The organism is Blastococcus sp. URHD0036 (assembly GCF_000701365.1).
In the GTDB taxonomy this organism is placed as follows: Bacteria; Actinomycetota; Actinomycetes; order Mycobacteriales; family Geodermatophilaceae; genus Trujillonella.
Map to the genome: position 1 here is coordinate 113,930 of NZ_JNIK01000016.1, position 113,636 is coordinate 227,565.

The following is a 113,636-nucleotide window of genomic DNA, read 5'->3' on the forward strand; positions in this document are numbered from 1 at the left end:
CGAGCTGCTGCGCGGTGACCTGGCCGAGGAGGGAGCGGTCCGCTGGCCGGAGTCGCTCACGCCCGCCCTCGCGACGGCGGGCTTCCGCACCGAGCTGCGCGAGCTGCTCCTGCGTGCCACCGAGCGCGGCGTCGGCGCCGAGGCGCTGGCCGCGTGGGGCCGGGAGCTCGGCCACGACGCGTGGGTGCACGCCGCCGCCTTCCAGGAGCAGTACGAGGCCGTCACCGCCTTCTCCACCGCCGGCCGGGGGGATGCCTCGGGCTACGACCCCGCCGAGCTGGTCCGGGCCGCGATCGCCGAGCTCGCGACCGATCCGGAGCTGCTGCGCCAGGAGCGCGAGCGGGCCCGCTGGCTGTTCGTCGACGAGTACCAGGACACCGACCCCGCCCAGGTGGAGCTGCTCGAGCTGCTCGCCGGGGGCGGTGGCGACCTCGTCGCCGTCGGCGACCCCGACCAGGCGATCTACGCCTTCCGCGGTGCCGAGCCGCGGGGCATCGTCGAGTTCCCCGAGCGCTTCCGGCACGCCGACGGCCGCCCCGCCCAGCGGCTGTCGCTCGGCGTGTGCCGGCGCTCGGGCGCCGAGCTGCTGGCCATCAGCCGGCGGGTCGCCGAGGGGCTGCCCGGGCCGTGGGAGCACCGGCGGCTGCAGCCGGCCGACGGCACCGCACCCGGCTCGGGCGAGGTGCACGTCTTCGGCTCCACCGCGGTCGAGGCCGCCTACGTCGCCGACGCGCTGCGCCGCTCCCACCTGCTCGACGGCGTCCCGTGGTCGGAGATGGCCGTCGTCGTCCGGACCTCGGTCGCGCTGGGCCCGCTGCGCCGGGCGCTGAGCTCCGCGGGGGTGCCCGTCGCGGTCTCCGCCGACGACCTGCCGCTGCACGCCCAGCCCGCCGTCGCGCCGTTCCTCGGCCTGCTGACCGTGCTGCTGCCGCGGCCGGGGGTGCCCGAGGGGGAGCTGCCGCTCGACGAGCCCGCCGCCGAGGCGCTGCTGGCCTCGCCGCTGGGCAGCGCCACCGTGCTGGACCTGCGCCGGCTCCGGCGGGCGGTGCGCATCGCCCTCGCCCAGCGCGGCATCGACGCCGCCGAGCGGGGCGCGCCCCTGGCCACCGTGCTGACCGACGAGTTCCTCCTCGCCGAGGTCCCCGAGCACCTCGCCCGTCCCGCCGCCCGGGTGGCCGGGGTGCTCGCCGCCGGCCGCGCCGCGCTCGCCGTCGGCGGCACCGCGGAGGACGTGCTGTGGGCGATGTGGCAGCGCAGCGGCCTGGCCGCGAAGTGGGCCCGGGCCAGCGCCGCCGGCGGCGCCGTAGGGGCCGCAGCCGACCGCGACCTGGACGCCGTCGTGGCGCTGTTCGACGCCGCCGCCGGGTTCGTCGACCGGCTGCCGTCGGCCGACGTCCGGGCGTTCGTCGAGCACCTGGCCGCCCAGGAGCTGCCGGGTGACACCGGCGCCGCGCGCGCCGCCACCCCCGATGCGGTGCGGGTGCTCACCGCACACGCCAGCAAGGGCCTGGAGTGGGACGTCGTCTGCGTGGCCGGCGTGCAGGAGGGCCTGTGGCCGGACCTGCGCGACCGCGGCTCGCTGCTGGGCGCCGAGCTCCTCGTCGAGCGGGCCGCCGGGATCGACGGCGCCTCGGTCGACCGGCGGACCCTCGCCCTGGCCGAGGAGCGGCGGCTGTTCTACGTCGCCTGCACCCGCGCCCGGCGCCGGCTGGTCGTCACCGCCGTCGAGGGCGCGCTGGACGGCGCCGACGCGGGCGCGACCGCCTCCCGCTTCCTCGACCTGGTGTCCCCGCCCCCCGAGGACGGCCGGCGCCTGACCCCGCTGCCCCGCTCGCTGACGCTGCCCGCGCTGGTGGCCGAGCTGCGCCGGGCGGTCACCGACCCGCAGACCCCGCCGGCCCGCCGCTCGGCCGCCGCCGCGGTGCTGCGCCGGCTGGCCGAGGAGCACGTACCGGGTGCCGCGCCCGGCGACTGGTGGGGCCTCGCGCCGCTGTCGGACGACGCGCCGCTGGTACCCGAGGAGCTGACGGTGCGGGTCCGGCCGTCGGCGATCGAGACGTTCCAGCGGTGCCCGCTGCGCTGGGTGCTCGGCGCCGTGGGGGCCGAGGCCTCGCCCGACGCCACCCGCACGGTCGGGACGGCGGTGCACGCGGTGGCCCAGCGCGTGGCCGACGGCCTGCCGCCCGCCGAGGCGAAGGAGGCGCTGGCCGCGGAGCTCGACCTCCTCGACCTCGGGCCCGGGTGGTCCGACCAGCGCCAGCGGGTCGGCGCGCACGACATGCTCGACCGGTTCCTGCGCTGGCACGCCGCCAACGGCCGGGAGCTGCTGGAGGCCGAGGCGGACTTCGACGTCGTCCTCGGCCGGGCACGCATCCGCGGTCAGGTCGACCGGCTGGAGCGCGACGCGGAGGGCCGGCTCGTCGTCGTCGACCTGAAGACCGGCAAGAGCGCGCCGCGGGAGATCGAGACCCACGGCCAGCTCGCCGCCTACCAGGTCGCGATCGCGCAGGGCGCCTTCGGCGACCACGGCGCCCAGCCGGGTGGGGCGGCGCTGCTGCAGGTCGGCACCGGCGCCAAGGCCAAGGAGCAGCACCAGGAGCCGCTGCCGGCCGACGTGCCGGTGGAGCAGACCTGGGCCGGTGAGCTGCTGGCCGAGGTCGGCGAGGGGATGGGTGCGGCCACCTTCGAGGTGCGCACCGGGTCGCACTGCTCCCGCTGCCCGGCCCGCCGGACCTGCCCGCTGCACGAGCGCGGTCGCCAGGTGACCGCGTGAGCGCCCGCCGGGCACCGGCGGAGGAGCAGCTCTCCTTCGACGACCTCTTCGGCGGTGTGCCGGAGCCGGTCCCCACGCCGAAGCGGGTGCTCTCACCGGCCGAGGTGGCGCAGCGGTGCGGGCTCTCCTACGCGCCGTCGGCCGAACAGGCGCGGGTGGTCGCGGCGCCCGCCGACCGGCCGCTGGTCGTCGTCGCCGGAGCGGGGTCGGGCAAGACCGAGACCATGGCCGCGCGGGTGTCGTGGCTGGTCGCCAACCGGGTCGTCGAGCCCGAGGCGATCCTGGGGCTCACCTTCACCCGCAAGGCCGCCAGCGAGCTGAACGAGCGCATCCGCCTGCGGCTGAGCGCCCTGGCCCGGCACCCGGAGACCGAACCGGAGCTGCGCGAACGGCTCGCGATCGCCATGCCCACCGTGTCGACCTACCACGGGTACGCCGCCGCGCTGGTCGCCGAGCACGGGCTGCGGATCGGCGTCGAGCCCGGCGCCGGCGTGCTCGGCCCGGCCATGTGCTGGGGGCAGGCCGCCACCGTCGTCACCAGCTACACCGGCGACATGGACGACGTCCCGCTCGGGCTGGTCTCCACCGTCGAGGACGTGCTGGCCCTGGCCGCCGAGCTGGGCGAGCACGACGTCAGCCCGGCCGCCCTGCGCGCCTGGACGACGACGCTGCAGCACCAGATCGCGAGCTACGCCGACGCCCCGCGCAAGAAGGGGCCCTACGCCCCGGTGCTCGACATGCTCACCCGGCAGCGCGCCCGGGTCGCGCTGCTCCCGCTGGTGGAGGCGTTCCAGGCCCGCAAGCGCGCGGCCGGAGCCATCGACTACGCCGACCAGGTGAGCCACGCCGCCCGCATCGCCGTCGCCGCGCCCGAGGTCGGCCGCCGCGAGCGGGCCCGCTGGCAGGTGGTGCTGCTCGACGAGTACCAGGACACCAGCGTCGGCCAGCTGCGGATGCTGGAAGCGCTGTTCGGCCGGACCACCGGCCACCCGGTGCTGGCCGTCGGCGACCCCCGCCAGTCCATCTACGGCTGGCGCGGTGCCTCGGCCGGCACCATCGAGCGCTTCGACCGCACCTTCCCCGGCTCCCGGGGCAAGCCCGCCCAGCGGCTCACCCTGGCCACCAGCTGGCGCAACGACGAGTCGGTGCTCGCGATCGCCAACGCCGTCTCCGGGCTGCTGCCGCCGCCGCCGCAGGAGCTGCCCGACCTCGCCCCGGCGCCCACCGCGGCGCGCGGTGCGGTGACCGTCGGGCTGTACGAGACCGTCGCCGAGGAGAACGCCGCCCTGGCCGACCGGCTCGCCGCCTGCTGGCACGGCACCGATCCGGAGTTCCGGCCCCGGCAGGGCGGCGGGCGGCCCACCGTCGCCGTCCTGGTCCGCACCCGCAAGCAGCTGGCCGCCATCGCCGCCGCCCTGCGCGAGCGCGACCTGCCCGTCGAGATCGTCGGGCTCGGCGGGCTGCTCGAGGTGCCCGAGGTCTCCGACGTCGTCGCGACGCTCACGGTGCTGGTCGACCCGACCGCCGGTGACGCACTCGGCCGGCTGCTGACCGGCGCGCGGTGGCGGATCGGCCCCCGCGACCTCGCCGCCCTGGAGGCCCGCGCCCGCGCGCTCGTGCACGCCCGGAAGCCCGAGCGTCCGGCCGACGGCACGGCACCGGAGCCGCCGACGGAGCGCGGCAGCATCATCGAGGCGCTCGACGACCTCGGCGACGCGTCGGCCTACTCGACCGCGGCCTGGCGGCGGCTGCGCCGGCTGGGCGCCGAGCTCGACCGGCTGCGCGGCCGGCTCGGTGACGCGCTGCCCGACCTGGTCGACGAGGTCGCCCGCACCCTGGGCCTGGAGACCGAGCTGGCCAGCGCACCCGGCGTCAGTCCGGCCGGCGCCCGGGCGCACCTGGACGCGCTGCACGCCGTCGCCGCGGAGTTCACCGAACTCGCCGAGCTGCCGTCGCTGCCGGCCTTCCTCGGCTACCTGCGCGACGCCGACGAGCGGGAGCGCGGGCTGGAGCCGGGCGAGGTGGCGGTCAACCCGGAGGCGGTGCAGCTGCTCACCGGTCACTCCGCGAAGGGGCTGGAGTGGGACGTCGTCGCCGTCCCGGGCATGACCGCCGACCAGTTCCCGGCGCGGACCGACAGCAGCGACTCCTGGGTCAAGGACCCGGGCTCCATGCCCGTCGACCTGCGCCTCACCGACCGGGAGGAGCTGCCGCGGCTGAAGCTGCCGGTGCCCGGCTCCGGCGACCAGGCGGTGGTCCGCGCCGCGCTCGAGGACTACGTGGCGGAGTGGAAGGAGTTCGGCCTCGCCGAGGAGATCCGCATCGGCTACGTGGCGGTCACCCGAGCCCGGCACCTGCTGCTGTGCTCCGGGAGCTGGTGGCGCGACGGCGTGAAGCCGTGTGGCCCCTCGGTCCTCCTCGACACCGCGCGCCGGGCCTGCGCCGCCGGAGCCGGAGTCGTCGTGCACTGGGCCGAGCCACCCGCCGAGGGAGCCACCAACCCGGCACTGGAGGAGTGGCCGGTCGGCGTCTGGCCGGCCGACCCGCTGTCCGAGCCACGCCGGCGCGCGCTGACCGCCGCCGCCGAGCTGGTCGCCAACTCCGCGCCGCACCCCCTGGACGCCGACCGGCTCGGTGCCGACGACGAGCTGGTCGACTCCTGGGTGCGCGATGCCGACCTGCTGCTGCGCGAGCGCCACCGCACCGACCGGCCCCAGGTCGAGGTGCCGCTGCCCTCGCACCTGTCGGTCTCCGCCCTGGTCACGCTCCGCCGCGACCCGGCCGAGCTCGCCCGCCGGCTGCGCCGCCCGATGCCCGCCGCCCCCGCGCCGCAGGCCCGACGCGGCACCGCGTTCCACGCCTGGCTGGAGGAGCGCTTCGGCGCCTCCCGCCTGCTCGACCTCGACGAGCTCCCCGGCTCCGGCGACGAGCTGGCGGTGCCGGACAGCTCGCTGGCCGATCTGCAGGAGGCGTTCCTCGCCGGTGAGTGGGCCGACCGCCAGCCGGTGGAGGTGGAGGTGCCCTTCGAGACGCCGCTCGGTCCGCTGACGCTGCGCGGGCGGATCGACGCCGTCTTCGCCGACGACAGCGGCCGCTTCGAGGTCATCGACTGGAAGACCGGCCCGCCGCCGAAGGGCGCCGAGCTGACCGCCGCCGGGGTGCAGCTGGCCGCCTACCGGCTGGGCTGGTCGCGGCTGGCCGGGGTGCCGGTCGAGCAGGTCAGCGCCGGGTTCCACCACGTCGCGGCGAACCTGACCCTCCGCCCGGTCGACCTCCTCGACGAGGCCGGACTCCTGGCCCTCGTGGAGGGGACTGCCTGAGTCAGCCGGTGAGCGTCCCGCCGTACTGGCGGACCGATGCACCGTCCGGCGCCTGCAGCACCGCCTCCTCCGTGAGACCGAGCTTGCGCGCTACGGCCAGCGAGGCGCCGTTTCCCGCGTGGATCAGCGCGACGACGCGAGTCAGCCCGCGCTGTCGTGCCCGGTCCAGGACCTCCCAGGCCGCCGCCGTCGCGTAGCCGGACCCCCAGAACCGCCGCCCCAGCCGCCAGCCGACCTCCAGCTCGCCGACCGGACCCCACGGCTGGGGCCACGGCTGGATCCCGGTGAAGCCCGCCACCTCGTCGCCGACCAGGAGCGCGAACAGGCAGAGCCCGGTCGTGTCGGCCAGTTCCTGCTGCCGCCGGACGAACGCCCGGTACCAGTCGAGGTCGCGCACCTCGCCGCTCCCGACGTACCGCATCACCTCGGCGTCGTCGAAGAGCTCCGCCCAGACCTCGGCATCGGCGTCGGTCGGCACGCGCAGGGCCACCGGACCGGTCACGCCTCCCGGAGTCCCTCCACGGCTGCCCGGTAGGCGTCCGCGTCGAAGACGAACGGCCCGAGACCTTCGAGGACCAGCGGCGGCTCGGTCGGCGGCGAGAAGTCGGCCCAGGTGACGGTCGTGTCCGTGATCCGGATGTCCGCCTCCAAGTCCCCGCAGCCGAGGTTCCCGCACCCACAGCCGAGGACCACGACAGCCGGGCCGCCCGCGAGCAGTGGCTCCACCAGCGGCGCTCCGGACGGGCCGATCTCGACGAAGCCGAAGGAGTGGACGCTGCGGCGGGCCCGACGCCGCTCTTGCAGGCCCCTCGACGCGGCAGCGGACCGGACGAGCTCGGGGAGCGGTGCACCGTCGATCCGCGGGACCACCCAACGGATGTCATGAGCCTCGTCCGGGATCTCCTCGGTGAACGACAGCCGGTTCACGTCGAGGCGATGCGGTCCAGGATCGCCCGTGCCAGCGCCTCGGGAGCCTCCTCGGGGATCCAGTGGCTCACGCCGGGCAGCTCCACGAAGCGGTAGTCCCCGGACACGTACTCGCCACACCCCTCCGCGGCGATGCGGCCGATCGCCACGTCGGCGTCGCTCCACACGAACGTCGTCGGCACCGTGACGTCGTCCACCGGCGTCGACGAGCTCATCGCCCGGTACCAGTTCAGCGCCGCGGTGAGGGCGCCCGGCGCCGACAGCACCGCCACGTACTCGTCCACCGACTCCTCGGGCACCACGCCGCCGAACATCCGGCGGAGACGGCGGGCGTCGTCGGCCAGCAGGACCTCCTCGGCCTTGCCCTCCTGCCAGAACAGCCGGATGTACCCCGACCGCTCCTTCTGCTCGGGATCGCTGCGGAAGGCCGCGGTGAACGCGGTCGGGTGCGGCACCGACACCGCGGTCAGCGAGCGCACCCGGTCGCCGTGCCACGCGGCGAGCGCCCACGCGGTGTTCGCACCCCAGTCGTGACCGACGACGTCGGCCACCGGCGCGTCCAGCGCGGTCATCAGGTCGGCGGTCACCTGGGCCAGGTTGGTCATCGCATAGGCGTCCACCTCGGCCGGTCGCGCGCCGGGGGAGTAGCCCAGCTGGTCGACGGCGTAGGTGCGCAGTCCGGCCGAGGTCAGCAGCGGCGTGACGGCGGCCCAGGAGAGCGAGGTCTCCGGGAAGCCGTGCAGCAGCAGAACCGGCCGGCCGTCCTCGGGGCCGTCGGCCCGGACGTCGAAGGTGAGGTCGCCGACGTCCACGCGCTCCAGGCTGGCGGTCATGCCCCGAACGCTAGCGGGACCGCCCCGTTACCGTCGGGGCGTGACGAGCCCCGAACGTGCGTTCGTGCACGCCCACCTCGACGAGCTGCACGCCGACCTCGACGCCTGGCTGCGCATCCCCTCGATCTCGGCCGACCCGGCCCGTGCCGCCGACGTCGCGCGCAGCGCAGAGTGGCTGGCCGGCGCCCTGCGGCGCACCGGCTTCCCGACCGTGGAGATCTGGCCGACCCCCGGCGCCCCGGCCGTCTACGCCGAGTGGCCCTCGGCCGACGCCGGCGCCCCGGTTGCGCTGGTCTACGGCCACCACGACGTGCAGCCGGTCGATCCGGTCGAGCTGTGGGAACACCCGCCGTTCGAGCCGACCGTCGTCGAGGCGGCCGACGGGCCCGAACTGCACGCCCGCGGCGCCATCGACGACAAGGGCAACGTGGCCTTCCACCTGCTCGGGCTGCGCGCGCACCTCGCCGCCACCGGCCGCGACACCCCCGCCGTCACCGTCAAGCTGCTGATCGAGGGCGAGGAGGAGTCCGGGTCCCCGCACTTCGCCACGCTGCTCCGGGAGCGGGCCGACCGGCTGGCCTGCGACGTCGTGGTGGTCAGCGACACCGGCATGGTCGCGCCGGACGTCCCCAGCGCCGTCGTCGGCATGCGTGGCCTGGCCGACGCCGAGATCACCCTGCGCGGTCCGGCCATCGACCTGCACTCGGGGTCCTTCGGTGGCGGCGTGCCCAACCCGCTGCACGCCATGGCGCAGCTGATCGCGGCACTGCACGACGAGCAGGGCCGCGTCACGCTGCCCGGCTTCTACGACGCCGTCCGCCCGCTGACCGACCGCGAGCGCGAGCTCATGTCGCGCGTGCCGTTCGACGAGCAGGCCTGGCTGGCCGGGCCGGCTGCCTCCCGCGCGGCCACCGGCGAGGCGGGGTTCAGCACGCTCGAACGGATCGGCGCCCGCCCGACCGCCGAGGTCAACGGCATGTGGGGCGGCTACACCGGCCCCGGCCACAAGACGATCATCCCGGCGGAGGCGCACGCCAAGCTGACCTTCCGCCTCGTCGCCGACCAGCGCCCCGAGGACGTCGCCGCGCAGGTCCGCGCCTGGGTCGACGAGCACCTCCCCGAGGGCATCGTGGCCGAGGTGCACAGCCCGCCCGGCGGCGTCTCGCCGTGCGCCAGCGACCTGGACTCCCCGGCGATGGCGGCGCTCCTCGCCGCGATCGGCCAGGCCTTCGACCGCGATCCCGCCGAGGTGCTCTTCACCCGCGAGGGCGGCAGCGGACCCGAGGCCGACCTGGTCGACGTCCTCGGCGCCCCGCTGCTCTTCCTCGGCGCCGGCCTGCCCACCGACCGCATCCACTCGCCGAACGAGCGGGTCCTGCTGCCGATGCTGCACCGCGGCGCCGAGGCCGCCGCCCACCTCTGGCGCGAGCTCGCCGCGGCACCGCGCCGGTGAGCTCCGCGCAGGAGGGCTGGTCGTTCGGCCCCTACCGGATCCTCGGCGTGCTCGGCCGGGGCGGCATGGGCCAGGTGCTCCGCGCGCACGACGTCGAGCACCAGCGCGAGGTCGCGCTCAAGCTGCTGCCCGGTGAACTGGCCGCCGACGAGCACTACCGCGAGCGGTTCCGCCGCGAGGCGCAGATCGCCGCCCGCCTCAACGAGCCGCACGTCGTGCCCATCCACCGCTACGGCGAGATCGACGGGCAGCTCTTCCTCGACATGCGGCTGGTCGACGGGGAGGACCTCGGCTCGCTGATCGCCCGGTCCGGCCCGCTGGCGCCGGCCCGTGCGGCGGACGTCGTCGGCCAGGTGGCCCGCGCGCTGGACGCCGCCCACGCCGGTGGCCTGGTGCACCGCGACGTGAAGCCCTCCAACGTGCTGCTGGTCCGCCGCGCCGACGGCGGCGATCTGGCCGCGTCCGCACCCGGCGACGACTTCGCCTACCTCGCCGACTTCGGCATCGCCCGGACCGCCGACGACCAGGGCACCGGCGGCGGCCTCACCGGGACCGGACTGGCCATCGGCAGCACCGAGTACATGGCGCCGGAGCGCTTCAGCGGCCAGCAGCTCGACGCTAGGGCCGACGTGTACTCGCTGGCCTGCGTGCTGTTCGAGGTGCTCACCGGCCGCCGTCCCTTCGCCCCCGGCGACCCCGTCGCGCTGATGTACGCGCACATGAACGAGCAGCCGACCGCGCCGTCCGCGCTCCGTCCCGGGCTGCCGCCCGCGCTCGACGCCGTCGTCCTGCGCGGCCTGGCCAAGGACCGCGACCAGCGCTGGCAGTCGGCCGGCGCGCTGGCCGCCGCGGCGCGCGAGGCGCTGGCCGGCAGCGGGGTGCCGGTCCCCGCACCGGACGGCGACCGCACCGCCGTCGGCCCGCTCGCCGGGAACGGGAACCGCCCGGCGACCCACGTGCAGTCCGCAGCCGGGGCGCCGCCCACGGTCGTGGGCGCGGTCGCACCCGGCGGCCCGGTCCCGGGGCGGAGCCGGCTCCCGTGGGTGCTCGTCGGGCTGCTGACGGTGGCGGTCCTGGCGCTCGCCGTGCTGGCGTTCGTCCTGGACCGCCAGTCCGACTCCGCCGAGGACGACGCCCGGGCCACCGCCGACCGGCTCGTCGCCCAGGCCCTGCCCGGCGAGGTCTCGCTCGGCGACTGCACGGTCGGGGAGCCGCAGGACGACGAGCTGCGGCGACTCACCTGTCCGGACGGCGACGACGACAGCGACGTGCCCGCGGGCACCTACCGGGTCTACGCCGACGACAGCGGCGAGCAGGCACTCCAGGCCGACGTCGCCGGGCTCGACCGGCTCGAGGAGGTCTACGACTGCGGGTCCGGCGATGTCGGGCAGGGCTGGCTGCGGCTGACCCGCAACTCCGACGACGCCGAGGTCGGCTCCCTCGCCTGCTACGTCGACGACGAGGGGGACGCCGTCCTCACCTGGTCGTGGGACGACCTCGGCACCGTCGCGGTCGTCGAACAACGCGGCGGCGGCGTGGACGGGTTGACCACCCTCCGCGGCTGGTGGGACAGCAACGCCGACCGCGGCATCTGACGCCATACGCTGAGGCCGTGACCGGACCTGGCGAGCCCTCCGCGCCCGCGGGCTGGTACCCCGACCCGGACGGCGCCCCCGGCATGGTGCGCTGGTGGAACGGCCTGGGCTGGTCCGACGTCACGACGCCCGCGGGCCCCGGGGTCGCGGTGCAGGCGGCGCCGACGCTCGCTCCCGCCCGGCCGGTCACCTACCAGCCGGTCGGTGCTCCGCCTCCGCCGCGACCGGGTCGCCTGGCCTGGGGGATCGGGCTGGGCGTGCTGGCGCTGGTGCTCGTCGTCGTCCTCGCGCTGCTCGTCGGCAGGGGTGGTGGCGAGGAGGTCGCGGGCGGGCCGTCGTCCACCGTGGGCCCCTCGGCGTCGTCCGGCCAGGCCTTCCCGCCCGGCACGGTGCGGATCGTCGACCAGGACGCCGGCATCGCCTACCCCTACCTCGGGGACGGCTGGTCGGAGTGGGACCTCGGGCCGATGCTCGAGACGACCGAGACGGCCGGCCAGTACTTCGTCACCCAGGACCAGACCCCCGACGGCATCTTCATCGCGCAGTGCACCTCCGGGCCGCTGTCGCCGGAGTTCGGCTACGCCGGCCCGGGCAGCCTCGAGACGACCCTCGACCAGGTCGTGGACCGGGCACGGGTGAACTACTACCCGGCCCCCAACGAGCAGGAGGTCATCCGCGACGAGGAGCTCACCGTCGACGGCGCCCCCGCACACCTCGTCGAGTTCCGGCTGACCTGGGAGGTCCCCGGCTACGACGCCTCCGGGGAGCGGGCGGCGCTGCTGCTCGTCGACGTCGGGCGCGCCCAGCCCGCGCTGCTCTACCTGTCGATCCCCAACACCCACGCCGAGCTGTACGGCGTCATCGACCAGGTCATCGCCTCCGTCGACGTGCTGTGACATCGCGGTGCGCTCAAGGCGTTGTCCCTGAGGCGGCCACCTCGGCGTCCCGGATGGCCGGTCCGGGGACAACGCTGCGCCCCGCAGCGGGCCACTCCCGCTGGGTCTCCGGGTGCGGCAGTGGTCACCGGCGGGCAGTCCGCCGGCCGGTCTAGGGTCGGGGCGTGACTGCAGCTGGGGCCGACCTGACCATCCGGCACCCGGTGGAGCGCTTCCGCCTGGACAACGGCCTGCGGGTCGTCCTGGCGCCCGACCGCAGCGTGCCGGTCGTGGCCGTGACCGTCTTCTACGACGTCGGGATGCGCAACGAGCCCGAGGGCCGCACCGGATTCGCCCACCTCTTCGAGCACCTGATGTTCCAGGGCTCGGCGCACGTCCCGAAGATGGAGCACGCCCGGCTGGTGCAGGCCGCCGGCGGCACCTTCAACGGGTCGACGCACCAGGACTACACGAACTACTACGAGGCGCTGCCGGCCGAGGCGCTGGAGCGCGCGCTGTTCCTCGAGGCCGACCGCATGGCCGCCCCGGCGATCACCGCCGAGAACCTCCGCAACCAGATCGACGTGGTGAAGGAGGAGATCCGGGTCAACGTGCTCAACCGGCCCTACGGCGCCTTTCCCTGGCTGCAGTTGCCGACGGTGGCGTTCGAGAGCTTCGCCAACACCCACGACGGCTACGGCTCGTTCGTCGACCTCGAGTCCTCGACCGTCGACGACGCCGCGGACTTCTTCCACAAGTACTACGCGCCCGGCAACGCGGTGCTGTGCGTCGGCGGGGACCTCGACGTCGCCGAGACCGAGCGGCTGGTGCGCCGCTGGTTCGGCGCGGTCGACGCCCGCGACGTCCCCCCGACGCCGGCCACGGGGGAGGCCTCGCCGACGACCGTCCGCTCCGCCGTCGTCGAGGACCGGCTGGCCCCGGCCCCCGCGGTCGCCCTGGGCTGGCGGGTGCCCGACCCGGTCGGCGACCTCGACACCTACCTCGGCACCGTCCTGCTCGCCGAACTGCTCAGCGAGGGCGACGCGTCCCGCCTGGAGCGCCGGCTGGTGCACGACGACTCGCTCGCCGTCGCCCAGAGCAGCTACGTCGGGCTGTTCGGCGACCCCTTCGACGTCCGCGACGCCACGCTCCTCACCACCCAGGTCCACCACCCGGCCGCGGTGCCCGTCGACGCCGTCGTCGGCGCGGTGCACGAGGAGATCGCGAAGGTGGCAACCCAGGGCGTGGAGGCCGACGAGCTCGCGCGGGTGCAGGCCCGGGCCGAGGCGCAGCTGCTGCGCCAGGCCGACAGCGTGCTCGGCCGCACGCTCGAGTTCGCCGCCGCCGAGCTGGTCCACGGCCGGGCCGAGCTGGCCGGCGAGTTCGCCGCCCGCCTGGCCGCCGTCACACCCGAGCAGGTGCAGGCCGCCGCCCGGGGCCTGGATCCCGGCACGGTCGCCGTCCTCGAGCTGAAGGCCACGGGAGGAAAGCGATGAGTGCGCCGGTGCTCGACCTGGACCTGGTCCCGCCGCTGGGGGAGCCCCGGCCGCAGCCGGACCTCGCGGTGACCGAGCAGACCCTGCCCAACGGGCTGCGCGTCGTCGTCGTCCCACGGCCGGGCGTGCCGCTGGTGGAGCTGCGGCTGCGGGTGCCCTTCGCCGCCGGCACGGCGCGGGCCGCCGCGCAGCACGGCGCCCGGGCCTCGGTGCTCGCCGGTGCCGTCCTGCTCGGCACCGAGCAGCACGACCAGACCGAGATCGCCCAGCTCGTGCAGGCCCACGGCGGCGAGCTGGGGGTCTCCACCGACCCCGACCGGGTGCTGTTCTCCACCACCATCCTCACCGACGGGCTGGCTCCGGTCCTCGGCGTCCTGGCCGAGCTGCTCACCTCGGCCACCTACCCGAACGCCCAGGTGGAGGCCGAGCGGGCCCGCGTGGCCGAACGGATCGCCATCGCCCGCTCGCAGCCCGGCGTCATCGCCCGGATCGCCCTGTCCGAGCGGCGCTACGGCGCGCACCCCTACGCCCTGCAGCTGCCTGCCGCCGAGCAGGTGGCGCTGGTCCGCTCGACCGCGCTGCGCAAGCTGCACCGCGACCGGATCGTCCCGGCCGGCAGCACCCTGGTCCTCGTCGGCGACGTCGACCCGACCGCGGCCGTCGACGCCGCGGGCGCCGCCTTCGCCGGCTGGACCGGCGAGAAGAGCGCCGTCGTCGCGCCGCCGGTCACCGAGCAGCGCCACGGCGACCTGCAGGTGGTCGACCGGCCCGGCGCCGTGCAGTCCAACGTCCGCCTCGGTGGGCCGGCACCGCGCCGCACCGACCCCGACCTGGCCGCCGTCCGGCTGGCCAACATGGTCTACGGCGGGTACTTCTCGTCCCGGCTGGTGGAGAACATCCGCGAGCGGCGCGGCTACACCTACAGCCCGCGCAGCTCCGTGGACCACCTCGCTGCGTCGTCGTCGTTCGTCGTCGAGGCCGACGTCGCCACCGAGGTCACCGGCCCGGCGCTGCTGGAGACGCTCTACGAGCTGGGCAGGATGGCGCTGCTCCCGGTCACGGAGGCCGAGCTCGACGGTGCCCGCCGCTACGTCCTGGGCAGCATGGCGCTGTCCACCGCGACCCACGCCGGCCTGGCCAGCACCCTCTCGGCCCTCATCGGCGCGGGGCTGGAGCCGGGCTGGCTCGCCGAGCACCAGCGCTCGCTGGCCGAGGTCAGCGTCGACAGCGTGCAGGAGGCCGCCCGGCGCTACCTGGCCCCCGACGCGCTGACCGCGGTCGTCGTCGGCGATGCGGCGCAGATCGCCGAGCCGCTGCGGGCCCTCGGCCCCGTGGTGGTCAGCGAGGCGGCGGACGCGCCGGCGGACGACGCGTGACGGTCCCGGACGGCGGCAGCACGCCGGCGGACAACCCGCCGGTCAGTGACTCCTGGGGCGACGACATCCGCGCCACCACCGGCTTCGTGCCGGTCCTCTCCCGCTCCGCGCACGACCGGGCGCACCTGTCCCGGGCGCTGCCCGACCCCACCGGCGGGCGGCCGGTCCGCGTGCTGACCGTCGACCCCCGCGGCGCCGTCCCGGTCCACCGCACGCCGGAGCGCCCGCGCCTGGTGTGGGACGAGCAGCCGGCCCTGCCGATCGGCGCCGTGTACCTGGGCGAGGCCGACGACGTCCCGTACGCGGCCATGCGTGGCGAGCGGGCCCTGACCGTCAACGGCCGCGACGTCGACGGCTGGCACGACCTGCGCGAGCTCGGCGCCGACCTGGACGACCTCGACGCGGGGCTGCTGGCGCAGGCGATCGGCATCCTCGAGTGGCACTCCCGCGCGCGCTTCAGCCCGCTGTCCGGCGCGGCGACCACCATCGAGAAGGCCGGCTGGGTGCAGCGCGACCCGGTCACCGGCGCCGAGCTGTTCCCGCGCACGGACCCCGCCGTGATCATGCTCGTGCACGACGGCGGCGACCGTTGCGTGCTCGGCCGCCAGGCGGTGTGGCCGCCCGGCCGGTTCTCGGTCCTCGCCGGCTTCGTCGAGCCGGGGGAGTCCGCCGAGGGCGCGGTGGCGCGCGAGGTGTTCGAGGAGGTCGGCGTGCACGTGACCGACGTCCGCTACGTCGCCAGCCAGCCGTGGCCGTTCCCGCAGTCGCTGATGCTCGGCTTCATCGCCCGGCTCGACGGCGACGCCACGCTGCGGCTGGACCCGACCGAGATCGAGGAGGCCCGCTGGTTCACCCGCGACGAGCTGCGCAGCGGGGACGGCCCCCGCGTGCTGCCGCCGCCGGTGTCCATCGCGCGCAACATCATCGACCGCTGGGTGGCCGGCGAGATCTAGGCGAAGCGGCCCTGCAGCACCAGCGCGGGATGGTCGGGGGAGTCGGCCAGCACCACGGCGTCGGCCAGGCCCGCCGGGTCGACCTCGTCGTCGTAGCGGTCGTAGGCCGGCAGCTGCCACGCCTCCTCCGCAGGGGTCCGGCGGCGGCGCGCGGCCGGCGCGACCCGCAGGTGGACGACGGCGTCGAAGGCCAGGCCGAGCCCCTGGAGGAAGGCGCCGGCCACCAGCAGCGTCCCGCCGGCGTGCAGCGGCCGGCGCGGCACCCGGGCGGCTCGGTCCCGCTCGAGGTCCCAGAGCACCGGCAGGTACTCCCCGGTGCCACCCGGCCCGAGCGGGGTCAGGACCTCGCGGGCCAGCGCGCCGGCGTCCAGCCAGTCGGTGTAGCGGGCGTCGGGATCGGTGCGGCCGTGCTCGAGGCGCAGGGAGGCCGGCCGGTAGAAGCCCTCGGCGGGCACGACCGCGGCGGGCCGGCCCAGCACGGGGAGGCGATCGGCGACGGCGGTCGCCAGCCGCAGCGGGTCGGCGACGTCGGGACCGTCGACGGCCACCCGCAGGGCGGTCGCGCCCGGTTCCGGCGGGAGCGCGGAGATCAGCGCGGCCAGCCGGTCGGCCAACTCGTCGGGACCGAGGGGAACGGGTGCGGTCAGGAGCGGTCGTCCCCTGCGACGACGGCGCCCGCACGGCTGCGAGCCCGGCGGCTCCCGGCGGCGCGCGGAGCCGGGGGCAGCGGCGCGTCGACCGGAGCGACGGGGCCGGGGGAGGGCGCGACGGTGGTGAGCGGGACCGCCGGGCGCCGGTCCAGCGGCTCGAGGACGGCGCGGGCGAGCTCGTGCACCGGGCGGCCGGTGCTGCGGGCCTGGCCGCGCAGCAGCTCGAACGCCGAACGGGGGGTGGTGCCGTGCCGCTCGGCCAGCACCCCGATGGCCCGCTCGGTGGCCACGCGGGCGGCGAGGGCGTGCTCCAGCTGCGCGACGGTGCGCTCGAGCTCGGCCACCCGGGCGTCCCGGGGGTCGGCCTCGGGCCCGGCGTCGGCCGGCGCGGGCCCGCGCGCGGCCCGGCGGGCGGTCGCGTCCGGCTGGGGGGCGGTGCCGGCCGCCTCCGCCAGCAGATCGGCGAGGGAGAGCCCCTCGAGCAGGTCGTGCACGTCGGCCGCCGCACCGGGGGAGACCACGGACCAGCCGCGGGCGGTGCGCACCACCGTCACCTGGGGGAGGGCGGGAGCCTCCGCGGCGGCGGGGTCCGGGCAGCAGGCGGGAGCCCCAGCAGGGTGCTCGGGCTTGCTCACGTCTCCGACCTCCGAGAGGGACCGGCCGTCACCGGGCGCAGGCCGCCCGGTGCGACCGTCGGACCGATCATGCCCTGTGCTGCGCCGTTGCCGGGAGACCCGGGTGGCGCGGCCGGTCAGGCGCCGGGCAGCTGAGCCAGCTGGGCCTTGACCTGGTCGAGGGTCGGGTTGGTGAGCGCGACGCCGTCGGCGAACACGAGGGTCGGGACCGTCCGGTTCCCGCCGTTGGCGGCCATGACCAGGTCCGCGGCGCCCTCGGTCACCTCGATGTCGACCTCGGCGAACTCGATCCCCTCGCGCTGCATCAGCTTCTTCAACCGGTTGCAGTAGCCACACCAGGTGGTGCTGTACATCGTCACGGCGGCGGTCGCGGCGGTCATCGAGGGGTCCTCCAGGCTGTCGTACGGATCCGGGACGGTTCCGCTGTCCCGACCGGGCAACACCGCCGGTGTGGGGATGCTTCCCCGGACCGTCGGTGCCGACTGGGAGTATCGGGGGGTGAGTGCGGGAGAACGGGGCGGCGAGGCCGTGCTGGCCGGTCTGGACGACGAGCAGCGGGCCGCGGCCTCGGCGGTGAGCGGCCCGGTCTGCATCCTCGCCGGCGCCGGCACGGGCAAGACCCGCACGATCACCCACCGCATCGCCTACGGCGTGCACGTCGGCGCCTTCGCCCCCGAGACGGTGCTGGCCGTCACCTTCACCGCCCGGGCCGCGGGGGAGCTGCGCACCCGGCTGGCGGCCCTCGGCGTGGGCGGCGTGCAGGCGCGCACCTTCCACGCCGCGGCGATGCGCCAGCTGCGCTACTTCGCCCCCCAGGTGCTCGGCGGGCCGATGCCGCCGCTCATCGAGAACAAGCTGCGGGTCGTGGGCAACGCCGCGGCCCGTGCCCGGCTGACCACCGACCGCACCAGCCTGCGCGACCTCGCCAGCGAGATCGAGTGGGCCAAGACCACCCTCGCCACGCCGGAGGACTACCCGGCGCGGGCGAAGGCGGCCGGGCGCGAGCCGCCGTTCGAGGCGGCCGCCGTCGCGCAGGTCTACGCCTCCTACGAGGCGGCCAAGCAGCGTGACGGGGCGCTGGACTTCGAGGACCTCCTGCTGGTCACCGCCTATGCCCTCGAGGAGCACCAGCAGGTCTCCCGGCAGATCCGCACCCAGTACCGGCACTTCGTCGTCGACGAGTACCAGGACGTCAACCCGCTCCAGCAGCGGCTGCTCGACGCCTGGCTCGGCGGCCGGGCCGACGTCTGCGTCGTCGGCGACCCCAACCAGACGATCTACTCCTTCACCGGCGCCGACCCCGACTACCTGCTCGGCTTCGCCGACCGGTATCCCGACGCCGAGGTCGTGAAGCTCGAGCGCGACTACCGCTCCACCCCGCAGGTGGTCGGCCTGGCCAACAAGCTCATCGGCCAGGCCCCCAAGCGCAAGGGCCTTCCCGGGCTGCGGCTGCTGGGCCAGCGCGCCGAGGGCCCGGCGCCGCGGTTCGCCGAGCACCCCGACGAGCCGGCCGAGGCCAAGGCGGTAGCGGCGGCCTGCCGGGAGCTGGTCGACGCCGGCACCCCCGCCGCCGAGATCGCCATCCTGTTCCGGATCAACGCGCAGTCCGAGGTGTACGAGAACGCGCTGACCGACGTCGGCGTCCCGTACGTCCTCAAGGGCGGGGAGCGCTTCTTCGAGCGGCCCGAGGTCCGCGAGGCGCTGCTGCTGCTCCGGGGCGCCGCGGCCGGCGGGAGCGAGCCGGGCGCCCTGGTGCCCACGGTGCGCGACGTCCTGGCCTCCACCGGCTGGGTCGAGCACCGGCCCCCGGCCGGTGGCGCCGCGCGAGACCGCTGGCAGTCGCTGTCCGCCCTCGTCGACCTCGCCGTCGACCTGGTCGCCGAGAACCCCGCCCTCGACCTGCCCGGTTTCGTCGGGCACCTCGCGCAGCGGGCCGACGCCCAGCACGCGCCGACGGTGCAGGGCGTCACGCTCGCCTCGATGCACGCGGCCAAGGGGCTGGAATGGGACGCGGTCTTCGTCGTCGGCCTGGTCGACGGCGTGCTCCCCATCTCGCAGTCGCTGTCCCGTCCCGACGCCGTCGAGGAGGAGCGCCGGCTGCTGTACGTCGCCGTCACCCGCGCGCGCGAGCAGCTCACCCTCTCCTGGTCGCTGGCCCGCAACCCCGGCGCGCGGCGCAACCGGCCGCGCAGCCGGTTCCTCGACGGGCTGGCACCGGACTCCGCCGCGGCGGTGCCGGCGCGGAAGCCGAAGAAGGCCAAGGTCGTGCTCGACGGCGAGGCCGGGGAGCTGTTCGAGCGGCTGCGCGCCTGGCGCAGCTCCGCGGCCCAGGCGGCCTCCGTGCCCGCCTACGTCGTCTTCAACGACTCCACCCTGCAGGCGATCGCCGAGACCCGGCCCTCGACGCTGCGCGAGCTGGGCGGCCTCCCCGGCATCGGCGCCAAGAAGCTGGAGCTCTACGGCGAGGACGTGCTGGCGACCGTCAGCGAGTGACCGTCGACACACCGTCTCGACATGGCGGCGGTCGGCACGCTCGTCCCGCGTCCGGAGGACGCGCCCGTTAATTGCGTTGACCCCCTTCCGCGGCGCCCCCTACTGTCCTGATCGCGCCCGGGGAGAAACCTCGGGCCGCACCAGCTCCGGTGCCGCCGACCACGGCTGCACCGCGTCCCCGGGAGGAGGGGTGCCACAGATGATCGACATGACCTGGACGGCCACCCCGGCTCCGAACGCCTGGGCTCCCGCTGCGTGCCCGGCCGGCCTCAGCGCCTTCGCGGCTGTCGCGACGGCTGCGGCTGTCGCCCCGGCTCCGATCGACGGGACCCGTGTGCCCGCCGTCCGCCTGCGCGCCCTCATGGGCGGCATGCCGTTCGGCACCGGCACCGATGAGCTCCACGTCGTGCAGCAGTCCACCAAGAACGACCCCATCCTCGGGCTCCAGTCCCCGGGCAGGCCGCTGAGCTAGCGCTCACCGGACCTCCTCGAGGCCGCGGAACCCGAACCCCGGGATCCGCGGCCTTCGTCATTCCTGCGGCACCCGGCCCGAACTCCCGGTCGGCGACAACGCCGGCCGCAGACGACGAGTACGAGGAGAGCGGCAGTGCAGTCGACCCTGACCCGCCCGGTGTCCCACCGCCGTCCCGGACCACCCCGGACCGGCAGCGCCACCCCCCGCCGACCGCAGGCGCCTGCCGCGCCCGCGCCGGTGCGGCGTCCGCTGCCGTGCCGCGAGGAGGACAGCGACCTGTGGTTCGCCGAGCGGCCCGAGCAGCTCGAGATGGCGAAGGCCCTCTGCGCCGAGTGCCCGGTGCGCGACGCGTGCCTGGCCGGTGCGCTCTCGCGCGCCGAACCGTGGGGCGTGTGGGGCGGCGAGATCTTCGAGCGCGGCACCGTCATCGCCCGCAAGCGGCCGCGGGGACGTCCCCGCAAGGTCGTCGCGGCGTGACCGACACCAGCAGACCACCACTGCGACCGACCCTCTCCCGGGCGGTCGCCCTCCGGAACGAGGCCATCCAGATGTACGGATACGAGTACGAACTGGCCTGCCACCGGCTCGCCGAGCTGCGCGTGCAGGCCGACGAGGCCACGCGGATGCGCCGGCTGCTCGCCGCGCGCCGCTGGGCCCGCCGGGCCGAGTACGCGCGACAGCGCGCCGCTCGGGCCAGCGCCGCCGTCCGATGACGGCAACGGTGACCGGATGCCGCCCGACGACCCGTCGAGCGGCATCCGGCCGCCGGATAACCTGACGCCCGTGCCTGCCTTCGGCCCCGTCCTCACGGCGATCGTCACCCCGTTCGACGACGACGGGAACGTCGACGAGGAGGCCTTCGTCGCCCTCCACCGGCACGTCTGCGCCACCGGCTCGGACGGCGTCGTGGTGGCCGGCAGCACCGGGGAGGCGGCGACGCTCAGCGACACCGAGCACCTGCGGGTCATCGAGCTCGCCGTCCGCGAGAAGCCGGCGGGCACCCAGGTCATCGCGGGCACGGGGTCCAACGACACCCGGCACGCCTGCGAGCTGACCGCCCGGGCCACGGAGCTCGGCGTGGACGGTGTCCTGTCCGTGACGCCGTACTACAACAAGCCCAACCGCCGGGGCCTGCTCGCGCACTACGCCGAGGTGGCCCGGAGCACCGACAAGCCGGTGCTCCTCTACAACATCCCGTCGCGGTCGGTCATCGACGTCCCCAACGACCTGCTCGCGGAGATCGCCCAGAGCGCCGGGAACATCGTCGGCGTCAAGCAGGCCAACGACGACAACCTGGCGCCGATCGAGGGACTGGACCTCTACGCGGGCAACGACGACTCCTTCGCCCGGGCCCTCGACGCCGGCGCGGTCGGCGGCATCCTCGTGGCCAGTCACCTCTTCGGCCCCCAGATGCGCCGGATGGTCACCGAGCCCGAGCACCGGGCCGAGATCGACGCCTCCCTGCGCGACGTCCACGCGGCCCTCGGCGTGACCACCAACCCGATCGGCGTCAAGCGCGCGCTGAGCCTGCTGGGCCACTGCTCCGCGCGCCTGCGGCTGCCGCTGGTCGAGGCCGACGAGCAGGAGACGGCCGTCGTCCGGGAGATGCTCGAGCGCCACGGCCTGCTGGCGACCGCCCCCGTCTGACGGGGCGGGTCAGCCGGTGAAGCCGGGGAGCCACTCCTCGAGGACGCCACGGAAGTCCCCGGCCGAGTCCAGCTGGCAGAGCACGCCGATGGACCCGATCGTCACCCGGTGGATGAGCAGATAGGCCGGGGGCAGGTTGAGCAGCCGGCCGAGCCGGCTCGCCTCGTTGCGCGGGTCGGCGATGCGCGCCGCCTGCTCCTGCATCCAGGCGCGGGTGAAGTGGAAGGAGTGGGACTCGATCGGCGCCAGCAGCGGCGTCAGGTACCGGAGCACCGCGTCGGCGTCCACCTCGACCCCGGCCCGCACGAACCCCTCGGCCCGCAGGTCGACCAGCACGTCCTCCGCCCGGCCGTCCAGCGCCCAGCGCAGCAGCCGCCCGATCGGCTCGGGGTGGCCGTCGGGCAGCCGCGCGGTGGCCCCGAAGTCGATGACGCCGAGCCGGCCGTCGCTGGTGAGCCGGAAGTTCCCGGGATGCGGATCGGCGTGCAGCAGGCCCGCCCGCTGGGGACCGGAGAAGTGCAGCTGGGCCATCAGCAGGCCGGCGCGATCCCGCTGTTCCCGCGAGCCGTCGGCGATGATCCGCGACAGCGGGATCCCGTCGAGCCACTCCGAGACGATCACCTTCGGCGCGCTCGCGACCACCCGGGGGACGACGATCTCGGGGTCATCGACGTAGGCGGCCGAGAACTGCCGCTGGGCGTCTGCCTCCAGCCCGTAGTCCAGCTCCTCGATCACCCGCGCCTTGAGCTCGGCGATCAGCGGCTTCACGTCCATGCCGGGGAAGAGCGCGGCGAACACGCGGGCGAAGCGGGCCAGCTGGTTGAGGTCGGCCATGAGAGCGGTCGCGGCGCCCGGGTACTGGATCTTGACCGCGACGTCGCGGCCGTCGCGCCAGGTCGCGCGGTGCACCTGGCCGATGCTGGCCGCGGCCGCGGGCTGGTCGTCGAAGTGCCGGAACCGCTCGCGCCACTTCCCGCCGAGCTGCTGGGCGAGCACCGCGTGGACGGTGCGCACCGGCATCGGCGGCGCCTCCTCCTGCAGCTTGACCAGCGCCTCGCGGTAGGGGGCGGCGACCTCCTCGGGCACCGCGGCCTCGAACACCGACAGCGTCTGGCCGAGCTTCATGGCCCCGCCCTTGAGCTGACCGAGCACCGCGAACAGCTGCTCGGCGGTGCGCTGCTGCAGCTCGGCCGAGACGGCGTCGGCGGACTGGCCGGACAGCCGCTTGCCCAGGCCGAGGGTGGCTCGCCCGGCGGCGCCGAGGGGCAGGGAGGCCAGGCGCGCCGTGCGGGACACCGAGCCCTTGGGGATCGGCCGCTCGCTGTCGGGCACGTGTCCTCCTCGCTGGAGCTGGCGCTGGTCGGTCACGGCGACGGCAGGTCGCCCGGGAGCCCGTTCCGGGCGTGCTGCGACCATTGTCCCCGTCCGCGCTCCGCGTCGCCGGGCGTGGGGGGCCGCGGGTCCTCCACCGTGGGTCTGCCGGGCGGGCCCGGCGCATCGAGGCAGCCGCACTCGGGGTGGACGGGCCACGGGCGGCGGGCCGGCAGGAGTGCCGGCCAGGTCAGCTCCACCGTCGCCTCCAGCGTCGTGGGGGCGCCGCTGCCGTCGAGGTAGGCGAGCACCTGCTGGGCGGCGGTCACGGCGGTGAGCAGGCAGACGACCGTGGAGCCGCTGGGGACGGCCTCGCCGGCGGTCAGCTGCGCGGCGAGCGCCGGCCAGGTCGGATCGGCGTCGCGCCGGTGCAGGTCGGCGCAGCCGAGGCAGCTCGTCCGCCCCGGGACGACCAGGGGACCGACGATCCCGGTCTCCCCGCGGACGGCGGCGACCAGGTGCGCCGTCCCGGCCCGCTGCCAGCCGGCCGCCAACGGGTCGGCGGCCGACCACGGCCGGGCCAGGACGACGAGGTCGGGCGCCACCCCCTCCGGGAGCGGTCGCACGTCGGCAAGCGGGCTGGCCCGGCGGACGGCGTCGGCGGCGGCCAGGGCGCGGGGGCGACCCTCGTCGTCGGCGGAGAGGCCACCGACCACGGCGTCGGCCGCCAGCACCTGGCCGCGGTCGCGGACGCTGACCCGGCCCACCCCGCTGCCGGCGAGCACCGCGGCCAGCGGGACGCCGACCCGAGTGGCGCCCTCGACGACCACCGTGGCCTGGCGCCGGGCGGCCCAGCGCGCTCTCCCCGGGGAGGTGCCGCGCATCGCGGGGAGCTCGGTCGCCGTCCGGGCCGCGGCGGCCGGACCGGCGTCCGACGCGAGCAGGTCCGCGGGCTCGAGGTCGACCAGGAGGCCGGTGGCGCGCAGGCCCTCGAGCAGGCCGGCGACCGCGGCCGGGTCGAGGCCGGCCGAGACCGCGTCGGCGAGGACCGACCGCTGCGGGCGCCGGCCGTCCAGGCCGCGCAGCAGGGTGGTCACCTCCGCGGCTCCGGGACGCACGACCACCCCGTCGCCGGTGTCCACGCCCCCGACCTGCACGGCGCCGGCGGTGCGGCGCAGCAGGGGAGTGGCCGGGGGCAGCAGCGGGTGGGCGGAGTCGGACACGCCGGGCAGCCTGACACCGCGGAGCGGCCGGCGCGGGCGTCGTCCACAGGCCCGGGCGGAGACGCCGACGGCGGCGCCCCCCCCCCCCCCGAGGGGTACGCCGCCGCCGAATGGCCCGTCCGGTGCGGACGGGGTGCGGGCTCAGGCCTTGCCGAGGATCCGGTTCATCTTGGTGCCGCAGACCGGGCAGGTGCCCTGGGCCATCCGGCGGCCGGACTCGCTGACCTTGACCTCGCCGTCGAAGTCGCGCTTCTCCTTGCACTTCACGCAGTAGCCGTTGTAGCTCTCCGCCACGGTGCTCCTCCTCCTGCTGTGCTCTTCCGGCACCCGGTCCGGGGCGCCGCTGGGCAGGAACGCTACCTGCCCGCCCCGTCCCGCCCGGGCGACGGCGCTGCGATCGGGCCGCGGGCCGGGGGCCGACTCCCCACAGGCTGTGGACGACGCTGTGGAGGAACTGGGGAGTCCGTGGCGTGTCGCTGTGGGTGGCCTCGGGACAGCCGGTCCCGGCTCCGGCCCGCACGGCCCGACATGGCCGCCACGACCTGCGGCAACACCGCTGACGGGGCTGTGGAGACCGGAGATCACAGCACGTCCCCAGGTCGGGTGCACTGTCGTGTCCACCGTCCGTGCGCACCTGCACCCGAGTGGGTGTCGCCGTGCGGCGTCGTCCCATCTGCGTGACTACGGTGCACCTCGTGCCCGGAAGGACTCCAGACACCCCGAACAGCCCCCGACCGGTGGAACGACCGCCGAGCGACCGGGCGCGCTCCGCCCTGCCCGGGAGCGGGTCGGAACTGGCCGGGTCGGCGATGGGGCCGATCGAGGTGCGCCGCAGCACCCGGCGCCGCCGCACGGTCACGGCCTACCGCGAGTCCGGTCGCACCGTGGTGCTCATCCCGGCGGCGTTCACGCCGGCCGAGGAGCGCCGCTGGGTGGCCCAGATGGTGGCCAAGCTGCAGACGCGCGAGGAGCGCCGCCGACGCTCCCTCGGCGCCGACGACGAGCTCGTGGCACGTGCCCGTGCGCTGTCGGCGGCGCACCTGGACGGCGTCCCGCAGCCGAGCAGCGTGCGGTGGGTGGACAACCAGCAGCGCCGGTGGGGGTCCTGCACGCCGTCCGACGGCAGCATCCGCCTCTCCAGCCGGCTGCGCGGGATGCCGGAGTACGTCGTCGACTACGTGCTGGTGCACGAGCTCGCGCACCTGATCGAGCCCAGCCACGACCAGCGGTTCTGGACGCTGGTCGCCCGCTACCCGCGGGCGGAGCGGGCCCGCGGCTTCCTCGAGGGCGTCGAGCTGGCCCGCCAGGACGCGGGAGCCGCCCCGGCGGAGGACGACGACCTCGTCCTCTAGGCCTCGTCGGCGCCGCCGTCCCCGGTGAGACCGCGCAGCTCGTCGTCCATGGTGGTGCCCTGGCGGGCGACGAAGTCCAGCGGCTCGTCGAGGTCTTCCGACGTCGGCAGCAGGTCGGGGTGGGACCAGAGGCGGTCGCGCTCGGCGGTGCCGTGCTGCTGGGCCATCGCCCCCCACACGGTGGCCGCGTCGCGCAGGCGACGGGGCCGCAGCTGCAGGCCGACGAGGGTGGCGAAGGTCTGCTCGGCCGGACCGCCGGAGGCGCGGCGGCGGCGCATGGTCTCGGCCAGCGCCCCGTGCCCGGGGAGCCGGTCGCCGGCGGCGGCGGCCACGACGGCGTCCACCCAGCCCTCCACGAGCGCGAGCAGCGTCTCCAGCCGGCGCAGCGCCATCTGCTGCTCCGGGGTCTCCTCCGGCTCGAGCATGGGCAGCAGCCGCTGCAGGCTCTCGGGGTCGTTCGGGTCGATGCCGCCGGAGCCCATGGCCTCGGTGATGCCCCGCTCGATGGCCTCGGGGTCGACGGTGATGCCGCGGGCGTAGGCGTGGACGGCGTCGTGCAGCTGCTGGCGCAGCCACGGCACGTGCGCGAACAGGCGCAGGGAGGCGGCCTCGCGGAGGGCGAGGAAGAGCCGGACCTCGTCGGCCGGCCGGTCGAGACCGGCGGCGAACTCCGCGACGTTCTGCGGCACCAGCACGGCGGCGCCGGCCGGGGCGACCGGGAGCCCGACCTCGGTGCCGGTGAGGATCTCGCCGGCGAGCCGGCCGAAGGCCTGGCCGACCTGGGCGCCGAACATCAGGCCGCCCATCTGGCCCATCATCCCGCCGAGGGGCCCCGCCATGGCCATGGCGTCGGCGGGCAAGGCGCCGGTCATGGCCGCGACCACGCGCTCGGCGAGCGGGTCGATGAGCGTGGCCCACTGCGGCAGCGTCTGCTCCACCCACTCGACGCGCGACCAGGCGAGGGTGCGCTCGACGCCGGAGGGCAGGTCGGTGACCTGGTCCAGCCACAGGTCGGCCAGGCGCAGCGACTCGGCGATCGCGGTGCGTTCACCGTCGGAGACGGGCTGGGTGCCCACGGCCAGCGCGCTGATCGCGCCCTGGCGGGCGAGGTCCCAGTTGACCGGCCCGCCGGACCAGTTCATGAGCTTCTGCAGCTCGGCGAACAGCGGCATCTTGGCGAGGAACTCCTGCGGGGTGCCCGCGCCGGCGCCGGCGCCGCCGAACAGCGCGCCGAGCCCGAACGGGTCGTTGCCGGCTCCGCCCTGGTCACGACGCTCGGGGTCGGGGTCCGGGAGGCCGAAGCCGAACGGCACGTCACTCATGGCTCCACGGTAGTCGCGGTGATCTCCCCGCGACCTCGTCGAACGGTGCCGGGCCTACGCCGACAGCGGAGCGGCCTAAGCTCGCCGCTCGTGACCCGTCGGATCGCCGTGCTCGGAACCGGCGTGGTGCTGCTCATGGTCCTCGGCGTCCTGGGTGCGGTGATCCCGGTGCCCTACGTCGCGCAGGTCCCCGGGCCCACGCTCAACACCCTCGGCGAGGTCGACGGCGAGCCGGTCATCGCCATCGAGGGCCGCGAGCGCAACGACGTGAGCGGCAACCTCAACCTCACGACCGTCGGCGTGAGCCGTCCCGGTCTGAGCCTGGTCGAGGCGGTGCAGGGCTGGTTCGACGACGAGGTCAGCGTCGTCCCGCAGGAGGTCGTCTACCCGTCCGACCGGAGCCGGGAGGAGACGCAGCGGGCCAACCGCGAGGCCTTCCTCAGCTCCGAGGAACGAGCCGAAGCAGCGGCGCTGAGCCGGCTGGGCTACCCGGTGAAGCTCGTCGTCCGCGGGCTCTCCGGCGAGGACTCGCCGTCGGACGGGCTGCTCGAGGAGAACGACGCGATCGAGTCCGTCGACGGGCAGCCCACGCCGGACCAGGACGCGCTGACCGAGGCGCTGGCCGCCGTCGAGCCCGGCGATACCGTCACCGTGGGCTACACCCGGCTCGGGCAGCCGGGCACCGCGGAGATCACCACCGGCGAGACCGAGGACGGCGACGCGCTGCTGGGCGTGCTGGTCGCCGACCGGCCCTCGGCCCCGTTCGACGTCGACATCCAGGTGGCCGACGTCGGCGGCCCCTCGGCCGGCCTCATGCTCACGCTCGGCATCCTCGACCTGGTCGGCGACACCGACCTGACCGAGGGCGCGGTGATCGCCGGCACCGGGACCATCACCGCCGACGGCACGGTCGGTCCCATCGGCGGGATCCAGCTGAAGATGGTGCGCGCCCACGAGATCGGCGCCGAGATGTTCCTCGTCCCCGCGGACAACTGCGACGAGGCCCTCGACGCCCCGCAGCCGGGCCTCGTGCTGGCGCGGGTGGCGGATCTGGACGACGCGCTCGACGCCCTCGCCGACCACCGCGCCGGCCGGGAGCCCGAGCTGTGCTGACCGTGCGACCCCTGTCCGCCGTCCTCCTGTGCCCCGGCTCGGGGGAAGCTGGGACCTGGCGGGGAACCCCGGGCGGGCCCGTGCGTTGTCCTGGGTTGACCGGGCCGTCGCCGGTTCCGTCCCGGAGCCGCTGCGACCGCCCGCGGTCGAACGCCTGAGTGTCGGGTGCCGGTGGCTGACGTCACCGGACGCACCGAGCACCACCGCAACTGAAGGAGACCGCTCGTGGCCATGCGGCCCCCCGTGTCCGTGCCGACGCTGTCGCGGCGCGCCAAGTTCGTCATCGGGGCCATCGCCGTCCTGCTGGTGCTGTTCACCGCCATCGGGACGCTGACCAACTTCTACGTCGACTACCTCTGGTTCGACGAGACCGGGTACACCGAGGTCTTCTGGACCGAGCTCCAGACCCGGGCGCTGCTGTTCGCGGTGGCGGGCGTGGCCACGGGTGGGGCGACCGCCCTGGCGATCTACCTCGCCTACCGGTTCCGGCCCACGTTCCGGCCGATGTCGCTGGAGCAGCAGAACCTCGAGCGCTACCGCCAGTCGCTGGAGCCGCGGCGGGCGCTGGTGGTGTCGGCGGTCGCCGTCGTCGTCGGCCTGTTCGCCGGGTTCACCGCGCAGAGCAGCTGGCAGACCTGGCTGACGTTCCGCAACTCGACCGACTTCGGCCGCAGCGACCCCCAGTTCGGCATCGACCTGTCGTTCTTCGTCTTCGACTACCCCTTCTACCGGCTGCTGCTGGGCTTCGGGTTCGCCATCGTGCTGCTGGCCCTGGTGGGCTCGGCGCTGACGCACTACCTCTTCGGCGGGCTGCGGCTGCAGACGCCGGGCCAGAAGCTCACCTCGGCGGCGATGGTGCAGCTGTCGGTGCTGCTGGGCCTGTTCGTGCTGCTCAAGGCGGTGGCGTACTGGCTGGACCGCTATGGCGTCGTCTACTCCGACCGCGGGCAGCTGTTCACCGGGGCCAGCTACACCGACGTGAACGCGCTGCTGCCGGCCAAGACGATCCTCGTCTTCGCCGCCGCCTTCTGCGCCGTGGCCTTCTTCGCCAACGTGGTCGTGCGCAACCTGCGGCTGCCGGCCGCCGCGCTGGTCCTGCTCCTGCTCTCCAGCCTGGTCATCGGGGTCGCCTACCCGGCGATCGTCCAGCAGTTCGTGGTCAAGCCCAGCGCCGACCAGCGCGAGTCGGACTACATCTCCCGGGCGATCGGGGCCACCCGTGACGCCTACGGGCTCACCGACGAGGACGTCGAGTACGTCGACTACGCGCAGAGCGACACGGGCGAGACGGCCGACACCGACGCGGTGCAGGAGACCATCCAGGCGGCGCTGCAGGACGACTCCGGGACGATCCGCAACGCCCGGCTCCTGGACCCGAACGTGCTGTCGGCGACCTTCACGGCCCGCCAGCAGATCCGGAACATCTACGGCTTCCCCGAGAAGCTCGACATCGACCGGTACACGCTGCCCGACCCGGCCACCGGCCAGCCGGTCACCCGCGACTACGTCGTCGCCGTCCGCGAGCTGGACAGCGAGAGCCTGTCGGAGAACCAGTCGAGCTGGATCAACCGGCACACCGTCTACACCCACGGCAACGGGTTCGTCGCCGCGCCGGCCAACCAGGTCGTCGACCTCGCCGCGGGGCAGGAGGGTGGCGTCCCCAACTTCACCACCCTCGACCTGCCGACCCGCGGCAACATCGAGATCGACGAGGACCGGTCGCGGATCTACTACGGCGAGCTCCTGCAGGACCGCGGGGAGGACGTCTACTCCGTCGTCGGCGCGCCCCAGGGCGAGGAGCCGCGCGAGTTCGACCGGCCGGAGGACGGCGACTCGGACGAGGGCCAGATCAACAACACCTACGACGGCGAGGGTGGGGTGTCGATCGGCAGCTTCTTCCGCCAGCTGACCTTCGCCATCCACTACCGGGAGCGGAACTTCCTGCTCTCCGGCGCGGTCAACGACTCCTCGCGGGTGCTCTACGTCCGGGACCCGCGGGACCGGGTGGAGAAGGCGGCGCCGTTCCTCGAGGTCGACGGCGACCCGTACCCGGCGGTCATCGACGGCAAGATCACTTGGATCCTCGACGGGTACACCACGTCGGACTCCTACCCCTACGCGGAGTTCATGGAGCTGCGCGAGGCGGCCACGGACGCGCTCACCGGCCAGGGGACGACGGCGTTGCCGGAGGAGCAGTTCAACTACATCCGCAACTCCGTCAAGGCCACCGTCGACGCCTACGACGGCACGGTCACGCTGTACGCCTGGGACGAGGAGGACCCGGTCCTCCAGACGTACATGAAGGCGTTCCCGGGGGTCATCCATCCCCGGGACGACATGTCCGACGAGCTGATCAGCCACGTCCGGTACCCGGAGGACCTGTTCAAGCTGCAGCGGGACATCCTGACCCGCTACCACGTGTCCGACCCGCAGGACTTCTACCAGAACAACGACCGCTGGCAGGTCCCGGACGACCCGACGCAGAACACCGACGAGGCGCAGCCGCCGTACTACATCCTGGCCCAGCGTCCGGGTGACGAGGACGCGACGTTCCAGCTGACCAGCGCGCTCAACGCCTTCCGGCGGGAGAACCTGTCGTCGTTCATCTCCGCGTCGTCGGACCCGGACCCGGACGTCTACGGGACCATCCAGGTCCTCCGATTGCCGGGGAACACCCCGTTCCTCGGGCCCTCCCAGGTGCAGCAGTCGTTCAACACCTACGACGACGTAGCGCGGGACCTGACGCTGTTCCGCAGCGCCGACTCCCAACCGGTGTTCGGCAACCTGCTCACCCTGCCGATCGGGGAGGACGGGCTGCTGTACGTGCAGCCGCTGTACGTGCAGGGCACCGGGACGAACTCCTTCCCGCTGCTGCGGCGGGTGCTGGTCAACTACGGCGACGCAGTGGGCTACGCGCCGACCCTGGAGGAGGCGCTGGAGCAGATCTTCGGCAGCGCGGCGGTCGACGTCGGCACCGACGGGGGTGGGACCGAACCGGAACCCGAGCCGCCGGCCACGGAGTCGCCGTCCCCCGGGACGCCGACGACGGCACCGCCGACGGGCGGGGGCGGCACCGGGTCGACGCCGGAGATCGACGCGGCGGTCGGGGCCATCAACTCGGCCCTGCAGGCGCTCGCCGACGCGCAGCGCAACGGCGACTTCGCCGGCCAGGGGCAGGCGCTGGAGGACCTCCAGGCGGCCGTCGACGCCTACCAGGCGGCGCAGGACGCGGCCGACGGCGGCAACTGAGTCGGCAGGGGTGGGACCGCGCGCCGGTCCCACCCCTGCGGCCGTCGGGCCCCCCGGCGCCGGCCCGCCGGGGTGTGTAGAGTGGTGCCTACCGACGCGGGGTGGAGCAGCTCGGTAGCTCGCTGGGCTCATAACCCAGAGGTCGCAGGTTCGAATCCTGCCCCCGCTACACAGACAGGGCCCCGGCACTCATCGAGTGCCGGGGCCCTGTGCCGTCCGGGGCGATGTCCAGGAGGTCCAGCGGTGGCGAGCGTGCAGATGCGGGCGGTCGCGGTCGCCCTCCGGCTGACCCGCAAACGGGCGATGGCCACCCCGGAGCGCGCCCGGCGCCGGCTCGCCGCACCGAAGGGCCCGTCGACGCCGCCGGCCGCACTCGGCCGGCGGCACGAGGTCACCGTGCGGGAGGTCGGCGGCTTCCGCTGCACGACGGTTGCTCCTCGAGACCGGCCGGCGACGCGGGGTGCCGTGTACCTGCACGGCGGCGCGTACGTCAGTGCCATCGCGGCGCAGCACTGGGCGCTGGTCTCGCTCCTGGCCGACGCCGGCGTGCGCGTCGAGGTACCGCACTACGGGCTGACCCCGGAGCACACGTACCGCGAGGCGTATCCGTTCGTCGAGACCGTCTACCGGGAGCTCCTCGAGGCCGTGGCCGCCGGCGACGTCACCCTGGCCGGGGACTCCGCCGGCGGCGGGCTGGCCCTCGGCCTCGCGCAGACCCTGGCCGGGGCGGGGCTGCCCCAGCCCCGGCGGATCGTGCTGCTCTCGCCCTGGCTGGACCTGACCCTGAGCCACCCCGACCTGCCCGCGGTCGAGCGCCACGACCCCTGGCTGGACAGCACCGGCCTGCGGGTGGCGGCGGCCGCGTGGGCCGGCGGGGACGACCCGACCGATCCCCGGTTGAGTCCCGGCGGCGGCCCGCTCGCCGGGCTGGCCCCGGTGCACCTGTACGTCGGCACCCGGGAGATCTGCCTGCCCGACTCGCTGGCGCTGGGGGAGCGGGCGCGCACCGAGGGTGCCCCGGTCGAGGTGACCGTCTGCGAAGGAGCGGTGCACGTCTACCCGCTGGTGCCCGCACCCGAGGGCCGGGCGGCGAGACGGCAGATCGTCCGCGAGATCGCCGGCTGACCGCCCGCCGCGGGCCCGGGCCACCCCGTCGGGTAGCCCGGTCGGGGTGACGCCGCTGCTCCCGGTCGGGACGACGCTGGTCGGGTGGGAGCAGCCGAGCCGGGGAGGGCCGCGGCGAGACCGGAGAGCTTCACGTGGCCGCTGCTCGCGGTGCTGGTCGTGATCCTGCTCCAGGTCCTCGTCCCGGCCCGGGACCGGCTGGGGCCGCCGCTGGTGGTCCCGGCCGTGGAGGGCCTCATGCTCCTGGTCCTCGTCGTGATCGCGGCCCAGCGCGGTCCGGTCCCGCGCAGCGCCCGCTCGACGGTCCTGGTCCTGTTCGGTGTGCTGGTCGCGGCCAACGCCGCCGCCGCCGGCCGGCTCGTCTCGCTGGTCCTCGACAACGGCGACGTCGACGGCGCCCCTCCGACGGTGGGCCGCCTCCTGGTCGCCGCCGGGTTGGTCCTGCTGGCCAACGTGGTCATGTTCGGGCTGTTCTACTGGCAGCTGGACGGCGGGGGACCGGCCGGTCGCATCGCCGTGCCCACCCCGTTCCCCGACTTCCAGTTCCCGCAGACGGCGGCGCCGGAGCTCGCCGCGGCGGGCTGGCGGCCGCACTTCGGCGACTACCTGTACGTCGCGTTCACCAACGTCGTCGCCTTCAGCCCGACCGACACGCTGCCGTTGACCCTCCGGAGCAAGGGTCTGATGGCGCTGCAGTCGGTGATCTCCCTCGGGGTCCTCGTCGTGGTCCTGTCCCGGGTGATCAACATCCTGCCGCCCTGACGGGCCGTCAGCGGCCGGCCGGCTCCAGCTGGGTGCCGAGCCCGGGGCGGTCCGAGCCGGGCCGCGGGCGAGGGGGTGGCGGCATCGGCCGCGGAGGGCGGTCGCCGTGCCGCAGCAGCCGGGTGTCGTCCGAGACCCGCGGCGGCGGGACGGGGAGCCGGACCGTGTCGATCCCCACCCACGCCGTCCGCCGGTAGCCGTCGACCAGTGCGCTCACCCGGAGCCAGCAGGTGCCGTCGGCGTCGTGCCGCCAGCCCAGCAGGGCGCCGATCCGCCAGCGGTCGCGGTGGAACACCTCCACCGGCTTCGGGCGGCGGAGGAAGGCCACCGTCGACTCCGCACCCACGGCGGCGACTCTAAGTCGCCAGATGGTCACCCTCCGGGAGGCGCGCTCGGGGCCCGTCGAGCCGCGCTCCGGACGCTGTGTACAGTGGTGTCACCCGACGCGGGGTGGAGCAGCTCGGTAGCTCGCTGGGCTCATAACCCAGAGGTCACAGGTTCGAATCCTGTCCCCGCTACTGGCACGAGGGCCCGGTCACGACGGTGACCGGGCCTTCGTCGTGTCCGGGGGAACACCCGGCCCCCCGCCCGGGTTGGGGCCCGGCATGGAACCCACCGTGCAGGACGTCCCCGAGTCCTCCCGCTACGAGATCCGCGACGGCGACCGCCGGCTCGGCCTGGCCGCCTACCGGCGCGAGGGCGACCGCGTCGTGTTCACCCACACCGAGGTCGAGCCCGAGGCCGAGGGCACCGGAGTGGGCGGGAAGCTCGTCCGCGGCGCCCTGGACGACGTCCGGGCCCACGGCCGGCGCGTGGTGGCCCAGTGCTCCTTCGTCCGCGGCTGGATCGGCAAGCACCCGGAGTACGCCGACCTCGTCGACGCCTCCTGAGCCGTCGCCGACCCGCCGGCCCGGTCGCGGCTCAGAGCACGTGCTGGCCGTACATCTCGCCGAGCGGGTCGGCGATCAGCTCGATGCGCGCACCGTCGGGGTCGCGGAAGTAGACCGACACCCCGCTGTGCACCTCGTGCGGCACGCCGGCGTCGGCCAGCCGCTGCACGAGCTCCTGCCAGCGGCCCGGCTCCACGCTGATCGCCATGTGGTGCAGGCCGCCGAGCACCTCCGCGTAGGGGCCGACGTCCAGCCCGGGGAAGTCGAAGAAGGCGATCAGGTTGCCGTTGCCGATGTCGAAGAAGAAGTGCGAGGAGCCGGGGTAGTCCCGGTTCTCGATCAGCTCGGTGAGCGGGAAGCCGAGCACGTCCTGGTAGAAGCGGACCGTCCGTTCGACGTCGGAGCTGATCAGCGCGGTGTGGTGCAGGCCCCGCGCGGTCGAGGGCGGGCGCTCGGCAGCCGGGTGCAGGTGGGCCGCACGCAGCCGCGCCCGCTCGGCCTCGACAGCGGCGGGATCCGGCCGGTGCTCGGGAGTGCTCATGCCGTCGATCCTCCCGCGTCGCGACCCGTGCGGCAGGGAGCTTGACGACGGATGTGACCCGGGCCACCGTGAGGGGGTTCGCGCACCGATCCCTGGAGGTCCGTTGTCCGCACCCGTCGTCCCGTCCGGATCCGGGCTGGAGGCCGTCGACCTCTCCGATCGGACGTTCTGGGCGCAGCCGCCCGAGGTGAAGCACGCCGTCCTCGACCAGTTGCGGGCCGAGGCGCCGTTCGCCTTCTTCGCCGAGCCGGAGATCCCGTACCTCCCGGTGGGGCCCGGCTACCACGCGGTCACCCGCTACGCCGACCTCGAGGCGATCAGCTGCCGCCCGGACCTGTTCTCCTCGGGCGCGGGCGCGGTGTCGATCCAGGACATGCCGCCGGACCTCAACGAGTTCTACGGCTCGTTGATCAGCATGGACGACCCCCGGCACGCCAAGATCCGCCGCATCGTGGCCAAGGCCTTCACCCCGCGGATCCTGGAGGGGCTGGTCGGCTCCGTGCAGGCGGTCGCCGAGGACGTCGTCGCCCGGGCCCGGCGCACCGCCGAGGAGGGCGACGGCACGATCGACGTCGTCGCGGACCTCGCCGCACCCATCCCGCTGCGGGTCATCTGCGACCTCATGGGCGTGCCCGACGAGGACCGCGCGATGGTGCTGCACGAGTCCAACGTGATCCTGTCCGGCGGCGACCCTGAGCTCATCGAGAGCGAGGAGCACGCCGTCGAGGCCTTCCTCACCGCCGGGGCGCTGCTCTCCGGGTTGATGACGCGGATGGCCGTCGAGCGCCGCAGCCACCCGGCCGACGACCTGACGACGGCGCTGGTGAACGCGGAGGTCGACGGCGAGCGGCTCACCGACCAGGAGATCGCCAGCTTCTTCATCCTGCTCCTGGTCGCCGGCAACGAGACCACCCGCAACGCGATCTCCCAGGGCGTGCTGGCGCTGTCGGAGCACCCCGACCAGCGCGACCGCTGGGCCGCCGACCCCGGGCTCGACAAGACGGCGGTCGAGGAGATCGTGCGCTGGACCAGCCCGATCACCTGGATGCGCCGGACGGCGACCCAGGACGTCGAGCTCTCCGGCCGGTCGTTCCCGGCGGGCACCAAGTTCCTGCTGTTCTACGCCGCGGCCAACCGCGACCCCGCCGTCTTCGCCGACCCGCACCGGTTCGACCTGGCCCGCGACCCCAACCCGCACGTCGGCTTCGGGTCGAAGGGCCCGCACTTCTGCCTGGGCGCGCACCTCGCCCGGCGGGAGATCTCCGTCGCCTTCCGCACGATCTTCCAGCAGTTGCCCGACCTCGAGGTGGTCGGACCCCCGGCGCGGCTGCAGTCCTCCTTCGTCAACGGCCTCAAGCGGCTCCCGGCGCGGCTCCCGCGGTGACCCGGGTGCAGGTGGACCGCGAGCGGTGCATCAGCAGCGGCGTGTGCGAGCACGTCGCGCCGGCGGTGTTCGAGCTGGACGACGACGGCGTGCTCCAGGTGCTGCAGGCCGAGCCGGACGACCCGGCGGCGGCCGCCGAGGCGGTCCGGGGGTGCCCCAGCGGCGCGCTGAGTTTCAGCTGAGGGCCCGCTCCAGGTCGGCGAGCAGGTCCTCGGCGTCCTCGATGCCCACCGACAGCCGCACCAGGTCGGACGGCACCTCCAGCGGTGACCCGGCGGCGCTGGCGTGGGTCATCCGGTGCGGGTGCTCGACCAGCGACTCGACCCCGCCCAGGGACTCGGCGAGGGTGAACAGCTCGGTGCGCTCGCAGAGCCGGAGCGCCGCCTCCTCGCCGCCGGCCAGCCGGACCGACACCATCCCGCCGAAGGCCGACATCTGCCGGGCCGCGATCGCGTGGCCGGGGTGCTCGGGCAGTCCGGGGTAGAGGACGGCGGACACCTCGGGCCGCGCGGAGAGGAACTCCACGACCCGTTCGGCGTTGGCGCAGTGCCGGTCCATGCGGACGCCCAGGGTCTTGATCCCGCGCAGCACCAGCCAGGCGTCGAAGGGGCCGTTGACCGCGCCCATGGCGTTCTGGTGGAAGGCCAGCTGCTCGGCGAGGTCGGGGTCGGCCACCACGAGCGCGCCGCCGACGACGTCGGAGTGCCCGCCCAGGTACTTCGTCGTCGAGTGGACGACGACGTCCGCGCCGAGGGTCAGCGGCCGTTGCAGGTAGGGCGAGGCGAAGGTGTTGTCGACGACGAGCAGCGCCCCGGCCGTGTGCGCGATCTCGGCCAGCCCGGCGATGTCGGCGATGTTGAGCAGCGGGTTGGTCGGCGTCTCGCACCACAGGACGGCGGTCGTGTCGCGCATCGCCGCACGGACGGCGGACAGGTCGCCCAGGTCGACCGGCGTGTGCTCCACCCCCCAGCGCGCGGCGACCTTCGACAGCAGCCGGAACGTGCCGCCGTACGCGTCACCGGCCAGGACGACGTGGGAGCCGGGGGAGCAGACGGTGCGCAGCAGGGTGTCCTCGGCGGCCAGGCCGGAGGCGAAGGCCAGGCCGCGGCTGCCCTCCTCGAGGGCGGCCAGCGCCTCCTGCAGCGCGGTCCGGGTGGGGTTGGCGCTGCGGCTGTACTCGTAGCCGCCGCGCAGCCCGCCGACGCCGTCCTGCTTGTACGTCGTCGTCAGGTGCAGCGGCGGCACCACCGCCCCGGTCGCCGGGTCGGGGTCCTGCCCGGCGTGGATGGCCCTGGTGCTGAAACCCGTCATGCGCCGACCGTAGGCGCGAGGCCCGCCAGGTGGCCGAGCACGTCCTGCCGGGTGACGACGCCGGCGGGCTTGCCGTCGACGTGCACGAGCAGGGCGTCGGCCGAGCCGAGGGCGGCCACCGCGGCGCTGACCGCCTCACCGGAGCCGATGATCGGCAACGGGGCCGACATGTGCGTCTCCACCCGGTCCGCGAGCGAGGCGCGGCCGGCGAACAGGGCGTCGAGCAGCACCTTCTCGTCGACGGAGCCCACGACCTCGCCCGCGGTCACCGGCGGCTCGGCGCGCACGACCGGCAGCTGGCTGACGCCGTACTCGCGGAGGATGTCGATGGCGTCGCGGACGGTCTCCTTCGGGTGGGTGTGCACCAGAGTCGGGGTCGCGCCGGACTTCGCGTGCAGCAGCTCGCCGACGGTCTCGCCCGAGGTCGTCGAGTCGAGGAACCCGTAGTCGGCCATCCAGTCGTCGTTGAAGATCTTGTTCAGGTAGCCGCGACCGCCGTCGGGCAGGAGCACCACCATCACGTCGTCCTTCGTCAGCTGCTCGGCGGCGCGCAGCGCGGCCGCGACCGCCATGCCGCAGGAGCCGCCGACCAGCAGGCCCTCCTCGCGGGCCAGCCGCCGGGTCATCGCGAACGAGTCGCCGTCGGAGACCGGGATGATCTGGTCGGCGATCTCCCGGTCGTAGGTCGAGGGCCAGAAGTCCTCGCCGACGCCCTCGACCAGGTACGGCCGGCCGGTGCCGCCGGAGTAGACCGAGCCCTCGGGGTCGGCGCCGACGATGCGCACCCGGCCGCCGGAGACCTCCTTCAGGTACCGCCCGATGCCGCTGATCGTGCCGCCGGTGCCCATGCCGGTGACGAAGGTGGTGATCCGGCCCTCGGTCTGCGCCCAGATCTCCGGGCCGGTCGTCTCGTAGTGCGACTGCGGGTTGGCCGGGTTGGAGTACTGGTCGGGCTTCCAGCCGCCGGGCGTCTCGCGGGCCAGCCGGTCGGACACCGAGTAGTACGAGCGCGGATCGGACGGGTCGACGGCGGTGGGGCAGACGACGACCTCGGCGCCGTAGGCCTTCAGGACGTTGATCTTCTCCTGGCCGACCTTGTCGGGGCAGATGAAGATGCACCGGTAGCCGCGCTGCTGGGCGACCAGCGCCAGGCCGATTCCGGTGTTGCCGCTGGTCGGCTCCACGATCGTGCCGCCCGGCTGCAGGGCCCCGCTGGCCTCCGCGGCGTCGACCATCCGGACGGCGATGCGGTCCTTCACCGACCCGCCGGGGTTGAGGTACTCGACCTTGGCCAGCACCAGGGGCGCGTCGGGGCCCAGATCGCGGGTGACCGACCGCAGCCGGACCAGCGGGGTGTCGCCGACCAGGTCGACGACGGACTCGGCGTACTGCACGGCGGTTCCTCCTCTGCGGCGCCCGCGGCAGGCGCCCGCCCCCATCCCACCACCCGCCCCCCGTCCCGGCCGCCCGCGCTGCGCAGGGCCAGGATGGGGCCATGACCTCGTCTCCTCCCTCCCGGACGCTCGGCGACGGGCTGCAGGTGCCGGCCCTCGGACTCGGCTGCATGGGCATGAGCCAGATGTACGGAGCCGCCGACCGCGCGGAGTCGATCGCGACGATCGCCCGGGCGCTGGACCTCGGCGTGACCTTCCTCGACACCTCTGACGTCTACGGCGACGGGCACAACGAGGAACTCGTCGGCGAGGCGATCGACGGCCGCCGCGACGAGGTGCAGCTGGCCACGAAGTTCTCGCTCTCCCGGGGGGAGGGCCGGATGCGGATCGACGGCCGGCCGGAGAACGTGCGGGCCTGCGCCGAGGCGAGCCTGCGCCGGCTGGGCGTCGACACCATCGACCTCTACTACCAGCACCGCGTCGACCCGACGGTCCCGATCGAGGACACCGTGGGCGCCATGGCCGAGCTCGTGCAGCAGGGCAAGGTGCGCCACCTCGGGCTGTCGGAGGCCAGCGCCGCGTCGATCCGCCGCGCGGTGGCCGTGCACCCGATCGCGGCGCTGCAGAGCGAGTGGTCGCTGTGGACCCGGGACCTCGAGGTGGAGGTGCTGGGGGTCGCCCGGGAGCACGGGATCGGCATCGTGCCGTACAGCCCGCTCGGTCGCGGGTTCCTCACCGGTGCGATCACCAGCCCGGCCGACTTCGAGGACGACGACGCCCGCCGGAGCATGCCGCGGTTCCAGGGCGAGGCCTTCACGGCCAACCTGCGGCTGGTCGAGGCCGTCCGCGCGATGGCGGAGGAGCGGGGTGCCACGGCGGGGCAGCTGGCGCTGGCGTGGGTGCTGGCGCAGGGGCCGGACGTCGTCCCGATCCCCGGCACGAAGCGCCGCAGCTACCTCGAGGAGAACGTGGGCGCCCTCGCGGTGACCTTGACCGACGACGACCTGCGCCGGCTGGCCGAGATCGCCCCGCCCGACGTCGCGGCGGGCGCGCGGTACAGCGCCGTGGCGCCCGGCTACGGCGACAGCCCGGAGCGGAGGGCCGCGTGAGCGCCGAGCGGGTCCTCGTCGCCGTCTTCGCCTCACCCGTCGCCGACGTGCTCCTGCGCTGGGCGCCGGAGCTGGGCTACCGGACGGCGCTGCTCGACCCGGATCCCGACCGCGGGGCCGGGGCGCTCCGGATCGAGGATCTCGACGTCCCCGTCGAGGCCGCCGACGTCGTCGTCACCGACCACCACCGGCCGGAGCTCGGCGAGGTGCTGCGCGACGTGCTGGCCGGCCCGGCGCGCTGGGTCGGGCTGATGGGCAACCCACGGCACGAGGGCCCGCACATCGCGGCGCTGACCGCGCTGGGTGTGCCGGCGGCCGACATCGCGCGGGTGCACCGCCCGATCGGGCTCGACATCGGGTCGAAGGCGCCCGCGGAGATCGCGCTCAGCACCCTCGCCGGGCTGCTGGCCGACCGGAACGGCCGCGCCGGCGGCCAGGCGCACGGCCGCCCAGCCTGAGCTCAGGCGGAGGTCGGCGGCTTCAGGCGGGCCAGGGCCGCCTCGTGCAGCAGCCCGTTCGTGGCCAGGGCGCTGCCGCCGGTCGGGCCCGGCGTCCCGCTGACGTCGGTGAAGGTGCCACCGGCCTCGCGCACGATCACGTCGAGCGCGGCGAGGTCCCACACGGAGACCTCGGGCTCGCAGGCCACGTCGACCGCGCCCTCGGCGAGCAGCACGTAGCTCCAGAAGTCGCCGTAGGCGCGGGTGCGCCACACGTCGCGGGTCAGGTCGAGGAAGCCGTCGAGCATGCCGCGCTCCTCCCAGCCCGACAGGGAGGAGTAGCTGAGGCTCGCGTCGGCCAGCTCGGCCACCCCCGACACCCGGCAGCGGGTCGCGGACTCCAGGCGCCGGCCGGTCCAGGCGCCCACGCCCTTGGCCGCCCACCAGCGCCGGTTGAGCGCCGGCGCGGAGACGAGCCCGACGACCGGCTCGTCGCCGTCGAACAGGGCGATGAGCGTGGCCCAGACGGGTACGCCGCGGACGAAGTTCTTGGTGCCGTCGATGGGGTCCAGCACCCAGCGGCGCGGCCCGTGCCCGGTCGTGCCCATCTCCTCGCCGAGGACGGCGTCGCGGGTCCGGGCGCGGGCCAGGGTGATCCGCAGCTGCTCCTCGACGGCCCGGTCGGCGTCGGTGACCGGGGTGAGGTCCGGCTTGGTGTCGACCTGGAGGTCCTGTGCCTTGAACCGGTCCATGCTGATGGAGTCGGCCTGATCGGCCAGTACGTGCGCCAGGTGCATGTCCCCGGTGTGGTCGCGCCCCGACGTCATGGACACCGAACCTAGCGGGCCCGGGCTGGTTACCGTCGCAGGTGTGGACGCCAGACCCGACGCGATGACCGTCGCGGGGCTGCTCGCCGACCCGACCCGCCTCAAGGTGGTGGCGGCGCTGGCGCTCGGCGCGGGGACGATCGAGGAGGTCGCCGAGGCCTCCGGGCTCTCGCTCAAGGACGTCGCGCTGGCCGCCCGGCGGCTGGCCCGCGCCGGGCTCGTGCGCCGCGACCGGCACGCGCTGGAGCTGCTGACCGAGCGGTTCGGTGCCGCTGCCCGCGCCGCGGCGGAGTCCGCGCCCCGGCCCGAGCCGCTGTCGGACGACCCCGCCGAGGACGCCGTCCTGTCGGCGTTCGTCCGGGACGGCCGGCTGGTCTCGATCCCGGCGCAGGCGACCAAGCGGCGGGTGGTGCTCGAGCACCTGGTCCGGGTGTTCGACGCCGGCGTCCGCTACCCCGAGCGGGAGGTCAACGCCCTGCTGGCCGTCTGGCACCCCGACACCGCGGCGCTGCGGCGGTACCTGGTCGACGCGGGGCTGCTCACCCGCGAAGCCGGGGTCTACTGGCGCAGCGGCGGCTGGGTCGACGTCTGAGCCTGGCGGCGCGACAGGCGTTGTCCCTCTGCCGGCCACTCTGCCCGGCCGTCTGGCCGATCGCGGGACAACGCCCGAACTCGGTCGACCGCGCCGGTTCCTGGCTCCACACTCGTCCGGTGCCCGACGCCGACGACTTCCGCGCCCTGGCCCGGTCCTCGCCGTGGCTGTGGTCGACGCTGCGGTTCACGTTCCGGCAGACGCGCTCAGCGGGGGCGGTCCGCGCCACGCTGCGCCGCCCGGACGCCCTCCGGGTCGAGACCATCGACGGGACGCTGGTCCAGGTCGTCCACGGGCGTGCGGGTGCCGGACGGCCGGCCCCCGTGCTGCGCGCCGACGGGCTGGTCGCCGGGGCCCGGGAGTACCTGGACCGGGACGGCGACCCGATGTGGCAGAACTACTTCTTCGTCGCCCTGCTCGACCCGGTCGAGCTCGCGGACGGGCAGGACCGGGAGACCGGTGGGCCCGCCGGCCCGCCGCTGCGGATCGAGGACGTGCACGAGGTCGACCACGGCGGGCGCCCGGCGTGGGAGGCCGTCGTCGCGGCGACGGCCACCTACGAGCCCCGCTGTGCCTGCTGCTCCCTGCTGCACGACCCGTGCATCGACCGGCTGGAGTACGACGACGCCGCCCAGCGGTTCGCCGACGTGGTCTACCCGACCGCGACCCGGGTCCGGCTCGACGTCGGCACCGGGGTGTGCGTGCTGACCGAGGCGCTCGACGGTACCTATGCCGGGGACGGGCACGAGGTGCTGATCGAGGCCGTCGACGAGCCGACGGACGACGCCCTGTTCGTCGAACCGCCCCGACCGCCGGAGCACGGCTGGAGTGCCGTCCCCCGGCCCGGCAGGCAGTAGCCGGCGCCGGGACCCCTGCCGCACGGCAGGGATCCCGGCGCCGGTCGGTCAGGCGGGCTCGGCGGCCCCCGCCGTCGCCCGGGGTGCGGGCAGCTCCGGCGTCCCGACCGGCTCGGCGTCGGCGGCCGGCGGGGTGGCCGCGTGCTCCGCGTGCAGGGCCGGCTCCTCGTCCAGCGGCCCGGCGGGTGCGTCCGGCGCGTTCCGGCTGATCAGGCCGTAGCCGAGGCAGACCACACCGAACAGCAGGTAGCCGAGCGCCACCTGGGGGTCGGCCGCCCACTCGACCTTCGGCGCGTGGATCAGGCCGATGAAGCTCAGCACCGTGCCGACGCCGGCGGCCACGGCGGCGTGGACGAAGCGCTTGTCGATGATGAACGTGGTGATCGCGCCGAGGACGAGGCCGGCGAGCACCGCTCCCTGGCCCAGCGTGTTCAGCCCGTCGTAGACGACGCCGGCGCCGTTGAGGGCGTCGTTCCCGACCTCGGCCGCGCTGGTCCCGGCTGCGGCCAGCGAGTTGTCGATCAGCCCGGCGGCCCACGAGGCCATGTTCGGCAGGATCGCGATCACCACCGCGGCGGCGTGGATCCGCGGCACGGCCTGGAACGCCTGCGCCCCGATCAGCAGGCCGATGTACAGCAGGATCGGCACGATCGCCGGCAGCGGGAGCAGCGCCGACAGCAGGCCGAACAGGCCGAGGAAGCACAGGACGGCGATGAAGACGCCGCTGGCCATCGAGTAGCCCGCGCGGCCGCCGGCGTCCTTCCACCCGGGGTGGCCGATGTAGACCGCCGGCGGGAACGGGGACCCCAGGGCGGAACCGATGACCGCGCCGGCGCCGTCGGCCAGGAGCACGCTGCGCAGGTTGTAGGAGTCCCCGGCGGCCGCGGCGCTCTCCACGTTGCTCATCGCCTCGGTGAAGTTGTAGACGCCGAGCGGGATCGCGGTCGCCAGCAGCGGCGCCAGGTCGGACAGGCCGTCGAGGAGCATGTCGATCCGCATGTCCGGCAGGGCGAACGCGATGTCCTTCGCCGCCGCCGTCACGTCGGGCACCGACATCGCGCCGCCGATCCAGCCGATCGCCGTCCCGACCAGCAGGGCCGCCAGGCCCACCGGGATGTTGCCCGGCAGCCGGACGTCGGTGAAGAAGCCGATCAGGATGATCGCCAGGACCGGCAGGCCGATCCACGCGTACTCCCACATCTGCGCGGCCGGCCGCATCGCGATGAAGGTGAGCGAGATGCCGGCCAGCGTGCCCAGCATCGCGGCGCGGGGGGTGACCCGGCGGATGTAGGGGCCGACGAACGCCCCGATCAGCACGATGATCCCGATCACGAACGCCCAGGCCAGGCCCGCCTCCCAGGCCCTCAGGAAGCTGTCGGTCTCCAGGTAGATCGGCAGCATGATCACGAAGACCACGATGAACATGTGCGGCACCGAGGGGCCGTAGGGCAGCGCCGTGACGTCGGTGCGGTTCTCCCGCCGGGCCAGCCGCCGGGCGAGGTGCGTGTAGTAGACGTTGCCGAGGACGAGCGCGACGCCCAGGGCGGGAAGGACCGTCCCGAGGACGTCCTCCGCCGGGACCCCGACGACGGCGATCATCAGGCCGGTCAGGGTGAGGACGTTGACCAGGATGTTGAACGCCAGCCCGAAGAAGGCGTTGGTGTCCCCGCGGGTCCACCAGGCGACGGCCCCCGCACGCGGGGGAGCGGACGTGTTCGTGCTCATGACGGCTCCTACTGGTGGGGGGCGGGCTCAGACGGCGGACGGGGCGGGAGCGGGGGAGCGGGCCGGGTCGAGGGCGCTCAGGACGGCGGCCGAGTCGGCGACCCAGCCGAAGATGCCGCCCTGCGCGCTGACCATCTGCAGGCCGACGCGCTGGAACTCGGGGAAGTAGGAGCCGACGCAGTCGGCGACGACCAGGCAGTCGAACCCGCGGTCGTTGGCCTCGCGCACGGTGGTGTGCACGCAGACCTCGGTGGTGACGCCGGTGACCAGCAGGTGGGTGATACCGGCCTCCTCCAGCAGCGCACCGAGGCCGGTCGCGTAGAAGGCGCCCTTGCCGGGCTTGTCGATCACCGCCTCGCCGGGCAGCGGGGAGAGCTCGTCGACGATGTCGTGCCCGAACTCGCCGCGGACCAGGATCCGGCCGTACGGCCCCGGGTCGCCGATCCGCTTGCTGGGGGCGCCGCGCCGGAGCTTGGCCGGTGGGCAGTCCGAGAGGTCTGCCAGGTGGCCCTCGCGGGTGTGCACGACCAGGAGCCCCGCGGCGCGGGCGGCGGCGAGCAGCTCCTGCAGCGGCGGGACGACGCGCTGCAGCTGGGAGACGTCGTTGCCCAGGCTCTCGCCGAACCCGCCGGGGAGGAGGAAGTCGCGCTGCATGTCGATGAGCAGCAGCGCCACCCTCCCCTCGGGCAGCGGGAACGGACCGGGCTCGGCGGGGACGGTCGGCGGTGCAGTCATGGGCGTCGCTCCAGGGATCGTCGGCGGGCGGGCAGGACGAGGGCGGGCCGGGAGTCGCGCGGCGCCTCGGGAGCTGGCGGCAGCGCCTCGCCCAGCAGGCGGGCGGCGACGCCGAGGACGACGTCGTCGGCTCCGGCGGGCCCGAGCACCATGAGGCTGCAGGGCCGGCCGTCGTCGGTGAGCCCGGCCGGCACGGCGACGGCGCAGAGGTCGAGCAGGTTGCCGCAGTGGGTGTAGGTGCCCAGGGCGGTGTTGGTGGCCACGGGGTCGGCGAGCACCTCGGTCACGGTGAACGTGGTCGGGATCGTCGGGAGGACGACGACGTCGACCTCGGCCCACAGGCGGGCGACCTCGGCGCGCAGCTCCTGCAGCCGGTACTCCGCCCGGAAGACGTCGACGGCCGTGTACGCCGCGCCGCCGGCGATGATGTCCGCGACGACCGGGTGCACCGCCTCGGGCTCCGCGGCCAGGAAGTCGGCGAACTGCAGCAGCCGCTCGGCGACCCACGGCCCCTGGTACAGCAGCTCGCCGGCCCGCAGGAACGGGGCGACCGGCACCTCGGACACCGGGCCGACCCCGGGCAGCGCCGCGCGGGCCGCCTCGTGCGCCCGGCGCATCGGCTCGTCGCCGAGGAACTCCAGGTCGCCCGACGGGGGCAGCCCGATCCGCGGAGCGGACACCGACCGGTGCTGCCGGGGCCGCGACCAGGGGTCGGCGGGGTCGACCGCGGCCATGACGTCGAGGACCCGGCGCAGGTCGTCGACCGTGGTGGCCATGAGGCTGACGCAGTCCAGCGAACGGCAGGCCGGGACCAGTCCGACGGTGCTGATCAGGCCGCGGGTCGGCTTGAACCCCAGGATGCCGTTGAGCGCGGCGGGGACCCGGCCGGAGCCGGCGGTGTCGGTGGCCACCGCGAACGGCACCTGCCCGGTCGCCACCGCGACGGCCGAGCCGGAGCTGGACCCGCCGGGGACCAGACCGCCGCCGAAGACGTTCTCCGGGATCCCGTACGGCGAGCGGGTGCCGTTGAGACCGGTCGCGAACTGGTCGAGGTTCGTCTTGCCGGCCAGGACCGCTCCGGCCTCGAGCAGCCGGGCGACCGCCGGCGCGGTGGTGTCGGGGACGTAGGCGTACTCCGGGCAGGCGCACGTGGTCGGCATCCCGGCGACGTCCAGGGTGTCCTTGACGGCGAACGGGACGCCGAACAGCGGGAGGCGGTCCGCGTCCGGCGTCGACGCCAGGTGCCCGGCCCGCGCCCGCAGCGCATCCCGGCCGACCGCCGTGATCCAGACGCCGTCGTCCCCGCGGCGCTCGACCGTGTCGGCGAGCCCGTCGGCGATGCCCAGCGGGGTGGTGGAACCGGACCGCAGCGCGGTCAGCAGGTGGGGGATCGGCGGCGTGGGCCGCGGCCCGGACGCTCGTTCTGGCACGCCGTCGATTGTCGACAGTCCTGCGTTACGGCCGCTCCACCAGCACCATTACGAGTGCGTGGCCGGGTCCTCACAGGGGGAGGTAGGCCAGCTCCCCGTGCCGGTCGAGGGCGTCGAGCACCGTCTCGGGCACATCGGACTCCAGCGCCGCGAGGATCGCCGCGTGCCGCTCCAGCCCGAGACCGGGGGTGTGGAGCTCGGCCTCCCGCCGGAGGTTGACGGCCATCGGCAGCTGCAGCTTCAGCAGGATCGGGGCCAGCGTCAGCTCCAGCTGCCGGTTCCCGGCCAGCCCCACGACGGCGGCGTGGAACGCGCGGTGGGCGTCGTCCTTCGCCAGGCGGTCACCGCGCTCCTCGGCCTCGTGCATGGCGGCCAGGCGCTGCCGGACCGGGGCCAGCGGGTCGCCGTCGGCCGGGACGAGCGGGAGCGCGCTGAGCACGGCGTGCCGCTCGAGCACGTGGCGGATCTCGAACAGCTGGCGGATGTCGGCCGGCGACCAGTCGCAGACGCGGACACCGCGGCGGGGGAGGTGCTCGACGAGCCCCTGCTCGGCCAGCAGCCGCAGCGCCTCCCGCAGCGGCGCCCGGCTGATGCCGTACCGGCGGCACAGCTGCTCCTCCACGACGCGGGCGCCCGGCGCCAGGTCCCCGGCGAGGATCTCCGCCCGCAGCCGATGCGTCGTCAGCTCGACCAGGCTGGGCTGCTCGAGGGCACCTGCGGCAAGCACAGGGGGGAGTCTAGGAACCCGGTGCTCCGATGGCCTCCCTGCAGGGGCCCGCCGCGAGCCTGCGAGTGGTGGGGGGCAGGGAGGCCCTTCTTCAGTAGCCGGGGCCGACCTGGCCGACCGCGCCGAGCAGCACCCGCAGCGCCGCGAGCTGCTCGAGCCGGGCCGGAGGGCCGGCGGCCGCCCACGCGTCGAGTGCGCACTCGGGGTCCTCGGCGGTGTGCCCGCACAGCGGCGGGCAGTCGACGGCGGCCTCCGCGATCTCGTCGAACGCGGCCACCACGTCGGCCGAGGTCACGTGCGCCAGCCCGAAGGAGCGGATGCCCGGGGTGTCGATGACCATCCCCCCGCCGGGGAGGTCGAAGAGGACCACCGACGACGACGTGTGCCGGCCCTTGCCGATCTTGCTGACGTCCCCGGTGGCGCGGAAGGCGTCCGGGACCAGCCGGTTGACCAGGGTGGACTTGCCCACCCCCGACTGCCCGACGAACACGCTGATCCGCGAGGTCAGCCGGTCGAGCAGGGCGTCCAGCGGCAGCTCGCGGGAGATCGCGACCGCGTCCAGCCCGAGGCCGGCGTACCGGTCCAGCAGCGGCTGCGGACTCGCCAGGTCGGTCTTCGTCAGGCACAGCAGCGGCTCCAGGCCGCCGGCGTAGGCGGCCACGAGGCAGCGGTCGAGGAACCCGTACGCCGGATCCGGATCGGTCACCGCGGTGACGACGACGAGCAGGTCGGCGTTGGCGACGACGATCCGCTCCGTGGGGTCGGTGTCGTCGGCGGTGCGCCGCAGCGACGTCGTCCGCTCCTCGATCGTGACGATCCGGGCCAGGCTGTCGGTCCGGCCGCTGGTGTCGCCGACGATCCGGACCCGGTCGCCCACGACGACGCCGTGCTTGCCGAGCTCCCGCGCCCGCATCGAGGTGACGTCGACCGGGCCGCCGTCGGGGCCCTCGACGCGCACGGTCATCCGGCCCCGGTCGACGGCGACCACGAGACCCGGGACGGCGTCCTCGTGCGCCGGCCGGGTGCGCGTGCGTGGTCGCGAGCCGTGCTTGCCGGGCCGCTGCCGGACGTCGTCCTCGTCGGAGCGGCTGTCCAGGCGGCGACTCACCGCGGGCCGTCCAGCATCGCCGCCCACCGCTCCCGGAAGTCCGGCAGCGTCTTGGTCACCGCGTCGGCGCCGGTCACCCGCACCCCGTCGACCACCAGCCCGAGGACGGCGGCGGCGTGCACCATCCGGTGGTCGGCGTAGCTGTCCAGCACCGCCGGCCGGCGCGGACCGGGTTCGACGACCAGACCGTCGGGCAGCTGCTGCACCCGGGCGCCGACGGCGGTGAGCACCTCGTCGAGGGCCTGGATCCGGTCGGTCTCGTGCCCGCGCAGGTGACCGATGCCGGTGAGCCGGGAGGTCCCGTCGGCGAGCGCGCACAGCGCGGCCAGGACCGGCGTCAGCTCGCCCACCTCACCGAGGTCGGCGACCAGCGGCCGGATCGGCCCGGAGCCGGTGACGGTCAGCCCGGCGTCGGTGCGCTCGACGGACGCGCCCATCGCCGTGAGCAGCCCGTCCAGCTGCGCGCCGGGCTGCGTGGTGACCGCCGGCCAGTCCGGCACGGTCACCCGTCCGCCGGTCACCACGGCCGCGGCCAGGAAGGGGGCGGCGTTGGACAGGTCGGGCTCGACGGTGCGGTCCAGCGCGCGGATCGGCCCGGGCGCCACCCGCCAGCCGCGGTCGGTGGCGGTGACCTCGACCCCGTGCTCGCGCAGCGTGGTCACCGTCATCTCGACGTGCGGCATCGACGGCAGCCCGCCGGCCAGCGCCAGGTCCAGACCCTCGTCGAACCGGGCCGCGGCCAGGAGCAGGCCGGAGACGATCTGCGAGGACTCCGACGCGTCGACGGTCACCGCCCCGCCGCGGACGCCGCCGGTGCCGTGCACGGTGAACGGCGCCCGGCCGCGGCCGGCGTCGTCCACCTCGACGCCGAGGGCGCGCAGCGCCGCGATCAGGCCGGCGTTGGGCCGCTCGTGCAGCCGCGGGTCGCCGTCGACCCGGACCGGACCGTCGGCCAGTGCGGCGACCGGCGGGAGGAAGCGCAGCACGGTGCCGGCCAGACCGGCGTCGACCCCGGCGGGCCCGCGCAGCGGGGCCGGCGTGACGACCTGGTCGGTGCCGTCGTCGTCGATCCGTGTGCCCATCGCCCGCAGCGCGGCGGCCATCAGGTCGGTGTCGCGGGCGCGGAGCGGCCGCAGCAGCCGGCTCGGCCCGTCGGCGAGCGCGGCCAGGACCAGCGCGCGCGCGGTGATCGACTTCGACCCGGGCAGCACGACGACGGCGTCGACGGGGGAGGGCGCGTGCGGCGCCGGCCAGACCTCGGGCACCCCCTCAGTCTGCCCGAGCGCGCACACGCGCCCGCACCGTCAGCCGCTGATCGGCTTCTCGGCCTTCCGCACGGGGACCGTCCGGACCAAGCGGCGGTTGGCGAACTCGAACATGGCCAGCTCCGAGAGTTCCCGGCCGTAGCCGGACCGCTTCACGCCACCGAAGGGCAGCTCGGGGGAGGAGCCGGTCGGCTGGTTGATCCAGACCATGCCGGCCTCCAGCCGCTCGGCCACCGCCCGCGCGCGGTCCACGTCGCCGCTCATGACGGTCGCACCGAGGCCGAAGTCGCTGTCGTTGGCCAGCGCGACGGCCTCCTCGTCGTCCTTCACCTTGTAGACGACGGCGGCCGGGCCGAACAGCTCCTCGCGGAAGGCCCGCATCTCCGGGGTGACGTCGGTGAGGATCGTCGCCTCGACGAAGGCGCCCGGGCGGTCGGGGCGCTTGCCGCCGGCGACGACGGTGGCGCCCTTGTCGATGGCGTCCTGGATCTGCGCGTGCAGGTCCTGCGCCGCGCGCTCGCTCGACAGCGGGGCCAGCGACGTCGACGGGTCGGCCGGGTCGCCGGGGGAGAAGGTCGAGAACGCCTGCTTCAGCCCCTCGACGAACGGCTCGTAGTGCTCCTCGGTGACGATCAGCCGCTTGGACGCCGTGCAGGCCTGGCCGGTGTTCTGCATCCGGCCGGACGTCGCGGCCTTGACCGTGGCGGCCATGTCATCGGCGTCGAGCACGATGAACGGGTCGCTGCCGCCCAGCTCGAGGACCGACTTCTTCAGGTACTTGCCGGCCAGGGAGCCGACGGAGCTGCCGGCCCGCTCGCTGCCGGTCAGCGTCACGCCCTGGATGCGCGGGTCGGCGATGACCTGCTCGACGTCGTCGATACGCAGGAACGTGTTGGTGAAGACGCCCTCGGGCGCGCCGGCGTCGGTGAACAGCTGCTCGATGGCGACGGCGCACTGCGGGGTGATCTCGGCGTGCTTGAGGATCACCGTGTTGCCCAGCACCAGGTTCGGGCCGGCCACGCGGACCACCTGGTAGAAGGGGTAGTTCCACGGCTCGATGGCCAGGAGGACCCCGATCGGCCGGGTCTCCACGACCGCCTCGCCCTTGCCCATCAGCGGCGTGATCGACGTCGGCTCGAGGAAGCCGGGGCCGTTGTCGGCGTAGTACTTGAGGATCATCGAGCACAGGTACAGCTCGCCGGTCGCCTCCTCCTTGCGCTTGCCCATCTCGGTGGTGATGAGCGCGGCGAGGTCGTCGCGGCGCTCGTCCATGAGCTCGGCGGCCCGCCGGACGACGGCGGCGCGGTCGGCGACCGGCCGCTGCGCCCACTCCCGGTAGGCGCCGTGCGCCCGGCCGATGATGCCGTCGATGGCCTCGGTCGGGGTGAAGTCGAACTCCTTCTCCGTCTCGCCGGTGAAGGGGTTGACCGTCGCGTACCTCCGGGAAGCGGAGTCGCTCGCTGTCTTGGCCTGCTGGGTCTCTGTCGCGGTCACGCGTTCATCCTCGTCTCGTCCTCGTGCGGTGCTCCCCGGTCCCTACCCGGGGAGCACCGCTCCGCACGCGGCGCGGCCTGTCGGTGTGCGCACCTAGGCTCGGAGGAGCCGACGCCCCTTCAGGGAGGAGCCGCCCATGTGCGGTCGCTACGCCGCGAGCCGCCGTCCCGAGGACCTGGTGGTCGAGTTCGAGGCGGTCCCCGTGGAGGGCCAGAAGCCCCTGCCGGCCGACTACAACGTCGCGCCGACCAAGGACGTCTACGTCGTCCGGCACAAGCGCGAGCGCGACGCCGAGGGTGCCCTGACCGGTGGCGGGCACCGGGAGCTGCGCGAGGTCCGCTGGGGCCTGGTGCCGTCCTGGGCCAAGGACGCGTCGATCGGCAACCGCCTGCTCAACGCCCGGGTCGAGTCGCTGACGGAGAAGCCGGCCTTCCGCCGGGCCGCGGCCTCGCGGCGCTGCCTGGTGCCGGCCGACGGCTGGTACGAGTGGGCGAAGCGGCTGGACCGGCCGGGCACTCAGCCGTACTTCATCACCCCGGCCGACGGGTCGGTGCTCGCGATGGCGGGGCTGTGGGAGGTGTGGGGCGAGGGCGACGACCGGCTGTACACCTGCACCGTGATCACCGCGCCGGCGCAGGGTGCGCTGACCGAGATCCACGACCGGATGCCGCTGGTGCTGCCGCCCGACCGCTGGGCCGACTGGCTCGACCCGGCGCGGGACGACGTCGCGGCGCTGGCGCAGCCGACCCCGCCCGAGGTGGTCGAGGCGCTGGAGCTGCGGCCGGTGAGCCCGATGGTCAACAGCGTGAAGAACAACGGCGCCCAGCTCACCGAGCGCTCGGAGTCGGTCAGCGAACCGGCCGACCAGCCGGCCCTGTTCTGAGGTGACGGCCCCCGCCCCCGCCGGCGCCCGCGCCCTCCCGGCCTGGATCGCGGCCGGCCTGACGTTCCTGTGCTCCGGCGCCGTGCTGGTGCTGGAGATCGCCGGACTCCGGCTGATCGCCCCCTACGTCGGCATCACCCTGCAGACCAACACCGCGGTCATCGGGTTCGCCCTCGCCGCCATCGCCGTCGGGGCCTGGGCGGGCGGCACCCTCGCCGACCGGGTGGACCCCCGCCGGCTCATCCCGCCCCTGGTGGTGGCCGGGGGAGCGCTGGTGGTCGCGGTGCTCCCGCTGGTGCGGTTCACCGGGGAGGCGTTCAGCGGAGCCGACGCCGGGAGCGTGCTGCTGCTGGCCTTCGTCGCGATCGTCGTCCCGGCGGCGCTGCTGTCCGCGGTCCCGCCGATGGTCGTGAAGCTGCAGCTGGCCAGCCTCGACGAGACCGGCGTCGTCGTCGGCCGGCTCTCCGGGATCGGCACGCTCGGCGGCATCGCGGCGACCTTCCTCACCGGCTTCGTGCTGGTCGCGGTGTTCCCGACGAGCGGCATCCTCGTCGGCACCGGCCTGGTCACCGTCGTCGCCGGGGTGGCGGCCGCGGTGTACCTGCGGCGGACGGGCGAGGGGGCCGGCCGGCTGCCGGTGGCCCTGCTGGTGCTCGCCGTCGCCGGGACCCTCCTGGCCGCGCTCGCACCCTCGCCCTGCGAGGAGGAGACCTCCTACCACTGCGCGCGGGTGGAGGCCGACCCCGAGCGGCCGTCCGGCCGGCTGCTGCTGCTCGACACGCTGCGGCACTCCTACGTCGACCTCGACGACCCGACGCACCTGGAGTTCGAGTACGTGCGGGCCATCGCATCGGTGACCGACGTCGTCGCGCCGGCGGCGGAGCCGATCTCCGCGCTGCACCTCGGCGGCGGCGGCCTCACGGTCCCGCGCTACCTCGCGCACGCGCGGCCGGGCACCGAGAGCCTGGTGCTGGAGGTGGACCCGGGGGTGGTCGACATCGACCGGGAGCAGCTAGGCCTGGAGACGTCCGACGAGCTGCGGGTGCGGGTCGTCGACGCGCGGATCGGGCTGGCCGACGAGCCGGCCGGCGGGCGCGACCTGGTGGTCGGCGACGCCTTCGGCGGTCTGTCGGTGCCCTGGCAGCTGACCACGCGGGAGGCGCTGGAGGAGATCGACGCGGCGCTCACCGACGACGGCGTGTACGTGGTCAACCTCATCGACCACCCGCCGCTGGACTTCGTCCGCGCGGAGCTGGCCACCCTGCGCGCCGTCTTCCCGCACGTCCTGCTGCTGGCGCGCGCCCCCGTGCTCGCCGGGGAGGACGGCGGCAACGTCGTCGCGGTCGCCTCGCGGCGGACGCTCCCGGTCGAGGCGATCACCGACGCGCTGCCGGAGCGCGACCTGGCCTGGCAGGTGGCCGAGGGCGCGGAACTCGACGCGTTCGTCGGCGACGCCCGGGTGCTCACCGACGACGAGGCGCCGGTGGACCAGCTGCTGACGCCCTACGGCGCCGCGGACTAGCGCCCGACGGGAGCGGTGCGGGCGCGGGTGAGCCGGACCAGGTCGGCCGGCGGCAGCTCCACCTGGAGCCCCCGGCGGCCGGCGCTCACCAGCACCGTGGGGAAGGCCAGCGCGGAGTCGTCGACCACCGTCGGCAGCGCCTTGCGCTGACCCAGCGGGCTGATCCCGCCGAGCACGTAGCCGGTGGTGCGCTCGGCGTCGGCGGGGTCGGCCATCGCGGCCTTCCGCCCGCCCACGGCGGCGGCCAGCGCCTTGAGGTCGAGGGTCGTCGCCACCGGGACGACGGCGACGGTCAGCACCCCGTCGACCCGGGTGACCAGCGTCTTGAACACCTGGCGCGGATCGGACCCCAGCGCGGCGACCGCGGCCTCGCCGTGCCCCTGGTCGGACGGGTGCTCGGGGTCGTACGGGTGCAGGGTGTGCGCCACCCGCGCCTTCTCCAGGACCCGGACCGCGGGGGTGGCCGCCACGTCGCGGGAGCCTAGCGAGGGGTCTCTCGAGGGCCGGCAGCCGTCCGGCGCGGGTTTCCCGGCGGCCGGGAATCGGGATCCCGCCCGCTCGGTTGCACCGGCCGTGAGCAGCACCCTCCCGACCGCCCGTGCCCGGGCCGGCGCCGGTCCCGCCCTGCACCGCCGTCCGCCGGGCCGCCCCGATGCCGCGCGACTAGGATCGTCCGAGGTGACACCCCGCGTCCGGGGTGCGCAGAGAGGACGGTCGGTGGCCCAGGAGCCAACGAGCACGGAGCCCACGAGCACGCCGCTGGACGGAGCCGGTGCTCCCGTCGTCGGCGCTCCCGTCGAGGTACCCGACGCCCGCGAGGGTGGCAGCCGCACCGAGGTCGCCGAGACCCGCGCCGAGCGTGACGCCCGCTTCGAGCGCGACGCCCTGCCGTACCTCGACCAGCTGTACCCGGCCGCGCTGCGGATGACCCGGAACCCGGCCGACGCCGAGGACCTGGTCCAGGAGACGTTCGTGAAGGCCTACTCGGCCTTCCACCAGTTCGCCGAGGGCACCAACCTCAAGGCCTGGCTGTACCGGATCCTGACCAACACCTACATCAACAGCTACCGCAAGAAGCAGCGGCAGCCGCAGCAGTACCCGACCGACGAGATCCAGGACTGGCAGCTCTACGCCGCCGAGGAGCACAGCTCCAGCGGTCTGCGGTCGGCCGAGATCGAGGCGCTGGACCACCTGCCGGACTCCGACATCAAGGAGGCCCTGCAGCAGCTGCCCGAGGACTTCCGGCTCGCGGTCTACCTGGCCGACGTCGAGGGCTTCGCCTACAAGGAGATCGCCGAGATCATGGGCACGCCCATCGGCACGGTGATGTCCCGCCTGCACCGCGGCCGCCGGGGGCTGCAGAAGCTGCTGGCCGACTACGCCCGCGAGCGGGGCTTCGTCCGGGCCGGTGCCGGGGAGGAGCAGTCGTGAGCGATCACGCCGGGCACGGGCACGAGGACCCCATCGGGATCAACTCCTGCGACGACGTCCTGACCCACGTCTTCGAGTTCCTCGACCACGAGACGAACGACGCCCGCCGGGCGGTCATCGCCGAGCACCTCGAGGACTGCTCGCCGTGTCTGCGGCAGTTCGGCATCGAGCAGGAGTTCAAGGCGCTGGTCCGCCGCCGCTGCGGGGGCGACCAGCCGCCGGTCGGGCTGCGCGACCGGATCAAGACCCAGCTGACCACCGTCTCCTTCGAGGAGGACGGCACCACGGTCAGCGTCGAGCGGGTGACGACCGAGATCATCACCGAGCGGAGCGGCGAGCGCCCCACCGCCTGAGCGGCGGGGCGCTCCCGCGCTCAGGCGTTGGGCCGCTTGCCGTGGTTGGCCTTGCTGCCCTTGCGGGAGCGGCGCTTGCGTCCACGCTTGGACATCGCTGCCCTCCTTTCCCTGGTCGGTGGAGGAGACGCCCGGCCGGACGCCTCGGTCGGACGGGTGCATCCGGGAGCCGGGTGTGCAGGCTCCCGGCGGACCCGCCAAGCTGACCTCACAAGCCTCTCACGCCCGGAGCGACCGACTCCGACGGGCGGAGAGGGTGGCGACACCGGAACCCGGGGGAGGAGCCAGGAGTGGCCCAGCTGGGGATCGAGAGCGTGCTCGTGGCCGGACGCGGTCCCGCGGCGTGCGCGGTCATCGCGGCGTGCTCGCGGCTGGAGGTCAAGGCCGTCGCCGTCCACTCGGAGACCGAGCGCCACGCGCTGCACGTCCGCCTCGCCGACGACGCCGTCCTGCTCGGCCCCGCGCCCGCGTCGGAGTCCTACCTCGCCGTCGACCGGATCGTGGAGGCCGCCCGGCGCAGCGGTGTCTCCGCCGTCCTCCCCGTCCCCCCGGCGCTGGCGGGCAACGCCCGGCTGGCCGGAGCGGTCGTGGCCTCCGGTCTCACCTGGGTCGGCCCCGAGGCCGCGGTCCTGGAGCGGCTGGGCGGGGACGGCGTGGAGCCGGCCAGCGAGCAGGGGCTCCTGGCCTGGGTGACCGACGAGGGCCTGCGCTGCGTGACGCCGGTGACCCGCGACCGCGCCGCCGGCATCGCCCGGGTCTCCTGGACGGCGGCGCAGACGCCGCAGCAGCCGTGGCCGCTGCCCGCGACCGCGCGCCGGCTGGTCGAGGTGGGGTGGCGGGGACTGGTCACCGTCGGCGTGGCCCCGGACGGCGAGCTGGCCGAGGTGGCCGCCGGCTTCTCCCTCGACATGGCGGTGCTGGAACGGGCCCACGGAGTCGACGCCGTCGAGCTGGCGCTGCGCAGCGCCGCGGGCACGGCCGGGAAGCTGCCGACCCCCGCGGGGCCGGCGCGGGCCGCCGTCGCCGTCCAGCTCCGCTCCACCCTCGCGCCGGGACGGGCCGGGCGGATCACCGGACGCCTGCCCGGTCCCGGCCGGCTGCGCGGCGGGGACCCGGCGGTGGAACTGGTGGCGTCCCGCGGCTACGAGCCGGGGGACCGCCTCGACGGCTGGTACGACGCGCTGCTGGCCACGGTCAGCGCGGGCGCGGCCGACGTCCCGGCGGCCGCCCGCGCGGTGAGCGACGCGCTCACCGGCCTGGGCGAGACCGGCGTGCCGCACGACGGCGGCGAGGTGTGCGCGGTCCTCGAGCGGCTCGCCTCCGGACACCCCGAGCCCGGCGCCTGACGGTCCGCCCCGACCGCGGCAGGTGATTGGATGACCACCGCCGGGGGTCGAGGTGGGGGAGGTGTCGGTGGCGGTCGAGGAGATCCACGCCGAGATGGTGTCCAGCGTGTGGAAGGTGCTGGTGGCGCCCGGTTCGCCGGTCGCCGCGGGCGACACGCTGGTGATCCTGGAGTCGATGAAGATGGAGATCCCGGTCCTCACCGAGCAGGCGGGCACCGTCACCGAGCTGCACGTGGTCGAGGGCGAGGTGCTCCAGGAGGGCGACCTCATCGCCACCGTCGAGGGCGGCTGACGGTCACAGCTCCAGCGTGTAGACCCGCAGGTCGACCCCGGGCACCGGGGACCAGTCGCGCTCGGGCAGCCGGCGGAAGCCCAGCCGCTCGTAGAGCCGGTGCGCGGCGGTCATCCGCGGGTCGGTGGAGAGCACCATCGTGGCCTTCCCGGCGGCCCGGGCGCGGTCCAGGCAGGTCCTGACCAGCGCCTCGCCGACGCCGGCCCCGCGCGCCGCCGGGTCGACCACGAGCATGCGGAAGGCGGCCTCGGCCGGCCCGGCGGTGATCTCGCCGAAGTCGCCGTCCAGCACGAGCGCCACGCTGCCCACCACGCGACCGCCCAGCCGGGCGACCAGCAGTTGCGAGCGGCCGGCCCGGCCCTCGACGTCGGCCAGCTGGGTCAGGTACTCGGCCGAGGAGAGCTCCTCGTCGCGGTAGACGCCGACGGTCAGCTCGCGGATGCGCTCGAAGTCGGCAGGGGTGGCGGCCTCGACGACGGGCTCGGCGGTGCGGGTCACGGCTCCCGAGGCTAGGCGGGCGTCGGCATAGGCTCGCGGCCACCATGAGCAGCCTCTCCGACCGCCTCACCCGTGCCGCGGCCAGCTCTCCGTCGCTGGTCGACCACGTCCGCCGGCTGCTCGCCGACTGGCAGCTGCTGGCCGACCTCTCCTTCGCCGACCTCACGCTGTGGGTGCCGCTGGAGAGCGGCGTCTGGTGGTGCGTGGCGCAGGTGCGCCCGCTCACCGCGCCGACCAGCCAGCCCGACGACCTGGTCGGCAGCGAGCTCGGCGGTGCCGACGCCGAGCCGTTCGCCGTCGCGCACCGGGAGGCGCGGCCGGTCACCGAGGGGGAGCCGGACTGGTCCGGGGCCGCGCCGCGTCGCCGCGAGGTCATCCCGGTGCGCCACGACGGGACGGTCGTCGCCGTGCTCGCCCGGGACACGAACCTGGCGGTCACCCGCTCGCCGTCGACGCTGGAGCTCACCTACCTCGACATCGCCGCGGACCTGTGCCTGATGGTGTCGGCCGGCACCTTCCCGCCGCCGAAGGTGCTCGACGCGGAGATCAGCCCGCGGGTCGGTGACGGGCTGGTGCGCCTGGACGACGCGGGTCGCGCCGTCTACGCCAGCCCCAACGCCCTCTCGGCCTACCGCCGGATCGGGGTGACCGGCGACGTCGTCGGTGCCGACCTCGCCCGGCTCAGCCGGGAGGTGGCCGTCGAGCGCGTGGCCGGCGAGGCGGTCGCGGCCGGCATCCGGGCCGCCGTCGCCGGGCGGTTCCCCGAGCCGATGGACCTCGAGGGGATCAGCGCGACGCTCCTGGTCCGCGCCCTGCCGCTGCAGGCCCCCGGCGGGGAGGCGGGCGCGCTGGTGCTGGTCCGCGACGTCACCGACGTCCGCCGTCGCGACCGGGCGCTGCTCACCAAGGACGCCACGATCCGCGAGATCCACCACCGGGTGAAGAACAACCTGCAGACGGTGGCGGCGCTGCTGCGGCTGCAGGCGCGGCGCATGACCGAGCCCGCCGCACGCGCCGCGCTGGAGGAGTCGGTACGCCGGGTCGCCTCGATCGCGATCGTGCACGAGACGCTGGCCGGCAGCCGGGAGGACGTCGTCGACGTCGACGACGTCCTGGACCAGGTGCTGCCGATGCTCGGGGACCTCGCCTCGATCGGCCCCGCCGCCCGGACGCGGCGCACCGGCGGCTTCGGTGAGCTGCCGGCCGCGGCGGCGACCCCGCTGGTGCTCGCGGTCACCGAGCTGCTGCACAACGCCGCCGAGCACGCCTTCCCCGACGGCGAGACCGGGACCATCGAGCTGCATGCCGACCGGTCCGGCGACGACCTCGTCGTGCGGGTCCGCGACGACGGCCGGGGGCTGCCGGCCGGCTTCGACCCGGCGGCCAGCGACGGGCTCGGTCTGCAGATCGTGCGCACGCTGGTCACCAGCGAGCTCGGCGGCGGGCTGTCGATGGGACCCCCGGCCGACGGTGGTCCCGGCACCGAGGTGGTGCTGGAGCTCCCCGGAGCGGGCCGCCACCGCCGCTGACGCCCTCCCCGGTGTCCCGCTCGTGTCCCGGGCGGTCGGGACGCACCGACCCATGTGGTCGGGTCGCCCCCGGCGCGAGGGTCGCCTCCTCATCCCGATCCGAGGAGGACCCCATGACCACCGCACACCCCGCCTCGCTCCCGGCGGTCTCGCCGCCGCGGGCGCACACCGCGCACCCGGCCGGTCGCGCCTGGGCCTGGACCGGCCTCGCCGGCGCCGTCGTCGGCGTCCCGGGCCTGATGGTCACCGGCAACACCTACGACGCCTCGACGGGTGTCGTGGCCGACAACGACGAGCTGCTCGCGGCGGTCGCCGACAGCGCCGGCCTGGTCTGGGCCCAGCAGGCGGTCTGCGGCGTCGTCGCCGCCTGCTTCCTCGTCTTCGCGGTCGGTCTGCGCCGGTCCCTCGCCCGGCAGGAGCCCGCGAACAGCCTCGTCCCGGGGCTCGCCGCGGCCGGGGTCGTGGTCACCGCCGCCGCGGTGCTCGTCGGCGGGGGCATCTGCACCGAGCTGTACTGGGCGCTCACCGGCGACCAGCCGTTCGACGCCGACACCGTCGGAGCCCACCTGGCGCTGTACAACACGATCCCGTGGCTGTGGGCCGCCCTCGGGGTCTCCGCGGCCGCGGTGGCGCTCGGCGGCCTGCGGCACGGCTCGGTGGGCCGCCCGACCGCCGTGTTCAGCCTGGTCATGGCGCTGCTGCTCGCGGCGACCCAGGTGTTCCCCGTCCAGTACGTCGCGGTGGTCCCCGGCGGCCTGTGGGTCGCCGTCACGGCCCTGACCGCGGCCCTCGGCGCGCGGCAGGACGGAACACGGGCGCGCTGAGCACTACGGTGCCCGCCGTGTCGACGTCCACGGCCGGCCACCGCGCAGCCCCTCCTGGGCCGGCGGCGGCCGGCGCCTCCGCGCCGCCGACGCGGCATCCGGGGCCGGGGGAGTGGCTCCGGTCGCTGGCGGTCCCGGCGACGGTCGTCGTGCTCGCGCTGGCCGCCGGAGGCCTCGCCCTCGCGCTCGCCGCCGGGCTGTCGGCCGCGGACTGCCTGCACCTCCTGCCGGTCACGGCGTGCGCCGTCACGGGGGGTCTGGTGGCCCGTCGCCGCCCCGACAACCCGATCGGCTTCCTCCTGCTCGGCAGCGCCGCGTGCTTCGCGCTGCTCGACGCCTGCGGCTTCGCCGCCCTGCGGGCGCCGGCCGGGTCGTCCGCCGCGGCGGTCCTCGGCTGGCCGCAGACGTGGCTGTGGGTGCCGGCCAACGCGCTGCTGAGCGTCACCCCGGTCTTCTTCCCCGACGGCCGGCCCGCCACGGGGTGGCGCCATCCCCTGCGGGGCCTGGCCGCGCTGACCCTCGGAGCGACGGTCCTGTCCGCGCTGCGCCCCGGCACCGACGTGCAACTGGGCGTCGAGGGCCGGCCGAACGCGCTCGGCGTCCCCGGCCTCGCGCCGGTCGCGGACGCCGTTGGTGCGGCATCGGTGCTGGTCGGCGGGCTCGTCCTGGTCGTCGGTGGCGTCGACCTGCTGCGCCGGGTCGGGCGGGAGCCCTCCGGGTCCCGGCTCCGTCAGCAGGCCGAGTGGCTGGCCTACGCCGTGGGGCTGGCCGTCCTGCTCGTGCTCACCCGCCTCCTCGGCGGTCTGACCGACGGCGATCCGGACGCGGTGTTCCCCTCGGGGATCGGGTGGGAGCTGACCGGCGCCGCCGCGGCGAGCCTGCTCCCGGTGGGGCTGGGCGTGGCCGTGGTCCGGCACCGGCTGCTCGACATCGACCGCCTGATCAGCCGCACCGTCGTCCTGGTCGCGCTGTCCGCGGCCGTCGCGACCCTGTACCTGGGCGGGGTCGCCGCGGCCGGGGCGCTGGTCGGGGACGGGGTCCGGCTGCCTGCGTCGCTGGGTGCCGCGGTGGTGGCCGCGGTGCTGCTGGCGCCACTGGGCACCGGGCTGCAGCGCCGCGTCGACCGCCTGCTGTACGGCGAGCGGGGGAACCCCCACGCCGTCCTCGCGCGGCTGGGCCGAGGGCTGGAGTCCGCGCCGCACGCGGTCTCCCTGGCATCCGCCGCGGAGACGGTCCGCGTCGCCCTGCAGCTGCCGGGTGTCGCCATCGACGTCACCGGTGGGGAGAGGGTGGTAGACGGCCGGGTGCCGGGGCACCCGGTGGCGCTGCCCCTGCTCTCCGGGGGCGAGGACGTCGGGCGGCTCCTGCTCGCGCCGCGCGCGGGAGAGGCCACCCTCGGACGCCGGGACCTCCGGGTGCTGCGCGACCTCGCACCCGGGATCGCCGGCGCGGTCCGCGCGGCTCGGGAGAGCGATCGCGCCGCCCGGCTGGCCGCAGACCTCCAGCGCTCCCGGGAACGGCTGGTCCTCGCCCGCGAGGAGGAGCGGCGGCGCCTGCGCCGGGACTTCCACGACGGCCTGGGGCCGGTCCTGGCCGGGCTCGCGATGCGCGCCGAGACCGCGCGGGAGGTGACCGACCCCGACGTGGCCCGGCAACTGCTCGACGAGGTCGCCGAGGACGCGCGGACGGCGCTGGCCGACGTCCGCCGGCTGGTCGACGGGCTGCGGCCCCCGGCGCTGGACCACCTGGGACTGGCCGCCGCGCTGGACGCCGCGCTCACCGGACGGCCGAGGTCGGGGACGCCGGTCGTGCTGGAGGTGCCCGAGCCGCTGGGGACGCTGCCGGCCGCGGTGGAGGTGGCCGCCTACCGCATCGCGGTGGAGGCGGTGACCAACGTCGACCGCCACGCGGCGGCGGCGACCGCCCGGGTACGGCTGGTCGCGGGAGGGGGTCGCCTGACGGTGGAGGTGGCCGACGACGGTCGCGGCTGCGACAGCGGCCCCACCTCCGGGGTCGGGCTGGCGTCGATGCGGGAACGGGCCGCGGAGCTGGGCGGCCGCTGTACCGTCACCCGCCGCACGGGCGGCGGCACCGTCGTCCGCGCTGAGCTGCCGCTGGTGCCGGGCGAGGACGGAGGGGACCGTGGAACGCATCCGCGTCCTGCTGGTTGACGACCACGCGCACTTCCGCGCCGGGCTGCGCGCGCTGCTCGCCACCGCCCCGGACCTCGAGGTCTGTGGTGAGGCCGCCAGCGGGGAGGAGGCCCTCGCCGTCGTGGGCCGGATGACGCCCGACGTGGTGCTGCTGGACCTCGGCATGCCCGGGATGGGAGGCGTCGCGGCGACCGAGCGGCTGGTGGCGGCCAGTCCGCACGCCCGCGTGCTGGTCCTGAGCATGTCCGATGACGACGACTCGGTGTTCGCCGCGCTGCGCGCCGGGGCGCGCGGCTACCTGCTGAAGGGCGCGGGCCGGGCAGAGATCCTGCGGTCGGTGCGCGCCGTGGCCGAGGGGGAGGCGATCTTCGGGCCGAGCATCGCGCTGCGGCTGACGGCGTTCTTCGCCACCCCGCCGGCGACGCCGTCGCAGCCCCCCTTCCCGGAACTGACCGCGCGCGAGCGGGAGGTGCTGGACCTGGTGGCCCGGCACCGGACGAACCCGCAGATCGCCGACGCGCTCGGGGTCAGCAGCAAGACGGTGCGCAACCACGTGTCGAACGTGTTCGCCAAGCTCCGCGTCGCCGACCGGGCAACCGCCGCCGAGCTGGCCCAGCGGTCGGGACTCGGCGGCACTCCCCGCTGAGGACGGGCCGGACGCGCGAGAGGCCGGCCCGGAGATCCGGGCCGGCCTCTCGCGCGGTGTGGTGCGGGTCGGTCAGGCGCGGACGCGGGTCCGGGCCTGACGGCGCTTCAGGGCGCGGCGCTCGTCCTCGGAGAGCCCGCCCCAGACGCCGGAGTCCTGGCCCGCGCGCAGGGCCCAGTCCAGGCACGACTGCACGACCGGGCAACGCCGGCAGACCGCCTTCGCCTGCTCGACCTGCACGGTGGCGGGACCGGTGGTGCCGATCGGGAAGAACAGCTCCGGGTCCTCGTCGCGACAGAGGGCGCGGTGGCGCCAGTCCATGGTGGTGTGCTCCTCGAAGTCGTCTACGGTGTCAACGGCGGGTCGCTGTCTCCGGGCATCTGCGCGCGGCACGAGGAGTTGTCCGTGCCGTTTCCCAGCGACCACCTGCTTGTTACCGGCAGGTTGCGTTCCTGTCCGCGATGTTTTCACGGCTCAGGCGCCTGTCAAGCGCATCGAGGGTCTGGTGGGACCCCTCGTGAGCAAGCTCACCACGCCCATGATAGGGCCGCCACTCGGCCGACCGGAACCGTTGACAGGACGCCGCGGCCGTGCCCTCGCGCCGGGGTGGTCCGGCCTCAGGCGACGACGCGGAGCGCGGCCGGCACGGAGCGCAGCCGCAACCCGGTGGCGGTGCCCAGGTGGTCGCCGTCCAGCTGCCAGCCCTGCGGCCGGGCGGCCGTCAGGGTCACCTCGGGGACGTCGTGCCAGCGGTGCACCCGGCGACCGTGGGCGTCGGGCCGCGGGCCCATCACCTGCCGCAGCGTGCGGAGCATGCCCAGCGACCCGGTGCGCCGCAGGGCGAAGACGTCGAGCCCGCTGTCGAAGGAGGCCTCGGGGCTCGGGTTGATCGGACGCGCGCCCAGATAGGTCCACGGGCTCACGTTGGACACCAGGCAGAGGAAGACGCCGTCGCGCGGTTCCTCGCCCGGCACCTCGACCGTGACGGCCGGCCGGCGCCGCTCGCGGCCGAGCAGGAAGGCCGTCGTCGCCTCCCGGACGTACAGGGCGCCGGTGGACCGCCGGCCGGCGGCGCGCTGGGCCTCCACCCGGGCGATGACCTCGGCGTCGAAGCTTAGTCCGGCGGCGAACACGAACCACCGCGGAGCGGTCCACTCCGGGTGCTCGGCGGCGTCCCTGGCGGTGCGTGCCGGTGCGGCGCCGGGGTCGAGCGGCTCGACCGGCGCGGTGCTGGTGCCCTGTGCGCTCGCGGTGCCCAGGGAGACCCGGCGGGTGCGACCGGCCCGGATGCTGTCCAGGATCTCCGCGGTCGCCTCCACGGGGTCGCGGGACCGGCCCAGGGCCCGGGAGAAGACGTTCGTCGAGCCACCCGGGACGACGGCCAGGGTCGGCACGTCCGCGCCCGGGCCGGCGTGCAGCAGGCCGTCGACCACCTCGTTGACCGTGCCGTCGCCGCCGAGGGCCACCACGATGTCCACGCCGTCGAGCTGGGCCTCGCGGCCGAGCTCGCGGGCGTGCCCGCGGTGGGTCGTCTCGGCCAGGTCGACCTTCAGCTGACTGCCGAGGGCGCTGACGAGGACGTCGCGGACCTTGGTGTTGGTCGAGGTCGCCGCGGGGTTGGTCACCACGAGCGCACGCATGGCCCCCAGGCTAGCCACGCCGGTTCCGCTGCCCCCCGATCGGTGCTCCGGCCGTGTGACCGCTGACGCGTAGCCTCGCTGGTGTGACGCAGGAGAGCGGTGCGGCCGGTCGGAACGGCCGCAGCGAGGGCGGTCAGCGGCCCGGGGAGCGGCGCACGCGGGCCGACCGGCTGCTCGGGAGCGCCGCGGATCCGGCCACCCCACGACCCGCCGCGGCGCCCGGGGACACCCCGCCGGCGGTCCGCCGGGCGGCGCTGGTGGTGGGCCTGGAGGCGGTGCTGCTGCTGGCCGGCGCGCTCGTCCTGCTCTACCTGACCCTGACCAGCACGGCGACGAGCACGAGCAACGCCGTCGCCGAGGTCGTGCTCGTGGCCCTGTTCGGGATCGCGATGGCCGTGGCGGCCGTGGGCCTGTGGCGGGTGGCGCCCTGGGCGCGCGGTCCCGTGGTGGCCCTGCAGTTGCTCCTGGGCGCGGTGGGTCTCTACACCGCCACCACCGCCGATCGGCCGGAGTTCGGCATCCCGGTGCTCGCGATCGTCGCCGTGGAGCTCTACCTGCTGGCCACGCCCGAGGCGCGGCTCGCCTACCACCGGGCGCCCGGGGACTAGACCAGGTCGACGACGTCGGCGATCGAGTCCAGCACCCGGCCCGGCCGGAATGGGAACCGCGAGACCTCGGCGGCCCTGGTCGACCCGGTCAACACGAGGATGGTGTCCAGGCCGGCCTCGATGCCGGCGACGACGTCGGTGTCCATCCGGTCGCCGATCATGACCGTGCTCTCCGAGTGCGCCTCGATCCGGTTCATCGCGCTGCGGAACATCATCGGGTTGGGCTTGCCGACGAAGTAGGGCTCCGCGCCGGTGGCCTTGGTGATCATGGCTGCGACCGCGCCGGTGGCCGGCAGCGGCCCCTCCGCCGACGGGCCGGTGACGTCGGGGTTGGTGGCGATGAACCGGGCCCCGCCGCCGACGAGTCGGACGGCGCGGGTGATGGCCTCGAACGAGTACGTGCGGGTCTCACCGAGGACGACGTAGTCCGGGTCGACGTCGGTCAGCGTGTACCCGGCCTCGTGCATCGCCGTGGTCAGCCCCGCCTCGCCGATGACGTAGGCCGAGCCGCCGGGCAGCTGGGTGGAGAGGAAGTCCGCCGTCGCCAGGGCCGACGTCCAGATGGACTCCTCGGGCACCTCGAGCCCGGCGCGGGCCAGCCGGGCGGCGAGGTCGCGCGGGGTGAAGATCGAGTTGTTGGTCAGCACCAGGAAGCGCCGGCGCCGCTCGACCAGGCGGGCGAGGAACTCCGCCGCGCCGGGCAGCGCCGCGCCCTCGTGCACGAGGACGCCGTCCATGTCGGTCAGCCAGCACTCCGCCGGCTGGCGGCCGGTGCTCACGGGCGCCGGTCCGCGGCGAAGCCGGCGAGGGCGTCGTCGGTCATCCGGAAGACCGTCCACTCGTCCATGGGCACGGCTCCGGCCGCCTTGTAGAAGTCGATGGACGGGGTGTTCCAGTCCAGCACCGACCACTCCAGCCGGTCGTAGCCGCGCGCGACGCAGACCTCGGCGAGGGTGCGCAACAGCTCGCGGCCCAGCCCCGTGCCGCGGGACGCCGGCTGGACGTAGAGGTCCTCGAGGTAGATGCCGTGGGTGCCGCGCCAGGTGGAGAAGTTCAGGAACCACAACGCCGTCCCGACGACGGTGCCCTCGCGTTCGGCGACGTGACCGAACAGCGCGGGGGAGTCGCCGAACAGCGCCGAGGTCAGCTGCTCCTCGGTGAGGCGGACCTCGTGTGCGGCCTTCTCGTACTCGGCCAGTTCCCGGACGAGGCCCACCACGGCGGGGACGTCGTCGGGCCGGATCTCCCGGACGCTCACGTGAGCAGCTCCTTCACACGGGCCGGCACCAACCGTGCCAGCGGCGACAGCGCCGGCACGAGGACCGGGGCGAGCAGGTAGCCGTAGGCCAGGACGCAGCCGGTGACCACCGGGACGGTGGCGAGGCCGACGACGACGACGACCGCGGCGGCGACCAGGCCGTAGGGCCGCCCGCTCTTGGGGCTCACCAGCGAGCGGAACGACCGGAAGCGGACGGTGCTGACCATCAGCACCGCCGGCACGGCGACGATGAGCAGCACCCACAGCCGGTCGCGACCCTGCATCTGGTCACCGAACGCGAACACCGAGGCCAGGACGACGCCGGCGGCGCCGGGACTGGGCATGCCGGTGAAGTACCGCTTGTCGGCCGTGGGGTCGATGGTCGTGTTGAACCGCGCCAGCCGGATGGCCGCGCACGCGACCCACAGCCCGCAGACCACCCAGCCCAGCGGGTCCCAGCCGTCGCGGCCCTCGGAGAACAGCGTGAAGGCGATGAGCGCCGGCGCCATGCCGAAGGACACCAGGTCGGCGAGCGAGTCGAACTGCAGCCCGAAGGGGGTCACCGCGCCGACCAGCCGGGCGACCGCGCCGTCGGTGATGTCGAAGACGATCGACAGGCCGATCAGGACGGCGGCCAGCGTGTGGTCGCCGCGGATCGACACCAGGATGGCGACGAAGCCGCACATCATGTTGGCCAGCGTGAAGAGGCTCGGCAGCGTGGCCAGGGCCCGCCGCCGGGTGCCGCGCACCGAACCGCGGACGAACTCCACGGTCGCCGTCCGCCGGGTCTGCGGGACCCCGGCGCCGGAGGCGGAACTGGGCATGGTCGCCGCTCCTCAGCCGGCCGCGGGCCAGCGGGCGATGACCGTCTCGCCGCCGCGGACGCGCTGGCCCGCACTGACCGTGACCTCGCACCCCGGGGGCACGAAGACGTCCATCCGGGAGCCGAACTTCATCAGGCCCATCCGCTCCCCGGTGGCCAGCCGCCGGCCGACCCCGGTGCGGGTCACGATCCGGCGGGCGAGCACCCCGACGATCTGGCGGAAGACCACGGTCCGGTCGCCCTCGCGCAGCCACAGCTCGCTGCGCTCGTTCCGGTGGGCGGACTCCTTGCGGTAGGCGGCCAGGAAGCTGCCCCGGCGGTAGGAGCTCTCCACCACCTCGCCGGAGTACGGCGAGCGGTTGACGTGCACGTCGACGACGGACAGGAAGACGCTCACCTGCTGCCACTCCCCGGGCGGGGCGACGCCCTCCTGCGGCTCACCGGCGACCATCACCACGCCGTCGGCGGGGGAGAGCACGTCGTCGGGTGCGGGGGCCTCGCGGTCGCACCGCCGGTCGGGGTCCCGGAAGAACAGCGCCATGTAGGCCGACAGGCCGACCAGTGGCCAGGCGGCCCGTCGGAGCCAGGCACGGCCGGTGAGCGCTGCCGTCGTGGTCAGGGCCGCGGCAGGGGCCAGCGGGCCGGCGATGAAGGGCCAGCCGGCGGGGTCGATGCGCATCGAGGCCACACGCTACCGGGGGCGGGCGCCGGCGTTCAGGGACGCGGCGCCGACGTGCGCCCCGGGTCGGCCCCGTGCTCGGTCTCGCGCGGCCGCTGCGGCCCGCCGTACCAGTCGAGGCAGACCATCGTGGCGTCGTCGCGCAGGTCGCCGCCGGTGGCCGACAGCACGGCGGCACCCAGGGCGTGGACGACCTCGCGCGGGTGCAGGTCGGCGGTCTCGGCCAGCGCACGCGCGACGTCCAGGGTCGCGGCGTTGCGCTCCTGCATCCCGTCGGTCAGGAAGACGAGCCGGTCGCCCGGCTCGAGCGGGAAGGACTGGACCCGGTACGGGGCCTCGGGCGTGACGCCGAACGGCGGGTCGATCGCCAGCTCCACCTCCTCCACCCGGCCATCGCGCAGCCGGAGGGGGAAGGGGTGCCCGGCGTTGACGATCGCGGCGGACCCCGTTCCGAGGTCGATCCGCAGCAGCTGCCCGGTCACGAACTGCCCGGGCGGGGCCTCCTGGGCCAGCGCCGTGCCCGCATTCGTGGCCTGCCCGGCCAGGTCGAGTCCGCGCCGGCGGCCGTTGCGGAGGGCGCCGACGAGCAGGGTGGCCAGGAGCGACGCCGGGACCTGGTGGCCGACGGCGTCGGTGATCGACAGGTGCAGGCACCCGCGGTCGAGGGTGTAGTCGAAGGTGTCGCCGCCGACCGAGGCCGCCGGCTCCAGCCAGCCGGCGAGGGTGAACTGCCCGGCCTCGCAGGTGTAGGCGGCCGGGAGGAGGCGGCGCTGGATCTCCGCGGCGAGCGCGAACGGCGCGGAGCGCTGCCCCCACTCGAACAGGTCGGTGTGCCGACGCGCGGCGATGACGATGTAGCCGAGCGCGTGGGCGGCGGTGCGCACCTCCGCGACGGTCCCGGCCGACGGCTCGGCCGGGAGGAGGAGCTCGATCAGGCCGATGGCGTCGCCGCGGTCGGTGACCGGGACGGTGACCCGCCACGAGTCGCCGACGGCCTCCACCTCGGGCAGCTGCGAGCGCAGGACGCGCTCGAACCGGCTGCCGGGGAGAGGCACCGTCTCGGCGCGCTCCACCCCCGAGGAGCGGGTGCCGTCCCGGCCGGCAGCGGCCGTGCTGAGCCGCACCACCGCCCGGCCGCTGAAGTCGGCGATCAGGAAGCTGACCTCGCGGGCCCCGACCATGTCGGCGAGGGCGGCCGCGACCGCGTCCACCGCGTCGACGGGAGGTGCCGACTCGACGAGCTCGAGCAGCGCACCGACGTCGATGCCGTCACCTCGCTCCACTGGACCACACCCCTGTCGGTTCGGCCGCACGTTACGGCCCGCCGGGGGGAGCCGCGTGTCAGGGCGTCGTGGCGCTCGCGTTCACCAGCCAGCGGACGCCGAAGCGGTCGGTGACCTGACCGAACGTGTCGCCCCACATCTGCTTCTCGAAGGGGACGTCGACGGTGCCGCCCTCGGCCAGGCCCCGGAAGTACCGCCCGAGCGTCTCGGGGTCGTCGCCGGAGATGGAGCAGGAGACCTTGCCGCCTCTCGTGTCCGGGTCCGCCCCGTCGGAGGCCATCAGCTCGAGGCCGGCGTCGCTGCGCAGGAAGGCGTGCATCACGCCGTCGTCCGGGTACTCGGGCCCGCCGCCGCCCATGTCGCCGAACGTCATGACCTCCAACGTCCCGCCGAGCACGGAGCGGTAGAACTCCAGCGCCGCGCGGGCGTCGCCGGAGAAGTGCAGGTAGGGGTTCAGCCGGATCGTCATGCTCGCTCCTCGGGGTGCCGGGACGGTCACGGTGCAGACGTCCGCGCGGCCGCGAACTCATCGGCCGCCCCCGGAGACGCCACCGGCCGGCGACCCCGAGGGGTCACCGGCCGATGGGCGGAGGACGTCAGGCCGCGGCCTTGGTCTCCCAGAAGATCTTGTCGATCTCGGCGATGTAGTCGAGCAGCTTCTGGCCCTCGGCGGGGTCCATGCTGCCCTTGCCACCGGCCGCGCCGGCCTGCTTGGTGGCCTTGTTGAACAGCTCGTGCAGCTGCGGGTACTTCTCGAAGTGCGGGGGCTTGAAGTAGTCGGTCCACAGCACCCACAGGTGGTGCTTGACGAGGTCCGACCGCTGCTCCTTGATCAGGATGGCGCGGGTGCGGAAGGCCGGGTCCTCGTTGGCCTGGTACTTCTCCTGGATGGCCTTGACGGACTCCGCCTCGATGCGGGCCTGGGCCGGGTCGTACACGCCGCAGGGGAGGTCGCAGTGCGCGGTGGCCTCCACGGCGGAGAACATGCGGGTGAGACGCATGGAGATGCCTCCGGAGATCGTGGGGTGGGTCGTCTGCGACCCTACTCGCGGTGACCGGTCTCGACAGTGGGGAGGAGCGGGTCCCCGCCCTGCTCACGCCCTGGGTGCTGGTCCGGGTGAGCGGCCCCTCGATGGGCCCGACGGTGCGCGACGGTGACCGCCTGCTCGCCCGCCGCGTCCGCCCCGGCGGCCCGGTCCGCACCGGCGACGTCGTCCTCGCGCGCTTCCCGGCCCGGCCGGAGCTGCTCGTCGTCAAGCGGGTCGTGCACCCGCTGCCCGGTGGGCACTGGGTGCAGGGGGACAACCCGTTCGTGACCGACGACAGCCGGGCGTTCGGGCCGGCGGTCGTCGTCGGCCGGGTCGTGGGCCGGCTGTGGCCGCGCCCGGGGCGGCTGGGGCCGCTCCCGGCGGGGAGCTAGCTGCCCGTGCCCCGCCGCTCGGCGTAGCGGGCGGCGCAGGACGCCATCGTGGGCAGCAGTCCCTGCTCCCGGGCCTCGGCGAGGGTGGGCGCCCCCTGGTCCTTGGCGGACAGCTCGAACTCGACGTCCGCCGGCCACGGGAGGTCCAGTGCCGGGTCGAGCGGGTGCACGCCGAACTCGCGGCCCGGGTCGTAGCCGCTGGAGACCAGGTAGGTGACCGAGCTGCCGTCGGCGAGCGCGACGAACGCGTGCCCCAGTCCCTCGGCCAGGTAGACCGCCCGGGGCTGCTCGCTGTCCAGCAGCACCGCGTCGGAGACGCCGAAGGTGGGGGAGTCGACCCGGACGTCCACGACGACGTCGAGGACGCGGCCGGCCGGGCAGTAGACGTACTTGGCCTGCCCGGGCGGGACGAGGGCGAAGTGGACGCCGCGCAGCACCCCGCGCGCCGAGACGCTGTGGTTGGCCTGGGCCAGCGGCAGGGCCGATCCCGCGACCTCGGCGAGCAGGTCGGCCCGGTACCACTCGGTGAACCGACCGCGGGCGTCGCCGTGCGACACCAGGTCGATCGCGTAGGCGTCGGGCACGGCGAGCTCTCGGATCTCCACGAGCGCACCGTAGCGAGCCGCCCATGTGCGGGCGATTACGCTGCCGTGTCCATGGACAGCATCGACCGCCCGCACGCCTCCGACCGCTTCGCCGACGACCCGGCGTTCGCGGTGCACGAGGGCGGCAAGCTGGTCGTACGGTCGACCCGCTCCATCGACTCCCTCGCCGACCTCGCCCTCACGTACACCCCCGGCGTGGCCCGGGTGAGCAGCGCGATCGCCCTGGAGCCGGAGCTGGCCCGCCGCTTCACCTGGGCGCCGCGGGTGGTCGCGGTCGTGTCCGACGGCACCGCGGTGCTCGGGCTGGGCGACATCGGCCCCGCCGCGGCCCTGCCGGTCATGGAGGGCAAGGCCTGCCTGTTCAGCGAGTTCGCCGGCCTCTCGGCGGTGCCGGTGGTGCTCGGCACCACCGACGTCGACGAGATCGTGGAGACCGTCGTGCGGATCGCGCCGTCCTTCGGCGGCATCAACCTCGAGGACATCAGCGCACCGCGCTGCTTCGAGGTCGAGGAGCGCCTGCGCGAGCGCCTGGACATCCCGGTCATGCACGACGACCAGCACGGGACGGCGATCGTCGTCCTCGCCGCCCTGCGCAACGCCGCGAAGGTCGTCGGGCGGGAGCTGGGCAGCCTCCGCGTCGTCGTGTCCGGTGCGGGCGCGGCGGGTGTGGCATGCACCAAGATCCTGCTGGAGTCCGGGGTCGGCGACATCGCCGTGGCCGACTCGCGCGGCGTCCTGCACACCGGCCGCGAGGACCTGACGCCCATCAAGCGCTGGGTCGCGGAGCACACCAACCGCAGCGGCTACGCCGGGACCATGGTGGGGGCGCTCGAGGGCGCCGACGTCTACCTGGGGCTGTCCGGCGGCTCGGTGCCGGAGTCGGCGATCGCGTCGATGGCGCCGAACTGCATCGTGTTCTCCCTCGCCAACCCCATCCCCGAGGTGGACCCGGAGATGGCCGCGCGGTACGCGGCGGTCGTGGCCACCGGCCGCAGCGGCGAGCCGAACCAGATCAACAACGTGCTGGCCTTCCCCGGGGTGTTCCGCGGCGCCATCGACGCCGGCGCCACGCGCATCACCGAGGAGATGAAGCTGGCCGCGGCCGCGGCGATCGCCGACGTCGTGGGCGAGGACCTGCGGCCCGACCACATCGTGCCCAGCCCGCTGGACCGCCGGGTCGCCGAGGCCGTCGCCGCCGCGGTCGCCGCCTGCGCCCGCGGGGAGTCGCCGCACCCCGTTCCCGCGCCGCTGGGCTGACCGCCCCGCGCGGGGAGTCGCCGCCGGGTGGGACCGCCGCGCGGTTACGTTGGCAGCCCGAGCCTCCGACGTCTGGACCCCCGCAGTGACCACCACGCGCCCCGACCTGCCGCTCGCGCAGCAGGACGAGGAGCAGGAGCCGCGACCGGCCGATCCGGCCCCCGGGGACCGGCGCTCCCGGGGCGGCCGGGTCCTCCGGCGGGTCGCCGGCCTGGTGGTGCTGCTGCTGGCCGCCGTCCCGGCGGTGCTCGGGACCATCGGGGTGCTGCACGACCGCGGCGAGCCCTACCTCCCGTTCGGGGACCAGGCGATCCTGGAGCTGAACGTCCGCGAGGTGGGGACCTCGGACGTCCTGCTCGGTGCCTACTCGCGGTTCGGCTGGTACCACCCGGGGCCGATGCTGGCCTATCTGCTGGCCGTTCCCTTCCACGCCATGGACGGGGCGCACGAGGCGCTCGCCGTCGGCGCGCTCGCCGTCGCCGGGATCAGCTCCGTCGGGGCGGTGTTCCTGGTCCGCCGTCGCCTCGGTCTGGTGGTGGCGCTGTGGGCGGTCGTCGTCCTGACCGTCACGGTGCGGCTGCTCGGCGACGGCTTCCTGCGGGACTCCTGGAACCCCTACCTGCCGGTGCTGCCGCTCCTGGCCGCCGCGCTGCTGTGCTGGACGGCGGTCCGCGGCGATGCCTGGGCGCTGCCGGTGGCCGTCGTCCCGATGACCCTGGCGGTGCAGTCCCACGTCGGCTACCTCCCGCCGGTCGGCGCCATGGGCGCGGTGCTCGCGGCCGGGCTGCTGGTCCGCGCGGGACAGGCGCGGGCCGGGTGGCGGAGCGGGGAACGCCCCCGGGACCGGCGATGGCTCCGGTGGCCGGTGGCCGTGCTCGCCGCGGTCGTCGTCGGCCTGCTGCTCTGGCTGCCGCCGATCGCGGAGCAGCTGACCACGACCCCGGGCAACCTCGGCCTGCTGGCCGACTACTTCCGCGAGGGCGGGACCGACGGCGAGCTCTCGCTCGCCCGGGCCCTGCACGCCGTCGCCGACCAGTTCGCGCTGGTGCCCACCTACGCGGCCGGAGACCAGCCGCCCACCCGTCTGCTGCTCCCCGCCGGCTGGCCGGTGTGGGCGATCGTCGTCGGCCTGGTCGCCTTCGTGGCGGCGCTCGCCAACGGGGTGCGCCGGCGCCGCGGGGACGTCGTGTGGCTCGGGGTGATGACGCTGGCGATCGGGGTCTCGGGCGTCGCCGCCATCGTCCGCCTGCAGGGTGCCCCCTTCGTCTACATCACCCGGTGGACCGTCGTCGTCGGCGTCCTCGCGTGGATCACCGTGGGAGCGAGCCTGCTCCCGGAACTCGTGGGGCTGGTCCGCCGCGTCGTCGGCGGCGCCCGCTCGCGAGTGGGCCCCGACGTGGTGGTCGCCGTGCCCCTCACAGCGCTGGCGACCGCGGCCGTCGTGGTCGCCGGGACCGCCGTCGCCCGCGCGGAGACGCCGATGACCGACACGACCGGCGACATCCCCCGGCTCGAGGAGGCCGTCCTCGCCGACCTCGAGCGCGCGGGGCTGGCCGGGCAGGACCCGGTCGTGCGGGTCGACTTCCCCGGGACGACCCGGCCGGGCGACATCATCGGCACCTTCTGGCCGGGCACCGGACTGGTGCTGGAACTGCTCCGGGACGGCGTCGACACCCAGGTCGCGGCGTTCTGGGTGGCGCCGTTCGGGACCCGCTACACCGACCGCGCCGACGACGCCGACTACGTGGTGACCCTTGCCTACTCCGACGGCAGCTCGCCGCCGCCGGCGGAGTGGCAGCGCGTCCTCGACGTCCAGGGCGAGCTCATGGTCTACGGCGGGGTGGCGCCGGCGCAGTGAGGCCGGCCGGTCCTACCGGGCGAGGATGTCGGCGATGAACGGGTCGACCGCGTCCCGGGCGCCGGTGTTGGCGTAGAGGAACCACAGCGCCGCCACGACGAACGCCGGTGCGAGCACCGCCTTCTCCAGGAACGCGCCGGTGTGCATGGGCGTGAGCATGAGCCGGCAGCGGTGCAGGATCCAGATCAGCGGCACCGGCACGCCCTGCCGGGTGATCATGTCGCCGGCGATGTGCACCAGGCACCCGACGCCGACCGCCCACGGCAGCCACATGGGTTGCGGCGTGTGGTCCAGCAGGAACCAGGCGCCGGCCCACGAGAGCACCAGGTTGCCGACGACGGTGTTCTCGATCCGGCCGGGGATCACGAAGTTCAGCGCGTGCAGCGCGAGTCCGATCGCCAGCGCCATGAACAGCAGGCTGGACCAGTAGTTCCGGGCGGCCAGCACCGCCAGGCCGCCGAAGGCCAGCGGGCCGAGAACGGCGTCGTGGGTGCCCCAGCGGTGCCCCTGGGCCAGGCGGCCGATGGCACCGGAGGGGACGTCGGTCAGCGGACCCCACATGTCCGAGACGGTCGAGCCGTGGGCGTCGAGGTCGGGGAGCATCGCGAACCCGCCGACGGCGGCGACCCACGCGACCTGGGCGACCGTTCCCTCGACGGGTGCCCACGGCAGCGTCGCCGCGCCGACGGCCAGGCCGGACAGGGCGTGGGAGTGACCGAGCACGCGCGCAGGGTGCCGCGCCGGCGGCCGCCGCAGGGGGAGGCGCGCGGAGGACTCAGGCGGACGGGGTCGCCGACGGGGCGGCGTCCGGGACGGCCGCGGTCAGGGCTCCGGCCGGCGGGGTCCGGCCGGCCAGGACCGTGCCGGCCAGCCAGGCCACGGTCACGGAGCCGAGCATGACCACCGCCATCGGCAGCAGCGTGCCCGCCTCGCCCAGTCCGGCCAGCGGGGAGACCGCGGCGGCGATCGCGAACTGGCCGGTGCCCAGCAGGGCCGACCCCGTGCCGGCGCTGCGCGCAGCGCCGGACATCGCCAGCGCCGTGGCGTTCGGGAAGACCAGGCCGGCGACGGCGACGACGAGGCAGAGCGTGGGCAGCACGACCGGCAGCCCGGCACCGGCCACCGCGGCCCCGACCAGCACCGCGGTGCCGGCGACCTGGACGCTGAGCCCGGTCACCAGCAGCAGCCGCGGCCCGGTCCGGCGGACCAGGAGCCGGGAGAGCTGCGCGGCCAGCATGATCCCGACGCCGTTCAGGGCGAAGACGAGGCTGAACTGCTGGGCGGACAGGCCGTAGCCGTCCTGCAGCGTGAACGACGACGTCGAGATGTAGGTGAAGAGCGCGCCGAAGCCGAACCCCTGGGTCAGGACGAACCCGAGGAAGCGGCGGTCGGTCAGCAGCTGCCGGGCGTTGGCCAGCGTGGTCCGCAGCCCGCCGGGCACCCGTCGCTCCGGCGGCAGGGACTCGGGCAGGGTCCGGAGCGTGGTGAGGAAGAGGACGAGCCCGATGAGCGAGAGCGCGACGAAGATGCCGCGCCACTCGGTGACCCGCAGGAGCTGTCCGCCGAGCACGGGGGCGAGGACCGGTGCAGCCGTGCTGACCGAGGCGAGCAGCGCGTACACCCGGGCGGCCTCGGTGCCGGACCAGATGTCCCGGACGACCGCCCGAGCCAGGACGATGCCCGACGCCCCGGCCATCCCCTCGAGCACCCGGATCACGACGAGCACCCACACGGCCGGGGCGAAGGCGCTCAGCAGCGTGCTGACGGTGTAGGCGGCGAGACCGAGCAGCAGCGGTCCGCGGCGGCCGAACCGGTCCGACAGTGGTCCGGCCACCAGTTGCCCCGCGGCGAGGCCGACCGCCGCGGCGGTGAGGGTCAGCTGGATCGCCGACTGGCCGCCGCCGAACTCGGCCTCGAGGTCGGGGAGGGCGGGCAGGTAGAGGTCGAGAGAGAGCGGCGCCATCGCCGACAGCGCGCCGAGGAGCAGGATCGGCGCCGAGCGGGGAGGGCTCACTCCTCGTCGTCGTCGGTACCGCCGCGCGCGAGCCAGGTGGCCAGCCGCTCGACGGGCACCTCGAACTCGGGGTGGGCGTCCACGAACGCCTGGAGCTGGTCGGCCAGCCAGGCGAGGGAGACCTGCTCCTCGCCGCGCCGGTCGACCAGCTCCTCCAGGCCGCGGTCGGTGAAGTACACGAGCGCCGTCCTCAGTCCGCGAAGGCCTGCGCGATCAGCTGGCGCTGCTCGACCTCGTGGACCTTCGCCGAGCCGACGGCCGGGCTCGCCGAGGCCCGGCGGCTGATCGGCCGCAGCGTCCGGCCGGCCGGCATGTTGGCGTACAGGTGCACGGCCATGAACTGCCAGGCGCCCATGTTGGCCGGCTCCTCCTGCACCCAGACGACGTCCGAGGCGTTCGGGTAGCGCTCGAGCTGCGCGAAGATCTGCTCGGTGGGCAGCGGGTAGAGCTGCTCGACCCGGACGACCGCGGTGTCGCCGCGCTTGCCGGAGTCGCGCTGGCTGAGCAGGTCGTAGGCGACCTTGCCGCTGCAGAGCAGCACCCGCCGGACGGCGTCGGCGTCGAGCTCGCGACCACCGGTACCGGGGTCGGGCAGGACCGGGCGGAAACCCTCGTCGGTGAACTCCGACACCGCGCTGACCGCCGCCTTGGAGCGCAGCAGCGACTTCGGCGTGAAGACGACCAGCGGACGGTGCACGTCCGACAGCGCCTGGCGCCGGAGCAGGTGGAAGTAGTTGCCGGGGGTGGTGCAGTTGGCGACCGTCATGTTGTTCTCGGCCGACAGCTGCAGGAACCGCTCGATCCGGCCGCTGGAGTGGTCGGGGCCCTGACCCTCGAGGCCGTGCGGCAGCAGCAGGACGACGCCCGAGCGCTGACCCCACTTCGCCTCGCCGGAGCTGATGAACTCGTCGATGACCATCTGCGCGCCGTCGACGAAGTCGCCGAACTGGGCCTCCCAGAGGACGAGCGCCTGGGGGTTGGCCACCGAGTACCCGTACTCGAAGCCGAGCGCGGCGTACTCGCTCAGCAGCGAGTCGTAGACGAAGAACTTGGCCTGGTCCCCGCCCAGGTGCAGCAGCGGCGTGTACTCCGCGGCGCTCTCCCGGTCGATGAGGACGGCGTGCCGCTGGACGAACGTGCCGCGGCGGGAGTCCTGGCCGGCCAGCCGGACCGGGATGCCCTGCAGGAGCAGCGACCCGAAGGCGAGCAGCTCGCCCATCGCCCAGTCGATCCCGCCCTCGCTGACCATCGCGGCACGACGCTCGAGCATCTTCTGCAGCTTCGGGTGCGGCGTGAAGTCGGGCGGGAACGAGACGTGCGCATCCCCGATGGCCTTGAGCACCTCGGTGGAGATCGCCGTCTCGACGGCGGACTCGTGCGCGCTGCGCGGGTCCATGACCGGCTCGGGCTTGGAGGTGTCCCGCGCGTCGTGGGTCTCGGCGAAGGCGCGCTCCAGCTGGCCGCGGTAGTCCTTCAGGGCCTCCTCGGCCTCGGCCAGCGTGATGTCGCCGCGGCCGATGAGCGCCTCGGTGTACAGCTTCCGGACCGACCTCTTGCGGTCGATGATGTCGTACATCAGCGGCTGGGTCATCGAGGGGTCGTCGCCCTCGTTGTGCCCGCGGCGGCGGTAGCAGACCAGGTCGATGACGACGTCCTTGCGGAACGCCTGCCGGTAGTCCACGGCCAGCCGGGCGACCCGCATGCAGGCCTCGGGGTCGTCGCCGTTCACGTGGAAGACCGGGGCGCCGATCATCCGCGCGACGTCGGTCGAGTAGAGGCTGGAGCGCGACTGCGCCGGGCTGGTGGTGAAGCCGACCTGGTTGTTGACGACGACGTGCACCGTGCCGCCGGTGCGGTAGCCGCGCAGCTGGGAGAGGTTGAGCGTCTCGGCGACCACGCCCTGGCCGGCGAACGCCGCGTCACCGTGCAGGAGCACGGGGAGGACGGTGAAGCCGCTCTCGCCCTTGTTCAGCAGGTCCTGCTTGGCGCGGACGATGCCCTCGAGGACGGGGTTGACCGTCTCCAGGTGCGAGGGGTTGCTGGCGAGGGAGACCGCGATCTCGGCGCCCTCGCGGAACGGGTTGCGGAAGGTGCCGGTGGCGCCGAGGTGGTACTTCACGTCGCCGGAACCCTGGACGGTGCCCGGGTCGATGTTGCCCTCGAACTCGCCGAAGATCTTCGAGTAGCTCTTGCCGAGCACGTTGGCCAGCACGTTGAGCCGGCCGCGGTGCGGCATGCCGATCGCGACCTCGTCGAGCTCGTAGTCGGTGGAGGCGACGAGCACCTCGTCGAGCACCGGGATGAGCGACTCGCCGCCCTCGAGGCTGAAGCGCTTCTGCCCGACGTACTTGGTCTGCAGGAAGGTCTCGAAGGCCTCGGCGGCGTTGAGCCGGCCCAGGACGTGCTTCTGCTTCTCCCGGTCGGGCTTCTCGGCCTTGAGCTCGACCCGCTTCTGGATCCACTCGCGCTCTTCTGGGTCGGTGATGTGCATGTACTCCACGCCGACCGTGCGGCAGTAGGAGTTGCGCAGCACGCCGAGGATGTCGCGCAGGGCCATCATCCGCTCGCCGGCGAACCCGCCGACGGGGAACTCGCGGTCGAGGTCCCACAGCGTCAGCCCGTGCTGGAGGATGTCCAGGTCGGGGTGGGTGCGGACCTTGAACTCCAGCGGGTCGGTGTCGGCCATGAGGTGGCCGTTGCGCCGGTAGGCCTCGATGACCTCGATGACCCGGGCTTCCTTGTCGATCTGCCCCTCGCGGCCGACGCGGACGTCGGGCATCCAGCGCACCGGCTCGTAGGGGATGCGCAGCGAGCGGAAGACGTCGTCGTAGAAGCCGTCCTCGCCCAGCAGCAGCGCGTGCAGCCGGCGCAGGAAGTCGCCGGACTCGGCGCCCTGGATGATCCGGTGGTCGTACGTCGAGGTGAGCGTGATGATCTTGGAGATGCCGAGGTCGGTCAGCGCCTCGGGGCTCATCCCCTGGAACTCGGCCGGGTACTCCATCGCGCCGACGCCGATGATCGCGCCCTGGCCGGCGGTCAGCCGCGGCACCGAGTGGTTGGTGCCGATCGTGCCCGGGTTGGTCAGGCTGATCGTGGTGCCGGAGAAGTCCTCGAGGGTCAGCTTGTTCTGCCGCGCGCGGCGGATGACGTCCTCGTAGGCGGCCCAGAACTGGGCGAAGTCCATCGCCTCGGCGCCCTTGATGGACGCGACGACGAGCGACCGGGAGCCGTCGGGCTTGGGCAGGTCGATCGCCAGACCGAAGTTGACGTGCTCGGGCTGGACGAGCATCGGCTTGCCGTCGATCTCGGCGAAGGCGTTGTTCATGTTCGGGAAGTCGTCCAGCGCCCGGACCAGCGCGTAGCCGATCAGGTGCGTGAAGGAGACCTTCCCGCCGCGGGCGCGGGCGAGGTGGTTGTTGACGACGATGCGGTTGTCGGCCAGGAGCTTGGCCGGCACCGCGCGCACGCTGGTGGCCGTGGGCACGGTCAGCGAGGCGTTCATGTTCTTGACGACGCTGGCGGCGGCGCCGCGCAGCGGCGAGCGCTTCGGGCCCTCGGTCGCGGGCGCCGCCGGCGCCGCCGGCTTGGGTGCCGGTGCGGCCTGGACCTGCTGGTCGGCGCGGTCGGCGGCCCGGTGCACGACGGTGGCCTCGGTCTTCGGCTCGATCCCGGCGCCGGCGACCGGTGCCGCAGCGGCACCGTTCTGGCGCGGCGCGGCGGGCGGGCCGCTCTTCTCGGCGCTCTGCTGGGCCTTCGCCGGACCCGGAGCCGGAGCCGACGGGGCAGGCGCGGCCGGTCGCTGAGCCGGGGCGGCCGGCGCCTGCTCGCGGTCGTTCCCGGGGGACACCGGGCTGCCGGGGCGGTAGTCGGCGAAGAACTCGTGCCACGCCTGGTCGACGCTGGAGGGATCGACGAGGTACTGCTGGTACATCTCCTCGACCAGCCACTCGTTGGTGCCGAAGCCGGCCACCGAGGAGGCGTGGGAGGAGGGGGTGGACGGCCGGGAGGGGCTCACGCTTGACACGGGGTCGAGTGCCTTCTTCGTCGTGGGTTGCACGTGTTCGGACCGGTGTCCGACTCTACGCCCGCCGGGTGCGGCGGACCGGCCGACGTGGGGGCCTGCGGTCCGGCGGGACAGGCGTGACCGGTGGTGTCCCCGCCGGGCGCCGGGCCGGCGGGGACACCTGCCTCAGACGACGTCGCGCCGGGAGGCGAGCAGGGTCCCCACGACCGCGGCCACCAGCCCGTAGGCCAGCAGCAGCAGCGCGCCCTGCCACGGCTCGAGCAGGTCCGGGGCCTCGAAGTCGGACGTGACGGCCTGGACCGCGCCACCGGGCAGCCACTTGTAGGCCCCGGAGATCGCGCCGATGGAGGACACGATCGGCTCGATGACGTTGAGGTAGACCAGCGCGCCGACGATCGCCCCCACCTGGTTGCGCACGAGCGCGCCGACGCCCACGCCGATGACGGTGAACACCACCAGGACCAGACCCGAGGCCGCCAGGGTCTGCAGGTTGTCCGCGTCCAGGGACGGCGCGTTCCCGCGGGCGCCGGCGTAGACCAGGACGACGGCGACGGTCACGGCCAGGACCACCAGCGCCATGGGGACGGCGACCGCCCCGTAGGCGAGCAGCTTGGCCGCGACGACCCGCCCCCGGCGGGGGGTGGTGAGGAAGGTCGGGGTCGCCGTCCGGTGCCGGTACTCCTGGGTCATCCCGATGATCCCGAGGATCAGCAGGAAGACGCTGGCGTTGGCCGCCACGGAGAACACGACCTCGGCGTACTCCGGGTCGTCGAGCGCCGGGATGCCGGGGCCGTCCTCGCCGTCCTGCCCGGCCAGGCCGGTGAAGAGGGCGGCGAAGCCGCCGGCCAGGGCGCAGGAGCCCAGCAGCAGCCCGATCCAGACACGGGTGGTGAAGAGCTTCGTCCACTCGGCGCGGACCAGTGCGGTCATCGGGCGCTCCCGGCGGGTGCGGCGGCGTACTGCTCGGTGCCGCTGGTGAGCTGGAAGTAGATCTGCTCGAGCCCACTGCTGCGGGCGGCGAGCTCGTGCAGCTCGATCCCGGCGGCGAAGGCGGCCGCCCCCACCTGGTCGGTGCTCGTCCCGGTGACGGTGAGCCGGGTCGGCTCCTCGAGGTCGACCGAGCGGCCCGGGGCCGCCAGCAGCGCGGCCAGGCGGGCGGCCTCGGGGCTGCGGACGACGACGCTGCCCGCTCCCTCCGAGCCGGCGCGGAGCTCGGCGATCGACCCCTCCCGGACGAGCCGGCCGGCGCCGACGATGACCACGCGGTCGACGGTCTGCTCGACCTCGGCGAGCAGGTGGCTGGAGACGAGGACGGTCCGCCCCTCCACGTGCGCGAGGTGGCGGAGGAACCCGCGCAGCCACTGGATGCCCTCGGGGTCCAGGCCGTTGGCCGGCTCGTCGAGCACGAGCACCGAGGGGTCGCCGAGCAGGGCGGTGGCCAGTGCCAGGCGCTGGCGCATGCCGAGGGAGTAGCCCCCGGCCCGCCGGTTGCCGGCGTCGGCGAGGCCGACCTGGTGCAGGACCTCGTCGGCGCGGGTGATGGGCAGCCCGGCGGCGCGGCAGTAGACGCGCAGGTGGTTGCGGCCGGACCGGGCGGGGTGGAACGCCGTCTCGAGCACGGCGCCCACGAGGCGGGTGGGCTCGGGCAGGTCCCGGTAGGGGCGGCCGTTGAAGGTGGCCGTGCCGGAGTCGGCGAGCAGCAGGCCGAGGGCCATCCGCAGCGTCGTCGTCTTGCCGGCGCCGTTGGGTCCCAGGAACCCGGTGACCGAGCCGGGCTCGACCGTGAAGCTCAGGTCGTCGACCGCGCGGACTCTGCCGAAGGTCTTGGTGAGGCCCGTGACCTCGACCCGCACGGGGTCGCGGCCGGCCGTGCTGGGGGTGGAGATGACGCCTCCTGGTGGGTCCGGGTCGCTGTCCGGACCATCCAACCGCACCGGCCGTCCCCGCCCGGGCCCATTCACCGAGCGTTCACCGTGTCCGACCTGGGCCGTCGTCGTTGAAGCCGGCAGCAGGGAGGTCGCCGGTCACCTACAGTCCGGCGACGACGCAGTCGAGAGATCGGGAGCGCAGGCACGTGAGCACCTATCGCACGGTGGTCGTCGGGACGGACGGCTCGGAGTCCTCGCTGCGCGCGGTCGAGCGCGCCGGCGCCCTGGCCGGTGCCTGCGGCGCCACGCTCGTCGTCGCGTGCGCGTACCTGCCGGCGGAGGCCGACGACCGGGAGCTCTCCCGGGCCCAGGACGTGCTGGGCGACGAGGCCTACCAGGTGATGGGCTCCTCGCCGGCGGAGGAGACGGTGCGCACGGCCACCGACCGGGCCACGTCGGCGGGTGCGGGCCAGGTGAAGCCGGTCGCGGTCGCGGGGTCGCCGGTCGAGGTGCTGCTGGACGTCGTCCGCCGCGAGCAGGCCGACCTGCTGGTGGTCGGCAACCGCGGGCTGAACGGCATCAAGGGCCGGCTGCTGGGCTCGGTGCCGGCCGATGCGACCCGCCGGTCGGGGTGCGACGTCCTCGTCGTCCACACCACCGGCTGAGCCGCGGGCGCTCCCGGCGATGGACGAGCCCGGCACGCAGGCGGGGACCCCGGACGACTCGGCGGCGCGCGACGCCCTCGAGCGGCTGCTGCTCGGCGGGCCCCGGCGGTGGACCCGCGGCGACGTCGCCCGGATGGCCGGCATGGCGCCGGAGCGCACGCAGCGGCTGTGGCGGGCGCTGGGGTTCCCCGACGCCGCCGACGACGACCGGGTCTTCACCGACGCCGACGTCCACGCGCTGAGCCTGGTGTCGTTGCTCGTCGACGAGGGCTTCGTCGACGAGCGGACCGAGGCCTCCATCGCCCGCGCGCTGGCCCAGGCGCTGTCCCGGCTGGCCGACTGGCAGGCCGACCTGCTGGCCGAGGTCCTGACCCGCGGCGGCGACGAGCCGGGGCAGCTGGACCCGGAGCGGGCGGTCGCGAGCACCCAGCGGGTGCTGCCGCTGCTGCGCGCGGTGCAGGACTACGTGTGGCGCCGGCACCTGGCCGCCAACGCCGAACGGCTGCTGGCCGGGCCGGGTGCCGCGGGGGACCGGCGGGAGCTGGCCGTCGGCTTCGCCGACCTGGTCGGCTACACCTCCCGCAGCCGCGGCATGGGCGGGCGGGAGCTGGGCGCGATGATCGAGGACTTCGAGTCGATCGCCGCCGAGGTGGTCGCCCGCCGGGCCGGCCGCGTGGTCAAGACCGTGGGCGACGGTGTCCTCTTCACCGCGACGACGGCGGTCGCCGCGACCCAGATCGCCCTGGACCTGCCCGAGGCCTGGGACGCCGAGGACCGCCCGCAGCTGCGGGTCGGGGCCGCGTACGGGCCGGTGCTGACCCACCTCGGCGACGTGTACTCACCGGTCGTCAACCTGGCCAGCCGGCTCACCTCGCTGGCGCGGCCGGGCACGGTGCTCGTCGACCGCGAGCTGGCGACGTTCCTGCGCGACCTGCCCGGATACCGCGTGCGGCCGCTGCGCCGGGTGTCGGTCCGCGGGTACGACCACCTGCAGCCGTGGCTGGTCCGCCGCCGGCCCGTGGGCGGCGGCGACGAGGACCACGGGGACGGGTACGGCCCCGACGACTACGGCTCCGAGGACGACGGCCACCGGGACGACGCAGAACCCGGTTGAACCGCCCTGGCAGGGTGGTGTCCCGTGAGTGCCACCCTCGTCGCCCGGGAGCTGGCCGCCGGTCACGGCGCCCGCGTGCTGTTCTCCGGCCTGGACCTGGTCGTCGCCCCCGGTGACGTCGTCGGGCTGGTCGGCGTCAACGGCGCCGGCAAGTCGACGCTGCTGCGGATCCTCGCCGGGGAGCTGCCGGCCGAGGGCGGGAGCATCGCGCTCAGCCCACCGCACGCGACGGTCGGCCACCTCCCGCAGGAGACCGAGCGGCGGCCGGGGGAGACCGTGGCCGGGCTGCTGGCCCGGCGGACCGGGGTGGCCGCCGCGCAGACGGCGATGGAGGCCGCGGCCGAGCGCCTGGCCGACGGTGCTCCCGGTGCCGACGACGCCTACGCCGAGGCGCTCGAACGCTGGCTGGCCCTCGGCGGTGCCGACCTCGACGAGCGGGCGGTCCAGGTCGTGGCCGAGGTGGCCCCCGGCGTGTCGGCGGAGGCGCTCACCTCCGGGCTGTCCGGTGGTCAGGCGGCCCGGGTGGGGCTGGCCGCGCTGCTGCTGTCCCGCTACGACGTCCTGCTGCTCGACGAGCCGACCAACGACCTGGACCTGGCCGGCCTCGACCAGCTGGAGCGGTTCGTGACCGGCAACCGCGGTGGCGTGGTCGTGGTGAGCCACGACCGCGAGTTCCTCGCGCGCACCGTGACCCGGGTCGTCGAGCTGGACCTCCCGCAGCAGCTGGTGCGGGTGCACGACGGGAGCTACGACAGCTACCTGGTCGAGCGGGAGGTCGCCCGACGGCACGCGCGCGAGGAGTACGACGAGTTCGCCGACACCAAGGCCGACCTCGAGGCGCGGGCGCGGATGCAGCGGAACTGGCTGGCCAAGGGCGTGCGGGACTCGATCAAGAAGAAGAAGGACCCCGACAAGCACGTCACCGCGCACGCCCGGTCGACCGCCGAGAAGCAGGGCGCGAAGGCCAAGCAGACCGAGCGGCGGATCGAGCGGCTGGAGGTGGTCGAGGAGCCGCGCAAGGAGTGGGAGCTGCGGATGGAGATCGCCGCCGCCCCGCGGGCCGGTGCGGTCGTCGCGACGCTGCGCGGTGCCGTCGTCCGCCGGGGGGACTTCGCGCTCGGCCCGGTGGACCTGCAGGTCGACTGGGGCGACCGGGTCGCGATCACCGGTCCGAACGGCTCGGGCAAGACGACGCTCCTGGCGGCGCTGCTGGGCCGCGTCCCGTTGGACGAGGGGAGCGGGTCGCTCGGGCCGGCGGTGCGCGTCGGGGAGATCGACCAGGCGCGCGGCCGGTTCCTCGGGCCGGAGCCGCTGCTGGACGTCTTCGGCGCCGAGGTGCCCGACTGGCCGACGGCCGAGGTACGCACGCTCCTGGCGAAGTTCGGGCTGGTCGCCGACCACGTGACCCGCCCGGCCGAGACGCTGTCGCCGGGGGAGCGCACCCGCGCCGGCCTGGCACTGCTCCAGGCACGCGGGGTGAACGTGCTGGTCCTCGACGAGCCGACCAACCACCTGGACCTGCCGGCCATCGAGCAGCTGGAGCAGGCGCTGGCCTCCTACCGGGGCACGCTGCTGCTGGTCACGCACGACCGCCGGATGCTGGCGGCGGTGGAGACCACGCGCCGGCTCGACGTGCTCGACGGGCGGGTCAGCGCGAGCTGAGGGCGGCGAGCGCGCGCCGCGCGCCCTCGGCCAGAGCCGCGGCGTCGCCGGCCGCGCCGGCCACCTCCGGCAGCAGGTGGAGCTCCACGACGGTGGAACCCGGGCCCGGCCGGCTGCGGACGGCGACCGGGCAGACCGCGGCACCGACCGCCGCGGCGGCCTCGAAGCCGGCGGTGGGGAGGCGGCCGTCGGCGCCGGGGCGGACGGTCACCGTCGTGCCGGCGCGCAGCGCCGCGGTGATGGCGTCGGCCGTCACCGGCAGGACGGGCAGCCGCAGCGCGCGGGCGGAGCGACCCGGCCGTCTCCCCGGCACGGCGACCGCGCCCGGGACGGCGGTGGCCAGCGCGAGGTGGGCGAGGTCGGAGCGGGAGTCGGCGACCACGAGGAGGCCCGGCGAACCGGGGCGGACGCGCGGCCAGGCGACCAGCGGCGCCTGGACGCGCACCCGGATCCCGAGGGCGGTCAGCAGCCGGGCGGCGCCGCAGACGGCGGCGCGACGGGAGGTGCCCGGCCGCAGTCCGGCGCCGGCCAGCACCGCGGCGGTGCGGACCCAGCGGAAGGAGGGGGCGGCGGGCTCGGGCGCGATCAGCATCGGGCTCACGGGGGCCACCCTCGTGCGCGGACGTGTCGGCTCGGTGACGCCCCGGCAGCGGCAGGCGGTCGGCTGTCGGACGTCCGCGCGCGGTCGGACCGGGAGGAACCGGAACAAGCCGTCCGCGTCGCCCGGGTTTCCGACCTCCGAGCACGGCTAGAGAGGCCCCAGCCCGAGGGGCGCCGGCTCAGCCCGTGGCCGGATCCCTCCTGACCGGCCAGAAGCGCCGGGATCGAGACGACGGACATGGATGCCAGCGAGCGCGTGACGTGGGAGGACTGCCCGACCTGCCGGCGGCCGGCCGCGGTGGGGTGGGTGGGCGGTCAGCCGACGGAGTTCGACTGTCCGGGCGGCTGCCGGCTGAGCGTGGCGCAGATCGACGTCTTCGCCGCCCGGCGGGCCCGGCCCGCCGTCGAGTGGCTGAGACGCCAGTAGCGCTACCCGGCCCGGTCGCCGAGCGCGTCCGCCAGCCCGATCGCGCTCATCCCGGCCCAGGTGTCGCCGACGTGGTGGGCCAGCACCATGAGGTCGCGCAACCGGCCGTCGCGGTCGCGCACGTGGTCGATCAGGACGGCCTCGCCGCGGAACCCCAGGCGGGTGAACAGCGCCAGCGCGGCGCCCTGCTCGGCCACCACCTCGACCACGAGCTTCGTGAGCCCGGCCGACACCGACTGGACGAGGGCGTGCCGCGCCAGGTCCCGGCCGAGCCCCGACCCGCGGGCGCCGGGTGCCACGACCAGGCGCAGCCGGCCGACGTGGTCCGACCAGCCGGGCAGCGGGCGGACGGCGACGTAGCCGGTCACCACCGGGTCGCCGGACCCGTCCGCCACCGCGACCCAGCGGGAGCCGCCGCCCTCTCCGCGCGCCCACGACCGGACGACGCCGGGGTCGGTGACCTCCTCCTCGATGAAGGTGAGGTCCTCTTCGGGCAGGGTGCGGAAGAACTGCAGCAGCGCCTCGGCGTGCTCGGGGCGCAGGTCGGTCACCGGCATGTCAGGCCTCCGCGGCGGCGGGTCGGACGGAGGGCGCGGGGGAGACCTCGTCGCTGCGCCGCTCGAGGAAACTGATGATCGTCGGCACCGTCGTCCGCGCCGCCGTCCGCCCGACCACCAGGCCCATGTGCCCGGCCGGCAGCCGGAGCTCGTGCCTGTCCGGGGAGCCGACGAGGTCGATCAGCGGTGCCGTCGCGTCCGGCGGCACGATGTGGTCGCGCTCGGCCAGCACCGTCAGGAACGGCACCCGGACGTCGCTCAGGTGGACGCGGTCGCCGGCGATCGCCAGCCGGTCGGTGAGCATCCCGTTGGCGCGGACGAGCATGTCCACCGTCTCCCGCGCGGCGGCGCCGGGGAACGGCACGTGGTCGTCGGACCAGCCGGTCATGGCCTGGTAGGCGTTCACGTACTCGTCGCTCCAGAGCCGCTCCCACAGCGTCACGTAGCGCGTGACCTCGGCGGTCGGCGTCAGCGACTTGAAGCCCTGCAGGACCACGCGGGGCGGCACGTTGCCGTCCACGTCGACCACCTGGTCCACCTCCAGGCCGCCGACGCGGAAGATGTCGGCCAGCGGGCCCATGTGCCGGAAGTCGACCGGCGTCGCGAGCACCGACAGGCTGCGCAGCGGGGCGTCCGGGTGGTGCGCGGCGTACAGCAGTGCGAGGTCGCCGCCGAAGCAGTAGCCGAACAGGTTGACCTCGCCGCAGCCGGAGATCTCCAGCACCCGGTCGACGGCGGCCGGGATGTAGTCGTCGACGTAGTCCTCGAGGCGGTTCTGCGCGTCCCGCTCGTCCGGCTCGCCCCAGTCGAGCATGTACACGTCGAAGCCCGCGGTGAGCAGCTGCTCGACGAAGCTGTTGCCCGGCTGCAGGTCGAGGATGTAGCTGCGGCTGACCATGCTGAACACGATCAGCAGCGGCGGGGAGTGGCGGACGCCGCCGTGGGCGTCCAGGTCGTTGCGGTAGTGCCACAGCTGGCTGCGGCCGCGCTGCCAGACGACGTCCTTGGCCGTGCAGCCCACGCCGGGGCGGTCGACGCCGGCGACCAGCTTGATCCCGTTACGCGCGCGGAGGGCGTTGCGCTCGACGTCGCGGCGGACCCGGTCGAGCACCGTCTGTGGCGTCGGCAGCGTGGGCATCGTCGGTCTCCGTTCCCGCGGCGCCGGCCCGGCGTCGCTCGGTCTCCAGCTGGAGGTTCAGCCGCCGGACCTCGCGGTCGAGGGCGCCCAGCTGGGCGCGCAGCCGGGCGACGTCGCTGCCGGCCGGCAGGTTGACCAGGTGCCAGGCCCGCGCGGTGGCGCCCTGGACGGTGTCGCGGGCCAGCAGCTGTGTCCGCCGGAGCAGGGTGACGCCGCGGGCGAACCCGGGCGTGCGGGTCAGCCGGTCGGCGTGCGGCGTGACGCGGTGCTCCACCGCGTCGAACGCCTGGCGCCACAGCGGGGCCTCGCTCACGGACGGGCCTCCTCGGGCACCTCGACCGCGCGGCGCAGGATCTTGCCGGTCGGGCCCTTGGGCAGGGCGTCGACCAGCCAGAGGTACCGGGGGTACTTGTAGGCCGCGACCCGTTCCTTGACCCAGGCCTTGAGCTCGTCGACCTCCGCCGAGGCACCCGGCTTGAGGGCCACCGCGGCGGCGACCTCCTCGCCGAGGTCGGGATGGGCGACGCCGACGCACGCGGCCTCGGCGACCGCGGGGTGCTCGTAGAGCGCCTCCTCGATCTCCCGCGGGTACACGTTGTAGCCGCCGCGGATGATCATCTCCTTCTTGCGGTCGACGATGGCGTAGTAGCCGTCGGCGTCGCGCCGGGCGAGGTCGCCACTGCGGAACCAGCCGTCGGGGATCGCCTTCGCCGTCTCCTCCGGGCGCTGCCAGTAGCCGCGCATGACGTTCTCGCCGCGGATGGCGATCTCGCCGACCTCGCCCTCGGGGACGTCGCGGCCCTCGTCGTCCACCAGCCGCATCTCGACCCCGCGGATCGGCGTGCCGATCGTGCCGGGCTTGCGCTCGGCGTGCGGGTGGTTGAAGGAGGCGACCGGCGAGGTCTCCGACAGCCCGTAGCCCTCCAGCACGATGCAGCCGAACGCCTCCTCGAAGCCGCGCATGACCTCCACCGGCATCGCCGAGCCGCCGGAGACGCACAACCGCAGGCTCGAGACGTCGTACCGGCTCGCGTCGGGCTGGTGCAGCATCGCGGCGAACATCGTGGGCACGCCCTGGAAGACCGTGACGTGGTCCCGCTCGACGATCTCCAGCGCCCGGGCGCCGTCGAAGCGCGGCAGCAGGGTGAGACAGGCCCCGGCGAGGACGCCGGCGTTCAGCGAGCAGGTCAGCCCGAAGACGTGGAACAGCGGGAGGCAGCCCATGATCACGTCCTCGGGACTGCCCTCGAGCAGCGTCTCCTGCGTCGTCCGGGCGTTGCCGCGCAGGTTCGCGTGGGTCAGTTGGGCGCCCTTCGGCTGCCCGGTGGTCCCGGAGGTGTAGAGGATCACCGCGTCGTCCTCGTCGGCACGGTCGGCCACCTCGGCGTCCGGGGTCGCGGCGCCCAGCGCCGAGCCGGGGTCGACCGGGCCGACGGCCACCGCCTCGACGCCGACCGTGCCGGCCGCCTCGGTCGCGGCGTCGGCGACGGAGTCGAGGGCGACGACGAGCCGGGCGCCGGAGTCGCGGAGGTAGTACTCGACCTCGCGCGCCTTGAGCAGGGGGTTCATCGGGACGACGGCGGCCCCGGCCATCAGGGCGCCGTAGAAGACGACGGGGAAGCTGACGACGTTGGGGAGGACCAGGCCCACCCGGTCGCCGGGCTGCACGCCGCGGTCCCGCAGGCCGGCGGCCACCCCCGCGGCGGCGTCGCGGAACTGCGCGTAGGTGAGGACGGTGTCGTCCATCCTCAGTGCCGTCCGGTCGCCGTGGCCGGCCGCGGTGTCGACGAGGTGCTGGGCGAGATTGGTCATCGTGGGTCCCCCTCGGGCGTCGGCGGGGGACTACCCGGAGCCGGATGTGCTCTACCCCACATCCGCGCGCCGTCCGGGGTGGCACGCTCCTCCCGCGGAGGACAGGCTCGGCACCGACGACCCGACCGACGACAGGAGCGCACGCGTGGCCGACAGGCAGATCCTCGACATGTTCCAGCTCGACGGGAAGGTGGCGATCGTGACCGGGGCGTCGTCCGGTCTCGGCGTCGTCTTCGCCCAGGCGCTGGCCCAGGCCGGGGCGGACGTGGCCCTCGCCGCGCGGCGCGAGGACAAGCTGGCCGCCACCCGTCAGGCGGTCGAGGCGGCCGGGCGGCGGGCGATCACGGTGCGCACCGACGTCGCCCGGACCGAGGACTGCCAGGCGCTGGTCGACGCCACGATGGCGGAGTTCGGCCGGGTCGATGTCCTGGTCAACAACGCCGGTATCGGCACCGCCGCGCCGGCCACCCGCGAGGCCCCTGAGCACTTTCGGCAGGTCATCGACGTCAACCTCAACGGCTGCTACTGGATGGCGCAGGCCTGCGGGCGGGTCATGCAGCCGGGCAGCTCGATCGTGAACATCTCCAGCGTGCTCGGGCTGACCACCGCGGGGCTGCCGCAGGCCGCCTACGCCGCCAGCAAGGCCGGGCTGATCGGGCTGACCCGCGACCTCGCCCAACAGTGGACCGGCCGCAAGGGCATCCGCGTCAACGCCCTCGCCCCCGGCTTCTTCGCCTCCGAGATGACCGACCAGTACCCGGAGGGCTACCTCGACCAGCAGATGGGCCGGGTCCTGGCCGGGCGGCCCGGGGACCCGATGGAGCTGGCCGCGGCGCTGGTCTTCCTGGTCAGCGACGCCGGCGGCTACGTGACCGGGACGACGATCCCGGTCGAGGGCGGCATGCTGACCAGTTGAGCCGGCGGCCGGGGCGCCCTAGCCTGCCGCGGGTGCGCGCCGAACTCGACGAGCGGTTCCCGGGGGACGCCCTCGACCCCGGCGTGTGGTTCCCGTACTACCTGCCGCACTGGAGCTCGCGGGCCGGCTCGGCGGCGACCTGGCAGGTGCGCGACGGGGAGCTGCACCTGACGATCCCGGCCGACCAGCCGACGTGGTGTCCCGACCTGCACGAGGAGCCGCTGCGGGTCTCCTGCCTGCAGACGGGGAGCCTCGCCGGACCGCTCGGGAGCCCGCGTGGCCAGCAGCCCTTCACCGAGGGGCTCGTCGTCCGCGAGGAGCAGCCGGACTTCCGCGGCTACACACCCACGTACGGGCACGTCGCGGTGACGATGCGCGCCACCGTGACCGCCCGGTCGATGGTCGCGTTCTGGCTCTCGGGGATCGAGGACGAGCCCGAGCACTCCGGCGAGATCTGCGTCGCGGAGGTCTTCGGGGACACGGTGTCCGACGGGACGGCGGCGGTCGGGATGGGCCTGCACCGCTTCCGCGACCCCCGCCTCGGCGAGGACTTCGCCGCGGAGCGGCTGGCCCTCGACGTGAGCCGGGACCACACGTACGCCGTCGACTGGGCGCCGGGCTCGCTGGTCTTCCGCGTCGACGGGGAGGTCGTCCGGCGGGTGGACCAGGCCCCCGACTACCCGGCGCAGCTGATGCTCGGGGTCTTCGACTTCCCGTCCCGGGCACCGGCCGGGGAGACCGGGACCCCGGTACCCGAGCTGGTCGTCTCCTCGGTGGTGGGCCGGCCACTGCCCGGCTGACCGGTCAGCGGGCGCCCTCGCCGCGCTGCACGACCGCGGAGATGCGGTCGACGACGTCCGGCCACAGCTCGCGCGGCAAGTCGTGCCCCATGCCCTCGACCACCCAGAGGTCGGCGCCGGGGATCGCGGCGGCGGTGGCGCGCCCACCGCTGACGTCGACGAGCGTGTCCTGCGCGCCGTGGACCACCAGGGTGGGGACGGTGATCTCGCCGAGGTGCGCCGTCCGGTCGTCGGTCGTGAGGATCGCGGCCAGCTGGCGGGCGACCCCGGCGGGGTCGTAGGCCCGGTCGAAGGAGAGGCCGGCGCGCTCGCGCAGGGCCGCCTCGTCGAACTCGAAGCCGGGGGAGCCGATCACCCGGTAGGTGTCGACGGCGCGCTGCAGCGCCTCGTCGCGGCTCGTCGCCGGCGGCGCGAAGAGGACGCCGAGCGCCACCTCGGCCGGGCTCCCGACGCTGCGGTCGCCCGTCGTGGACATGATCGACACCAGGCTGCGCACCCGGTGCGGGTGCCGGATGGTCAGCGACTGGGCGATCATGCCGCCCATCGAGGCGCCGACGACGTGGGCGCTCTCCCAGCCGAGGGCGTCGAGCAGGCCCGCGGTGTCGTCGGCCATGTCGGCCAGCGAGTAGGGCGCGGTCCCGGCGCCGGCGAACAGGCTCATGACGTCCGGGGCGCCGGCGTCGTCCAGGTGCGTCGAGAGCCCGATGTCGCGGTTGTCGAAGCGGACGACGTGGTGGCCCCGGTCGGCCAGGGCCCGGCAGAACCCGTCCGGCCAGCCGACCATCTGCGTGGCCAGGCCCATGACCAGCAGCAGGGGGGTGTCGCCGGGCGAGCCGAAGCTCTCGTAGGCGAGCTCGACGTCCCCGACGGTGGTGCGCTGCACCTCGCTGTGCTCCATGACCGGGACGCTAACCCGGGCCGATCCGCCCGGCGCGGAGACGGCCGGCGGTGCGAACAGCGGTGTCGTGAGGTGCCCCCGGCAGGATTCGAACCTGCGCCCCTGCCTCCGGAGGGCAGTGCTCTATCCCCTGAGCTACGGGGGCTCGGGGCAGGACAGAAGTTACCAGCCCCGCTCCGGCCGTCCGACGGCGGTGCCTGCCGTCAGGGCGGCGGGAGCGGGGTCCCGCCCCGGGCGGTGAGCATGTCGGTCATCAGCTCCGTCTCGGCGGTCTGCGCCTCGACGATGGAGCGGGCGAGGGAGCGGACGGCGTCCTCGTCCGCGTGCTCGGCCGCGTACTGCGCCATGCCCAGGCCGCCCTGGTGGTGGCGGATCATGAGCCGGAGGAACTCGACGTCGAACTCGGCGCCGGACAGCTGCCGCAGCTGCGCCAACTCCTCCTCGGTGGCCATCCCCGGCATGAGGGCTGCGCCCCCGGCGGCCGTTCCGTCCATGCCCTCCATGCCCGACATGTCATGGCCGGAGTGGCCTCCCATCCAGGACATCCGTTCGCCACCGGTCAGCGAGACGCCCCAGAGCGAGAGCCACCCCTGCATCCGGCCGGCCTGGTTGTTCTGCGTCTCGGCGATGTCGAAGGCCAGGCCGCGCACCTCGGGGTCGGTGCTCCGGTCCAGCGCCAGGTTGGCCATCTCGACGCCCTGGGTGTGGTGCAGGGCCATGTCGCGGCTGAAGCCGGCGTCCACCGACTCGGCGTCCGGTACCGACGCCTCGTCCCGGCCGATGCCGAGGGCCACCGCCAGCCCCCCGCCGAGCACGACCAGCGCGACGGCGATGACGGCGAGCAGGGCGGTGCGCAGCGGTCCGCGGCCCGTTCCGGTCGGTGTGGGGGTGTCCATGCCGGCGGCTCCGGTCACTCGGCCGGCGCCGTGGTGGAGCTCTCCGCGGCCGTGGGGGCGGCGCCGTCGGCCGGTGCCGCGGCGTCCTCGGACGCCAGTCGCGGAGCGGCGATGAAGTCGGGGTTCTCGCAGCTGGCGCCTGGCTCCGGCGTGAACTCGGAGTTGAGCGTCAGGAAGTCGGCGAACTCCTCCAGGCGCGGGTCGTCGGCGCTGTCGACCTTGAGCTGGTGACCCCAGGCCTGGATGCTCACCGGCGCGTCGAGGCCCTCGTAGGGCGACATCATCCGGCCGGCTCGCCCCTCGACGAGGTCGGCGAGGGTGGCGATGTCGTCGTCGGAGAGCGCGGCGGGGTCGTAGGTGATCCACACCGCGCCGTGCTCGAGGCTGTGGACGGCGTTCTCGTGCCGGATGTCGACGTCGTAGACGGTGCCGGTGCAGTCCGCCCAGCCCGGCGGCGGCTCGTGCGGACCGCCCACGGGGGGCGACTGCTCGTAGGTGACGGTCGCGGTCGTGTGGTCCTGGGACAGATCCGTGTAGGTCTGGACGCCGTCGATCTCGCTGACGGAGTCGATCGCGTTGGCGTCGGCCTCGCGCACCTTGAGGACGGCGTAGGTCAGCACGGCCCCGGCGAAGACGACGACCGCGATCGCGGCGGCGATGAGTCCCCACGGCCGCTGCGGGCTGACCACGTTGGTCACCGGGCGGGTGCGACCGCCCTTGCCGGCGGGACCCTTCCCGCCGGAGGTGCGCGACCCGGCCGGACGGGAGCCGCTCGAGCCCCGGCCGGACGACCCGGAGCTGCCGGACGCTCCGCGCGCGCTCCGGGGGTCTCCGGGCTTACCGTCCTTGGGCACAGCATCTCCTCGCTCGTCGGCGCGGGCCGACATCCCGCGGCCCGCGGGGGGAGCGCTCCGGCTCCTCCCGTCGATCGAGTCTAGGTCGGCTCCCTGGCAGGAGCCTGGAACCCGGACGAGACCTCGGCCGGGGCGCGGCGGCCTGCCCCGTACGATCGCGCGGTGACACCCGAGCACTTGCGCGACCTCGTCCGGACCGCGGTCGGGGCGGCAGTCGAGCACGGCTCGCTCGCCGTCGACGTCCCCGACGACCTCGTCATCGAGCGGCCCCGGAACCCCGAGCACGGCGACTACGCCACCAACGTGGCGATGCGGCTGGCGAAGCCGGCCGGCCGCCCACCGCGTGAGGTCGCCGAGGTGGTCGCCGCGGAGCTGCGGGCCCTCGACGGCATCGACCGGGTCGACGTCGCCGGTCCGGGGTTCCTCAACATCACCCTGGCCAAGGACGCGCTGGGGCAGATCGCCGTCCGCGCGGTCACCGCGGGGGAGGACTACGGGCGCACCGACACCCTCGCCGGGCAGCGGCTGAACCTGGAGTTCGTCTCGGCGAACCCGACCGGGCCGGTGCACATCGGCGGCACCCGGTGGGCCGCCGTCGGCGACGCGCTGGGCCGGCTGCTCACCGCCAGCGGCGCCGACGTCAGCCGGGAGTACTACTTCAACGACGCCGGCTCGCAGATCGACCGCTTCGCCCGCAGCCTGCAGGCCGCGGCGCTGGGGCAGCCCGTCCCGGAGGACGGCTACGCCGGGGACTACATCGGCGAGATCGCCGCGCAGGTGGTGGCCGCGGAGCCGGGCATCCTGGAGCTGCCCGCCGAGGAGCAGCAGGAGCGCTTCCGCGTCCGCGGCGTCGAGCTGATGTTCGCCGAGATCAAGCGCAGCCTGGCCGGCTTCGGCGTCGTCTTCGACACCTACTTCTCCGAGAAGACGCTGCACGACAGCGGCGCGCTGGAGAAGGCGGTCGCGCGGCTGCGCCAGCAGGGGCACGTCTACGAGGCCGACGGCGCCGTGTGGCTCCGGACGACGGACTTCGCCGACGACAAGGACCGCGTCCTGGTGAAGAGCGACGGCGAGCCGACCTACTTCGCCGCGGACTGCGCCTACTACCTGGACAAGCGCGAGCGCGGCTTCGACCGCGTCGTGATCATGCTGGGCGCCGACCACACCGGCTACGTCGGCCGGTACAAGGCGTTGGTCGCGGCCATGGGCGACGACCCGCAGACCAACCTCGAGATCCTGATCGGCCAGCTGGTCAACCTCGTGCGCAACGGCGAGCCGGTGCGGATGAGCAAGCGGGCCGGCACGGTGGTCAACCTCGAGGACCTGGTCGACGCGATCGGCGCCGACGCGGCCCGGTACGCGCTGGCCCGCGCCTCGGTCGACCAGCAGATCGACCTCGATCTCGACGCCTGGACCCGGCAGACCAACGACAACCCGGTCTTCTACGTGCAGTACGCGCACGCCCGCATCTCCTCGCTGCTGCGCAACGCCGCCGACCTGGGGCTGCACCTGGGCGAGGCGGCCGACGTCGAGACCGCGGCGCTCGCCCACCCGCGGGAGGGCGACCTGCTCCGGGCGCTCGGCGAGTTCCCCCGGGTCGTCGCCTCGGCCGCGGAGCTGCGCGCCCCGCACCGGGTGGCCCGGTACCTCGAGGAGCTGGCCGGCACCTACCACCGGTTCTACGACGAGTGCCGGGTGCTGCCCCGGGGTGACGAGGAGGCGACCGCGCTGACCACCGCCCGGCTGTGGCTGTGCGCGGCCACCGCCGTCGTCCTGCGCAACGGCCTGGCCGTGCTCGGCGTCTCCGCTCCGGAGCGGATGTGAGGGCGCACCCGGCCGGGCCGCTCCACGGCGCCTTCGAGATCGCGTCCGCCGTCGGTGCGCCGCCGGCCGACCTCGGCGCGCTCGACCCGCAGGTGTGGCCGCGCTCGGCGTCCCGCGTCGACGGCGAGCTGCACCTGGCCGGCCGCCCGGTGACCGAGCTGGCCCGCGAGCACGGCACGCCGCTGTTCGTCCTCGACGAGGCCGACTTCCGGGGCCGCGCCGCCGACTTCGCCACCGCCTTCAGCGACGCCGACGTCCACTACGCCTCGAAGGCGTTCCTGTGCGGGCAGGTCGCCCGCTGGATCGCCGAGGACGGGCTGCACCTGGACGCCTGCAGCGGCAACGAGCTCGCCGTCGCGCTGGCCGCCGGCTTCCCGGCTGAGCGGATCGCGCTGCACGGCAACAACAAGTCGCTGGTGGAGCTGCAGCTGGCGGTCGAGGCCGGCATCGGTCACGTCGTCGTCGACTCCTTCGACGAGATCGACCGGCTGGTCCCGCTGGCCGCCGCCCGGGTCGCCGCGGGCGGGTCGCCGGTGCCGGTGCTGATCCGCACCACGGTCGGCATCGAGGCACACACCCACGAGTTCATCGCCACGGCACACGAGGACCAGAAGTTCGGCTTCTCCCTCGCCACCGGGGACGCGCTCACCGCCGCGGTGCGGATCATCCGCGAGCCCGCGCTGCACCTGACCGGCCTGCACAGCCACATCGGCTCGCAGATCTTCGACACCGCCGGCTTCGAGGCCGCCGCGCACCGGGTGGTCGGCCTGATGGGCCAGATCGCCCAGGCGACCGGGCAGGTGCTCGGCGAGCTCAACCTCGGCGGCGGTTTCGGCATCGCCTACCTGCCCGACGACGACCCGGTGACCCCCGGGGACGTCGCCCGCCGGCTGCGCGCCGTCGTCGCGGCCGAGTGCGCGGCCCTGGACCTGCCGGTCCCGCGGCTGGCCGTGGAGCCCGGCCGGGCGATCGCCGGGCCCGGCACGGTGACGCTGTACGAGATCGGCACGATCAAGCCGGTCCGGCTGGGTGCCGGCGGGACGTCGGGTGCCCCGGCGGTCCGCAACTACGTCTCGGTCGACGGCGGGATGAGCGACAACATCCGCACCGCCCTCTACGACGCCTCCTACACCTGCGTGCTGGCCAACCGGACCTCCACCGCGCCGCCGGCCCTGTGCCGGGTGGTGGGCAAGCACTGCGAGAGCGGCGACGTGCTGGTCCGCGACCTCTGGCTGCCCTCGGACGTCGTTCCCGGTGACCTGCTCGCGGTGGCCGCGACCGGCGCCTACTGCTGGTCGATGGCGAGCAACTACAACTACCTGCTCAAGCCCCCGGTGGTCGCCGTCCGGGACGGCGCCGCCACGGAGATCGTCCGGCGTCAGACACTGTCCGACGTGTTCGCCCTCGACGCCGTCCTCGCCGGGACACCCGCCCCCTCGCCGGCGATCGACCAGCCCGCTCCCGAGCACGCCGCGGGAGCCCGCTCGTGACGCGCCCGCTGCGGGTGGCCCTGCTCGGCTGCGGCACGGTCGGGGGGGCGGTGCTGCGGCTGCTCGACCAGCAGTCCGGTGACCTCGCCGCGCGCATCGGCCGGCCGGTCGAGGTCGCCGGGGTCGCCGTCCGCCGTCCCGACCGGCACCCCGAGGTGCCCGCCGGCCTGCTCACCACCGACGCGCACGCCCTGGTCACCCGGGACGACGTCGACCTCGTCGTCGAGGTGATCGGCGGCATCGAGCCGGCCCGCACGCTGATGCTGGCCGCGTTCGCCGCGGGGAAGTCGGTGGTCAGCGCGAACAAGGCGCTGCTGGCCGACGACGGCGTGGCGCTGCACGAGGCCGCGGCGAAGGCCGGCGTCGACCTCTACTACGAGGCCGCGGTCGCCGGGGCGATCCCGATGCTGCGCCCGCTGCGCGAGTCGCTGGCCGGTGACCAGCTGCGCCGGGTGGTCGGCATCGTCAACGGCACGACCAACTACATCCTGTCCCGGATGGCCGAGACCGGCGCCGGCTTCACCGAGGCCCTGGCCGAGGCCACCGACCTCGGGTACGCCGAGGCCGACCCCACCGCCGACGTCGACGGGTTCGACGCCGCCGCCAAGGCCGCGATCCTCGCCTCGCTGGCCTTCCACACCGCCGTGACCGCCGCCGACGTCTACCGCGAGGGCATCTCCGCGGTCACCGCCGTCGACGTCGCCCGGGCCGCGGAGATCGGCTGCACGGTCAAGCTCCTGGCGATCTGCGAGCGGGTGCCGGCACCCGAGGGCAGCGGCGAGCCGGACTCGGTTGCCGTCCGCGTGCACCCGGCGATGATCCCGACGACGCATCCGCTGGCCGCCGTCGGCGGAGCGTTCAACGCCGTCTTCGTCGAGGCCGAGGCCGCCGGGGAGCTGATGTTCTACGGCCGTGGCGCCGGCGGTGAGCCGACCGCCAGCGCCGTGCTCGGCGACCTCGTGGCCGTGGCCCGCAACCGGGTCGCCGGCGTCGCCGGTCCCGGCATCACCACCTACGCGGGGCTGCCCGCGCGGCCGATCGCGGAGACGCCGACGCGGTACCACGTGAGCCTCGACGTGGCCGACCGGCCCGGCGTTCTGGCGACCGTGGCCCAGGAGTTCGCCCGGCACGGGGTGAGCATCGCGACCGTGCGCCAGGACGGCCACGGCGACGCCGCGACGCTGGTCATCGTCACCCACAGCGCGCCCGACGCGGCGCTGTCGACGACGGTGACCGCGCTGCGCGAGATGCCCGCGGTCCGCGGGGTCACCAGCGTGCTTCGAGTGGAGGGGCTGTCATGACCGGAACGCTGCGCGGGGCCGTGTCGCCGCACTGGCCGGGGCTCATCGAGGCCTACCGCTCCCGGCTCCCGGTCAGCGACAGCACGCCGGTGGTGACCCTGCAGGAGGGGGCGACCCCGCTGGTGCCGGCCGTCGAGATCTCCCGGCGCACCGGCTGCGAGGTGTACCTGAAGGTCGAGGGGGCCAACCCCACCGGGTCCTTCAAGGACCGCGGGATGACGATGGCCATCACCAAGGCCAAGGAGGAGGGCGCGCAGGCGGTCATCTGCGCCTCCACCGGCAACACCAGCGCGAGCGCGGCCGCCTACGCCGCGCGCGCGGGGCTCACCTGCGCCGTCCTGGTCCCGACCGGGAAGATCGCCATGGGCAAGCTGGCCCAGGCGCTGGTGCACGGCGCCAAGCTGCTGCAGGTCGACGGCAACTTCGACGACTGCCTCGCGCTGGCCAGCAAGCTCGCCATCGACTACCCGGTCAGCCTGGTCAACAGCGTCAACCAGTACCGGATCGAGGGGCAGAAGACCGCGTCGTTCGAGATCGTCGACGTCCTCGGCGACGCCCCGGACATCCACTGCCTGCCGGTCGGTAACGCCGGCAACATCACCGCCTACTGGCAGGGGTACCGCGAGTACGCCGCCGACGGGATCGCGACCCGCACCCCGCGGATGTGGGGCTTCCAGGCGGCCGGCTCGGCACCGATCGTCGACGGCGCCGTGGTGGAGCACCCGCAGACCATCGCGACGGCGATCCGCATCGGCAACCCCGCCTCGTGGACCAAGGCGCTGACCGCCCGCGACGAGTCCGGCGGCCGCATCGACGCCGTCACCGATCGGGAGATCCTGGCCGCCTACCGGCTGGTCGCCCGTACCGAGGCCGTCTTCGTCGAGCCGGCCTCGGCCGCCTCGGTCGCGGGGCTGCTCAAGGTCGCGGCGGCCGGTGAGCTGGAGCCGGGCCAGCGGGTGGTCTGCACGGTCACCGGCAACGGGCTCAAGGACCCGGAGTGGGCGATCTCCGGCGCGCCCGCGCCGGTCACGATCCCCGTGGACGCGACCGCTGCGGCCGCGCAGCTCGGCCTGTGAACCGGTCGGGGAGCCGGCGGTGAGCGGGGCCCGCACCTCGGTGCGGATCCGCGTGCCGGCGACCAGTGCCAACCTCGGTCCGGCGTTCGACTGCGCCGGCCTGGCGCTGAGCTGCGCCGACGACCTGGACTTCACCGTCACCGACGGTGGCCTGTCGGTGGAGATGACCGGCGAGGGCGCCGACGAGCTGCCCACCGACGAGTCGCACCTGGTGGTGCGGGCCTTCCGCGCCGCGTGCGACGAGCTCGGGTGGGCGCCCCCGGGGCTGCGGCTCGCCACGACGAACGCCATCCCGCAGGGCCGGGGGATGGGCTCGTCGGCCGCCGCCGTCGTCGGCGGGGTGTTCGGTGCCTGGGCGCTGTGCCCCGACGTGGGCGCGATCGACCTGGGCGCCGTCCTGCGCCTGGCGGACCGGTTCGAGGGGCACGCCGACAACGTCGCCGCCTGCCTGCACGGCGGGGTCACCCTGGTCTGGGCGGGCGACGACGGCCCGGTGGCCGAGCGGCTCGACGTCGACCCGCGGATCCAGCCGCTGCTCCTCGTGCCCGGGAGCACGCTGTCGACCACCGCCGCCCGCGGGCTGCTGCCCGAACTGGTGCCGCACGGCGACGCGTCGTTCAACGCCGGCCGCTCGGCTCTGCTCGTCGCCGCGCTCACCTGGGACCCCGGCCTGCTCCTGCCCGCCACCGAGGACCGGCTGCACCAGCGGCAGCGCGCCGCGGCCATGCCCGACAGCCTGGCCCTGGTCGAGCGGCTGCGCGCCGAGGGGCTGGCGGCCGTCGTCTCGGGGGCCGGGCCCAGCGTCCTGGTGCTCACCAGCCGGCAGCCCGGCGACGACCTCGTCGACTTCAGCGATGGCGCCGAGGTGCGCCGCGTCGCCGGCCTCGTCCCGACGGGCTGGCGGCTGCTGCCGCTGTCGGTCGACGGGACGGGGGCGCGGGTGCTGTCCGGGGCTCAGGTAACATCCTGATGACGAGGAACAGGCCGGGAACGACCGGTGTTGTCCTGCCCGTGAGCTGCATCTAGGCTCATGGTGTAGCCGCCCCAGTGGGGCAGGCCTCGCCGCGGGGCGTTGCAGACGAGAGTCCATCGCCGCAGATCCCGCCCCGCACCCATCGGACCCCTCCTTCGTGTCGACCCCGGAAAAAGACCGGACGGCAGGCGGAGTGGGTCATCCCCTGTGCCGGTAGGCGCAGGTCACCGCAGGGAAGGACCTGTACGTGAGCGAAACCACCGACCTCGTCGCCGTGCCCCAGGGCGCCGGTGACGAGGCACCTGCCGCTTCTGGGCAGGCGGGCCGATCCCGCCGCCGCGGCAGCGGGCTGTCGGGGATGCTGCTGCCCGAGCTGCAGCGCCTGGCGGCCGAACTGGGCATCTCGGGCACCGCCCGGATGCGCAAGGGCGACCTCGTCGCCGCGATCTCCGCCCAGCAGGTGGGCGGCGACGACACCCCGGGCGCGACCGACGCCGGCTCGCGGGACGGCGTGCCGGCCCCGCGCGGCGTCGCGGCGACCGCCGCCCCCCTCGAGGCCCCCATCAGCGGCGGCGCCAACGGCGGTCCGCTGACCACCGCCGACGCCGACACCCCGGCGCAGGCGGAGACCCCGGCCGCGGCCCCGACCGAGCAGCCGCGCCGTCGCCGGGCGGCCAGCCGTCCGGCCGGCGCCCCGGCCGCCGACGCGGCCCCCGGCGACGGGCAGACCGCCGACGTGTCCGCGCCGGAGACCCCGGTCGCGGAGAGCCCGCGGAGCGACGACGACCGCGGTCCGCGCACCGACGACGAGCGCGGCGACGACGAGCGTCCCGCCCGCAACCGCGACCGCAACCGCACCCGCGACCGGGACGGCAACCGCGAGAGCGGTGACCGCGCGCCCCGCGAGGCCAACCGCGAGAGCGGTGACCGCGCTCCCCGCGAGGCCACCCGCGAGCGCAGCGAGCGTGCTCCCCGCGACGGCAACCGCGAGGGCGGCGAGCGTGCTCCCCGCGACGGTCAGCGCGAGGGCGGCGAGCGTCCGGCTCGCGACGGCCAGCGGGACGGCGGCGAGCGTGCCGCCCGCGACGGTGACCGGGACGGCAACCGCGGTCCCGACCGCGGCGACCGCAACGGTCGTCCCGACAACCGCGCCGACGGCAACCGCCCGGACGGCAACCGGGTCGACGGGCGCGGCGACAACCGCGTCCGCGACGACGAGGACGACGACGACTTCGAGGGCGGCCGCGGTCGCCGGGGCCGTCGCTACCGCGACCGGAACCGCCGCAACGGCCGGGACCGCTTCGACCAGCCGACCGAGCCGACCGTCGGCGAGGACGACGTCCTGCTCCCGGTGGCCGGCATCCTCGACGTGCTCGACAACTACGCCTTCGTCCGGACCTCGGGGTACCTGACCGGTCCCAACGACGTGTACGTGTCGCTGTCGCAGGTCCGCCGCTACGGGCTGCGCCGCGGTGACGCCATCACCGGCGCCGTCCGCCAGCCCCGCGAGGGCGAGCGCAAGGACAAGTACAACGCGCTGGTCCGGCTCGACACGGTCAACGGCCTGGACCCCGAGCAGGCCAAGGAGCGGCCGGAGTTCACCAAGCTCACCCCGCTCTACCCGCAGGAGCGCCTGCGGCTGGAGACCGAGCCCCAGCAGCTGACGACGCGGATCATCGATCTGGTCATGCCGATCGGCAAGGGCCAGCGCGCGCTCATCGTCAGCCCGCCCAAGGCCGGCAAGACGATGGTGCTGCAGGCGATCGCCAACGCGATCACGACGAACAACCCCGAGTGCCACCTCATGGTCGTCCTCGTCGACGAGCGGCCCGAGGAGGTCACCGACATGCAGCGGTCGGTGAAGGGCGAGGTCATCGCCTCGACCTTCGACCGCCCGCCGGCCGACCACACCACGGTCGCCGAGCTGTCGATCGAGCGGGCCAAGCGCCTGGTCGAGATGGGCCACGACGTCGTCGTCCTGCTGGACTCGATCACCCGGCTGGGCCGCGCCTACAACCTGGCCGCCCCGGCCAGCGGCCGGATCCTCTCCGGCGGTGTGGACTCCACGGCGCTGTACCCGCCCAAGCGCTTCCTCGGCGCCGCCCGCAACATCGAGAACGGCGGCTCGCTCACCATCATCGCCTCGGCGCTGGTGGAGACCGGGTCCACGATGGACACGGTCATCTTCGAGGAGTTCAAGGGCACCGGGAACGCGGAGATCAAGCTCGACCGCCGGCTGGCGGACAAGCGGATCTTCCCGGCGGTCGACGTCAACGCGTCAGGCACCCGCAAGGAGGAGATCCTCCTCGCGCCCGACGAGCTGGCGATCATCATCAAGCTGCGCCGGGTGCTGTCGGCACTGGAGCCGCAGCAGGCGATCGAGCTGCTGACCGACAAGCTGCGCAAGACGCGCAACAACATCGAGTTCCTGATGCAGATCCAGAAGACGACGCTCGGCCCCAACGGCGAGTAGCCCACCCGGCTGCCGGGCGGCCGCACCGATCGGGGATACTCGACGGTCGACGTACCGCCCGGCAGCCCTGGAATGCCGCACCGGTAGGCGGCGTTCAGTCAGACAGCACCGACACCTGCGGAAGAGGTCCACGGCATGAAGCCCGGCATCCACCCCGAGTACCACACCACCACGGTGACCTGTGGTTGCGGGAACACCTTCACCACGAAGAGCACCGTCCCCAGCGGTCAGCTGACCGTCGAGACCTGCTCCGCCTGCCACCCGTTCTACACGGGCAAGCAGCGGATCCTCGACACCGGTGGTCGCGTCGCCCGCTTCGAGAAGCGGTTCGGCAAGCGCGCCGACTCCAAGGTCCCGGCCGGCGAGTAGCTCTCCCGACGGCGCCCGTTCCCACCTCGTGCAGGGGTGGGGCGGGCGCCGTCGCCATGTCCGCACCGGGATCCCCACCCCCTCCGAGAGGCCGCCGCCATGAGCACACCCGACGCCGGGACCGACCGGCTCAGCGGGCTGCTCGACGAGCACGCGGCGCTGGAGCTCGAGCTCGCCGACCCCGCCGTGCACGCCGATGCGGGCCGCGCCCGCCGGCTGGGCCGGCGCTACGCGCAGCTCTCGCCGGTGGTGGAGACCGCCCGCGCGCTCGACCAGGCGCGCGACGACCTGGGCACCGCCCGCGAGCTCTCCGCCGAGGACGCCTCGTTCCGCGCGGAGGCCCAGGCGCTGGAGCAGCAGATCGAGGAGCTGACCGGCCGGCTGCGCGAGCAGCTGCTGCCCAAGGACCCCGACGACGACAAGGACGTCATCCTCGAGATCAAGGCGGGGGAGGGCGGTGCCGAGTCCGCGCTCTTCGCCGGCGACCTGCTCCGGATGTACCTGCGCTACGCCGAGCGGCGCGGCTGGTCCACCGAGGTGCTCGACGCCGTCGACGCCGACCTCGGCGGGTACAAGGACGTCGCCGTGGCGATCAAGTCGCGCACCGACGAGGGCATCTGGTCGCGGCTGAAGTTCGAGGGCGGGGTGCACCGCGTCCAGCGGGTGCCGGTGACCGAGAGCCAGGGGCGGATCCACACGTCCGCGGCCGGCGTCCTGGTGCTGCCCGAGGCCGAGGAGGTCGACGTCACCGTCGACCCGAACGACCTGCGGATCGACGTGTTCCGCTCCTCCGGCCCCGGTGGCCAGAGCGTGAACACCACGGACTCGGCCGTCCGGATCACCCACCTGCCGAGCGGCATCGTGGTCAGCTCGCAGAACGAGAAGAGCCAGCTGCAGAACAAGGAGTCCGCGCTCCGCGTGCTCCGCTCCCGCCTCCTGGCCGCCGCCCGCGACGAGGCCGCCGCGGTCGCCAGCGACCAGCGCCGCAGCCAGGTGCGGACCATGGACCGCAGCGAGCGGGTCCGGACCTACAACTTCCCGGAGAACCGGATCGCCGACCACCGGGTCGGCTACAAGGCGCACAACCTCGACCAGGTCATCGACGGCGACCTCGACGCGGTGATCGACGCCCTGACCGCCGCGCACACGGCCGAGTTGCTGGCGGCCGGCTCCTGAGCGAGACCCGGACGCTGCTGGCCGACGCCGCCCGCCGGCTCGCCGCGGCGGGCATCGAGTCCGCCCGTGTGGACGCCGAACTGCTGCTCGCGCACGCGACCGGCCGCAGCCGTGCCGGCCTGCTGACCCTCGACGAGCTCGACGGCCCCACCGCGGACCGGTTCGCCGGCCTCGTCGAGCAGCGCGCCGACCGCGTGCCCCTGCAGCACCTCACGGGACACGCGCCCTTCCGGTACCTCGAGCTCGCCGTGGGCCCCGGCGTGTTCGTCCCGCGTCCGGAGACCGAGCAGATCGTCGAGTGGTGCCTGGGCCGGCTGGCCGGGGGAGCGGAGCCGGTCGTCGTCGACCTCGGCACGGGGTCCGGGGCGATCGCGCTGTCGCTCGCGCACGAGCACCCCGGAGCGCGCGTGACCGCCGTCGAGCGCGACCCCGAGGCCATCGAGTGGACACGGGTCAACGCCGCCGCACGGGCCGCCGCCGGGGACCGGCCGGTCGAGGTGCTCGCCGGTGACATGACCGATCCGCGGCTGCTGACCGGCCTCGAGGGCCGGGTCGACCTCGTCGTCTCCAACCCGCCGTACGTGCCCGACGGCGCCCGGCTGCCCCGGGAGGTCGCCGACCACGACCCGCCGCTGGCGCTGTGGGGCGGCCCCGACGGTCTCGACGTCGTCCGCGGGCTGCTGACCACCGCCGCCCGCCTTTTGCGGCCCGGGGGCGCACTGGCCATCGAGCACGCCGACCAGCAGGGCACCGCGCTGCCGGCCCTGGTGCGCGCGCACGGCGGCTGGGACGACGTCGCCGACCACCCCGACCTCGCCGGCCGCCCCCGCTTCACCACCGCCCGGCGGGTCGGCACGACGCCTGGGGGAGACTGACCCCCCGTGGCCGACCTCTACGACTGCTCCGACCCGGAGGCCCGCTCTGCCGGACTCGATGCCGCGGCCGCGGCGATCGGTCGCGGCGAGCTGGTGCTCATGCCCACCGACACCGTCTACGGGGTCGCGGCCGACGCCTTCGCCCCCGCCGCCGTCACCCGGCTGCTCGCCGCGAAGAACCGTGGCCGCGCCATGCCCGTCCCCGTCCTCATCGGCGAGGCCTCGACGCTCGCCGGCCTGGTCGTCGACCTGCCGGACGTCGCGCACCGGCTCGCCGAGGAGTTCTGGCCCGGCGGCCTGACGCTCGTCCTCGAGCACGCGCCGTCGCTGGCCTGGGACCTCGGCGACGCCGAGGGCACCGTCGCCGTCCGCCTGCCCGACGACGAGGTCGCCCGCGAGTTGCTGCGCCGCACCGGCCCCCTCGCCGTCTCCAGCGCCAACCGGTCCGGCCGGCCCGCCGCCACCGACGCCGCCGGCGCGGTCGAGCAGCTGGGGGAGCGGGCGGCGGTCGTCCTCGACGCCGGACCCCGCGCCGGGTCGGCGGCCAGCACCATCGTCGACTGCACCGCGCCCACCCCGCGGGTGCTGCGGGTCGGCGCCGTCGACGTCGACCGGCTGCGTGCCGTCGTCCCCGAGCTGACCGACTAGGCCGCGCCGGGGCGTTACCGTGGACCGACCAACGCCGTCCAGCCCGGGAGATCCCGCGATGTGCATCCCCGGCCGCAGCACCCCGCGCGCGACGCCGCCCGGCACCGTCTGAGCCATGCGCGAGTACCTCGTCGTCCTCCTCGTCGCCGGGCTGGTGACCTTCCTCGCCACCCCGGTGGTGCGGGTCGCCGCCGTGCGGCTGCGGATGATGGCCGCCCCCCGCGAGCGGGACGTGCACGTCATCCCGACGCCGCGCGGCGGGGGAGTGGCGATGTACCTGGGCGTCGCCGCCGCGGTCCTCGTGGCCACCCGGCTGCCGGCGCTGCAACGCACCTTCGACGACTCGCAGACCGCCGCAGTCCTGGCGGCCGGCGGGCTGATCTGCCTGCTCGGCGCGCTGGACGACAAGTTCGGCCTGGACGCGCTGACCAAGCTGACCGGCCAGATCGCCGCCGCCGGGGTCATGGTGCTGCTGGGCGTGCAGCTGTCGTTCGTCTTCCTGCCCGTCGCCGACCTCGGCACCATCTCGCTCGGACCCGACGTCGGGGTCCCGCTCACCATCCTGCTGACCGTGCTGACGGTGAACGCGCTGAACTTCATCGACGGCCTGGACGGGCTGGCCGCCGGGGTCTCGGCGATCGCCGCGCTGGCCTTCTTCGCCTACAGCTACAACCTGGGGCTGACCGGTTACGACGACGTCGCGAGCGCCCCGGCCCTGATCACGGCGGTGCTCGCCGGGGCGTGCCTGGGCTTCCTGCCGCACAACTTCAGTCCGGCCCGGATCTTCATGGGCGACTCCGGGTCGATGCTCGTCGGGCTGATGCTCGCCGCCGCGACCGTGTCGGCCACCGGCAACGTCGACCCGCAGTCGTTCGACTCGGCCGCCAGCCTGCTGCCGCTGACCCTGCCGCTGCTCGTGCCGATCGCCGTCCTCTTCATCCCGTTCATCGACCTGCTGATGGCGGTGATCCGCCGGACGCGCCGTGGCCGGTCGCCCTTCTCGCCGGACAAGATGCACCTGCACCACCGGCTGCTGGCCATCGGGCACTCGCACCGCCGCGCCGTGCTGGTCATGTACTTCTGGGCGGCGCTGCTCTCCAGCGGTGCGGTGGCGCTGTCGATCACCGGCGGCCGGGCGGAGCTGCTCGTGGCGATCGGCGCCCTCCTGGTGGTCGGCGTGGTCGTCGTCCTCGCCCCACGGACCCGGCGGGCGGCGCGGGAGGCCCGGGCCGCCGACCTGCTGGCCCAGCGCACGCGCAGCCGGGCCGCGCACCCCACGGCGCGGGCGGTGCGGCCGGCCGAGGACGGGCCCCCGGCGGGCTCGGCCCCCGTGGTGCGCACCCCCCGTCCGCCCGGTGCCGAGCAGGTGGTCCGATGAGCAGCATGTCCCGTCGAGCGAGCCGTCCCATGCCCCGCGAGGAGGCCGGCTGGGACCTGTCGTTCCTGCGGGTCGGCGCCCTCGCGACGCTCGCCGTGACCGCCGTCGCCGCGCCGGTCACCGGCCTGCTGGCCGGGTGGGACGACGCCGTCGGCGTGCTGGTCGGGGCGGCCGTCGTGACGGCGTTCTTCGTGGTCAGCGGCCTGGTCGTGGCCTGGGCGGGGCGGATCGACGACACGTTCACCCTGCCCGCGGCGATGGGCGCCTTCTTCGTCAAGGCGATCGTGCTGTTCGGCCTGCTGAACGCGCTCCCCGAGGACGGCTGGCTGGACCGGCTGACCCTCGCCTGGTCGGTCATCGTCGGTGCGCTGCTCTGGAGCGGCGTCCAGTTGCGCTGGGTCTGGACGCGCCCGATCTACTACGTCGCGCCACCCCGCCCACCCGCCGGCTGACCACCCGGTCGGGTGGTCTGCCCGGCTCCTCCGGCGCACCCCGGGAGACCCGCGACACGCGGCTGATAGTGTCCGGAACCGATGGCCGAGGACGACCCGAGACCTGGGTCCGCGCGGCCTTCGCCCGACAGACCCTCCGGGGGCGGCAGTGGTGCCGAGACCGGATGGGCGGTCACCGGGACGTTGATCTCCGGCATGGCCGTGTGGGGCGGAGCCGGGTGGCTGCTCGACCAGTGGCTGGACACGCGTGTGTTCTTCCCGGTCGGCATCATCCTCGGCATGGCGGTGGCGATCTACGTGGTCGTCCTCCGGTTCGGCGGCCTGCCCTCGCCATCAGGGGCGTCGCACACCAGCACCAGCCAGGGCGGACGACGGAGCCGGCCCGGGACGCAGAAGGGACAACGGTGACCTCCAGCGCCCTCGCGCTAGCAGGCGTGCTCGCTGCCGAGTCCGGCTCGGGTGACGGGTTCGAGGCCCCCGGCCTCGGCGAGTTCTACCCCGAACCCCTCACCGAGTTCTCGGTGTTCGGCGTCGACTTCGAGATCACCCGCATCACGCTCGGTCTGTGGTTCGCCACCCTCGCGATGATCGTGTTCATGGTGCTGACGGTGCGCAAGCCGTCCATCGTGCCGGGGAAGATGCAGTTCATCGGGGAGAGCGGCTACTCGCTCGTCCGCGACGGGATCGCCCGCGACGTGGTGGGGCCCCGCGGGCTCCCCTTCGCGCCGTTCCTCGCCTCGCTGTTCTTCTTCATCCTCGCGAACAACTTCATGTCGATCCTGCCGCTGGCGCAGATTTCGCCGATGTCGAAGTTCGCCTTCCCGCTGGTCCTCGCGGTCATCTGCTGGGTGCTCTACATCTACATCGGCATCCGCGAGCAGGGTGTCGGGAAGTACTTCAAGGACATCCTCTTCCTGCCCGGCGTGCCGAAGCCGATGTACATCCTCGTCACGCCGATCGAGATCCTCCAGAACTTCATCGTCCGGCCGTTCACCCTGGCCGTCCGACTCTTCGCGAACATGTTCGCCGGCCACATGCTGCTGGTCGTCTTCTCGCTGGGTGCGGTGTACCTGTTCCAGCGGGACAACTTCTCGGTCATCTTCGGCCCGATCTCGGCCCTCATGGCGATCGTGATGACCTTCTTCGAGCTGCTGGTCATCTTCCTGCAGGCCTACGTCTTCACCGTCCTGATGGGCACCTACCTCAACGGGTCGATCGAAGCCGAGCACTGATCGCCTGGTACTGAGTCCAATACGGTTCGGTCCACACCGGCCGGGACCCCCGAATGGCACCACCCCGCACCACCCCCGAAAGCCGCCCGGCAGACGCCGGGTGACGACACAGGAGGATCACCTCGCATGGACCTGTTGGCAGAGCTGACCGGCAGCATCGGTTCGGTGGGCTACGGCCTCGCCGCCATCGGCCCCGGTATCGGTGTGGGCATCGTGTGGGCGGCCTACATCCAGGCCACCGCCCGCCAGCCCGAGTCGGCCGGCCTGACCCGCACCTACGCCTTCCTCGGCTTCGCGCTCTCCGAGGCGCTGGCCCTGATCGGCTTCGTCGTCCCCTTCGTCTTCGGCACCTGATCCGTACCTCCGGGTACGGGCTCCGACACCAGACAGGGACACTGACAGCATGAGCATCCTCGCTGCAGAGGAACACAACCCGCTCCTGCCGCCGCTGGGCGAGATCATCATCGGGTTCATCGCCTTCGCGGTGGTCATGGTGGTGTTCTTCTGGTTCATCGCCCCGCGGTTCGAGCAGGTCTTCCGGGCTCGCCGAGAGGCGATCGAGGGCGGCATCGAGCGCGCCGAGGCGATGCAGGTCGAGGCCAAGGCGGCGCTGGAGCAGTACCGCGCCCAGCTGGCCGAGGCCCGCACCGAGGCCGCTCAGATCCGCGACCAGGCCCGGGCCGAGGGCCAGCAGATCCTCGAGGAGCTGCGCACCCAGGCCCAGGACGAGTCGGCTCGCATCGTCGCCCGCGGCGAGGAGCAGCTCGCAGCGTCCCGCCAGCAGGTCCTCAACGAGCTGCGGACGCACATCGGCACGCTCGCCGTGGACCTGGCCGGCCGCGTGGTCGGCGAGTCCCTCGACGACGACGCCCGCCGTCGCGGCACGGTGGACCGGTTCCTCGACCAGCTCGAGGGCATGGCCGACGGCCGCGCCGGCGCGACCGTCTCCGAGGGCAGCCGCTGATGGACGCCGCCAGTCGTGCAGCCATCGCCGAGGCGCGCGAGCGCCTCGGCGAGCTGACCCGGCCGGCGTCGGGTCTGCTGGAGCGGGCCCGCGACCGGGTGACCGGTCAGCCCCGGGCCGTCACCGCGGAGGAGCTCGCCGGCCTGGCCGACGAGCTGTTCGCCGTGGCCCGGCTGCTGGACGCGCAGCCGTCGCTGCGGCGTGCACTGTCGGACCCGGCGGGCAAGCCCGCCGACCGCGCCGCGCTGGCCCAGCGGCTGTTCACCGGGAAGGTGTCCGCCTCGGCTCTCGACCTCGTCGAGACCCTCGCCCGGCAGCGCTGGTCGCGGCCGTTCGACCTCATCGAGGCGGCCGAGACCCTGGCCACGGAGGCGGCGCTCGACGCGGCCGACGTGCGCGGCGAGCTGGAGGGCGTGGAGGACGAGCTCTTCCGCTTCGGCCGGATCGTCGCCGGCGACCCGCAGCTGACGCGCATCCTCAGCGACCGGGCCGCCCCGGCGGCCGGGAAGACCGCGCTGCTGGACCAGCTGCTGGCCGGCCGGGTCAGCCCGGTCACCGAGCAGCTGCTCCGCAACCACCTGACCCGGCCCACCGTCGCCAACGCGGAGACGGCGATCGAGCGGCTCTCCGAGGTGGCCTCCCGCCGCCGCGGTCAGTCGGTCGCGCACGTCACCGCCGCCGCGCCGCTCACGGACCAGCAGCAGCAGCGGCTGTCCGCGGTCCTCGGCCGGGTCTACGGACGCGCCATCGGCCTGCAGGTCACCATCGACCCCGAGCTCCTCGGGGGTCTGGTGATCCGCGTCGGCGACGAGATCATCGACGGCAGCGTCCTGCGCCGCCTCGACGAGGCCGGCCGCCGGCTCGTCGGCTGACCCGACCGCCACCACCCAGCCAGCACCACACACGACCCCTGCAGGGAAGAGGACGACCCATGGCCGAGCTGACGATCTCCGCAGACGAGATCCGCAGTGCCATCCAGAACTACGTCACCGACTACTCCCCGGACGTCTCCCGGGAAGAGGTCGGCATCGTCAGCGAGGCCGGCGACGGCATCGCCCGGGTCGAGGGCCTGCCCTCGGTCATGACCAACGAGCTGCTCGAGTTCGAGAACGGCGTCCGCGGTCTGGCGCTGAACCTCGACGTGCGCGAGGTCGGCGTCGTCATCCTGGGTGACTTCTCCGGGATCGAGGAGGGCCAGCAGGTCCGCCGCACCGGTCAGGTCCTGTCGGTCCCCGTGGGCGACGGCTACCTCGGCCGCGTCGTGGACCCGCTGGGCAACCCGATCGACGGCGGTGGCGCCCTGGAGACCTCCGGTCGCCGGGCCCTGGAGCTCCAGGCCCCGACGGTCGTGCAGCGGCAGTCGGTCAAGGAGCCGCTGCAGACCGGGATCAAGGCCATCGACGCCATGACCCCGATCGGCCGCGGCCAGCGCCAGCTCATCATCGGTGACCGCCAGACCGGCAAGACGGCGATCGCCATCGACGCGATCATCAACCAGAAGCAGGCCTGGGCCACCGGCGACCCGCAGCAGCAGGTCCGCTGCATCTACGTCGCCGTCGGCCAGAAGGGCTCGACGATCGCCTCGATCCGCTCGGCCCTCGAGGAGGCCGGCGCGATGGAGTACACGACCATCGTCGCCGCCCCCGCCTCGGACGCCGCGGGCTTCAAGTACATCGCCCCCTACACCGGCTCGGCCATCGGCCAGCACTGGATGTACGAGGGCAAGCACGTCCTCATCGTGTTCGACGACCTCACCAAGCAGGCCGAGGCCTACCGCGCGGTGTCGCTGCTGCTGCGCCGTCCGCCGGGCCGCGAGGCCTACCCGGGCGACGTCTTCTACTTGCACTCCCGCCTGCTGGAGCGCTGCGCCAAGCTCTCCGACGACCTGGGCGCCGGGTCGATGACGGGTCTCCCGCTCATCGAGACCAAGGGCAACGACGTGTCGGCCTACATCCCGACGAACGTCATCTCGATCACCGACGGGCAGATCTTCCTCGAGACCGGTCTGTTCAACTCCGGCGTCCGCCCGGCCATCAACGTCGGCATCTCGGTGTCCCGCGTCGGTGGGTCCGCGCAGGTCAAGGCGATGCGTTCGGTCGCCGGCCGCCTGCGGCTGGACCTGGCCCAGTTCCGCGAGCTCGAGGCGTTCTCCTCGTTCTCGTCCGACCTGGACGCCGCCAGCCGCGCCACCCTGGACCGCGGCCAGCGCCTCGTGGAGATCCTCAAGCAGGGTCAGTACAGCCCCTTCCCGGTCGAGAAGCAGGTCGTCTCGCTGTGGCTGGGCACCACCGGGAAGCTCGACAAGGTCCCGGTGAGCGAGGTCCGTCGCTTCGAGTCGGAGTTCCTGGACTACATCGGGCGCAGCGAGACCGGCGTCTACGACGAGATCCGGACGTCGAAGGTGCTCGGCGACGACGCCGTCGCCGGTCTGGAGCGCGCGGTCGAGGCCTTCTACGGCCAGTTCCAGCTCTCCGACGGCAGCCCGCTGAACGAGCCCGAGGCCGAGGCCATGGACGCGTCCGAGCGTGGCCAGGAGCGCGTCCAGGTCAAGCGGAGCGCCTGACCCATGGCAGGCAACCTCCGCGCGCTGCGGCGCCGCATCCGCTCCACGAAGTCGACGAAGAAGATCTTCTCGGCGCAGGAGCTGATCGCCGGTGCCCGCATCGTGCGCGCCCAGGCCCGGGTGGAGGCCTCCAAGCCCTACGCCCGGGAGATCACGCGGGTGCTGTCGGCGCTGGCGTCCTCGGCGTCGCTGGACCACCCGCTGCTCACCGAGCGGGAGAACCCGCGACGGGCGGCGGTCCTGGTCATCACCTCCGACCGGGGGTTCGCCGGCTCGTACAACGTCAACGTCCTGCGCCGCACCGAGGAACTGATCTCGCTGCTGCGCCAGGAGGGCAAGGAGCCGGTCCTGTACGTCGTCGGCCGCAAGGGCGAGACGTACTACCGGTTCCGCGACCGCGAGATGGCCGACACCTTCACCGGCTTCTCCGAGCAGCCCGGCTACCCCGACGCCCAGCGCGTGGGGCAGGCCCTCATCGACGTCTTCACCGCCGGTGAGGACGACGACGAGGACGGCGGGGCCGGCGCGGACGGACTCCTCGGCGTGGACGAGCTGCACATCGTCTACACGGAGTTCCGCTCCCTGCTCGCCCAGGTCCCGGTCGCCAAGCGGATGGCTCCGCTGGAGGTCGAGGAGGTCGAGGAGTTCGACTACGAGCGGGAGGACCGGGAGGCCGGCCGTACCGCCGACTCCGGGATCCCGACCTCGTACGAGTTCGAGCCCTCCGCGGAGGCACTGCTCGACGCGCTGCTGCCGAAGTACGTCACCACCCGCATCTACGCGGCGATGCTCGAGGCCGCGGCCTCGGAGTCGGCCTCGCGGCGGCGGGCGATGAAGTCGGCGTCGGACAACGCGGAGGAGTTGGCGAAGGCCCTCGCCCGGCAGGCGAACCAGATCCGCCAGGC

The 113,636-nt window shown here is 74.6% G+C and carries 113 protein-coding genes and 3 tRNA genes (2 of these 116 running past the window's edge); 66 read left to right on the forward strand and 50 right to left on the reverse strand.

Annotated features, from left to right (window positions below; genetic code table 11):
- Positions 1-2,773 carry the 3' portion of an ATP-dependent helicase gene (locus N555_RS0116895; protein WP_081866302.1) on the forward strand. Its footprint begins 413 nt before the window's first position, so only the last 2,773 of its 3,186 coding nucleotides appear in the window; its start codon lies off the left edge, out of view; its stop codon occupies positions 2,771-2,773.
- A complete protein-coding gene (locus N555_RS0116900; protein WP_081866303.1) occupies positions 2,770-6,093 on the forward strand; it encodes an ATP-dependent helicase in 3,324 nt (1,107 codons plus the stop codon). The genes N555_RS0116895 and N555_RS0116900 overlap by 4 nt, the downstream gene beginning before the upstream one ends.
- A 1-nt stretch (position 6,094) precedes the next feature.
- On the opposite strand, the gene N555_RS28400 is transcribed toward N555_RS0116900, so the two are convergent.
- The 3 genes from N555_RS28400 to N555_RS0116915 are packed head-to-tail and all read right to left on the reverse strand — an operon-like array spanning position 6,095 to position 7,853.
- Positions 6,095-6,595 (reverse strand): GNAT family N-acetyltransferase, encoded by a 501-nt coding sequence (locus N555_RS28400; RefSeq protein ID WP_051684175.1) that lies wholly within the window; start codon positions 6,593-6,595, stop codon positions 6,095-6,097.
- Positions 6,592-7,020, reverse strand: a complete 429-nt coding sequence (locus N555_RS28405; RefSeq protein ID WP_051684176.1) for a hypothetical protein — start codon at positions 7,018-7,020, stop codon at positions 6,592-6,594. Before N555_RS28405 ends, N555_RS28400 begins: the two co-directional genes overlap by 4 nt.
- Positions 7,017-7,853 carry an alpha/beta fold hydrolase gene (locus N555_RS0116915; RefSeq protein ID WP_029432683.1) on the reverse strand — a complete coding sequence of 279 codons (837 nt, stop codon included), beginning with the start codon at positions 7,851-7,853 and terminating at the stop codon, positions 7,017-7,019. The genes N555_RS28405 and N555_RS0116915 overlap by 4 nt, the downstream gene beginning before the upstream one ends.
- Before the next feature lie 40 nt (positions 7,854-7,893).
- On the opposite strand from N555_RS0116915, the gene N555_RS0116920 reads away from it, so the two are divergent.
- From N555_RS0116920 to nudC, 6 genes are all read left to right on the forward strand, one after another.
- Positions 7,894-9,306, forward strand: coding sequence for a dipeptidase (locus N555_RS0116920; RefSeq protein WP_029432684.1), 1,413 nt, complete (start codon positions 7,894-7,896; stop codon positions 9,304-9,306).
- Entirely contained in the window at positions 9,303-10,901 is a 1,599-nt protein-coding gene (locus tag N555_RS28410) for a serine/threonine-protein kinase (RefSeq protein WP_051684178.1), read from the forward strand. Before N555_RS0116920 ends, N555_RS28410 begins: the two co-directional genes overlap by 4 nt.
- A gap of 17 nt (positions 10,902-10,918) precedes the next feature.
- Positions 10,919-11,797, forward strand: a complete 879-nt coding sequence (locus N555_RS0116930) for a DUF2510 domain-containing protein (RefSeq protein WP_029432686.1) — start codon at positions 10,919-10,921, stop codon at positions 11,795-11,797.
- Positions 11,798-11,961: 164 nt separating this feature from the next.
- Positions 11,962-13,272 carry a M16 family metallopeptidase gene (locus tag N555_RS0116935; protein WP_029432687.1) on the forward strand — a complete coding sequence of 437 codons (1,311 nt, stop codon included), beginning with the start codon at positions 11,962-11,964 and terminating at the stop codon, positions 13,270-13,272.
- A complete protein-coding gene (locus N555_RS0116940; protein WP_029432688.1) occupies positions 13,269-14,648 on the forward strand; it encodes a M16 family metallopeptidase in 1,380 nt (459 codons plus the stop codon). The genes N555_RS0116935 and N555_RS0116940 overlap by 4 nt, the downstream gene beginning before the upstream one ends.
- Entirely contained in the window at positions 14,645-15,601 is a 957-nt protein-coding gene (gene nudC / locus N555_RS0116945; protein WP_051684179.1) for an NAD(+) diphosphatase, read from the forward strand. The genes N555_RS0116940 and nudC overlap by 4 nt, the downstream gene beginning before the upstream one ends.
- Here the strand turns inward: nudC and N555_RS0116950 are convergent.
- The 3 genes from N555_RS0116950 to N555_RS0116960 form a co-directional block, all read right to left on the reverse strand.
- Complete coding sequence (locus tag N555_RS0116950) at positions 15,598-16,215, reverse strand: nucleoside/nucleotide kinase family protein (protein ID WP_231502905.1); 618 nt, start codon at positions 16,213-16,215, stop codon at positions 15,598-15,600. The genes nudC and N555_RS0116950 overlap by 4 nt on opposite strands.
- 29 nt (positions 16,216-16,244) lie before the next feature.
- Positions 16,245-16,886, reverse strand: a complete 642-nt coding sequence (locus N555_RS26985) for an ANTAR domain-containing protein (protein ID WP_051684180.1) — start codon at positions 16,884-16,886, stop codon at positions 16,245-16,247.
- Between the two features lie 116 nt (positions 16,887-17,002).
- Positions 17,003-17,266: a mycoredoxin gene (locus N555_RS0116960; RefSeq protein ID WP_029432692.1), complete on the reverse strand. Its 264-nt coding sequence runs from the start codon at positions 17,264-17,266 to the stop codon at positions 17,003-17,005.
- A gap of 118 nt (positions 17,267-17,384) precedes the next feature.
- Here N555_RS0116960 and N555_RS0116965 point away from each other — a divergent pair, with 118 nt between their 5' ends.
- From N555_RS0116965 to dapA, 5 genes are all read left to right on the forward strand, one after another.
- Entirely contained in the window at positions 17,385-19,379 is a 1,995-nt protein-coding gene (locus tag N555_RS0116965; RefSeq protein ID WP_029432693.1) for an ATP-dependent helicase, read from the forward strand.
- Between the two features lie 199 nt (positions 19,380-19,578).
- Positions 19,579-19,851, forward strand: coding sequence for a hypothetical protein (locus N555_RS0116970; RefSeq protein WP_029432694.1), 273 nt, complete (start codon positions 19,579-19,581; stop codon positions 19,849-19,851).
- A 135-nt stretch (positions 19,852-19,986) separates the two neighbouring features.
- The gene (locus tag N555_RS0116975; protein WP_029432695.1) at positions 19,987-20,331 is read left to right on the forward strand and encodes a WhiB family transcriptional regulator; all 345 of its coding nucleotides are present in this window, start codon (positions 19,987-19,989) and stop codon (positions 20,329-20,331) included.
- Entirely contained in the window at positions 20,328-20,567 is a 240-nt protein-coding gene (locus N555_RS26135) for a hypothetical protein (RefSeq protein ID WP_034511218.1), read from the forward strand. Before N555_RS0116975 ends, N555_RS26135 begins: the two co-directional genes overlap by 4 nt.
- Before the next feature lie 70 nt (positions 20,568-20,637).
- Positions 20,638-21,501 carry a 4-hydroxy-tetrahydrodipicolinate synthase gene (dapA, locus tag N555_RS0116985; protein ID WP_034511329.1) on the forward strand — a complete coding sequence of 288 codons (864 nt, stop codon included), beginning with the start codon at positions 20,638-20,640 and terminating at the stop codon, positions 21,499-21,501.
- Between the two features lie 9 nt (positions 21,502-21,510).
- Here the strand turns inward: dapA and N555_RS0116990 are convergent, their stop codons facing one another.
- The 3 genes from N555_RS0116990 to N555_RS28415 form a co-directional block, all read right to left on the reverse strand.
- Positions 21,511-22,833: an ABC1 kinase family protein gene (locus N555_RS0116990; protein ID WP_029432697.1), complete on the reverse strand. Its 1,323-nt coding sequence runs from the start codon at positions 22,831-22,833 to the stop codon at positions 21,511-21,513.
- Positions 22,834-22,865: 32 nt separating this feature from the next.
- The gene (locus tag N555_RS0116995) at positions 22,866-24,035 is read right to left on the reverse strand and encodes a ThiF family adenylyltransferase (protein WP_081866307.1); all 1,170 of its coding nucleotides are present in this window, start codon (positions 24,033-24,035) and stop codon (positions 22,866-22,868) included.
- Between the two features lie 141 nt (positions 24,036-24,176).
- On the reverse strand, positions 24,177-24,329 hold the full coding sequence (locus N555_RS28415; RefSeq protein ID WP_012950213.1) for a DUF5679 domain-containing protein: 153 nt from the start codon (positions 24,327-24,329) through the stop codon (positions 24,177-24,179).
- A gap of 443 nt (positions 24,330-24,772) precedes the next feature.
- Between N555_RS28415 and N555_RS26140 the strand changes: the two genes are divergently transcribed.
- The gene (locus N555_RS26140; RefSeq protein ID WP_231502907.1) at positions 24,773-25,387 is read left to right on the forward strand and encodes a M48 metallopeptidase family protein; all 615 of its coding nucleotides are present in this window, start codon (positions 24,773-24,775) and stop codon (positions 25,385-25,387) included.
- Here N555_RS26140 and N555_RS0117010 read toward each other — a convergent pair.
- Positions 25,384-26,709 (reverse strand): zinc-dependent metalloprotease, encoded by a 1,326-nt coding sequence (locus N555_RS0117010; RefSeq protein WP_029432700.1) that lies wholly within the window; start codon positions 26,707-26,709, stop codon positions 25,384-25,386. The two genes, N555_RS26140 and N555_RS0117010, sit on opposite strands and share 4 nt — an antisense overlap.
- A 90-nt stretch (positions 26,710-26,799) precedes the next feature.
- On the opposite strand from N555_RS0117010, the gene N555_RS0117015 reads away from it, so the two are divergent.
- From N555_RS0117015 to N555_RS0117035, 5 genes are all read left to right on the forward strand, one after another.
- Positions 26,800-27,822, forward strand: a complete 1,023-nt coding sequence (locus N555_RS0117015; protein ID WP_197029054.1) for a YlbL family protein — start codon at positions 26,800-26,802, stop codon at positions 27,820-27,822.
- Positions 27,823-28,053: 231 nt separating this feature from the next.
- Positions 28,054-31,071: a UPF0182 family membrane protein gene (locus N555_RS0117020; protein ID WP_231503001.1), complete on the forward strand. Its 3,018-nt coding sequence runs from the start codon at positions 28,054-28,056 to the stop codon at positions 31,069-31,071.
- A gap of 95 nt (positions 31,072-31,166) precedes the next feature.
- Positions 31,167-31,240: transfer RNA gene (locus N555_RS0117025), tRNA-Met, on the forward strand.
- Between the two features lie 74 nt (positions 31,241-31,314).
- Positions 31,315-32,196 carry an alpha/beta hydrolase fold domain-containing protein gene (locus tag N555_RS0117030; protein WP_029432703.1) on the forward strand — a complete coding sequence of 294 codons (882 nt, stop codon included), beginning with the start codon at positions 31,315-31,317 and terminating at the stop codon, positions 32,194-32,196.
- An 84-nt stretch (positions 32,197-32,280) separates the two neighbouring features.
- Positions 32,281-32,958, forward strand: a complete 678-nt coding sequence (locus N555_RS0117035; RefSeq protein WP_029432704.1) for a hypothetical protein — start codon at positions 32,281-32,283, stop codon at positions 32,956-32,958.
- A 7-nt stretch (positions 32,959-32,965) separates the two neighbouring features.
- On the opposite strand, the gene N555_RS0117040 is transcribed toward N555_RS0117035, so the two are convergent.
- Positions 32,966-33,304, reverse strand: a complete 339-nt coding sequence (locus tag N555_RS0117040; RefSeq protein ID WP_029432705.1) for a hypothetical protein — start codon at positions 33,302-33,304, stop codon at positions 32,966-32,968.
- 98 nt (positions 33,305-33,402) lie between these two features.
- Between N555_RS0117040 and N555_RS0117045 the strand changes: the two genes are divergently transcribed.
- Together N555_RS0117045 and N555_RS0117050 are read left to right on the forward strand one after the other, a co-directional pair.
- Positions 33,403-33,476, forward strand: a tRNA-Met gene (locus N555_RS0117045).
- Positions 33,477-33,563: 87 nt separating this feature from the next.
- On the forward strand, positions 33,564-33,848 hold the full coding sequence (locus N555_RS0117050; RefSeq protein ID WP_029432706.1) for a GNAT family N-acetyltransferase: 285 nt from the start codon (positions 33,564-33,566) through the stop codon (positions 33,846-33,848).
- A 31-nt stretch (positions 33,849-33,879) separates the two neighbouring features.
- Here the strand turns inward: N555_RS0117050 and N555_RS0117055 are convergent, their stop codons facing one another.
- Positions 33,880-34,389, reverse strand: coding sequence for a VOC family protein (locus N555_RS0117055; protein WP_029432707.1), 510 nt, complete (start codon positions 34,387-34,389; stop codon positions 33,880-33,882).
- A gap of 103 nt (positions 34,390-34,492) precedes the next feature.
- On the opposite strand from N555_RS0117055, the gene N555_RS0117060 reads away from it, so the two are divergent.
- A complete protein-coding gene (locus tag N555_RS0117060; protein ID WP_231502927.1) occupies positions 34,493-35,773 on the forward strand; it encodes a cytochrome P450 in 1,281 nt (426 codons plus the stop codon).
- On the forward strand, positions 35,770-35,955 hold the full coding sequence (locus N555_RS0117065; protein ID WP_029432709.1) for a ferredoxin: 186 nt from the start codon (positions 35,770-35,772) through the stop codon (positions 35,953-35,955). The genes N555_RS0117060 and N555_RS0117065 overlap by 4 nt, the downstream gene beginning before the upstream one ends.
- Here N555_RS0117065 and N555_RS0117070 read toward each other — a convergent pair.
- Both N555_RS0117070 and N555_RS0117075 read right to left on the reverse strand, forming a co-directional pair.
- Positions 35,948-37,084 (reverse strand): cystathionine gamma-synthase, encoded by a 1,137-nt coding sequence (locus tag N555_RS0117070; protein ID WP_029432710.1) that lies wholly within the window; start codon positions 37,082-37,084, stop codon positions 35,948-35,950. The genes N555_RS0117065 and N555_RS0117070 overlap by 8 nt on opposite strands.
- The gene (locus N555_RS0117075; RefSeq protein WP_029432711.1) at positions 37,081-38,478 is read right to left on the reverse strand and encodes a cystathionine beta-synthase; all 1,398 of its coding nucleotides are present in this window, start codon (positions 38,476-38,478) and stop codon (positions 37,081-37,083) included. The genes N555_RS0117070 and N555_RS0117075 overlap by 4 nt, the downstream gene beginning before the upstream one ends.
- Positions 38,479-38,579: 101 nt before the next feature.
- On the opposite strand from N555_RS0117075, the gene N555_RS0117080 reads away from it, so the two are divergent.
- Together N555_RS0117080 and N555_RS0117085 are read left to right on the forward strand one after the other, a co-directional pair.
- Positions 38,580-39,587: an aldo/keto reductase gene (locus N555_RS0117080; protein WP_029432712.1), complete on the forward strand. Its 1,008-nt coding sequence runs from the start codon at positions 38,580-38,582 to the stop codon at positions 39,585-39,587.
- The gene (locus tag N555_RS0117085) at positions 39,584-40,045 is read left to right on the forward strand and encodes an XdhC family protein (protein ID WP_029432713.1); all 462 of its coding nucleotides are present in this window, start codon (positions 39,584-39,586) and stop codon (positions 40,043-40,045) included. Before N555_RS0117080 ends, N555_RS0117085 begins: the two co-directional genes overlap by 4 nt.
- Before the next feature lie 2 nt (positions 40,046-40,047).
- On the opposite strand, the gene hisN is transcribed toward N555_RS0117085, so the two are convergent.
- Positions 40,048-40,851, reverse strand: a complete 804-nt coding sequence (gene hisN / locus N555_RS0117090; protein WP_029432714.1) for a histidinol-phosphatase — start codon at positions 40,849-40,851, stop codon at positions 40,048-40,050.
- Between the two features lie 43 nt (positions 40,852-40,894).
- Between hisN and N555_RS0117095 the strand changes: the two genes are divergently transcribed.
- Both N555_RS0117095 and N555_RS0117100 read left to right on the forward strand, forming a co-directional pair.
- Positions 40,895-41,443 carry a DUF2087 domain-containing protein gene (locus tag N555_RS0117095; protein WP_231502935.1) on the forward strand — a complete coding sequence of 183 codons (549 nt, stop codon included), beginning with the start codon at positions 40,895-40,897 and terminating at the stop codon, positions 41,441-41,443.
- Positions 41,444-41,562: 119 nt separating this feature from the next.
- Positions 41,563-42,300, forward strand: a complete 738-nt coding sequence (locus tag N555_RS0117100; RefSeq protein WP_051684181.1) for a hypothetical protein — start codon at positions 41,563-41,565, stop codon at positions 42,298-42,300.
- A 48-nt stretch (positions 42,301-42,348) separates the two neighbouring features.
- Here the strand turns inward: N555_RS0117100 and N555_RS0117105 are convergent, their stop codons facing one another.
- The 7 genes from N555_RS0117105 to N555_RS0117135 form a co-directional block, all read right to left on the reverse strand.
- Positions 42,349-44,025, reverse strand: a complete 1,677-nt coding sequence (locus N555_RS0117105) for a hypothetical protein (protein WP_034511223.1) — start codon at positions 44,023-44,025, stop codon at positions 42,349-42,351.
- Positions 44,026-44,052: 27 nt separating this feature from the next.
- Entirely contained in the window at positions 44,053-44,760 is a 708-nt protein-coding gene (locus tag N555_RS0117110) for a cysteine hydrolase family protein (protein ID WP_029432718.1), read from the reverse strand.
- Positions 44,757-46,190 (reverse strand): allophanate hydrolase, encoded by a 1,434-nt coding sequence (atzF, locus tag N555_RS0117115; RefSeq protein WP_029432719.1) that lies wholly within the window; start codon positions 46,188-46,190, stop codon positions 44,757-44,759. The genes N555_RS0117110 and atzF overlap by 4 nt, the downstream gene beginning before the upstream one ends.
- Positions 46,191-46,260: 70 nt before the next feature.
- Entirely contained in the window at positions 46,261-46,917 is a 657-nt protein-coding gene (locus N555_RS0117120; RefSeq protein WP_029432720.1) for a GntR family transcriptional regulator, read from the reverse strand.
- Between the two features lie 91 nt (positions 46,918-47,008).
- Entirely contained in the window at positions 47,009-48,025 is a 1,017-nt protein-coding gene (gene rsgA / locus N555_RS0117125; RefSeq protein ID WP_029432721.1) for a ribosome small subunit-dependent GTPase A, read from the reverse strand.
- Positions 48,022-49,290, reverse strand: a complete 1,269-nt coding sequence (gene aroA, locus N555_RS0117130; RefSeq protein ID WP_029432722.1) for a 3-phosphoshikimate 1-carboxyvinyltransferase — start codon at positions 49,288-49,290, stop codon at positions 48,022-48,024. Before aroA ends, rsgA begins: the two co-directional genes overlap by 4 nt.
- Positions 49,291-49,329: 39 nt before the next feature.
- Entirely contained in the window at positions 49,330-50,784 is a 1,455-nt protein-coding gene (locus N555_RS0117135) for an NAD-dependent succinate-semialdehyde dehydrogenase (protein WP_029432723.1), read from the reverse strand.
- A gap of 136 nt (positions 50,785-50,920) precedes the next feature.
- Between N555_RS0117135 and N555_RS0117140 the strand changes: the two genes are divergently transcribed.
- Together N555_RS0117140 and N555_RS0117145 are read left to right on the forward strand one after the other, a co-directional pair.
- Positions 50,921-51,667 carry an SOS response-associated peptidase gene (locus N555_RS0117140; protein ID WP_029432724.1) on the forward strand — a complete coding sequence of 249 codons (747 nt, stop codon included), beginning with the start codon at positions 50,921-50,923 and terminating at the stop codon, positions 51,665-51,667.
- 1 nt (position 51,668) lies between these two features.
- Positions 51,669-53,189: a fused MFS/spermidine synthase gene (locus N555_RS0117145; RefSeq protein ID WP_029432725.1), complete on the forward strand. Its 1,521-nt coding sequence runs from the start codon at positions 51,669-51,671 to the stop codon at positions 53,187-53,189.
- Here the strand turns inward: N555_RS0117145 and ybaK are convergent.
- Positions 53,186-53,659: a Cys-tRNA(Pro) deacylase gene (gene ybaK / locus N555_RS0117150; protein ID WP_029432726.1), complete on the reverse strand. Its 474-nt coding sequence runs from the start codon at positions 53,657-53,659 to the stop codon at positions 53,186-53,188. The genes N555_RS0117145 and ybaK overlap by 4 nt on opposite strands.
- A 247-nt stretch (positions 53,660-53,906) precedes the next feature.
- On the opposite strand from ybaK, the gene N555_RS0117155 reads away from it, so the two are divergent.
- Together N555_RS0117155 and rsrA are read left to right on the forward strand one after the other, a co-directional pair.
- Positions 53,907-54,620 carry a sigma-70 family RNA polymerase sigma factor gene (locus N555_RS0117155; RefSeq protein ID WP_231502947.1) on the forward strand — a complete coding sequence of 238 codons (714 nt, stop codon included), beginning with the start codon at positions 53,907-53,909 and terminating at the stop codon, positions 54,618-54,620.
- Positions 54,617-54,973, forward strand: coding sequence for a mycothiol system anti-sigma-R factor (gene rsrA, locus N555_RS0117160; RefSeq protein WP_029432728.1), 357 nt, complete (start codon positions 54,617-54,619; stop codon positions 54,971-54,973). Before N555_RS0117155 ends, rsrA begins: the two co-directional genes overlap by 4 nt.
- Positions 54,974-54,993: 20 nt before the next feature.
- Here rsrA and N555_RS29280 read toward each other — a convergent pair whose 3' ends face one another.
- Entirely contained in the window at positions 54,994-55,068 is a 75-nt protein-coding gene (locus N555_RS29280; protein ID WP_099459150.1) for a 50S ribosomal protein bL37, read from the reverse strand.
- A gap of 195 nt (positions 55,069-55,263) precedes the next feature.
- Between N555_RS29280 and N555_RS0117165 the strand changes: the two genes are divergently transcribed.
- Positions 55,264-56,319, forward strand: a complete 1,056-nt coding sequence (locus tag N555_RS0117165) for a biotin carboxylase N-terminal domain-containing protein (protein ID WP_029432729.1) — start codon at positions 55,264-55,266, stop codon at positions 56,317-56,319.
- A gap of 67 nt (positions 56,320-56,386) precedes the next feature.
- The gene (locus N555_RS0117170) at positions 56,387-56,611 is read left to right on the forward strand and encodes a biotin/lipoyl-binding carrier protein (protein ID WP_029432730.1); all 225 of its coding nucleotides are present in this window, start codon (positions 56,387-56,389) and stop codon (positions 56,609-56,611) included.
- A 3-nt stretch (positions 56,612-56,614) separates the two neighbouring features.
- On the opposite strand, the gene N555_RS0117175 is transcribed toward N555_RS0117170, so the two are convergent.
- Positions 56,615-57,109 (reverse strand): GNAT family N-acetyltransferase, encoded by a 495-nt coding sequence (locus N555_RS0117175; protein ID WP_029432731.1) that lies wholly within the window; start codon positions 57,107-57,109, stop codon positions 56,615-56,617.
- Positions 57,110-57,153: 44 nt separating this feature from the next.
- On the opposite strand from N555_RS0117175, the gene N555_RS0117180 reads away from it, so the two are divergent.
- The 4 genes from N555_RS0117180 to N555_RS0117195 all read left to right on the forward strand — a co-directional run bounded on the left by N555_RS0117180 (position 57,154) and on the right by N555_RS0117195 (position 62,261).
- The gene (locus N555_RS0117180) at positions 57,154-58,638 is read left to right on the forward strand and encodes a sensor histidine kinase (RefSeq protein WP_029432732.1); all 1,485 of its coding nucleotides are present in this window, start codon (positions 57,154-57,156) and stop codon (positions 58,636-58,638) included.
- Between the two features lie 113 nt (positions 58,639-58,751).
- Positions 58,752-59,462 carry a hypothetical protein gene (locus N555_RS26990; protein ID WP_051684183.1) on the forward strand — a complete coding sequence of 237 codons (711 nt, stop codon included), beginning with the start codon at positions 58,752-58,754 and terminating at the stop codon, positions 59,460-59,462.
- A gap of 17 nt (positions 59,463-59,479) precedes the next feature.
- Entirely contained in the window at positions 59,480-61,633 is a 2,154-nt protein-coding gene (locus tag N555_RS0117190; RefSeq protein ID WP_156036401.1) for a sensor histidine kinase, read from the forward strand.
- On the forward strand, positions 61,605-62,261 hold the full coding sequence (locus N555_RS0117195) for a response regulator (protein ID WP_029432735.1): 657 nt from the start codon (positions 61,605-61,607) through the stop codon (positions 62,259-62,261). The genes N555_RS0117190 and N555_RS0117195 overlap by 29 nt, the downstream gene beginning before the upstream one ends.
- A gap of 72 nt (positions 62,262-62,333) precedes the next feature.
- Here the strand turns inward: N555_RS0117195 and N555_RS0117200 are convergent, their stop codons facing one another.
- The gene (locus N555_RS0117200) at positions 62,334-62,582 is read right to left on the reverse strand and encodes a WhiB family transcriptional regulator (protein WP_029432736.1); all 249 of its coding nucleotides are present in this window, start codon (positions 62,580-62,582) and stop codon (positions 62,334-62,336) included.
- Positions 62,583-62,878: 296 nt separating this feature from the next.
- Entirely contained in the window at positions 62,879-63,901 is a 1,023-nt protein-coding gene (locus N555_RS0117205; protein ID WP_029432737.1) for a diacylglycerol/lipid kinase family protein, read from the reverse strand.
- Positions 63,902-63,984: 83 nt separating this feature from the next.
- Between N555_RS0117205 and N555_RS0117210 the strand changes: the two genes are divergently transcribed.
- Complete coding sequence (locus N555_RS0117210) at positions 63,985-64,509, forward strand: hypothetical protein (RefSeq protein WP_231502948.1); 525 nt, start codon at positions 63,985-63,987, stop codon at positions 64,507-64,509.
- Here the strand turns inward: N555_RS0117210 and N555_RS0117215 are convergent.
- From N555_RS0117215 to sodN, 7 genes are all read right to left on the reverse strand, one after another.
- The gene (locus N555_RS0117215; RefSeq protein ID WP_029432739.1) at positions 64,506-65,288 is read right to left on the reverse strand and encodes an HAD-IIA family hydrolase; all 783 of its coding nucleotides are present in this window, start codon (positions 65,286-65,288) and stop codon (positions 64,506-64,508) included. The genes N555_RS0117210 and N555_RS0117215 overlap by 4 nt on opposite strands.
- Positions 65,285-65,767, reverse strand: a complete 483-nt coding sequence (locus N555_RS0117220) for a GNAT family N-acetyltransferase (RefSeq protein WP_029432740.1) — start codon at positions 65,765-65,767, stop codon at positions 65,285-65,287. Before N555_RS0117220 ends, N555_RS0117215 begins: the two co-directional genes overlap by 4 nt.
- Entirely contained in the window at positions 65,764-66,591 is an 828-nt protein-coding gene (pssA, locus tag N555_RS0117225) for a CDP-diacylglycerol--serine O-phosphatidyltransferase (RefSeq protein ID WP_029432741.1), read from the reverse strand. Before pssA ends, N555_RS0117220 begins: the two co-directional genes overlap by 4 nt.
- A 12-nt stretch (positions 66,592-66,603) precedes the next feature.
- The gene (locus tag N555_RS0117230) at positions 66,604-67,269 is read right to left on the reverse strand and encodes a phosphatidylserine decarboxylase (protein WP_029432742.1); all 666 of its coding nucleotides are present in this window, start codon (positions 67,267-67,269) and stop codon (positions 66,604-66,606) included.
- A 35-nt stretch (positions 67,270-67,304) separates the two neighbouring features.
- Entirely contained in the window at positions 67,305-68,552 is a 1,248-nt protein-coding gene (locus N555_RS0117235) for a PP2C family protein-serine/threonine phosphatase (RefSeq protein ID WP_231502951.1), read from the reverse strand.
- A gap of 58 nt (positions 68,553-68,610) precedes the next feature.
- Complete coding sequence (locus N555_RS0117240; RefSeq protein WP_029432744.1) at positions 68,611-69,021, reverse strand: VOC family protein; 411 nt, start codon at positions 69,019-69,021, stop codon at positions 68,611-68,613.
- Positions 69,022-69,148: 127 nt separating this feature from the next.
- The gene (gene sodN / locus N555_RS0117245; protein ID WP_029432745.1) at positions 69,149-69,553 is read right to left on the reverse strand and encodes a superoxide dismutase, Ni; all 405 of its coding nucleotides are present in this window, start codon (positions 69,551-69,553) and stop codon (positions 69,149-69,151) included.
- Between the two features lie 50 nt (positions 69,554-69,603).
- Between sodN and N555_RS0117250 the strand changes: the two genes are divergently transcribed.
- The gene (locus N555_RS0117250; RefSeq protein WP_034511233.1) at positions 69,604-69,972 is read left to right on the forward strand and encodes a S26 family signal peptidase; all 369 of its coding nucleotides are present in this window, start codon (positions 69,604-69,606) and stop codon (positions 69,970-69,972) included.
- Here the strand turns inward: N555_RS0117250 and N555_RS0117255 are convergent.
- Positions 69,969-70,577, reverse strand: a complete 609-nt coding sequence (locus tag N555_RS0117255; RefSeq protein WP_029432747.1) for a dTDP-4-dehydrorhamnose 3,5-epimerase family protein — start codon at positions 70,575-70,577, stop codon at positions 69,969-69,971. The two genes, N555_RS0117250 and N555_RS0117255, sit on opposite strands and share 4 nt — an antisense overlap.
- A 51-nt stretch (positions 70,578-70,628) precedes the next feature.
- Between N555_RS0117255 and N555_RS0117260 the strand changes: the two genes are divergently transcribed.
- Both N555_RS0117260 and N555_RS0117265 read left to right on the forward strand, forming a co-directional pair.
- Complete coding sequence (locus tag N555_RS0117260) at positions 70,629-71,834, forward strand: NAD(P)-dependent malic enzyme (RefSeq protein WP_029432748.1); 1,206 nt, start codon at positions 70,629-70,631, stop codon at positions 71,832-71,834.
- Positions 71,835-71,919: 85 nt separating this feature from the next.
- On the forward strand, positions 71,920-73,692 hold the full coding sequence (locus N555_RS0117265) for a hypothetical protein (RefSeq protein ID WP_029432749.1): 1,773 nt from the start codon (positions 71,920-71,922) through the stop codon (positions 73,690-73,692).
- Between the two features lie 12 nt (positions 73,693-73,704).
- Here the strand turns inward: N555_RS0117265 and N555_RS0117270 are convergent, their stop codons facing one another.
- From N555_RS0117270 to N555_RS0117295, 6 genes are all read right to left on the reverse strand, one after another.
- On the reverse strand, positions 73,705-74,415 hold the full coding sequence (locus N555_RS0117270; RefSeq protein ID WP_029432750.1) for a metal-dependent hydrolase: 711 nt from the start codon (positions 74,413-74,415) through the stop codon (positions 73,705-73,707).
- Positions 74,416-74,467: 52 nt separating this feature from the next.
- On the reverse strand, positions 74,468-75,706 hold the full coding sequence (locus N555_RS0117275) for a multidrug effflux MFS transporter (RefSeq protein ID WP_197029056.1): 1,239 nt from the start codon (positions 75,704-75,706) through the stop codon (positions 74,468-74,470).
- Positions 75,703-75,885 carry a DUF6104 family protein gene (locus N555_RS0117280; RefSeq protein ID WP_029432752.1) on the reverse strand — a complete coding sequence of 61 codons (183 nt, stop codon included), beginning with the start codon at positions 75,883-75,885 and terminating at the stop codon, positions 75,703-75,705. Before N555_RS0117280 ends, N555_RS0117275 begins: the two co-directional genes overlap by 4 nt.
- Before the next feature lie 11 nt (positions 75,886-75,896).
- On the reverse strand, positions 75,897-79,730 hold the full coding sequence (locus N555_RS0117285; protein WP_081866311.1) for a multifunctional oxoglutarate decarboxylase/oxoglutarate dehydrogenase thiamine pyrophosphate-binding subunit/dihydrolipoyllysine-residue succinyltransferase subunit: 3,834 nt from the start codon (positions 79,728-79,730) through the stop codon (positions 75,897-75,899).
- Between the two features lie 165 nt (positions 79,731-79,895).
- Positions 79,896-80,660, reverse strand: a complete 765-nt coding sequence (locus tag N555_RS0117290; RefSeq protein WP_029432754.1) for an ABC transporter permease — start codon at positions 80,658-80,660, stop codon at positions 79,896-79,898.
- Positions 80,657-81,664 (reverse strand): ABC transporter ATP-binding protein, encoded by a 1,008-nt coding sequence (locus tag N555_RS0117295; protein ID WP_369794033.1) that lies wholly within the window; start codon positions 81,662-81,664, stop codon positions 80,657-80,659. Before N555_RS0117295 ends, N555_RS0117290 begins: the two co-directional genes overlap by 4 nt.
- 140 nt (positions 81,665-81,804) lie before the next feature.
- Between N555_RS0117295 and N555_RS0117300 the strand changes: the two genes are divergently transcribed.
- The 3 genes from N555_RS0117300 to N555_RS0117310 are packed head-to-tail and all read left to right on the forward strand — an operon-like array spanning position 81,805 to position 85,039.
- Complete coding sequence (locus tag N555_RS0117300) at positions 81,805-82,263, forward strand: universal stress protein (RefSeq protein ID WP_029432756.1); 459 nt, start codon at positions 81,805-81,807, stop codon at positions 82,261-82,263.
- 19 nt (positions 82,264-82,282) lie between these two features.
- Positions 82,283-83,377 (forward strand): adenylate/guanylate cyclase domain-containing protein, encoded by a 1,095-nt coding sequence (locus N555_RS0117305; protein ID WP_034511237.1) that lies wholly within the window; start codon positions 82,283-82,285, stop codon positions 83,375-83,377.
- 24 nt (positions 83,378-83,401) lie between these two features.
- Positions 83,402-85,039 (forward strand): ABC-F family ATP-binding cassette domain-containing protein, encoded by a 1,638-nt coding sequence (locus tag N555_RS0117310; RefSeq protein WP_029432758.1) that lies wholly within the window; start codon positions 83,402-83,404, stop codon positions 85,037-85,039.
- On the opposite strand, the gene N555_RS0117315 is transcribed toward N555_RS0117310, so the two are convergent.
- The gene (locus tag N555_RS0117315; RefSeq protein ID WP_029432759.1) at positions 85,026-85,640 is read right to left on the reverse strand and encodes a hypothetical protein; all 615 of its coding nucleotides are present in this window, start codon (positions 85,638-85,640) and stop codon (positions 85,026-85,028) included. The genes N555_RS0117310 and N555_RS0117315 overlap by 14 nt on opposite strands.
- Positions 85,641-85,877: 237 nt before the next feature.
- Between N555_RS0117315 and N555_RS0117320 the strand changes: the two genes are divergently transcribed.
- On the forward strand, positions 85,878-86,066 hold the full coding sequence (locus tag N555_RS0117320) for a hypothetical protein (protein WP_029432760.1): 189 nt from the start codon (positions 85,878-85,880) through the stop codon (positions 86,064-86,066).
- 2 nt (positions 86,067-86,068) lie between these two features.
- On the opposite strand, the gene N555_RS0117325 is transcribed toward N555_RS0117320, so the two are convergent.
- The 4 genes from N555_RS0117325 to N555_RS0117340 are packed head-to-tail and all read right to left on the reverse strand — an operon-like array spanning position 86,069 to position 89,573.
- On the reverse strand, positions 86,069-86,623 hold the full coding sequence (locus tag N555_RS0117325; protein WP_029432761.1) for a GNAT family N-acetyltransferase: 555 nt from the start codon (positions 86,621-86,623) through the stop codon (positions 86,069-86,071).
- Position 86,624: 1 nt separating this feature from the next.
- Entirely contained in the window at positions 86,625-87,761 is a 1,137-nt protein-coding gene (locus N555_RS0117330; RefSeq protein WP_051684186.1) for an alpha/beta fold hydrolase, read from the reverse strand.
- Positions 87,682-88,074: a hypothetical protein gene (locus N555_RS0117335; RefSeq protein ID WP_029432763.1), complete on the reverse strand. Its 393-nt coding sequence runs from the start codon at positions 88,072-88,074 to the stop codon at positions 87,682-87,684. Before N555_RS0117335 ends, N555_RS0117330 begins: the two co-directional genes overlap by 80 nt.
- On the reverse strand, positions 88,071-89,573 hold the full coding sequence (locus N555_RS0117340; RefSeq protein ID WP_029432764.1) for a long-chain-fatty-acid--CoA ligase: 1,503 nt from the start codon (positions 89,571-89,573) through the stop codon (positions 88,071-88,073). The genes N555_RS0117335 and N555_RS0117340 overlap by 4 nt, the downstream gene beginning before the upstream one ends.
- A gap of 145 nt (positions 89,574-89,718) precedes the next feature.
- Here N555_RS0117340 and N555_RS0117345 point away from each other — a divergent pair, with 145 nt between their 5' ends.
- Together N555_RS0117345 and N555_RS0117350 are read left to right on the forward strand one after the other, a co-directional pair.
- Entirely contained in the window at positions 89,719-90,489 is a 771-nt protein-coding gene (locus tag N555_RS0117345; protein ID WP_231502952.1) for an SDR family NAD(P)-dependent oxidoreductase, read from the forward strand.
- Positions 90,490-90,521: 32 nt separating this feature from the next.
- Entirely contained in the window at positions 90,522-91,289 is a 768-nt protein-coding gene (locus N555_RS0117350) for a glycoside hydrolase family 16 protein (protein WP_231502953.1), read from the forward strand.
- 4 nt (positions 91,290-91,293) lie between these two features.
- Here N555_RS0117350 and N555_RS0117355 read toward each other — a convergent pair whose 3' ends face one another.
- The 4 genes from N555_RS0117355 to N555_RS0117370 all read right to left on the reverse strand — a co-directional run bounded on the left by N555_RS0117355 (position 91,294) and on the right by N555_RS0117370 (position 93,937).
- Complete coding sequence (locus tag N555_RS0117355) at positions 91,294-92,187, reverse strand: alpha/beta fold hydrolase (protein WP_051684215.1); 894 nt, start codon at positions 92,185-92,187, stop codon at positions 91,294-91,296.
- 73 nt (positions 92,188-92,260) lie between these two features.
- Positions 92,261-92,332, reverse strand: a tRNA-Arg gene (locus tag N555_RS0117360).
- A 58-nt stretch (positions 92,333-92,390) separates the two neighbouring features.
- The gene (locus N555_RS0117365; RefSeq protein ID WP_029432768.1) at positions 92,391-93,083 is read right to left on the reverse strand and encodes a DUF305 domain-containing protein; all 693 of its coding nucleotides are present in this window, start codon (positions 93,081-93,083) and stop codon (positions 92,391-92,393) included.
- 14 nt (positions 93,084-93,097) lie between these two features.
- A complete protein-coding gene (locus tag N555_RS0117370) occupies positions 93,098-93,937 on the reverse strand; it encodes a DUF3105 domain-containing protein (RefSeq protein ID WP_034511243.1) in 840 nt (279 codons plus the stop codon).
- 162 nt (positions 93,938-94,099) lie between these two features.
- On the opposite strand from N555_RS0117370, the gene argS reads away from it, so the two are divergent.
- The 19 genes from argS to N555_RS0117465 form a co-directional block, all read left to right on the forward strand.
- Entirely contained in the window at positions 94,100-95,761 is a 1,662-nt protein-coding gene (gene argS, locus N555_RS0117375; protein WP_029432770.1) for an arginine--tRNA ligase, read from the forward strand.
- On the forward strand, positions 95,758-97,251 hold the full coding sequence (gene lysA, locus N555_RS0117380) for a diaminopimelate decarboxylase (RefSeq protein ID WP_029432771.1): 1,494 nt from the start codon (positions 95,758-95,760) through the stop codon (positions 97,249-97,251). The genes argS and lysA overlap by 4 nt, the downstream gene beginning before the upstream one ends.
- A complete protein-coding gene (locus tag N555_RS0117385; RefSeq protein WP_029432772.1) occupies positions 97,248-98,552 on the forward strand; it encodes a homoserine dehydrogenase in 1,305 nt (434 codons plus the stop codon). The genes lysA and N555_RS0117385 overlap by 4 nt, the downstream gene beginning before the upstream one ends.
- Positions 98,549-99,628 (forward strand): threonine synthase, encoded by a 1,080-nt coding sequence (gene thrC / locus N555_RS0117390; protein ID WP_051684188.1) that lies wholly within the window; start codon positions 98,549-98,551, stop codon positions 99,626-99,628. Before N555_RS0117385 ends, thrC begins: the two co-directional genes overlap by 4 nt.
- Positions 99,629-99,647: 19 nt before the next feature.
- Positions 99,648-100,598 (forward strand): homoserine kinase, encoded by a 951-nt coding sequence (thrB, locus tag N555_RS0117395; RefSeq protein WP_029432774.1) that lies wholly within the window; start codon positions 99,648-99,650, stop codon positions 100,596-100,598.
- A gap of 361 nt (positions 100,599-100,959) precedes the next feature.
- A complete protein-coding gene (gene rho, locus N555_RS0117400) occupies positions 100,960-103,074 on the forward strand; it encodes a transcription termination factor Rho (protein WP_369794037.1) in 2,115 nt (704 codons plus the stop codon).
- Positions 103,075-103,209: 135 nt separating this feature from the next.
- A complete protein-coding gene (gene rpmE / locus N555_RS0117405) occupies positions 103,210-103,443 on the forward strand; it encodes a 50S ribosomal protein L31 (protein WP_029432776.1) in 234 nt (77 codons plus the stop codon).
- Between the two features lie 99 nt (positions 103,444-103,542).
- A complete protein-coding gene (gene prfA, locus N555_RS0117410; RefSeq protein WP_029432777.1) occupies positions 103,543-104,619 on the forward strand; it encodes a peptide chain release factor 1 in 1,077 nt (358 codons plus the stop codon).
- Between the two features lie 17 nt (positions 104,620-104,636).
- A complete protein-coding gene (gene prmC / locus N555_RS0117415; RefSeq protein ID WP_255347368.1) occupies positions 104,637-105,494 on the forward strand; it encodes a peptide chain release factor N(5)-glutamine methyltransferase in 858 nt (285 codons plus the stop codon).
- A 6-nt stretch (positions 105,495-105,500) separates the two neighbouring features.
- Positions 105,501-106,142 (forward strand): L-threonylcarbamoyladenylate synthase, encoded by a 642-nt coding sequence (locus N555_RS0117420; RefSeq protein ID WP_029432778.1) that lies wholly within the window; start codon positions 105,501-105,503, stop codon positions 106,140-106,142.
- A gap of 115 nt (positions 106,143-106,257) precedes the next feature.
- Positions 106,258-107,520, forward strand: a complete 1,263-nt coding sequence (locus N555_RS0117425) for a glycosyltransferase family 4 protein (protein WP_051684189.1) — start codon at positions 106,258-106,260, stop codon at positions 107,518-107,520.
- Positions 107,517-107,972: a hypothetical protein gene (locus N555_RS0117430; RefSeq protein WP_029432780.1), complete on the forward strand. Its 456-nt coding sequence runs from the start codon at positions 107,517-107,519 to the stop codon at positions 107,970-107,972. The genes N555_RS0117425 and N555_RS0117430 overlap by 4 nt, the downstream gene beginning before the upstream one ends.
- A gap of 195 nt (positions 107,973-108,167) precedes the next feature.
- A complete protein-coding gene (locus tag N555_RS26145; protein WP_231502955.1) occupies positions 108,168-108,380 on the forward strand; it encodes a hypothetical protein in 213 nt (70 codons plus the stop codon).
- Entirely contained in the window at positions 108,377-109,204 is an 828-nt protein-coding gene (atpB, locus tag N555_RS0117440) for a F0F1 ATP synthase subunit A (RefSeq protein WP_029432782.1), read from the forward strand. Before N555_RS26145 ends, atpB begins: the two co-directional genes overlap by 4 nt.
- A 126-nt stretch (positions 109,205-109,330) precedes the next feature.
- Entirely contained in the window at positions 109,331-109,558 is a 228-nt protein-coding gene (atpE, locus tag N555_RS0117445; protein WP_029432783.1) for an ATP synthase F0 subunit C, read from the forward strand.
- A gap of 49 nt (positions 109,559-109,607) precedes the next feature.
- Complete coding sequence (locus N555_RS0117450; protein WP_029432784.1) at positions 109,608-110,168, forward strand: F0F1 ATP synthase subunit B; 561 nt, start codon at positions 109,608-109,610, stop codon at positions 110,166-110,168.
- A complete protein-coding gene (locus tag N555_RS0117455; RefSeq protein ID WP_029432785.1) occupies positions 110,168-111,040 on the forward strand; it encodes a F0F1 ATP synthase subunit delta in 873 nt (290 codons plus the stop codon). The genes N555_RS0117450 and N555_RS0117455 overlap by 1 nt, the downstream gene beginning before the upstream one ends.
- 59 nt (positions 111,041-111,099) lie before the next feature.
- The gene (atpA, locus tag N555_RS0117460; protein WP_029432786.1) at positions 111,100-112,731 is read left to right on the forward strand and encodes a F0F1 ATP synthase subunit alpha; all 1,632 of its coding nucleotides are present in this window, start codon (positions 111,100-111,102) and stop codon (positions 112,729-112,731) included.
- Between the two features lie 3 nt (positions 112,732-112,734).
- Positions 112,735-113,636, forward strand: partial view of a F0F1 ATP synthase subunit gamma gene (locus N555_RS0117465; protein WP_029432787.1) — the 5' portion only. It continues 73 nt past the right edge of the window; 902 of the gene's 975 nt are visible here — the first part of the coding sequence; the start codon lies at positions 112,735-112,737; its stop codon lies beyond the right edge, outside the window.

Coding starts and splice junctions, on each gene's coding strand:
- N555_RS0116915 (WP_029432683.1), bottom strand. CDS start 7,853: ATGACCGCCAGCCTGGAGCGCGTGGACGTCGGCGACCTCACCTTCGAC.
- N555_RS0116940 (WP_029432688.1), top strand. CDS start 13,269: ATGAGTGCGCCGGTGCTCGACCTGGACCTGGTCCCGCCGCTGGGGGAG.
- N555_RS0116960 (WP_029432692.1), bottom strand. CDS start 17,266: ATGACCGCCGCGACCGCCGCCGTGACGATGTACAGCACCACCTGGTGT.
- N555_RS0116970 (WP_029432694.1), top strand. CDS start 19,579: ATGATCGACATGACCTGGACGGCCACCCCGGCTCCGAACGCCTGGGCT.
- N555_RS0117010 (WP_029432700.1), bottom strand. CDS start 26,709: ATGAGTGACGTGCCGTTCGGCTTCGGCCTCCCGGACCCCGACCCCGAG.
- N555_RS0117020 (WP_231503001.1), top strand. CDS start 28,054: ATGCGGCCCCCCGTGTCCGTGCCGACGCTGTCGCGGCGCGCCAAGTTC.
- N555_RS0117050 (WP_029432706.1), top strand. CDS start 33,564: ATGGAACCCACCGTGCAGGACGTCCCCGAGTCCTCCCGCTACGAGATC.
- N555_RS0117055 (WP_029432707.1), bottom strand. CDS start 34,389: ATGAGCACTCCCGAGCACCGGCCGGATCCCGCCGCTGTCGAGGCCGAG.
- N555_RS0117070 (WP_029432710.1), bottom strand. CDS start 37,084: ATGACGGGTTTCAGCACCAGGGCCATCCACGCCGGGCAGGACCCCGAC.
- N555_RS0117080 (WP_029432712.1), top strand. CDS start 38,580: ATGACCTCGTCTCCTCCCTCCCGGACGCTCGGCGACGGGCTGCAGGTG.
- hisN (WP_029432714.1), bottom strand. CDS start 40,851: ATGACGTCGGGGCGCGACCACACCGGGGACATGCACCTGGCGCACGTA.
- N555_RS0117105 (WP_034511223.1), bottom strand. CDS start 44,025: ATGAGCACGAACACGTCCGCTCCCCCGCGTGCGGGGGCCGTCGCCTGG.
- N555_RS0117110 (WP_029432718.1), bottom strand. CDS start 44,760: ATGACTGCACCGCCGACCGTCCCCGCCGAGCCCGGTCCGTTCCCGCTG.
- N555_RS0117140 (WP_029432724.1), top strand. CDS start 50,921: ATGTGCGGTCGCTACGCCGCGAGCCGCCGTCCCGAGGACCTGGTGGTC.
- N555_RS0117180 (WP_029432732.1), top strand. CDS start 57,154: ATGAGCAGCCTCTCCGACCGCCTCACCCGTGCCGCGGCCAGCTCTCCG.
- N555_RS26990 (WP_051684183.1), top strand. CDS start 58,752: ATGACCACCGCACACCCCGCCTCGCTCCCGGCGGTCTCGCCGCCGCGG.
- N555_RS0117200 (WP_029432736.1), bottom strand. CDS start 62,582: ATGGACTGGCGCCACCGCGCCCTCTGTCGCGACGAGGACCCGGAGCTG.
- N555_RS0117205 (WP_029432737.1), bottom strand. CDS start 63,901: ATGCGTGCGCTCGTGGTGACCAACCCCGCGGCGACCTCGACCAACACC.
- pssA (WP_029432741.1), bottom strand. CDS start 66,591: ATGCCCAGTTCCGCCTCCGGCGCCGGGGTCCCGCAGACCCGGCGGACG.
- N555_RS0117230 (WP_029432742.1), bottom strand. CDS start 67,269: ATGCGCATCGACCCCGCCGGCTGGCCCTTCATCGCCGGCCCGCTGGCC.
- N555_RS0117240 (WP_029432744.1), bottom strand. CDS start 69,021: ATGACGATCCGGCTGAACCCCTACCTGCACTTCTCCGGCGACGCCCGC.
- sodN (WP_029432745.1), bottom strand. CDS start 69,553: ATGCGTCTCACCCGCATGTTCTCCGCCGTGGAGGCCACCGCGCACTGC.
- N555_RS0117260 (WP_029432748.1), top strand. CDS start 70,629: ATGGACAGCATCGACCGCCCGCACGCCTCCGACCGCTTCGCCGACGAC.
- N555_RS0117290 (WP_029432754.1), bottom strand. CDS start 80,660: ATGACCGCACTGGTCCGCGCCGAGTGGACGAAGCTCTTCACCACCCGT.
- N555_RS0117305 (WP_034511237.1), top strand. CDS start 82,283: ATGGACGAGCCCGGCACGCAGGCGGGGACCCCGGACGACTCGGCGGCG.
- N555_RS0117320 (WP_029432760.1), top strand. CDS start 85,878: ATGGATGCCAGCGAGCGCGTGACGTGGGAGGACTGCCCGACCTGCCGG.
- N555_RS0117325 (WP_029432761.1), bottom strand. CDS start 86,623: ATGCCGGTGACCGACCTGCGCCCCGAGCACGCCGAGGCGCTGCTGCAG.
- N555_RS0117330 (WP_051684186.1), bottom strand. CDS start 87,761: ATGCCCACGCTGCCGACGCCACAGACGGTGCTCGACCGGGTCCGCCGC.
- N555_RS0117340 (WP_029432764.1), bottom strand. CDS start 89,573: ATGACCAATCTCGCCCAGCACCTCGTCGACACCGCGGCCGGCCACGGC.
- N555_RS0117355 (WP_051684215.1), bottom strand. CDS start 92,187: ATGGAGCACAGCGAGGTGCAGCGCACCACCGTCGGGGACGTCGAGCTC.
- N555_RS0117365 (WP_029432768.1), bottom strand. CDS start 93,083: ATGGACACCCCCACACCGACCGGAACGGGCCGCGGACCGCTGCGCACC.
- thrC (WP_051684188.1), top strand. CDS start 98,549: ATGACCGGAACGCTGCGCGGGGCCGTGTCGCCGCACTGGCCGGGGCTC.
- rho (WP_369794037.1), top strand. CDS start 100,960: ATGCTGCTGCCCGAGCTGCAGCGCCTGGCGGCCGAACTGGGCATCTCG.
- rpmE (WP_029432776.1), top strand. CDS start 103,210: ATGAAGCCCGGCATCCACCCCGAGTACCACACCACCACGGTGACCTGT.
- prfA (WP_029432777.1), top strand. CDS start 103,543: ATGAGCACACCCGACGCCGGGACCGACCGGCTCAGCGGGCTGCTCGAC.
- N555_RS0117425 (WP_051684189.1), top strand. CDS start 106,258: ATGCGCGAGTACCTCGTCGTCCTCCTCGTCGCCGGGCTGGTGACCTTC.
- N555_RS0117430 (WP_029432780.1), top strand. CDS start 107,517: ATGAGCAGCATGTCCCGTCGAGCGAGCCGTCCCATGCCCCGCGAGGAG.
- N555_RS26145 (WP_231502955.1), top strand. CDS start 108,168: ATGGCCGTGTGGGGCGGAGCCGGGTGGCTGCTCGACCAGTGGCTGGAC.
- atpE (WP_029432783.1), top strand. CDS start 109,331: ATGGACCTGTTGGCAGAGCTGACCGGCAGCATCGGTTCGGTGGGCTAC.
- N555_RS0117450 (WP_029432784.1), top strand. CDS start 109,608: ATGAGCATCCTCGCTGCAGAGGAACACAACCCGCTCCTGCCGCCGCTG.
- N555_RS0117455 (WP_029432785.1), top strand. CDS start 110,168: ATGGACGCCGCCAGTCGTGCAGCCATCGCCGAGGCGCGCGAGCGCCTC.
- atpA (WP_029432786.1), top strand. CDS start 111,100: ATGGCCGAGCTGACGATCTCCGCAGACGAGATCCGCAGTGCCATCCAG.